Annotated in this window: 102 protein-coding genes (1 of these 102 running past the window's edge); 58 read left to right on the forward strand and 44 right to left on the reverse strand. The window is 69.0% G+C overall.

All coding sequences use genetic code 11. The features are described 5' to 3' along the window. On the reverse strand, nt 1-537 hold the start of the coding sequence (gene amaB / locus QRN67_RS09540) for an L-piperidine-6-carboxylate dehydrogenase (protein ID WP_285411586.1). 1,011 nt of this gene lie to the left of the window's left edge; only the first 537 of its 1,548 coding nucleotides appear in the window; its start codon is at nt 535-537; its stop codon lies beyond the left edge, outside the window. Nucleotides 538-845: 308 nt separating this feature from the next. Between amaB and QRN67_RS09545 the strand changes: the two genes are divergently transcribed. After that, a complete protein-coding gene (locus QRN67_RS09545; protein WP_081266960.1) occupies nt 846-1,349 on the forward strand; it encodes a hypothetical protein in 504 nt (167 codons plus the stop codon). A 2-nt stretch (nt 1,350-1,351) separates the two neighbouring features. Next, nucleotides 1,352-1,792, forward strand: a complete 441-nt coding sequence (locus QRN67_RS09550) for a DUF4174 domain-containing protein (protein ID WP_285411587.1) — start codon at nt 1,352-1,354, stop codon at nt 1,790-1,792. Between the two features lie 4 nt (nt 1,793-1,796). Here QRN67_RS09550 and QRN67_RS09555 read toward each other — a convergent pair whose 3' ends face one another. Beyond that, on the reverse strand, nt 1,797-2,660 hold the full coding sequence (locus QRN67_RS09555; protein WP_081266962.1) for an IclR family transcriptional regulator: 864 nt from the start codon (nt 2,658-2,660) through the stop codon (nt 1,797-1,799). 217 nt (nt 2,661-2,877) lie between these two features. Here QRN67_RS09555 and QRN67_RS09560 point away from each other — a divergent pair, with 217 nt between their 5' ends. From QRN67_RS09560 to QRN67_RS09590, 7 genes are read left to right on the forward strand one after another with little or no spacing between them, the layout of a single operon-like run. After that, nucleotides 2,878-3,951, forward strand: coding sequence for an ABC transporter ATP-binding protein (locus tag QRN67_RS09560; RefSeq protein WP_285411588.1), 1,074 nt, complete (start codon nt 2,878-2,880; stop codon nt 3,949-3,951). Further along, entirely contained in the window at nt 3,948-4,808 is an 861-nt protein-coding gene (locus tag QRN67_RS09565) for an ABC transporter permease (protein WP_081266964.1), read from the forward strand. Before QRN67_RS09560 ends, QRN67_RS09565 begins: the two co-directional genes overlap by 4 nt. A 4-nt stretch (nt 4,809-4,812) precedes the next feature. After that, nucleotides 4,813-5,607, forward strand: a complete 795-nt coding sequence (locus QRN67_RS09570; RefSeq protein WP_081266965.1) for an ABC transporter permease — start codon at nt 4,813-4,815, stop codon at nt 5,605-5,607. After that, nucleotides 5,608-5,913 (forward strand): (2Fe-2S)-binding protein, encoded by a 306-nt coding sequence (locus tag QRN67_RS09575; RefSeq protein ID WP_285411589.1) that lies wholly within the window; start codon nt 5,608-5,610, stop codon nt 5,911-5,913. It begins immediately after the preceding gene. After that, the gene (locus QRN67_RS09580; protein WP_285411590.1) at nt 5,910-7,316 is read left to right on the forward strand and encodes an NAD(P)/FAD-dependent oxidoreductase; all 1,407 of its coding nucleotides are present in this window, start codon (nt 5,910-5,912) and stop codon (nt 7,314-7,316) included. The genes QRN67_RS09575 and QRN67_RS09580 overlap by 4 nt, the downstream gene beginning before the upstream one ends. Then, nucleotides 7,313-8,458, forward strand: coding sequence for an NAD(P)/FAD-dependent oxidoreductase (locus QRN67_RS09585; protein ID WP_285411591.1), 1,146 nt, complete (start codon nt 7,313-7,315; stop codon nt 8,456-8,458). The genes QRN67_RS09580 and QRN67_RS09585 overlap by 4 nt, the downstream gene beginning before the upstream one ends. A gap of 21 nt (nt 8,459-8,479) precedes the next feature. After that, entirely contained in the window at nt 8,480-9,532 is a 1,053-nt protein-coding gene (locus QRN67_RS09590; RefSeq protein WP_285411592.1) for an ABC transporter substrate-binding protein, read from the forward strand. 176 nt (nt 9,533-9,708) lie between these two features. Here QRN67_RS09590 and QRN67_RS09595 read toward each other — a convergent pair whose 3' ends face one another. Both QRN67_RS09595 and QRN67_RS09600 read right to left on the reverse strand, forming a co-directional pair. After that, the gene (locus QRN67_RS09595) at nt 9,709-11,340 is read right to left on the reverse strand and encodes a GMC family oxidoreductase (RefSeq protein ID WP_106936055.1); all 1,632 of its coding nucleotides are present in this window, start codon (nt 11,338-11,340) and stop codon (nt 9,709-9,711) included. A gap of 78 nt (nt 11,341-11,418) precedes the next feature. Then, the gene (locus QRN67_RS09600; protein WP_106936056.1) at nt 11,419-12,930 is read right to left on the reverse strand and encodes a CoA-acylating methylmalonate-semialdehyde dehydrogenase; all 1,512 of its coding nucleotides are present in this window, start codon (nt 12,928-12,930) and stop codon (nt 11,419-11,421) included. Between the two features lie 120 nt (nt 12,931-13,050). Here QRN67_RS09600 and QRN67_RS09605 point away from each other — a divergent pair, with 120 nt between their 5' ends. The 6 genes from QRN67_RS09605 to QRN67_RS09630 all read left to right on the forward strand — a co-directional run bounded on the left by QRN67_RS09605 (nt 13,051) and on the right by QRN67_RS09630 (nt 18,148). Continuing rightward, entirely contained in the window at nt 13,051-13,980 is a 930-nt protein-coding gene (locus QRN67_RS09605; RefSeq protein ID WP_081266972.1) for a LysR family transcriptional regulator, read from the forward strand. Between the two features lie 186 nt (nt 13,981-14,166). After that, the gene (locus tag QRN67_RS09610; RefSeq protein WP_081266973.1) at nt 14,167-15,333 is read left to right on the forward strand and encodes an MlaE family ABC transporter permease; all 1,167 of its coding nucleotides are present in this window, start codon (nt 14,167-14,169) and stop codon (nt 15,331-15,333) included. Between the two features lie 4 nt (nt 15,334-15,337). Further along, nucleotides 15,338-16,183 (forward strand): ABC transporter ATP-binding protein, encoded by an 846-nt coding sequence (locus QRN67_RS09615; protein ID WP_081266974.1) that lies wholly within the window; start codon nt 15,338-15,340, stop codon nt 16,181-16,183. Between the two features lie 16 nt (nt 16,184-16,199). Next, nucleotides 16,200-17,159, forward strand: a complete 960-nt coding sequence (locus QRN67_RS09620) for an MlaD family protein (RefSeq protein WP_106936057.1) — start codon at nt 16,200-16,202, stop codon at nt 17,157-17,159. Nucleotides 17,160-17,184: 25 nt separating this feature from the next. Continuing rightward, complete coding sequence (locus tag QRN67_RS09625; RefSeq protein WP_172839804.1) at nt 17,185-17,898, forward strand: ABC-type transport auxiliary lipoprotein family protein; 714 nt, start codon at nt 17,185-17,187, stop codon at nt 17,896-17,898. 28 nt (nt 17,899-17,926) lie between these two features. Next, entirely contained in the window at nt 17,927-18,148 is a 222-nt protein-coding gene (locus tag QRN67_RS09630) for a hypothetical protein (protein WP_285411593.1), read from the forward strand. A 3-nt stretch (nt 18,149-18,151) separates the two neighbouring features. Here the strand turns inward: QRN67_RS09630 and QRN67_RS09635 are convergent, their stop codons facing one another. The 3 genes from QRN67_RS09635 to QRN67_RS09645 form a co-directional block, all read right to left on the reverse strand. Beyond that, on the reverse strand, nt 18,152-19,168 hold the full coding sequence (locus QRN67_RS09635) for an alginate O-acetyltransferase AlgX-related protein (protein ID WP_285411594.1): 1,017 nt from the start codon (nt 19,166-19,168) through the stop codon (nt 18,152-18,154). A 101-nt stretch (nt 19,169-19,269) separates the two neighbouring features. Further along, nucleotides 19,270-20,019, reverse strand: a complete 750-nt coding sequence (locus tag QRN67_RS09640) for an SIR2 family NAD-dependent protein deacylase (RefSeq protein ID WP_285411595.1) — start codon at nt 20,017-20,019, stop codon at nt 19,270-19,272. Continuing rightward, entirely contained in the window at nt 20,016-20,876 is an 861-nt protein-coding gene (locus tag QRN67_RS09645) for an IclR family transcriptional regulator (RefSeq protein ID WP_285411596.1), read from the reverse strand. The genes QRN67_RS09640 and QRN67_RS09645 overlap by 4 nt, the downstream gene beginning before the upstream one ends. Before the next feature lie 145 nt (nt 20,877-21,021). Here QRN67_RS09645 and QRN67_RS09650 point away from each other — a divergent pair, with 145 nt between their 5' ends. From QRN67_RS09650 to fahA, 6 genes are all read left to right on the forward strand, one after another. Continuing rightward, nucleotides 21,022-21,981 carry an MBL fold metallo-hydrolase gene (locus QRN67_RS09650; protein WP_285411597.1) on the forward strand — a complete coding sequence of 320 codons (960 nt, stop codon included), beginning with the start codon at nt 21,022-21,024 and terminating at the stop codon, nt 21,979-21,981. Nucleotides 21,982-22,125: 144 nt separating this feature from the next. Further along, nucleotides 22,126-23,763 carry an FAD-dependent oxidoreductase gene (locus QRN67_RS09655; RefSeq protein ID WP_285411598.1) on the forward strand — a complete coding sequence of 546 codons (1,638 nt, stop codon included), beginning with the start codon at nt 22,126-22,128 and terminating at the stop codon, nt 23,761-23,763. 5 nt (nt 23,764-23,768) lie between these two features. Continuing rightward, nucleotides 23,769-23,969 (forward strand): DUF2783 domain-containing protein, encoded by a 201-nt coding sequence (locus QRN67_RS09660; RefSeq protein WP_081267002.1) that lies wholly within the window; start codon nt 23,769-23,771, stop codon nt 23,967-23,969. 52 nt (nt 23,970-24,021) lie between these two features. Then, nucleotides 24,022-25,332, forward strand: a complete 1,311-nt coding sequence (hmgA, locus tag QRN67_RS09665) for a homogentisate 1,2-dioxygenase (RefSeq protein WP_081266981.1) — start codon at nt 24,022-24,024, stop codon at nt 25,330-25,332. Then, the gene (locus QRN67_RS09670) at nt 25,329-26,303 is read left to right on the forward strand and encodes a Bug family tripartite tricarboxylate transporter substrate binding protein (RefSeq protein ID WP_285411599.1); all 975 of its coding nucleotides are present in this window, start codon (nt 25,329-25,331) and stop codon (nt 26,301-26,303) included. The genes hmgA and QRN67_RS09670 overlap by 4 nt, the downstream gene beginning before the upstream one ends. 139 nt (nt 26,304-26,442) lie before the next feature. Further along, nucleotides 26,443-27,708 (forward strand): fumarylacetoacetase, encoded by a 1,266-nt coding sequence (gene fahA / locus QRN67_RS09675; RefSeq protein WP_106936064.1) that lies wholly within the window; start codon nt 26,443-26,445, stop codon nt 27,706-27,708. A gap of 4 nt (nt 27,709-27,712) precedes the next feature. On the opposite strand, the gene mrdA is transcribed toward fahA, so the two are convergent. From mrdA to QRN67_RS09695, 4 genes are all read right to left on the reverse strand, one after another. Beyond that, entirely contained in the window at nt 27,713-29,686 is a 1,974-nt protein-coding gene (gene mrdA, locus QRN67_RS09680) for a penicillin-binding protein 2 (RefSeq protein ID WP_081266984.1), read from the reverse strand. A gap of 176 nt (nt 29,687-29,862) precedes the next feature. Next, nucleotides 29,863-30,384 (reverse strand): rod shape-determining protein MreD, encoded by a 522-nt coding sequence (mreD, locus tag QRN67_RS09685; RefSeq protein ID WP_081266985.1) that lies wholly within the window; start codon nt 30,382-30,384, stop codon nt 29,863-29,865. Beyond that, the gene (gene mreC / locus QRN67_RS09690) at nt 30,381-31,340 is read right to left on the reverse strand and encodes a rod shape-determining protein MreC (RefSeq protein WP_081266986.1); all 960 of its coding nucleotides are present in this window, start codon (nt 31,338-31,340) and stop codon (nt 30,381-30,383) included. The genes mreD and mreC overlap by 4 nt, the downstream gene beginning before the upstream one ends. 170 nt (nt 31,341-31,510) lie before the next feature. Further along, nucleotides 31,511-32,554, reverse strand: a complete 1,044-nt coding sequence (locus QRN67_RS09695; RefSeq protein WP_007833435.1) for a rod shape-determining protein — start codon at nt 32,552-32,554, stop codon at nt 31,511-31,513. A 215-nt stretch (nt 32,555-32,769) separates the two neighbouring features. Here QRN67_RS09695 and gatC point away from each other — a divergent pair, with 215 nt between their 5' ends. Genes gatC through gatB form a run of 3 tightly spaced genes read left to right on the forward strand, consistent with a single transcriptional unit; the run spans nt 32,770 to nt 36,075 of the window. After that, entirely contained in the window at nt 32,770-33,069 is a 300-nt protein-coding gene (gene gatC, locus QRN67_RS09700; RefSeq protein WP_081266987.1) for an Asp-tRNA(Asn)/Glu-tRNA(Gln) amidotransferase subunit GatC, read from the forward strand. Continuing rightward, nucleotides 33,069-34,583 carry an Asp-tRNA(Asn)/Glu-tRNA(Gln) amidotransferase subunit GatA gene (gene gatA, locus QRN67_RS09705; protein WP_285411600.1) on the forward strand — a complete coding sequence of 505 codons (1,515 nt, stop codon included), beginning with the start codon at nt 33,069-33,071 and terminating at the stop codon, nt 34,581-34,583. Before gatC ends, gatA begins: the two co-directional genes overlap by 1 nt. A 1-nt stretch (nt 34,584) precedes the next feature. Beyond that, nucleotides 34,585-36,075 carry an Asp-tRNA(Asn)/Glu-tRNA(Gln) amidotransferase subunit GatB gene (gene gatB / locus QRN67_RS09710; protein WP_285411601.1) on the forward strand — a complete coding sequence of 497 codons (1,491 nt, stop codon included), beginning with the start codon at nt 34,585-34,587 and terminating at the stop codon, nt 36,073-36,075. A 39-nt stretch (nt 36,076-36,114) separates the two neighbouring features. On the opposite strand, the gene QRN67_RS09715 is transcribed toward gatB, so the two are convergent. Both QRN67_RS09715 and pyrE read right to left on the reverse strand, forming a co-directional pair. Continuing rightward, nucleotides 36,115-36,804 (reverse strand): DUF4124 domain-containing protein, encoded by a 690-nt coding sequence (locus tag QRN67_RS09715; protein ID WP_155742443.1) that lies wholly within the window; start codon nt 36,802-36,804, stop codon nt 36,115-36,117. A 12-nt stretch (nt 36,805-36,816) separates the two neighbouring features. Beyond that, on the reverse strand, nt 36,817-37,500 hold the full coding sequence (pyrE, locus tag QRN67_RS09720; protein ID WP_285411602.1) for an orotate phosphoribosyltransferase: 684 nt from the start codon (nt 37,498-37,500) through the stop codon (nt 36,817-36,819). 12 nt (nt 37,501-37,512) lie between these two features. On the opposite strand from pyrE, the gene QRN67_RS09725 reads away from it, so the two are divergent. Then, complete coding sequence (locus QRN67_RS09725) at nt 37,513-38,316, forward strand: exodeoxyribonuclease III (RefSeq protein ID WP_081266991.1); 804 nt, start codon at nt 37,513-37,515, stop codon at nt 38,314-38,316. A gap of 15 nt (nt 38,317-38,331) precedes the next feature. Here the strand turns inward: QRN67_RS09725 and QRN67_RS09730 are convergent, their stop codons facing one another. Then, nucleotides 38,332-39,246, reverse strand: a complete 915-nt coding sequence (locus QRN67_RS09730) for a LysR family transcriptional regulator (protein WP_285411603.1) — start codon at nt 39,244-39,246, stop codon at nt 38,332-38,334. Between the two features lie 98 nt (nt 39,247-39,344). Between QRN67_RS09730 and QRN67_RS09735 the strand changes: the two genes are divergently transcribed. Then, nucleotides 39,345-40,583: a flavin-dependent oxidoreductase gene (locus QRN67_RS09735; protein ID WP_285411604.1), complete on the forward strand. Its 1,239-nt coding sequence runs from the start codon at nt 39,345-39,347 to the stop codon at nt 40,581-40,583. A 31-nt stretch (nt 40,584-40,614) separates the two neighbouring features. Further along, a complete protein-coding gene (locus QRN67_RS09740) occupies nt 40,615-41,580 on the forward strand; it encodes a tripartite tricarboxylate transporter substrate binding protein (protein ID WP_285411605.1) in 966 nt (321 codons plus the stop codon). Nucleotides 41,581-41,596: 16 nt separating this feature from the next. Here the strand turns inward: QRN67_RS09740 and QRN67_RS09745 are convergent, their stop codons facing one another. The 16 genes from QRN67_RS09745 to QRN67_RS09820 form a co-directional block, all read right to left on the reverse strand. Continuing rightward, nucleotides 41,597-42,331, reverse strand: coding sequence for a GntR family transcriptional regulator (locus tag QRN67_RS09745; protein WP_199851863.1), 735 nt, complete (start codon nt 42,329-42,331; stop codon nt 41,597-41,599). Nucleotides 42,332-42,360: 29 nt separating this feature from the next. Further along, the gene (locus QRN67_RS09750) at nt 42,361-43,032 is read right to left on the reverse strand and encodes a cysteine hydrolase family protein (protein WP_285411606.1); all 672 of its coding nucleotides are present in this window, start codon (nt 43,030-43,032) and stop codon (nt 42,361-42,363) included. Between the two features lie 19 nt (nt 43,033-43,051). After that, nucleotides 43,052-44,638: an ABC transporter ATP-binding protein gene (locus QRN67_RS09755; RefSeq protein ID WP_285411607.1), complete on the reverse strand. Its 1,587-nt coding sequence runs from the start codon at nt 44,636-44,638 to the stop codon at nt 43,052-43,054. Between the two features lie 295 nt (nt 44,639-44,933). Then, entirely contained in the window at nt 44,934-45,644 is a 711-nt protein-coding gene (biuH, locus tag QRN67_RS09760) for a biuret amidohydrolase (protein WP_081268422.1), read from the reverse strand. A 5-nt stretch (nt 45,645-45,649) separates the two neighbouring features. Then, nucleotides 45,650-46,642: a formamidase gene (locus QRN67_RS09765; RefSeq protein WP_285411608.1), complete on the reverse strand. Its 993-nt coding sequence runs from the start codon at nt 46,640-46,642 to the stop codon at nt 45,650-45,652. Between the two features lie 5 nt (nt 46,643-46,647). Further along, nucleotides 46,648-47,571 carry an ABC transporter permease gene (locus tag QRN67_RS09770; RefSeq protein ID WP_285411609.1) on the reverse strand — a complete coding sequence of 308 codons (924 nt, stop codon included), beginning with the start codon at nt 47,569-47,571 and terminating at the stop codon, nt 46,648-46,650. Next, nucleotides 47,568-48,644: an ABC transporter permease gene (locus QRN67_RS09775; RefSeq protein WP_285411610.1), complete on the reverse strand. Its 1,077-nt coding sequence runs from the start codon at nt 48,642-48,644 to the stop codon at nt 47,568-47,570. Before QRN67_RS09775 ends, QRN67_RS09770 begins: the two co-directional genes overlap by 4 nt. A gap of 118 nt (nt 48,645-48,762) precedes the next feature. After that, nucleotides 48,763-49,884, reverse strand: coding sequence for a BMP family ABC transporter substrate-binding protein (locus QRN67_RS09780; protein ID WP_081268396.1), 1,122 nt, complete (start codon nt 49,882-49,884; stop codon nt 48,763-48,765). A gap of 64 nt (nt 49,885-49,948) precedes the next feature. Further along, nucleotides 49,949-50,332 carry an oxalurate catabolism protein HpxZ gene (gene hpxZ, locus QRN67_RS09785; protein WP_106936079.1) on the reverse strand — a complete coding sequence of 128 codons (384 nt, stop codon included), beginning with the start codon at nt 50,330-50,332 and terminating at the stop codon, nt 49,949-49,951. Further along, complete coding sequence (locus QRN67_RS09790) at nt 50,329-51,804, reverse strand: AtzE family amidohydrolase (protein ID WP_106936080.1); 1,476 nt, start codon at nt 51,802-51,804, stop codon at nt 50,329-50,331. Before QRN67_RS09790 ends, hpxZ begins: the two co-directional genes overlap by 4 nt. Next, nucleotides 51,801-52,007, reverse strand: a complete 207-nt coding sequence (locus QRN67_RS09795) for an AtzG-like protein (RefSeq protein ID WP_081268399.1) — start codon at nt 52,005-52,007, stop codon at nt 51,801-51,803. The genes QRN67_RS09790 and QRN67_RS09795 overlap by 4 nt, the downstream gene beginning before the upstream one ends. A 23-nt stretch (nt 52,008-52,030) precedes the next feature. Then, nucleotides 52,031-52,864, reverse strand: coding sequence for an ABC transporter ATP-binding protein (locus tag QRN67_RS09800; RefSeq protein WP_106936082.1), 834 nt, complete (start codon nt 52,862-52,864; stop codon nt 52,031-52,033). After that, on the reverse strand, nt 52,861-53,688 hold the full coding sequence (locus QRN67_RS09805) for an ABC transporter permease (protein WP_285411611.1): 828 nt from the start codon (nt 53,686-53,688) through the stop codon (nt 52,861-52,863). The genes QRN67_RS09800 and QRN67_RS09805 overlap by 4 nt, the downstream gene beginning before the upstream one ends. Nucleotides 53,689-53,817: 129 nt before the next feature. Continuing rightward, entirely contained in the window at nt 53,818-54,828 is a 1,011-nt protein-coding gene (locus QRN67_RS09810; RefSeq protein WP_285411612.1) for an ABC transporter substrate-binding protein, read from the reverse strand. Between the two features lie 12 nt (nt 54,829-54,840). Next, nucleotides 54,841-56,577 carry an allophanate hydrolase gene (gene atzF, locus QRN67_RS09815; protein WP_285411613.1) on the reverse strand — a complete coding sequence of 579 codons (1,737 nt, stop codon included), beginning with the start codon at nt 56,575-56,577 and terminating at the stop codon, nt 54,841-54,843. 200 nt (nt 56,578-56,777) lie between these two features. Continuing rightward, nucleotides 56,778-57,650, reverse strand: a complete 873-nt coding sequence (locus QRN67_RS09820) for a M48 family metallopeptidase (protein WP_285411614.1) — start codon at nt 57,648-57,650, stop codon at nt 56,778-56,780. Between the two features lie 77 nt (nt 57,651-57,727). Between QRN67_RS09820 and QRN67_RS09825 the strand changes: the two genes are divergently transcribed. The 7 genes from QRN67_RS09825 to QRN67_RS09855 all read left to right on the forward strand — a co-directional run bounded on the left by QRN67_RS09825 (nt 57,728) and on the right by QRN67_RS09855 (nt 66,230). After that, nucleotides 57,728-59,095, forward strand: a complete 1,368-nt coding sequence (locus tag QRN67_RS09825; protein WP_285411615.1) for an AmpG family muropeptide MFS transporter — start codon at nt 57,728-57,730, stop codon at nt 59,093-59,095. A gap of 121 nt (nt 59,096-59,216) precedes the next feature. After that, nucleotides 59,217-60,425 (forward strand): beta-ketoacyl-[acyl-carrier-protein] synthase family protein, encoded by a 1,209-nt coding sequence (locus QRN67_RS09830; RefSeq protein WP_285411616.1) that lies wholly within the window; start codon nt 59,217-59,219, stop codon nt 60,423-60,425. Then, on the forward strand, nt 60,422-61,264 hold the full coding sequence (locus QRN67_RS09835) for a beta-ketoacyl synthase chain length factor (RefSeq protein ID WP_106936087.1): 843 nt from the start codon (nt 60,422-60,424) through the stop codon (nt 61,262-61,264). The genes QRN67_RS09830 and QRN67_RS09835 overlap by 4 nt, the downstream gene beginning before the upstream one ends. Nucleotides 61,265-61,266: 2 nt before the next feature. After that, a complete protein-coding gene (locus QRN67_RS09840; protein ID WP_285411617.1) occupies nt 61,267-62,919 on the forward strand; it encodes an NAD(P)/FAD-dependent oxidoreductase in 1,653 nt (550 codons plus the stop codon). A gap of 53 nt (nt 62,920-62,972) precedes the next feature. Then, nucleotides 62,973-63,695: a response regulator gene (locus QRN67_RS09845; RefSeq protein WP_081270008.1), complete on the forward strand. Its 723-nt coding sequence runs from the start codon at nt 62,973-62,975 to the stop codon at nt 63,693-63,695. A gap of 10 nt (nt 63,696-63,705) precedes the next feature. Beyond that, complete coding sequence (locus QRN67_RS09850) at nt 63,706-64,905, forward strand: ATP-binding protein (RefSeq protein ID WP_081270009.1); 1,200 nt, start codon at nt 63,706-63,708, stop codon at nt 64,903-64,905. 71 nt (nt 64,906-64,976) lie between these two features. Beyond that, nucleotides 64,977-66,230 carry an O-antigen ligase family protein gene (locus QRN67_RS09855; RefSeq protein WP_285411618.1) on the forward strand — a complete coding sequence of 418 codons (1,254 nt, stop codon included), beginning with the start codon at nt 64,977-64,979 and terminating at the stop codon, nt 66,228-66,230. 22 nt (nt 66,231-66,252) lie between these two features. Here QRN67_RS09855 and QRN67_RS09860 read toward each other — a convergent pair whose 3' ends face one another. Together QRN67_RS09860 and QRN67_RS09865 are read right to left on the reverse strand one after the other, a co-directional pair. Next, nucleotides 66,253-66,462: a zinc-finger domain-containing protein gene (locus tag QRN67_RS09860; RefSeq protein ID WP_081270012.1), complete on the reverse strand. Its 210-nt coding sequence runs from the start codon at nt 66,460-66,462 to the stop codon at nt 66,253-66,255. Nucleotides 66,463-66,470: 8 nt separating this feature from the next. Continuing rightward, nucleotides 66,471-67,424 carry a branched-chain amino acid transaminase gene (locus tag QRN67_RS09865; protein WP_081270013.1) on the reverse strand — a complete coding sequence of 318 codons (954 nt, stop codon included), beginning with the start codon at nt 67,422-67,424 and terminating at the stop codon, nt 66,471-66,473. A gap of 118 nt (nt 67,425-67,542) precedes the next feature. Between QRN67_RS09865 and QRN67_RS09870 the strand changes: the two genes are divergently transcribed. Beyond that, nucleotides 67,543-68,559 (forward strand): recombination-associated protein RdgC, encoded by a 1,017-nt coding sequence (locus QRN67_RS09870; protein WP_106936092.1) that lies wholly within the window; start codon nt 67,543-67,545, stop codon nt 68,557-68,559. A 15-nt stretch (nt 68,560-68,574) separates the two neighbouring features. On the opposite strand, the gene QRN67_RS09875 is transcribed toward QRN67_RS09870, so the two are convergent. Both QRN67_RS09875 and QRN67_RS09880 read right to left on the reverse strand, forming a co-directional pair. After that, nucleotides 68,575-69,786 (reverse strand): M20 aminoacylase family protein, encoded by a 1,212-nt coding sequence (locus QRN67_RS09875; protein WP_285411619.1) that lies wholly within the window; start codon nt 69,784-69,786, stop codon nt 68,575-68,577. 29 nt (nt 69,787-69,815) lie between these two features. Next, entirely contained in the window at nt 69,816-71,132 is a 1,317-nt protein-coding gene (locus QRN67_RS09880) for an MFS transporter (protein WP_285411620.1), read from the reverse strand. A gap of 192 nt (nt 71,133-71,324) precedes the next feature. Here QRN67_RS09880 and QRN67_RS09885 point away from each other — a divergent pair, with 192 nt between their 5' ends. Next, the gene (locus QRN67_RS09885) at nt 71,325-72,272 is read left to right on the forward strand and encodes a LysR family transcriptional regulator (protein WP_285411621.1); all 948 of its coding nucleotides are present in this window, start codon (nt 71,325-71,327) and stop codon (nt 72,270-72,272) included. Between the two features lie 6 nt (nt 72,273-72,278). Here QRN67_RS09885 and QRN67_RS09890 read toward each other — a convergent pair whose 3' ends face one another. Further along, complete coding sequence (locus QRN67_RS09890; RefSeq protein WP_285411622.1) at nt 72,279-72,716, reverse strand: glycerate kinase; 438 nt, start codon at nt 72,714-72,716, stop codon at nt 72,279-72,281. A gap of 184 nt (nt 72,717-72,900) precedes the next feature. Between QRN67_RS09890 and QRN67_RS09895 the strand changes: the two genes are divergently transcribed. Beyond that, nucleotides 72,901-73,356 carry a hypothetical protein gene (locus QRN67_RS09895; RefSeq protein WP_285411623.1) on the forward strand — a complete coding sequence of 152 codons (456 nt, stop codon included), beginning with the start codon at nt 72,901-72,903 and terminating at the stop codon, nt 73,354-73,356. A gap of 62 nt (nt 73,357-73,418) precedes the next feature. On the opposite strand, the gene QRN67_RS09900 is transcribed toward QRN67_RS09895, so the two are convergent. Genes QRN67_RS09900 through QRN67_RS09910 form a run of 3 tightly spaced genes read right to left on the reverse strand, consistent with a single transcriptional unit; the run spans nt 73,419 to nt 77,425 of the window. Beyond that, nucleotides 73,419-74,933, reverse strand: a complete 1,515-nt coding sequence (locus tag QRN67_RS09900) for a BCCT family transporter (RefSeq protein WP_285411624.1) — start codon at nt 74,931-74,933, stop codon at nt 73,419-73,421. Nucleotides 74,934-74,969: 36 nt separating this feature from the next. Then, nucleotides 74,970-76,364, reverse strand: coding sequence for a DNA repair protein RadA (radA, locus tag QRN67_RS09905; protein WP_081270021.1), 1,395 nt, complete (start codon nt 76,362-76,364; stop codon nt 74,970-74,972). A gap of 32 nt (nt 76,365-76,396) precedes the next feature. Beyond that, nucleotides 76,397-77,425 (reverse strand): Bug family tripartite tricarboxylate transporter substrate binding protein, encoded by a 1,029-nt coding sequence (locus QRN67_RS09910; RefSeq protein WP_285411625.1) that lies wholly within the window; start codon nt 77,423-77,425, stop codon nt 76,397-76,399. A 107-nt stretch (nt 77,426-77,532) separates the two neighbouring features. Here QRN67_RS09910 and QRN67_RS09915 point away from each other — a divergent pair, with 107 nt between their 5' ends. From QRN67_RS09915 to QRN67_RS09995, 17 genes are all read left to right on the forward strand, one after another. Further along, nucleotides 77,533-78,039, forward strand: coding sequence for a MarR family winged helix-turn-helix transcriptional regulator (locus QRN67_RS09915; protein ID WP_081270023.1), 507 nt, complete (start codon nt 77,533-77,535; stop codon nt 78,037-78,039). Nucleotides 78,040-78,187: 148 nt separating this feature from the next. After that, nucleotides 78,188-78,625: a homoprotocatechuate degradation operon regulator HpaR gene (hpaR, locus tag QRN67_RS09920; protein ID WP_081270024.1), complete on the forward strand. Its 438-nt coding sequence runs from the start codon at nt 78,188-78,190 to the stop codon at nt 78,623-78,625. Then, a complete protein-coding gene (locus tag QRN67_RS09925; protein WP_285411626.1) occupies nt 78,622-79,254 on the forward strand; it encodes a fumarylacetoacetate hydrolase family protein in 633 nt (210 codons plus the stop codon). Before hpaR ends, QRN67_RS09925 begins: the two co-directional genes overlap by 4 nt. After that, complete coding sequence (locus QRN67_RS09930) at nt 79,251-80,033, forward strand: fumarylacetoacetate hydrolase family protein (protein WP_285411627.1); 783 nt, start codon at nt 79,251-79,253, stop codon at nt 80,031-80,033. The genes QRN67_RS09925 and QRN67_RS09930 overlap by 4 nt, the downstream gene beginning before the upstream one ends. Then, nucleotides 80,030-81,493: a 5-carboxymethyl-2-hydroxymuconate semialdehyde dehydrogenase gene (gene hpaE, locus QRN67_RS09935; protein WP_285411628.1), complete on the forward strand. Its 1,464-nt coding sequence runs from the start codon at nt 80,030-80,032 to the stop codon at nt 81,491-81,493. Before QRN67_RS09930 ends, hpaE begins: the two co-directional genes overlap by 4 nt. Before the next feature lie 2 nt (nt 81,494-81,495). Beyond that, nucleotides 81,496-82,464: a tripartite tricarboxylate transporter substrate binding protein gene (locus QRN67_RS09940; protein WP_285411629.1), complete on the forward strand. Its 969-nt coding sequence runs from the start codon at nt 81,496-81,498 to the stop codon at nt 82,462-82,464. Between the two features lie 3 nt (nt 82,465-82,467). Continuing rightward, entirely contained in the window at nt 82,468-82,803 is a 336-nt protein-coding gene (locus QRN67_RS09945; protein WP_106936102.1) for an aromatic ring-opening dioxygenase subunit LigA, read from the forward strand. A gap of 85 nt (nt 82,804-82,888) precedes the next feature. After that, nucleotides 82,889-83,716: a DODA-type extradiol aromatic ring-opening family dioxygenase gene (locus tag QRN67_RS09950; protein ID WP_081270030.1), complete on the forward strand. Its 828-nt coding sequence runs from the start codon at nt 82,889-82,891 to the stop codon at nt 83,714-83,716. A gap of 25 nt (nt 83,717-83,741) precedes the next feature. Further along, nucleotides 83,742-84,149: a 5-carboxymethyl-2-hydroxymuconate Delta-isomerase gene (locus QRN67_RS09955; RefSeq protein WP_285411630.1), complete on the forward strand. Its 408-nt coding sequence runs from the start codon at nt 83,742-83,744 to the stop codon at nt 84,147-84,149. A 13-nt stretch (nt 84,150-84,162) separates the two neighbouring features. Next, the gene (hpaH, locus tag QRN67_RS09960; RefSeq protein WP_285411631.1) at nt 84,163-84,966 is read left to right on the forward strand and encodes a 2-oxo-hept-4-ene-1,7-dioate hydratase; all 804 of its coding nucleotides are present in this window, start codon (nt 84,163-84,165) and stop codon (nt 84,964-84,966) included. Between the two features lie 11 nt (nt 84,967-84,977). Continuing rightward, nucleotides 84,978-85,808, forward strand: a complete 831-nt coding sequence (hpaI, locus tag QRN67_RS09965) for a 4-hydroxy-2-oxoheptanedioate aldolase (RefSeq protein WP_285411632.1) — start codon at nt 84,978-84,980, stop codon at nt 85,806-85,808. Nucleotides 85,809-85,835: 27 nt separating this feature from the next. Further along, on the forward strand, nt 85,836-86,306 hold the full coding sequence (locus tag QRN67_RS09970) for a nuclear transport factor 2 family protein (RefSeq protein WP_285411633.1): 471 nt from the start codon (nt 85,836-85,838) through the stop codon (nt 86,304-86,306). A gap of 40 nt (nt 86,307-86,346) precedes the next feature. Further along, nucleotides 86,347-88,080, forward strand: a complete 1,734-nt coding sequence (gene ilvD / locus QRN67_RS09975; RefSeq protein WP_081270037.1) for a dihydroxy-acid dehydratase — start codon at nt 86,347-86,349, stop codon at nt 88,078-88,080. Nucleotides 88,081-88,116: 36 nt separating this feature from the next. Continuing rightward, a complete protein-coding gene (locus tag QRN67_RS09980) occupies nt 88,117-89,112 on the forward strand; it encodes a Bug family tripartite tricarboxylate transporter substrate binding protein (protein WP_081270038.1) in 996 nt (331 codons plus the stop codon). Between the two features lie 141 nt (nt 89,113-89,253). Next, nucleotides 89,254-90,045 (forward strand): class II aldolase/adducin family protein, encoded by a 792-nt coding sequence (locus QRN67_RS09985; protein WP_081270039.1) that lies wholly within the window; start codon nt 89,254-89,256, stop codon nt 90,043-90,045. Nucleotides 90,046-90,063: 18 nt separating this feature from the next. Then, nucleotides 90,064-91,053: a 2-dehydropantoate 2-reductase gene (locus QRN67_RS09990; protein WP_285411634.1), complete on the forward strand. Its 990-nt coding sequence runs from the start codon at nt 90,064-90,066 to the stop codon at nt 91,051-91,053. 93 nt (nt 91,054-91,146) lie between these two features. Continuing rightward, a complete protein-coding gene (locus QRN67_RS09995) occupies nt 91,147-92,160 on the forward strand; it encodes a MerR family transcriptional regulator (protein ID WP_285411635.1) in 1,014 nt (337 codons plus the stop codon). Nucleotide 92,161: 1 nt separating this feature from the next. On the opposite strand, the gene QRN67_RS10000 is transcribed toward QRN67_RS09995, so the two are convergent. Continuing rightward, nucleotides 92,162-93,076 (reverse strand): DMT family transporter, encoded by a 915-nt coding sequence (locus QRN67_RS10000; RefSeq protein ID WP_285411636.1) that lies wholly within the window; start codon nt 93,074-93,076, stop codon nt 92,162-92,164. A 94-nt stretch (nt 93,077-93,170) separates the two neighbouring features. On the opposite strand from QRN67_RS10000, the gene QRN67_RS10005 reads away from it, so the two are divergent. Then, nucleotides 93,171-94,118 carry a LysR family transcriptional regulator gene (locus QRN67_RS10005; protein ID WP_285411637.1) on the forward strand — a complete coding sequence of 316 codons (948 nt, stop codon included), beginning with the start codon at nt 93,171-93,173 and terminating at the stop codon, nt 94,116-94,118. On the opposite strand, the gene QRN67_RS10010 is transcribed toward QRN67_RS10005, so the two are convergent. Both QRN67_RS10010 and alr read right to left on the reverse strand, forming a co-directional pair. Continuing rightward, nucleotides 94,072-94,842: a hypothetical protein gene (locus QRN67_RS10010; RefSeq protein WP_285411638.1), complete on the reverse strand. Its 771-nt coding sequence runs from the start codon at nt 94,840-94,842 to the stop codon at nt 94,072-94,074. The genes QRN67_RS10005 and QRN67_RS10010 overlap by 47 nt on opposite strands. After that, nucleotides 94,839-95,942 carry an alanine racemase gene (alr, locus tag QRN67_RS10015; protein ID WP_106936113.1) on the reverse strand — a complete coding sequence of 368 codons (1,104 nt, stop codon included), beginning with the start codon at nt 95,940-95,942 and terminating at the stop codon, nt 94,839-94,841. The genes QRN67_RS10010 and alr overlap by 4 nt, the downstream gene beginning before the upstream one ends. Before the next feature lie 178 nt (nt 95,943-96,120). Between alr and lplT the strand changes: the two genes are divergently transcribed. The 3 genes from lplT (at nt 96,121) to QRN67_RS10030 (ending at nt 98,932) form a co-directional block, all read left to right on the forward strand. Then, nucleotides 96,121-97,425, forward strand: a complete 1,305-nt coding sequence (gene lplT, locus QRN67_RS10020) for a lysophospholipid transporter LplT (protein WP_081270045.1) — start codon at nt 96,121-96,123, stop codon at nt 97,423-97,425. Between the two features lie 112 nt (nt 97,426-97,537). Beyond that, nucleotides 97,538-98,428 (forward strand): DMT family transporter, encoded by an 891-nt coding sequence (locus QRN67_RS10025; RefSeq protein WP_285411639.1) that lies wholly within the window; start codon nt 97,538-97,540, stop codon nt 98,426-98,428. Nucleotides 98,429-98,440: 12 nt separating this feature from the next. Then, nucleotides 98,441-98,932 (forward strand): glutathione peroxidase, encoded by a 492-nt coding sequence (locus QRN67_RS10030; protein WP_081270047.1) that lies wholly within the window; start codon nt 98,441-98,443, stop codon nt 98,930-98,932. A 15-nt stretch (nt 98,933-98,947) separates the two neighbouring features. On the opposite strand, the gene QRN67_RS10035 is transcribed toward QRN67_RS10030, so the two are convergent. The 3 genes from QRN67_RS10035 to glcE all read right to left on the reverse strand — a co-directional run bounded on the left by QRN67_RS10035 (nt 98,948) and on the right by glcE (nt 101,846). Continuing rightward, a complete protein-coding gene (locus QRN67_RS10035; RefSeq protein ID WP_106936116.1) occupies nt 98,948-99,394 on the reverse strand; it encodes a carboxypeptidase-like regulatory domain-containing protein in 447 nt (148 codons plus the stop codon). 89 nt (nt 99,395-99,483) lie between these two features. Continuing rightward, the gene (gene glcF / locus QRN67_RS10040; RefSeq protein ID WP_285411640.1) at nt 99,484-100,716 is read right to left on the reverse strand and encodes a glycolate oxidase subunit GlcF; all 1,233 of its coding nucleotides are present in this window, start codon (nt 100,714-100,716) and stop codon (nt 99,484-99,486) included. Nucleotides 100,717-100,733: 17 nt separating this feature from the next. Beyond that, nucleotides 100,734-101,846 (reverse strand): glycolate oxidase subunit GlcE, encoded by a 1,113-nt coding sequence (glcE, locus tag QRN67_RS10045; protein WP_285411641.1) that lies wholly within the window; start codon nt 101,844-101,846, stop codon nt 100,734-100,736. Between the last annotated feature and the right edge of the window lie 99 nt (nt 101,847-101,945).

Consider the following 101,945-nt stretch of genomic DNA (forward strand, 5'->3'; position numbering starts at 1 on the left):
CAGCGCCAGCGCCGCGTTCCACGACCACACGGCCACCGGAAAGTTGAAAGCCGAGATCACGCCGCACACGCCCAGCGGATGCCAGGTTTCCATCATGCGGTGCTCGGCACGCTCGGTGGCCAGCGTGAGGCCGTAGAGCTGGCGCGAGAGGCCGACCGCGAAGTCGCAGATGTCGATCATTTCCTGCACTTCGCCCGCGCCTTCGGACGGGATCTTGCCGGCCTCGAGCGTGACGAGCAGGCCGAGCTCGCGCTTGGCGGCGCGCAGCTCTTCGCCCAGCAGCCGCACCAGTTCGCCGCGGCGCGGCGCGGGCACGTTGCGCCAGGCCTGGTAGGCCTCGTGCGCGCGGCCGATGGCGTCGGCGGCCTCGGCCGGCGTGGTCTGCGGCACCTGCGCGACCACCTCGCCCGTCACCGGCGAGCGCACCGTCAGCGTGCCGCCGGTGTACGCATCGCGCGGCACGCCCAGGCGCTGCAGCAGTTGTTCGACTTCGGTGGCGACGGACGCCTGGGAGGTGGGGGTGTGGTCTTCGGACATGGACGCGCTCCGGGGAGGAGGAGAAAGAAGGAAGGCAGGAAGGCGGCAGGGGGATGGAACCCGGCCAATATCAGCGAACTGCGCGCGATTGGCTAGTGAAAATATGGAAGGACCTGATGCGTTTCAGGAATGAACTGCGCCCGAGGTCCTGCATGAAAAGGCTGATCGACGAAGAAGGGACCGGCTTGCCGTGCAAGGCAAGCCCGCATCCATGCGCTGAATTGACGACGTGGCTCACGGGCTGCGCGCCTACGCACAAGGCGCAAGGCCGCATCGAAGATGCGCCACCCCCACTCGCCTTATGCGCCATGAAGACGATCCTCTCCCTTTACGCCGCGCTCCACGCGCTGACGGCGTTCGCTTTCGCCGCGGCGGCCGTGGTGTTGATCGCGGTCGCGGGGCACGCGGGCTTTGCAGCCGTCATGCAGGGCATCGACATCTCGACGGCCGAAGCGGTGATCGAGGCGGTCGGCCTGCTGGCGGCCGCAGTCGTGGCGCTGCAGATCTCCCAGACCGTGCTCGAAGAAGAAGTGGTGCGCGACGCCCACATCGGCGCGCCGACGCGGGTGCGCCGGTTCCTGTCGCGGTTCATGGTGGTGATCGTGGTGGCCGTGGCGGTCGAGGGCCTGGTCGCGATCTTCAAGGCCCGCGAGACGCCCGAACTCATGCTGTACGGCGCCGCCCTGCTGAGCGCGGTGGGCCTGCTGATGGCGGGTTGGGGCGTGTTCATTCGCCTGAACCGCTACGCCGAAGAACTGGAACCCGAAGCGATGCAGGAAGCCAAGAGCGAAGACATCAAGCTGAAGGATTGAGCATGCCTTTTTCAAGCTTTCTCAAGCCCGCCCTGGCCGCGCTGAGCGTGGCCCTGCCGCTCGCGGCCGTCGCCGCGGACCGCAACCCGCTCGTGGCCGAGCGCTGGAAGACGCGCCCGGTGGTCGTGGTGGTTCCGGCGCAAGGTGACGCGCTGCTGCGCAAGGTCGAGTCCGCCCTGCGCCAGACGGCCACGCGCGAGGCCTTCATCGACCGCGAGATGGTGCTCTACACGGTGGTCGCGGGCCAGGGCCGACGCAACGCGCAGCCCCTCGACGCGGCGCAGACCCGCGCGCTGCTGGCCGCGCTGAAGCTCGATGCGGCAGGCCCGCCCACCTTCGTGCTGGTCGGCAAGGACGGCGGCGTGAAGATGACCGAAGGGCCCGACGTCGACCTGCAGGCGGTGTTCGCGGAGATCGACAGGATGCCGATGCGTCGGCGCTGAAGGCTCAGGCCTTGCCCGGCCCGGGCGCTTCCGGCAGCTCGATCTTCTGCCCCGCCGGCGAACTCGCCAGGCTCTGCGCCGGCCGCCTCAGCGTCGCGTCGAACGGGTTGATCTTCGGCCCGATCGCGGCGGCCTCGCGCTTGAGCAGCTCGACCACCGTCGGCATGCGGTCGGCATTGAGCCGGTCGGCGATGGTGCCCACGCTCAGCGCGGCCACCGCGCGGCCCTCGCGGTCGAGGATGGGCACCGCCACGCCGGCCATGCCTTCCAGAAGCCCGGTGTTGCGACCCGCATAGCCCTGCTGCCGCACGCGCTCGATCTCGGTGCGCAGGTAGACCTCGTCGTACACGCCGTACTCGCGCACCCGCGACAGGTTGAAGCGGATCACCTCCTCGCGCTCGGCCTCCGGCAGGAACGCGAGGATCGCCAGCGCGCCCTGCCCCACGCCCAGCGCGATGCGCCCGCCGATGTCGCCGGTGAAGGAGCGGATGGGAAACGGGCCTTCGCTGCGGTCCAGGCACACCGCGTCGAAGCCGCTGCGCGCCAGCAGGAAGATGCTGTCGCCCAGGCTCGCGCACAGCCGCAGCAGCACCGGCCGGCAGATGGAGCGCAGGTCGCCGGGGTTGCCCGCGCTCGCGGCCAGCGCGAAGAAATCGATGCTGAGCCGATAGAGCTTGCTGCGCTCGTCCTGCTCGACCATGCCCTCGGCCATGAGCGACTGCAGCAAACGGTGCGTGGTGGCCTGGGTGAGGCCCACGGAACGTGCGATCTGGGTCACGCGCCCGCCTTCGGCCTGCACCGCGCCGAGCGCGCGGATCACCGAGAAGACACGCGGCACGCCGCCGCTGGCAGCCGATGGGGTTTCCATACCTTCCTCCTTTGGAATTTCAATGATGCCTTGTCCGCATGATATTCCATTGAACGGAATAAATTAAAGAAATATTCTGATTAATGGAATACCCGAGGCGATCTGGCGCAATCGTTGCAATAGAGTGAACTGAAAGACGCAAGCTGTCCATGGCGTGCACCAAGCTGGAACAAGCTGCCCGCAGCCATCTTTTCGCCACCGCAGAAAGGCCCGATCCATGTCATTCCTCCGGCTCACCGACGTGACCAAGTTCTACGGCGCCACCCGCGCGGTGTCGGCCATGAACCTGGCGGTGGAAAAGGGCGAGTTCGTCTCGCTGCTCGGTCCTTCGGGCTGCGGCAAGACCACCACGCTGCAGATGATTGCGGGCTTCGAGGCCGTGAGCAGCGGCCGCATCGAGCTCGCGGGCAAGGACATCACGCACGCCAAGGCCAACACGCGCGGCCTGGGCATCGTGTTCCAGACCTACGCCCTGTTCCCGCACATGACGGTGGCCGACAACGTGAGCTTCGGCCTGGAGATGCGCAAGATGCCCAAGGCCGAGCGCGCCGAGCGGGTGAAGCAGGCGCTGGCGCTGGTGCACCTGGAGGCGCACGCCGGGCGCTATCCGCGCGAGTTGTCGGGCGGCCAGCGGCAGCGCGTGGCGCTGGCGCGCGCGCTCGTCATCGAGCCGCCGGTGCTGCTGCTCGACGAGCCGCTGTCCAACCTCGACGCCAAGCTGCGCGAGGAAATGCAGTTCGAGCTGCGCCAGATCCAGCGCAAGGTCGGCACCACCACGGTGATGGTCACGCACGACCAGAGCGAGGCCATGTCCATCAGCGACCGCGTGGTGGTGATGGAAGGCGGCCGCGCCACGCAGATCGACCATCCGCAGCGGGTGTACGAGCATCCGAGCACGCGCTTCATCTCCACCTTCGTGGGCAAGGCCAACCTGCTCGACTGCCGCGTCTCGAGCAGCAGCGCCACGCGCACCTGCGTGGAGGTCGGCGCGCTCTCGCTCGACGTGGACGACACCGGCTTCGGCATCGACGCCGCCGCGCTGCTGAGCGTGCGGCCCGAGAAGCTGCAGCTGATGCCGCCGGGCCAAGGCCGCCTCGACGGCGAGGTGCAGGAGCGCTTCTTCCTCGGCAGCCAGTGGCTCTACCGCATCGCCACGCCGGTCGGCGACCTCACGGTGCTGAGCCCCAACGACGGGCGCGACGCGCTGGAAGAAGGCAGCCGCACCGGCATCGACTGGCCGGCGCACTGCATGCGGCTGCTGCCGGCCGAAGAAAGGGCTGTCGCAGCATGAGCGCCTCGAAGAGCAAGGCCACCCCGTGGTGGCTCTCCGGCCCGGCGCTGCTGCTGTTCACCGCGCTGCTGCTGGTGCCGCTCGCGCTCACTGCCGTGCTGTCGTTCAACGTGTACGACCCGGCCACCGGCCCCAAGTCGGGCGAGTTCACGCTCGCGCACTACGCGCTGGTGTTCTCCGACTCGTACTACCTCGGCATCTTCTGGCGCACCTTCTGGGTCTCGGCGCTGGTCACGGTGATCTGCGTGGTGGTCGGCGCGCCCGAGGCCTACGTGCTCAGCCGCATGCGCAACCCGTGGCGCTCGGTGCTGCTGCTGGTGGTGCTGGCGCCGCTGCTGGTGTCGGTGGTGGTGCGGGCCTTCGGCTGGAGCATGCTGCTGGGCCCCGAGGGCGCGGTGAACGGGCTGCTGGGCCTCGTCGGCATCGGGCCGGTGAAGATCCTCTACACCAACGCGGCCGTGATCATCGCGCTGGTGCACGTGATGCTGCCCTTCATGGTGATCCCGGTGTGGACATCGCTGCAGAAGCTGGACCCGGGCGTGGAGAACGCGGCGCTGTCGCTCAACGCCACGCCCTTCACCACGCTGCGGCGCATCGTGCTGCCGCAGGTGATGCCGGGCATTCTTTCCGGCAGCCTGATCGTGTTCGGCCTGGCCGCGAGCTCGTTCGCCATTCCGGGGCTGCTGGGCGGGCGGCGGCTGAAGATGGTCGCGACCATCGTGTACGACGAATACCTGAGCGAGCTCAACTGGCCGCTGGGTGCTGCCGTGGCGCTGGTCCTTCTGGTAGCGAACCTCGTTGTGATGCTGAGCTACAACCGCCTCGTAGAAGGCCGCTACAAGAAAGCGCTGGGCTGAAGCGATGAACAGGAACGGCCCCATCGCCCTCGCGTTCAACGCGCTCGTCATCGTCTTCATGCTCGCGCCGCTGGTGGTGGTGTGCATCGTGGCGTTCACGCCCGAGAACACGCTGACCATCCCGACCACGCGCTTCTCGCTGCGCTGGTTCGAGGCGGTGTTCGCGCACCCCGACTTCATGCAGTCGTTCTGGAACAGCCTGTGGCTGGCGCTCGGCTCGGCCACCATCGCGACGCTGCTCGCGGTGCCGGCGGGCATGGCGATCACGCGCTACGAGTTTCCGGGGCGCGATTTCCTCAACGGCCTGTTCCTGTCGCCGCTGATCGTGCCGCACCTGGTGCTGGGCGTGGCGCTGCTGCGGCTGTTCGCGCTGGTCGGCGGCACCGGCAGCTTCGGCTGGCTGGTGATGGCGCATGCGCTCATCGTCACGCCCTACACGCTGCGGCTGGTGGTGGCGGCGCTGGTGGGCTTCGACCGCAGCGCAGAGCAGGCCGCGCTGTCGCTGGGCGCGAGCCAGGCCACGGTGTTCCGCCGCATCACGCTGCCGATGATCCTGCCGGGCGTCACCGGCGGCTGGATGCTGGCCTTCATCAACAGCTTCGACGAAGTGACGATGTCGATCTTCGTCACAGCGCCGAGCACGGTGACGCTGCCGGTGCGCATGTACATGTATGCCACCGAGTCGATCGATCCGCTGATGGCGGCGGTGTCGGCGCTGATGGTGGCGGTGACGGCCTTCGCGATGGTGCTGCTGGACCGGATCTACGGCCTGGACCGCGTCCTGGTGGGGCGCAGATAGATGACGACGACTCCAACCGCCCTGCTTCACCGCGTGGCCGAAACCACCGGCCGCGAGGCCGTGAACTTCACGCTCGACGGCGCGCCGGCCAGCGCGCTGGCCGGCGACACCGTGCTGACCGCCGTGCTCACACAATGCGCCCAGCTGCGCCGCAACGAATTCAGCGGGCTGCCGCGCGCGGGCTTTTGCATGATGGGCGCCTGCCAGGACTGCTGGATCTCCACCGGCGAAGGCGAGCGGCTGCGCGCCTGCTCGAGCTTCATCGCGCCCGGCATGGCGCTCGTCACCGGAAAGAACGGCGCATGACGACGACAACAGGCGAACTCCGACCCGCGATCGTCGGCGCCGGCCCGGCCGGCGTGCGCGCGGCGCAGACGCTGGTGGCGCACGGCCTGCGGCCGGTGGTGATCGACGAGGCGCCGCGCGCCGGCGGGCAGATCTACCGCCGCCCGCCCGCGGGCCTCGCGCAGCGAACCGCCCGAACGCTCTACGGCTTCGAGTCGAAGCGTGCCGACGCGCTGCACCAGGCCTTCGACGCACTGCGGGGCCGCATCGACCACCGCCCAGACAGCCTGGTGTGGAACGCGCAGGACCACCAGCTCGACGTGCTGCACAACCCGACGCGCGGCACGAGCCGTGTGCCCTACAGCCATCTCATCGTGGCGACGGGCGCCACCGACCGCGTGCTGCCGGTGCCGGGCTGGACGCTGCCGGGCGTGTACACGCTGGGCGGCGCGCAGGTCGCGCTCAAGTTCCAGGGCTGCGCCATCGGCCGGCGCGTGGTGTTCATGGGCACCGGGCCGCTGCTGTACCTGGTGGCGTACCAGTATGCGAAGGCCGGCGTGCAGGTGGCGGCGGTGCTGGACACCGCGCGCCTGGCCGACCAGCTCGCCGCCACGCCCGCGATGCTGTCGCAGCCGGCGGTGTTCGCCAAGGGCGTGTACTACGTCGGCTGGCTGCGCGCGCACGGCATTGCGCTGCACGGCGGCGTGCGGCCGCTGCGCGTGCTGGGCGACGAGGCGCAGGGCCGCGTCACCGGCGTGGCCTGGCAGGACGGCAGCGAAGAGCGCACGCTGGCCTGCGATGCCGTCGGCTTCGGCTACGCGCTGCGCTCCGAAACTCAACTGGCCGACCTGCTCGGCTGCCGCTTCGACTACGCGCCGCTGCACCGGGCACACCTGCCGGTGCGCGACGCGGCGGGCCGCGCGAGCGTCGAGGGCGTGTACCTGGCCGGCGACGGCGCCGGCATCATGGGCGCGGACGCCGCCGAGTGGGCCGGCGAACGCGCGGCGCTGGCGCTGCTTTCGGACAACGGCGTGGCGGTCGACACCGCGCGCGCCGCCGACCTCGAACGCAGGCTCGACCGGATCACCGGCTTCCGCCACGGCCTGGAGCGCGCCTTCCCCGTGCCCGATGACTGGGCCGCGCATGCGCCCGACGAGCTCGTGGTCTGCCGCTGCGAAAACGTCACGGCCGGCAGCCTGCGCCGGACGATCGCCGATGCCGGCGCCAGCGAGATGAACCGCCTGAAGGCCCTGTCGCGCGTCGGCATGGGCCGCTGCCAGGGCCGCATGTGCGGCGTGGCCGCGGCCGAGATCCTCGCGCATGCCACGCAGCAGCCGCTGCAGCAGGTCGGACGGCTGCGCGGGCAGGCGCCGATCAAGCCGATACCGATCCGGCTCGTGCCCGCTGAAGGAAGCGGCGCATGAGCGGCATCAGGAAACTGCAGACCGAGGTCGCCATCGTCGGCGGCGGCATCGTCGGTTCTTCCGCCGCGCTGGCGTTGCGGCGCATGGGCGTCGACGTGGTGCTGCTGGAGCGCGACTTCTGCGGTTCGCGCTCCAGCGGCGTGAACTTCGGCGGCGTGCGGCGCCAGGGCCGGCCGCTGAGCCAGCTGCCGCTGGCGCAGCGCGCGCACCGCATCTGGGGCCGGCTGCCCGAGCTGCTGGGCACCGACGGCGAATACCTGCGTTCGGGCCATTTCAAGATCGCGCGCAGCGAGGCCGACATGGCGTCGCTGGAGCGCTACCGCGCACTCAGCAGCGACTTCGACCTGGGCCTGGAACTGATCTCCGCCACGCGGCTGCGCGCCGAATGCCCCTGGCTCGGCACACGCGCCGTGGGCGGCTCGCTGTGCATCGAGGACGGGCAGGCCAACCCGCGGCTGGTGTCGCCGGCCTTCGCGCTCGCTGCGCGGCGCGCGGGCGCGCAGGTCTTCGAGCGCCACCAGGTCGACGAGGTGGCGCACGACGGCGCGCTGTTCACGGTGCGCTCGGGCAACGAGCTCGAAGTGCGCGCGCCGGTGCTGCTCAACTGCGCGGGCGCCTGGGCCGGCGCCATCGCCAGCCAGTTCGGCGAGACGCCGCCGATGCGCTCCCGCAGCCCGCTGATGGCGGTGACCGAGCCGTTGCCGCGCTTCATGGCGTGGAGCCTCGGCGTGGAGGGCGGCGGCATCTACTGCCGGCAGGTGGAGCGCGGCAACCTCGTGCTCGGCGGCGGCACCGGCATCACGCTCGATGCCGACCGCGCACGCGCCGAGCGCGACGGCATCGCCACGCTCGCGATGCAGGCGGTGGAACTGCTGCCCGCGCTGCGCCATGCGCACATCATCCGCACTTGGGGCGGCACCGAGGGCTACCTGCCCGACCGCGAACCGGTGCTGGGGCCCAGCCGCACTACGCCCGGCCTGTTCCACGGCTTCGGCTTCGCGGGCGCGGGCTTCCAGATCGGCCCGGCCGCCGGCGAGGTGCTGGCCGAACTGGCGCGCGACGGACGCAGCGACACGCCCATCGACGCCTTCGCCATCGAGCGCTTCGACGAACAACCCGTTTCTTCACCTGTCCCCACCTGAAACTGATTGGAGAGCATCACCATGTCACGCACCGCCAAGTCCCCGAGCCCCGCCCTCATCCTGGCCGCCCTGCTCGCGGCCGCCGGCACCGCCGGCGCGCAGACCAAGACCCTCTACATCGGCATGAACGGGGGCACCATGGAGAAGGCGTACACGCAGTACGTGTTCCCGGCCTTCGAGAAAGCCTACGGCGCCAAGGTGGTGGTGGTGCCCGGCACCTCGTCCGACATCCTCGCGAAGGCGCAGGCCAACAAGGACAAGCCGCAGATGCACGTGATGTTCCTGGACGACGGCATCATGGTGCGCGCCATCGGCATGGGCCTGTGCCAGAAGCAGAAGCCCAGCCAGTCGCTCAGCGAGATCTATCCCGCGGCGCGCTTCAAGGACGACATGGCCAGCGGCGTGAGCCTGGGCATGACCGGCCTGGCCTACAACGCCAAGATGTTCAAGGAGAAGGGCTGGGCGCCGCCCACTTCGTGGAAGGACCTGGCCGACCCCAAGTACAAGGGCAAGGTGGTGTTCCAGTCGATGTCGTCGTCGTCCTTCGGGCTGCACGGCTTTCTGATGTTCAACCGCATCCAGGGCGGCAACGACAAGAACGTGGAGCCGGGCTTCAAGGCCTGGCCCACCACCGTCGGGCCGAACGTGCTGGAGTACATCCCGAGCTCGGCCAAGCTGTCGGAGATGGTTCAGACCGGCGAGGCGGCCATCTTCCCGCTGACGCCCACGGCCGTCGCGGCGCTCAAGACCAAGGGCATTCCGGTGGAGTACGCGCCGCCCAAGGAAGGCGCGGTGGTGCTGATGGTGGGCCAGTGCGTGATCGCCAACAACAGCGAGCCCGAGCTGTCGCAGAAGCTCGCCGAGTTCCTGCTGAGCCCGGTGGCGCAGGCCAACGTGCTGCAGTACGGCGCCCAGATCCCGACCAACCCCAAGACCCCCGCCGAGGGCGAAGGCGCGGCGCAGGTGGCGGACATCAACAAGTGGATGAAGACGGCCGTGACCATCGACTGGGAAAGCATCAACGCGAACCGCCCCGCATGGAACGCCCGCTGGAACAAGACCATAGAAAAATAGGGCTCGCCCCCAGGCTAAGCGCACTTCGTGTCGCTGCGCCAACCCCCTACCGGGGGCAACACCTGAGGCCCGGCAAAGCCGGTTCCTCGGTGTTTCTGGTGTTGGACGGAGCTATTGCCGGGCCGTCCTGCGCAGCAGCACCGGCAGGCACAGCAGATAGACCGACGCGGCCGGGGCTAGTCCTGCGCCTCGCCGCAAATCCAGCCGGCGGCTTTCTCCGCCATCATCAGCGTAGGGCTGTTGGTGTTGCCGCTGGTGATGGTGGGCATCGCGCCCGCATCCACCACGCGCAGGCCCCGCACGCCGCGCACGCGCAGCTTCGAGTCGAGCACCGCCATCGGGTCGCCGTCGGCGCCCATCTTGGTGGTGCCGACCGGATGGAAGATGGTGGTGGCGATGTCGCCGGCCAAGCGGGCCAGGTCTTCGTCGGTCTGGTACTGCACGCCGGGCTTCCATTCCTCGGGCTTGTACTTGGCAAGCGCGGGCTGCGACGCGATGCGGCGCGTCACCCGCAGCGAGTCGGCCGCCACCTTGCGGTCTTCGTCGGTGCTCAGGTAGTTGGGGGCGATGGCCGGCGCGTCCTGGAAGCGCCCGCTCTTGATGCGCACCGCGCCACGGCTGGTGGGGTTGAGGTTGCACACGCTGGCGGTGAACGCCGGAAAGCTGTGCAGCGGATCGCCGAAGGCGTCGAGCGACAGCGGCTGCACGTGGTACTGCAGGTTGGGCCACTCGTGCTCCGGCGAGCTGCGCGTGAAGGCGCCGAGCTGCGACGGCGCCATGCTCATCGGGCCGCTGCGCCTGAGCATGTATTCGAGCCCGATCTTCGCCTTGCCGACCATCGACGAGGCCAGCACATTGAGCGTGGGCGCGCCGCTGATCTTGTAGACCGCGCGGATCTGCAGGTGGTCCTGCAGGTTGGCGCCGACGCCGGGCGCGTCGACCACCACGTCGATGCCGTGCTGGCGCAGCAGCGCGGCCGGGCCGATGCCCGAGAGCTGCAGGATCTGCGGCGAGCCGATGGCGCCCGCGCTCAGGATCACCTCGCGCGTGGCTTGCGCGGTGACCGTCTCGCTGCCGTTCCACACCTCGGCGCCGGTGCAGCGGCGCGTGCCGTCGGGCAGCGTCTCGAACAGCAGGCGCGACACCTGCGCGCCGGTCCACAGCTCGAAGTTGGGCCTGCCATAGCAGGTCGGACGCAGGAAGGCCTTGGCGGTGTTCCAGCGCCAGCCGTTCTTCTGGTTGACCTGGAAGTAGCCCACGCCCTCGTTGCTGCCGCGGTTGAAGTCGGTGGTGTGCGGCACGTCGGCCTGGGCCGCGGCTTCGGCGAAGGCGTCGAGGATGTCCCAGCGCAGCCGTTGCTTCTCGACGCGCCATTCGCCGCCGGCGCCGTGCATCTCGTCGGCGCCGAGGTAGAAGTCTTCATGTTTCTTGAACGCCGGCAGCACGTTCTGCCAGCGCCACGACTCGTCGCCCGTGAGCTGCGCCCACTGCTCGTAGTCGCGCGACTGGCCGCGCATGTAGATCATGCCGTTGATGCTGGAGCTGCCGCCCAGCGTCTTGCCGCGCGGATAGCGCAGCACGCGGCCGTTGAGGCCGGCGTCGGGCTCGGTGCTGTAGAGCCAGTCGGTGCGCGGATTGCCGATGCAATACAGGTAGCCGACCGGAATGTGGATCCAGTGGTAGTCGTCCTTGCGGCCGGCCTCGATGAGCAGCACGCGCTTGCTCTTGTCGGCGCTGAGCCGGTTGGCCATGAGCGAGCCGGCGGTGCCGGCCCCGATGATGATGTAGTCGAATTGGGTCTCGCTCATGGCGTTTGACTTGTCTCTCTTTTTTGTTCGACGAAATTTCTGGCCGGGATGGCGGCGCCCCTCGCGCCGCACCGCATGCTACTTGGCCGTGGGCATGACGAACTCGGCACCCTTGCCGATGCTCTCAGGCCAGCGCTGCATGACCGACTTCTGCTTGGTGTAGAAGCGCACGCCCTCTTCGCCGTAGGCGTGCATGTCGCCGAACAGCGAGCGCTTCCAGCCGCCGAAGCCGTGCCAGGCCATGGGCACCGGGATCGGCACGTTGATGCCGACCATGCCCACCTGGATGCGGCGGCTGAATTCGCGCGCCACGTTGCCGTCGCGGGTGAAGCAGCTCACGCCGTTGCCGAACTCGTGCGCGTTGACCAGGTCGACCGCGTCCTTGAAGTTGGCCACGCGCACGCAGCTGAGCACCGGGCCGAAGATTTCTTCCTTGTAGATGCGCATCTCGGGCGTGACGTGGTCGAACAGCGTGCCGCCCATCCAGAAGCCGTCGCCGCATCCTTCGCCCGCCTTGTTGCCGTCGAACTGGCGGCCGTCCACCAGCAGCTTCGCGCCTTCCTTCTCGCCCAGGTCGATGTAGCCGGTGATGCGTTCATGCGCGGCGCGCGTGACGATCGGGCCCATCTCGGCCGCGAGGTTGGTGCCGTTGAGCACCTGCAGCGTCTTGGTGCGCTCGATGAGCTTGGGGATGATCTTGTCGGCCACGTCGCCCACCAGCACCGCAACGCTGATGGCCATGCAGCGCTCGCCGGCCGAGCCGTAGCCCGCGCCGATCAGCGCGTCGACGGTCTGGTCGATGTCGGCGTCGGGCAGCACCACCATGTGGTTCTTCGCGCCGCCCAGGGCCTGCACGCGCTTGCCGTGGCGGGCGCCGGTTTCGTAGATGTAGTTGGCGATGGGCGTGGAGCCGACGAAGCTGATGGCCTTGACGTCGGGGTGCTCCAGCAGCGCGTCGACCGCGGCCTTGTCGCCCTGCACCACGTTGAACACGCCGTCGGGCAGGCCGGCTTCCTTCAGCAGCTCGGCCATGCGCAGCGAGGGCGTCGGGTCGGTCGGGCTGGGCTTGAGCACGAAGGTGTTGCCCGCGGCGATGGCCACCGGGAACATCCACATCGGCACCATCACCGGGAAGTTGAAGGGGGTGATGCCGGCGACCACGCCCAGGGGCTGGCGCAGCGTCCAGTTGTCGATGCCGGTGCTCACCTGGTCGGTGAAGTCGCCCTTGAGCAGCTGCGGAATGCCGCAGGCGAACTCGACGATGTCGATGCCGCGGCTGACTTCGCCCTGCGCGTCGGTGAAGACCTTGCCGTGCTCGGCGGTGATCATGTGGGCCAGCTCGTCCTTGTGCTCGTTGAGCAGCTGCAGGAACTTGAACATGACGCGCGCGCGGCGGATCGGCGGGGTGTCGGCCCAGGCCGGGAAGGCGGCCTGCGCGGCGGCCACGGCGGCGGAAACCTGCGCCGCATCGGCCAGGCCGACCTTGCCGGTGACGGCGCCGGTGGCGGGGTTGGTCACGTCCTGCGTGCGGCCGGAAGTGTTGGCGGCAGGCTGGCCGCCGATGAAGTGGTCGATGTTCGTGGTGGGCATGGGGACTGTGCTTTCGCGTGACGGGTCAAGAGGGGGAATGCGGCCAGTTTAGGCAGCGTGCCCCCTCGCGCCTAGACACGAAACTTGAATTTATTGTTCACCATGGCGAACAATGGATGCATGAAACCCCAAAATATCGAGTCGCTCTGGACCCACCTGCACTGGCTCACGGTGCTGGCGCAGCAAGGCAGCTTCACCGCCGCCGCGCTGCGCCTGGGCGTGAGCAAGGCGGCGATGAGCCAGCGCATCGCCGAACTGGAGCACGCGGCCGGCGCGCCATTGGTGCAGCGCACGACGCGCAGCGTGCGGCTCACCGAGGCGGGCCGGCGGCTGGTGGACGACATGCGCGCGCCCTTCGAGCAGATCGCGCACAGCTTCGCGGGCGTGCGCGACCTGGCGGGCGTGCCGCGCGGGCTGGTGCGGGTGACGGCGCCGGTGGCCTTCGCGCGCCAGCAGCTGGTGCCGCGGCTGGCCGACTTCCTGCGCGCGCAGCCCGAGGTTCGCATCGAGCTCGACCTGTCGGACCGGCTCAGCTCGCTCGCGATGGAAGGCTTCGACCTCGCGATCCGGCACACGGCGGCACCGCCGGACACCCACGTGGCCTGGACGCTGTGCGAGACCCAGTCGGTGCTGGTGGCCAGCCGCGCCTACCTGCGCCGCCGCGGCACGCCGCGCGAGCCGCAGGCGCTGGCCGGCCACGACTGCCTGCACTACCCGCGCGCCCAGGAAACGCCGACCTGGCACTTCGAGGCCAAGGCCTCGGCGCCGCGCATCACGGTGCCGGTGTCGGGGCCGCTGGTGGCGAACAACAGCGAGGCGTTGCGCGACGCGGCGCTCACCGGGCTGGGCATCGCGCTGGTGCCCGACTTCAGCGCGCAGTCGGCGCTGCAGTCGGGCAAGCTGCAGCAGGTGCTGCCGCAATGGCGATCGGTGGGCGCTTTCGGCGAGCGGCTGTATGCAATACGGCCCTATGCCACGCACGTGCCGCAGGCGGTGACGGCGTTCGTGGCATGGCTGCGCGAGGCACTGGCGGACGGCTTCGCGGCCTGAGCGGGTGGGCGTTCGCCGTGAGAGCCCGTGGCCTCGGCACGCCCGAGGTGTTAATCAAGAAAAGCTGAAGAAACGGCGTGGTGCCCTACGCGAACGAGGGGTCTGCAACACGTGCACGGCGGATGCACCCGGTTACGATGCGCGATTCGCACCTGGCTTTTGTTAACTTTCCCGCTCGTACGCCCTATGTCCCCTGCCCAATCGCCTGCCGACGCTCCAGCCGCCGACAGCGCGTGGCCCGGCCTCGGACAGCAGGAGCGGGACGGCCGGCAGTGGACCGTGGCCACCGGCCGCTGGACCACGCTGGCGATGTCGTCCAAGCCGGCCTGGCAGGCGCTGTCGAAGAGCCTGGAGGCCGCGCCGGCAACCGACGACCGCGCCTGGGACCTGCGCGCGATCGAGCAGCTCGACCACATCGGCGCGCAGCTGCTGTGGGAACACTGGCGCCACGCCTGGCCCGCCGCGCTGGAGATGGCGCCGCAGCACAAGGCGGTGCTCGACCATGTGGCGCAATACACCGTCGCCACGCCCGAGGAACCCTCGCCCACGCTGAACGACCGCCTGCGCGCGTTCTCGCACAACGGCCCGCGCGCGATGATCGTGATGCGCGACTTCACCAGCCTGCTCGGCCAGCTCGCGATCGACCTCTGCGCGCTGGTCCGCGCGCCGCACCGGGGACCGTGGCGCGACTTCTCCGGGCACCTGTACCAGTTCGGCGCCACGGCACTGCACATCACGGCGCTGGTCGGGCTCCTGATCGGCGTGGTGCTGGCCTACCTGATCTCGCAGCAGCTGCGGCAGTACGGCGCCGAGACCTTCGTGGTGAACATCCTCGGCCTCTCGCTGATCCGCGAGCTGGGGCCGGTGCTGGCGGCGGTGCTGATCGCCGGGCGCTCGGGCTCGGCCATCACCGCGCAGATCGGCGTGATGCGCGTGACCGAAGAACTCGACGCGATGCGCGTGATGGGCATCGCCCATGGCTTCCGGCTGGTGATGCCGCGCGTGCTGGCGCTGGCCATCGCCATGCCGCTGATCAGCCTGTGGACCTCGATGGCGGCGCTCGCGGGCGGCATGCTGGCCGCCGACGCGGCGCTCAATATCTCGCCGTCGTACTTCCTGTCGGCGCTGCCGCGCGCGGTGCCCATTTCCAACCTGTGGCTGGCCATGGCCAAGTCGGCGGTGTTCGGCGTGCTGATCGCGCTGATCGGCTGCTACTTCGGCATGAAGGTCAAGCCCAACACCGAGAGCCTGGGGCGCGGCACCACCTCGTCGGTGGTGACCTCGATCACCGCGGTGATCCTGGTGGATGCGCTCTTCGCCGTGCTCTTCAAGGGCATCGGCTTCCGGGGATGACGAGATGAGCATGCCCGTGCGCCCCGACACCGACCAGACCGTGGTGGACATCCGCGGCCTGTGGACGGTGTTCAAGAACGCCGACGGCGAGCAGGTGGTGCATCGCGACCTGCGGCTGCACATCGACCGCGGCGAGGTGCTGTCGCTGGTCGGCGGTTCGGGCACCGGCAAGACGGTGCTGCTGCGCCAGATCCTCGGGCTGGAAAAGCCCACGCGCGGCCATGTCGAGGTGCTGGGCCAGGAACCGGGCGAACTCAGCGCCTCGGGCGCGGCCAACGTGGGCATGCTGTTCCAGCACGGCGCGCTGTTCTCGGCCTTCAGCGTGCTGGAGAACATCGCGTTTCCGCTGCGCGAGCTGAAGCTGCTGCCCGACGAGCTGATCCGCCATGCGGCGCTGGTGAAGCTGCAGATGGTGGGCCTGGAGCCCCGGCACGCCAACATGAGCCCGTCGGACCTGTCGGGCGGCATGATCAAGCGCGTGGCGCTGGCGCGCGCGCTCATCATGGACCCGCCGCTGCTGCTGCTGGACGAGCCCACGGCCGGCCTCGACCCCGAGGCCTCCGACAGCTTCTGCAACCTGCTGCGCGGCCTGCACCGCGAGCTGGGCCTGACGGTGGTGATGGTCACGCACGACCTGGACACGCTGTTCGACCTGAGCACCCGCATCGCGGTGCTGGCCGACCAGAAGGTGATCGTCACCGGCGCGGCGCGCGAGGTCATCGCGTATCCGCATCCGTTCATCCACGAATATTTTCTCGGCGGGCGCGGGCAGCGCGCCCTGGAGGCCCTGCACGACAAGCCCGCCGACGCAACTCTCGCATCGCAGCCCGCCGCGGAGGCGGGCCGCTGAAAGGTAGGTAGCCACCATGGAAAACAAGGCCCATGCCCTCGCCGCCGGCGCCTTCGTGCTCGGCCTGATCGCCGCGCTCGTCGCGCTGGTGATCTGGTTCACGCGCGACAACACCGTGCGCAACGTCTACGAACTGTCCACGCGCGAGGCCGTGAGCGGCCTGCAGCCGCAGGCCATGGTGCGCTACCGCGGCATCGCGGTGGGCAAGGTGACGTCGATCGACTTCGACCCCAAGGTCAAGGGCAACGTGCGGGTGCGCATCACGGTCGACGAGCGCGTGCCGCTCACCACCTCCAGCTTTGCCACGCTGAGCTACCAGGGCGTGACCGGCCTGGCCTTCATCGCGCTGGACGACAAGGGCGAGTCGACCGTGTCGCTCAAGCCGGACAACGACGACCCGCCGCGCATCCCGCTCAAGCCGTCGATGCTGGCGCAGCTGCAGGACCGCGGCGAAGCCATCATCAACCAGGTCGAGGAAGTGACCAAGCGCGCCAACCAGCTGCTGAGCGACCCCAACCAGAAGCGCGCCGCCGATGCGCTGGAGAACATCGCGGCCGCCTCGGCCAGCGCCAACACGCTGCTCAAGACGCTCGACAACACGGTCAAGACCGGCCTGAACCCGGCGCTGACGAAGCTGCCCGACACCATGGCCTCGGTGAAGAAGGCGGCGGGCGACGTCTCGCGCGTGGCCAACAACTTCAACACCACCGTCGTGCGGCTGAACGCGCCCGACGGCCCGGTCGAGCGCCTGAGCGACGGCACCAAGGCGCTGGCGCAGGCGGTCGACTCGTTCAACTCGGCCACGCTGCCGCGCGTGAACCGCGTGGCGGACGACACTTCGCACGCCATCCGCCGGCTGGGCCGCGCGGCCGACAGCATCAACGACAACCCGCAATCGCTGCTGTTCGGCAACGGCGGCACGGCGGCGGGCCCGGGCGAGCCGGGTTTCAGCGCCCCCGCCGCGACGCGGCCCTGAGCGAGAGAAGAGGCCCATCATGACCATGAACGCCACCATCCACGCCATCCGTTCGCTTGCGAAGCCGCGCCGCGCTGCCGCCACGGCGGCGCTGGCCGTCGGCTTCGCGCTGCTGGCCGCCGGCTGCGGCGCACTGCCCGACAAGCCCGCGCGCGCGACGCTGTACGACTTCGGCCCCGGCCCCACCACTGCCACCGCCACGCAGGCGCAGGCATCGGCCCCGGCGCAGATGCGCCCCACCCTGGCGCTGGCCGAGTTCGAGAGCAACAGCCGCCTCGACGGCACGCAGATCCTCTACCGCCTGGGCTACGCCGACGCCAACGAGCTGCGGCCCTACGGCCAGTCGCGCTGGAGCATGCCGCCGGCGCAACTGCTGCGCCAGCGGCTGCGCGACACGCTGTCGGAGCGCCGCACGGTGCTCGGCCCGGAAGAAAGCGCGACCATCTCGCGCAGCAAGGGCGAAGTGCCCGACACGCTGCGCATCTCGCTCGACGAGTTCAGCCACTATTTCGATTCGGCCAGCGCCAGCGTGGGCCTGGTGCGCCTGCGCGCCACGCTGATCCGCGGCACCCCGGCCGGCGACCGCGTGCTGGGCCAGCGCCTGTTCACCGTGCGCAGCCCCGCGCCGAGCGCCGACGCGCCCGGCGGGGTGAAGGCGCTTGTCTCGGCCAGCGACGCCGCCGTGGCCGATGTGGTGCAGTGGGTCGACCAGTTGCAGCAGCAACAGCCCCGGCAGTAACCTGCGGCCAGAACGCAGGAGCTACACCATGAACGCAACACGCATCGTCGGCATCCTGCTGATCGTGGCCGGCATCGCAGCCTTGGGCCTCGGCAGCTTCAGCTTCACCAAGGAAACCCACGAGGCCAAGCTCGGCCCGCTCGAGTTCTCGATGAAGGAGAAGCAGACGGTCAGCTTCCCTCCCTGGGCCAGCGTGGCCGTGATCGTGGTCGGCGGGGCGCTGGTGCTGCTGGGTGGCAGGAAGGGCTGAATCTCACTCGGTGGCCGGCAGCGAAGTAACGCCGAGCTTCTGCTTGACTGCCTGCGCCATGCGTTCGCCCAGCACCAGCAGGCCGCGTGTGGAGATGTGAGTGTCGTTCGGGAAATAGAAGTCGCGCATCGCGGTCTTCTCCTGCTGAACGAACGCAAACAGATCGGGCCCCAGATCTGTCTGCCGCAGCGCACCCACGAATGCCTGCGAGCGCGCGGGCTCGAGATAGGCCGTCCACTTGTTCGGAACAACCATCCAGAGCACGGGCATCTTGGCGTGCGTGTTCGAGAAAGCCTGCATGCCGGCCACATTCGCTGCCGTGAGTTCTCCGTGATTCAAGTCGTCCGCCAGGAAGAGGGCCATATCGCAGCGGCGATGACTGAACAACGCGCACCCATCAGCCACTGGCCGCGCCAGCGTCATGGAGTTGCAACCGCTGCGAACCTTGCCGGCGATCGCCGCATGGGTACACCTGTTCGTCATCCAGCCCGAAAAGAGCTGCGCGTCCCAATTGAGAGCGAAGGCAGGCACCTGCGCCAAGGGCGGTGACGCCGGCTCGACTGCAGCCGTCAAAGGGCGCTTCAGCGGCGTGCATCTGCGTGAATGCGCGAGCCGCACATTCAGCAGGCGCTCAACGCTCTCGATGACCACCAGCTTGCCGCGAAAGCCGATCTGTGAGAGCCACTCTTCGAAGTCGGCGCACAGCATCTCGTCGATTTGCGACCAGTACATGGTCGCCACCGCGTGCCCCTCTTTCACCAGCGCCGATTGCCAGACGTGGGGCGCGGAAAAACTGTCGCCGATGACCAGGATGTCGGCCTTGTCGACGGGTGCGCCGTGCAGGAGGCTGCTGCCAATGTGCGGCGGCTCTATCTTCCAGCCGAAATCATCTTCGGAGACCCGCCCGACACGGGAGAGGTCTCCATAGGGAGCAAGCGTCAACAGAGACTGCAGCAGGAGGCACGCGCATACGGCAAAGCCCGACAAAAATATCGACAACCAGAGTTTTGCGGGCGCCATTCTTTGGATCAGGTAGGCGGAAGCGCGAACATGTGACGCCTCCCGGGGCGCCCGAGTTTAGACCGTCGCCATGGCGTAAACACCCGCCCCACATCCGGCTTTCAGCCCATGCCCGCCAGCAGCTTCGGCAACAGGTCTTCCGACGCCCCCCGCAGCACCACGGAGGCCGCATCGTCCAGGTGCGGAAGCGGCTCCAGGTTCAGTGTGACGAGCCGCGCACCGTGCGCCAGCGCCGTCTGCGGCAGTTCGGCGGCCGGGTAGACGATGGTGGTGCTGCCCACCACCATGAACAGATCGCACTCCTGCGCGGCCACCTGCGCGTCGAGCAGGACGCCGGCGTTCAGCATCTCGCCGAACATCACGACGTCGGGGCGCGCATGCGAGCCGCAGCGCAGGCAGCGGTGGAAGGGCCAGGGGCCGCTTCGGTTGCCGCAGCGGTCGCAGCGCCAGCGGCGCAGCGAGCCGTGCAGTTCGAGCACGTCCTGCCCGCCGGCCAGCGTGAGCAGGCCGTCGACGTTCTGCGTCACCAGCCGCGTGGCGGGGCGCAGCCGCTGCAGTGCCGCGAGCGCGGCGTGGCCCGGGTTGGGCTGCGCCGATTCGATCACCGACATGCGCTGCGCCCAGAACTTCGTGAACCCCGAGGGGTCGCGCGCCAGGTCTTCGGCATGGGAGAACTGCAGCGCGTTCTGGCTCTTCCAGAGGCCGTCGGCGTCGCGGTAGGTCGGGATGCCGGAGGCGCGGGACAGGCCGGCGCCGGAGAACACCACGATGCGCCGGGCATCGCGCAGCAGCCGTGCGGCCGCCTGTACTGCTTCAAAGGTGGAGGTGTTTTCTGGTGTGACGCGCGTCATCGCTCTGGTTTGGGGGAATTCGCCGGGGCGGGAACGGCGGTGGCGCCCAGGCGCTGCGACACGGTGTCCGCACAGGCCTTGAGCGCGCGGGAGATCTCGCCGTCCCACGCCGTGTTGAAGATGCCGGCCGGGCCGATGGCGGTGACGGCCAGCACGATGGCGCCAGTGTGGTCGAACACCGGCGCGGCCATGGCACTCACGCCCTCGATGACCTCGCCGTCGGAGCGGCTGATGCCGTGGTCGCGCACTTCTTTCAGCTGGCGCTCGAAGTCGCTCCATGAAGGCAGCGGCTGCACCGGCGGCATGCCGGCCGGCTGCGCGGGCTCGGCGCCCTTGCGCTGCTTCTGGCGCTGGCGCTCTTCCTCGAGCAGGCGGCGCACCACCTCGGCGTCGAGGTAGGTGGCGAAGACCCGGCCCGAGGCGGTGTTGGTCAGCGAGAACACCGTGCCGTGCCGCATGTTCACGTGCACCGGCGACGGCGACTCGGCCGTGCGGACGATGGTCGCGCCGCGCGCGCCCCACACGGCCAGCGCCACGGTGTGGCCGATCTGCTGCGCGAGCTGGCCGATCAGCGGCGTGGCGATGTGCACCGGGTCGGCCTGCTGCAGGCTGATGAGCCCCAGTTGCAAGGCCAGCGGGCCGAGCAGATAGTGGCCGCTGGCGCGGTCCTGCTCGATGAGGCCCAGGCGCCCGAAGCTGACCATGTACGGGTGCGCCTTGGCCGCGGTCATGTCGGCTTCGCGCGCCAGGTCCTTCAGCGCCATGGGCCGGCCGTGGTGCACCAGCGCCCGCAGCAGCTGGCCGCCGACCTCGATGCTCTGGATGCCGCGCTGGGCGCGGTCGGTGTCAGTGGCCATGGCTGCCTTTGGCGTCCGGTTGTTCGTTCATGAAGAAGGGATTAGACATTAACTGATCCGGCGCTTACACTCCAAAAATTCGTTAACCGCAAATTCGTTCGACTTAGACGAATCCCAGATTCCAACCCACCGACGGAGACACACGATGAGCCAAGCCAAGAAATTCGCCAGCCAGGCCGACATGGAAGAGAAGAAGATCACCTTCAGCCAGATCTCCGAACATGCCTGGGCCTACACCGCCGAGGGCGACCCCAACACCGGCATCGTCATCGGCGACGACTGCGTGCTGGTGGCCGACACCCAGGCCACCCCCGCCATGGCCGCCGACGTGGTGCGCCGCATCCGCGAGGTGACCGACAAGCCCATCAAGTACGTGGTGCTCACCCACTACCACGCGGTGCGGGTGCTGGGCGCGGCGGGCTACGGCGCCGAGCACATCCTGGCCAGCCAGGACACGCGCGACCTGATCGTCGAGCGCGGCGAACAGGACAAGGCCAGCGAAATCGGCCGCTTCCCGCGCCTGTTCCAGAACGTCGAGACCGTGCCCCCGGGCCTGACCTGGCCCACCATGACCTTCACCGGCAAGATGACGCTGTGGCTGGGCAAGCTCGAAGTGCAGCTCATCCAGCTCGGCCGCGGCCACACCAAGGGCGACACCGTCGTCTGGCTGCCGCAGGAACGCACGCTGCTGTCGGGCGACCTGGTCGAGTTCGGCGCCACCCCGTACGCCGGCGACGCCTACTTCAAGGACTGGCCGCAGACGCTGGACAACATCGCCGCGCTCAAGCCCGTGGCGCTGGTGCCGGGCCGCGGCGCCGCGCTCACCACGCCCGAGGCCGTGGCGGAGGGCCTGACGGGCACGCGCAACTTCATCTCCGACGTGTACGCCAGCGTGCAGGAAGGCGTGAAGGCCGGCCGCGACCTGAACGCGGTCTACAAGGAGACCTACGAAAAGCTCAAGCCCAAGTACAGCCAGTGGGTGATCTTCGACCACTGCATGCCCTTCGACGTGAGCCGCGCCTACGACGAGGCCTCGGGCCATGCCGATCCGCGCGTGTGGACGGCCGAGCGCGACATCGAGATGTGGAAGGCGCTCGAAGGCTGATCCCGCATCGCTCCCTCCCCCGCCGGGGGAGGGCTGGGGTGGGGGCAGGCAGAGCGTCCGAAGTGAACGCCGCGTGCCCCCATCCCGACCTTCCCCCAAAGGGGGAAGGAGCAAGACAAGGACAAAGGACACGGAGACAAGTACGTGATCGACTATCAAAGCCTGCGCTTCGACTACAAGCGCCACGCCGACCAGGACGCGGCGGCACCGGCGCGACACCCCGTCGTGATCGTCGGCGCCGGCCCGGTGGGCCTCACGCTGGCCATCGACCTCGCACTGCGGCAGGTGCCCGTGGTGCTGCTCGACAACGACAACACCCTGTCCAGCGGCTCGCGCGCGATCTGCTTCGCCAAGCGCACGCTCGAGGTGTTCGACCGCCTCGGCTGCGGCGACCGCATGGTCGACAAGGGCGTGTCGTGGAACGTGGGCAAGGTGTTCTTCCATGACGAGCAGGTCTACAGCTTCGACCTGCTGCCCGAGCCCGGCCACGAGCGACCGGCCTTCATCAACCTCCAGCAGTACTACGTCGAGGGCTACCTCGTAGAGCGCGTGGCCGCGCTGCCGCTCATCGACCTGCGCTGGAACCACAAGGTGACCGGCATCGAGCAAGGCGGCGACGGCACGGTGCTGACCGTGGAAACGCCCGAGGGCGAGTACCGGCTGCATGCCGGCTACGTCGCCGCCTGCGACGGCTCGCGCTCCCCCACGCGCCAGATGCTGGGCCTGGAAGCAAAAGGCCGGATCTTCCGCGACCGCTTCCTGATCGCCGACATCACGATGGACGCGCACCTGCCCACCGAGCGCCGCTTCTGGTTCGACCCCTCGTTCCATCCCGGCCAGAGCGTGCTGCTGCACAAGCAGGCCGACGGCATGTGGCGCGTCGACTTCCAGCTCGGCTGGGACGCCGACCCGGCGGAAGAGCGCAAGCCGGAGAACATCACGCCGCGGGTGCGCGCGCTGCTCGACAGCATCGGCTTCGAAGGCGTGCAGTTCCAGATCGGCTGGGCCAGCGTCTACACCTTCGCCTGCCAGCGCATGGAGCGCTTCCGCCACGGCCGCGTGCTGTTCGCGGGCGACTCGGCGCACGGCGTGTCGCCGTTCGGCGCGCGCGGCGCCAATTCGGGCGTGCAGGACGCGGACAACCTCGCCTGGAAGCTCGCGGCCGTGGTGCAAGGCCAGGCGCCCGATGCGTTGCTCGACAGCTACGCCAGCGAACGCGAGTTCGCGGCCGACGAGAACATCCGCAACTCCACGCGCGCCACCGACTTCATCACGCCCAAGAGCGACGTGAGCCGCCTCTTCCGCGACGCGGTGCTGGAGCTGACCCGCCGCCATGCCTTCGCGCGCACGCTGGTCAACAGCGGGCGCCTGTCGGTGGCCACGGTGCTGCGCGATTCGCCGCTCAACACGCCCGACGCCGACGCCTTCGCCGGCACGATGGTGCCCGGCGCGGCGGCTGCCGACGCACCCGTGGCGCGCGCCGGCGGCAGCAGCGGCTGGCTGCTGCGCGAATGCCATGCCGAGCGCTTCACCGCGCTGGTGTTCGGCCAGGGCGAAGCCGCCGAGCGCAGCCTGCAGGCGCTGAAGGAATGCGACCTGCCGCTGCAGGTGGTGCGCGTGGAAGACGCCACGCCCGACGGCGAACTCGCCACGCGGCGCTACGACGCGCGGCCCGGCACCGTCTACCTGCTGCGGCCCGACCAGCACGTGTGCGCGCGCTGGCGCAGCCCCACGCCCACCCTCATCCGCGCGGCCGTCGACCGCGCACTGGCCAAGGCATGAAAGCCATGCAAGCACCACAGCAACTGATCACCACGCCCAACCTCGAGGCGCCCGACGATTTCTACGAGGCGCTCATCGAAGCGCACCAGGGGCTTTCCAACGAAGAGAGCCACGCCTTCAACGCCCGCCTGGTGCTCGTGCTGGCCAACCACATCGGCTCGCTGGCCGTGCTGCGCGAAGCCTTCGACGCGGCGCGCGCCGGCTGAGCCCCGGCCTTCGCATTCCAACCTCATCGCGATTTTTCGAAAGAGAAAACCCATGACCCAAGCAACCCCGCCCTCCGAACGGCGCTACCAGAGCGGCTTCGGCAACGAATACGCCTCCGAGGCGGTGCCCGGCGCCCTGCCCCAGGGCCGCAACAACCCGCAGCGCGGCCCCTTCGACCTCTACACCGAGCTGATCTCCGGCACCGCCTTCACCGCGCCGCGCCACGAGAACCGCCGCACCTGGCTGTACCGCCGCCAGCCCTCGGTGGTGTCGGGCCGCTACCAGCCGTATGCGCAGCCGCACTGGACCACCGGCGCCGACCGCGAGATCGCGCTGCCGCCCGAGCCGCTGCGCTGGCATCCGCAGCCGCTGGATGGCGCGGACGGCGTCGACTTCATCGACGGCATGCACACCATCGCGGCCAACGGCGACGCCGAGTCGCAGGTCGGCATCGGCTCGCTGATGTACCTGGCCGGCCGCTCGATGGAGCGCCGCGCCTTCGTCAACGCCGACGGCGAAATGCTGCTGGTGCCCCAGCAGGGCCGCCTGGTCGTCACCACGGAGCTGGGCGTGCTCGACGTGAAGCCCGGCGAGATCGCGGTGCTGCCGCGCGGCATGGCCTTCAAGGTGGCGCTGCCGGACGGGCTCTCGCGCGGCTACGTGTGCGAGAACTACGGTGCGCACTTCCGCTTGCCGGAGCTCGGCCCCATCGGCTCGAACGGCCTGGCCAACGCGCGCGACTTCCAGGCGCCGGTGGCGGCCTTCGAAACGGAGGAAGGCGGCTACGAGATCGTCAAGAAATTCGGCGGCCGCTTCTGGCAGGCGCCGATGAAGCAGTCGCCCTTCAACGTGGTCGCCTGGCACGGCAACCTGTCGCCGGTGAAGTACGACACGGCGCACTTCATGGTGATCGGCTCGATCAGCTTCGACCATCCCGATCCGTCGATCTTCACCGTGCTGACATCGCCCAGCGACACGCCCGGCACCGCCAACTGCGACTTCGTGATCTTCCCGCCGCGCTGGATGGTGATGGAGAACACCTTCCGCCCGCCGTGGTTCCACCGCAACCTCATGAGCGAGTTCATGGGCCTGGTGCTGGGCGAGTACGACGCCAAGCCGGGCGGCTTCAAGCCCGGCGGCGCGAGCCTGCACAACTGCATGGTGCCGCACGGGCCGGACGAGGAAGCCTTCGACAAGGCCACGAATGCCGACCTCAAGCCGCACAAGCTCGACAACACGCTGGCCTTCATGTTCGAGAGCCGCTACCGCTTCATTCCCACCAACTTCGCGCTGAAAAGCAGCGCACTCGACACCGACTACGCCGACTGCTGGGCCGGCCTGAAAGATCAATTCAAAGCATGAAGACTGTTTTCACCCTCACCCGCCGCGCGGCGGCCGTCGCACTGCTGGCCGTGCCCTTCCTTGCGCACGCGGCCGACTATCCGTCGAAGCCGATCAGGTTCGTCGTGCCCTACACGCCCGGCGGCACCACCGACCTGGTGGCGCGCACCGTGGGACAGAAGGTGTCGGAGAAGCTTGGCCAGCCGGTGCTGATCGACAACCGCGGCGGCGCGGGCGGCAACATCGGCATGGACGCCGTGGCCAAGGCCGCGCCCGACGGCTACACCATCGGCTTCGGCGCCATCTCGACCAATGCGCTGAACCCGCACATCTACAAGTCGATGGCCTTCGACCCGCGCAAGGACTTCACCGCCATCAGCCTGCTGGGCACCTCGACCATCGTGCTGGAAGTGCCGGCGGCCTCGCCCATCAAGACCGTGCCCGACCTGATCGCCGCCGCCAGGAAGAACCCGGGCATGCCCTACGCCACCGCGGGCGCCGGCACCTCGATGAACCTGGCCGGCGTGATGTTCGCGCAGATGACCGGCACCGAACTCGTGCACGTGGCCTACAAGGGCAGCGGTCCGGCCATCACCGACATGCTGGGCAACAACATCGGCGTGATGTTCGACAACCTGCCGGCCTCGCTGCCGCACATCCAGGCCGGCAAGCTGCGCGCGCTGGCGGTGGCGGGCCCGGTGCGCTCGCCCTCGCTGCCCGACGTGCCGACCATGGCCGAAGCGGGCCTGAAGGGCTATGCGCTGGAGCCGTGGTTCGGCGTGTACGGCCCGGCCAACCTGCCGGCGCCGGTCGTCAAGGCGCTGAACGAAGCTTTTGTCGAAGCGCTCGCCATGCCCGACGTGAAGGCCAAGCTGGCACAGGCCGGCTTCTCGCCGCGCGGCTCGACGCCGCAGGAGCTCGCGAAGCTGAGCGATACCGAATACAAGCGCCTGGGCGAAGTCGCCAAGAAGGCCGGCATGTCGGCAGATTAAGGCTCGCCCCCAGGCTTGCCCACTTCGTGTGGCTGCCAACCCCCTACCGGGGGCAACACCTGCGGCCCGGCAAAGCCGGTTCCGCGGTGTTTCCCGAACGAACCCCAGGCTGCATAGAACATTTGCTTGAAAGACACACATGACCGCACTGAACGCCACCCATGACCCGAAGCTGCGCAGCTGGGTCGCCTCGGCCAACGAGGCCGGCAACGACTTCCCGATCCAGAACCTGCCCTTCGGCCGCTTCCGCGCCGCCGGCAGCAGCGAGGCCTTCCGCATCGGCGTGGCCATCGGCGACCAGGTGCTGGACCTGCGCGCCACCGGCCTCGTCGACACCGACGACATGAACGTGCTGATGAACGCCAGCGTGAAGGACCGCCAGGCCCTGCGCGCCGCCATCTCGGCCGGCCTGGCCGAAGGCAGCGACAAGCAGGCCGCATGGTCGAAGGCGCTGCTGGCGCAGGCCAAGGCCGAGATGACGGTGCCATGCCGCATCGGCGACTACACCGACTTCTACACCGGCATCCACCACGCGACCACCATCGGCAAGCTGTTCCGCCCCGACCAGCCGCTGATGCCCAACTACAAGTGGGTGCCCATCGGCTATCACGGCCGCGCCTCGTCGATCGGCATCAGCGGCCAGAGCTTCAAGCGCCCGCAGGGCCAGACCAAGGCACCGGACGCCGAGACGCCCAGCTTCGGCCCTTGCAAGCGGCTGGACTACGAACTGGAGCTGGGCTTCCTGGTCGGCCAGGGCAATGCGCAGGGCGAGCCGATCGCCATCGGCGAGGCGGAAGACCACCTGTTCGGCGTGACGCTGCTCAACGACTGGTCGGCGCGCGACATCCAGGCCTGGGAATACCAGCCGCTCGGCCCCTTCCTGTCGAAGAACTTCGCGAGCACGCTGTCGCCGTGGATCGTGACGGCCGAGGCGCTGGCGCCTTTCCGCGCCAAGTTCGAGCGGCCCGCCGGCGATCCGCAGCCGCTGCCCTACCTCGACTCGCCCGCCAACCGCGAAAGCGGCGCGCTCGACATCACGCTCGAAGTGCTGCTGCAGACCGCGAAGATGCGCGCGGCCGGCGAGGCGCCCGTGCGCCTCACGCGCAGCAACACCACCCAAGCCGCCTACTGGACCGCCGCGCAGCTCATCGCGCACCACACGGTGAACGGCTGCAACCTGCAGCCGGGCGACCTGCTGGGTTCGGGCACGCTGTCGGGCCCCGGCCCCGGCGAGGCGGGCTCGCTGATCGAGCTGACGCTGGGCGGCAAGCAGCCGATCACGCTGGCGAACGGCGAGAAGCGCACCTTCCTGGAAGACGGCGACACGCTGGTGATCCGCGGCTACTGCGAACGCGCCGGCGCCGTACGCATCGGCCTGGGCGAAGTCAGCGGCACGGTGGTCTGATTGCTCAGGGCGCGGTGGCGGGCGTCGTCGTTGCCGCGGCCGGCCATGCCACTTCGCTCGCCACGCGCGGCTTGCCGATCGGCGCGGTCGCCTTGCCGATCTTGATGGCCGCCAGGTCGGCCTCGCTCGGGTACTGGTTGGCGAGCCAGTAGTCGAACACCCGCCGCGCGATGGGCGCCGCGGCGCCCGCGCCCCAGCCCGCGTTCTCGACGATCACGGCAATGGCGATCTTCGGGTCGTTCACCGGCGCGAAGCCCATGAACAGCGCGTGGTCCCGCTGGTGCTCTTCGAGCGCGCGGGCGTTGTACTTGGTGTTCTGGGCCTGCGTCACGGCCTGCGCCGTACCGGTCTTGCCCGCCGCCTGGTAGGCCGCGCCCGCGAACACACCGCGCGCCGTGCCGCTGGTGACCACGCTGGTCAGGCCCTCGCGGATCACCGAGATGGCCGACGCCGTGTAGCCGAGGTTTTCCGCCGGCGGCTGCGGCATCGGCACCACCTGCCCGCTCACCGTGTTGCGCGTGGCCAGCACGAGGTGCGGCTTGTGCTTGAGGCCGCCGTCCGCCACGATGGCCGTGGCCTGCGCCAGCTGCAGCATCGTGAAGTTGTTGTAGCCCTGCCCGATGCCCAGCGAGATGGTCTCGCCCGCATACCACTTCTTGGCCTCGGGGCGCTTGTAGGCGTTGCGCTTCCACTCGGTGCTCGGCAGCACGCCGCGCACTTCGCCGCCCAGGTCGATGCCGGTGATCTGGCCGAAGCCCAGCGGCTTCATGGAGTCGTGGATCAGGTCCACGCCCATCTCGTTGGCCAGCGAGTAGAAATAGATGTTGCTCGACAGCTGGATCGCGCGGCGCATGTCGACGCCGCCCAGGTTGCCTTCGGGGCTGCCAAAGCGGTGGCCGCCGAAGTTGAAATAGCCGGGGTCGTTCACCACCACGCTGGGACCGCGCTTGCCGGTCTGCAGCGCCGCCAGTGCCATGAAGGGCTTGTAGGTGGAGCCGGGCGGGTAGGTGCCGCGCAGCGCGCGGTTCAGCAGCGGCTTGTCGATGGATTCGGTGAGCGCCGCCCAGCTCTCGTTGTCGATGCCTTCGACGAACAGGTTGGGGTCGAAGGTGGGCTTGCTCACGAAGGCCAGCACCTCGCCGGTCTTGGGGTCGATGGCCACCACCGCGCCGCGGCGGTCGCCGTACATGTCCTCGATCAGCTTCTGCAGCTTGATGTCGAGCGACAGCATCACGGTGTTGCCCGGCGTGGCCGGATGGCTGGCCAGGCGGCGCACGGCGCGCCCGCCGGCGGAGGTTTCCATCTGCTCGACGCCGGTCTGGCCGTGCAGCGTCTTTTCGTAGCTCTGCTCGATGCCGAGCTTGCCGATGTAGTCGGTGCCCTTGTAGTTGGCCTGCTCTTCCTCGTCCCAGTCTTCCATCGCGGTCTTCTCGCGCTGGTTGATGCGGCCGATGTAGCCGAGCACGTGCGAGGCCAGCTCGCCCTGCGGGTAGTTGCGGAACAGCCGCGCCTTGATTTCCACGCCCGGGAAGCGGTAGCGCTGGGCCGCGAAGCGCGCCACCTCTTCATCGCTCAGGCGGGTGCGGATGGGGATGGAATCGAAGCTGCGCGAGTCTTCGCGCAGGCGCTTGAAGCGGCGGCGGTCGCGTGGCGACACTTCGAGCACCTGGGTCAGGCTGTCGATGGTTTCCTCGACGTCGTTGACCTTGGAAGGCGTGATCTCCAGCGTGTAGGCCGAATAGTTGGAGGCCAGCACGATGCCGTTGCGGTCGAGGATCAGGCCCCGGTTCGGCACCACCGGCACCACCGCCGTGCGGTTGCTCTCGGCCTGCTCGGCCAGGTCTTCGTGGCGCGTGACCTGCAGGTACACCAGCCGCGCGCACAGCAGCCCGAAGGCGAACAGCACCGCCAGCCCGATGACGATCACCCGGCGCTTGAAGCGCGCGAGGTCGGCGGCGACGTTGCGGATTTCGGTCATGGCGGTGGGAGCTTAGGCGCGCGCAGGTGCGATGGCAAATGGGAGCCGAATGCCGCACGAAAGCAGGACGGATTGACTGGGGAACACCGCGGAACGGGCTTTGCCCGGCCGCCGGTGTTGCCCCCGGCGAGGGGGTTGGCGAAGCGACACGAAGTGCGCGGAGCCTGGGGGCGAACTCATAGCGGGCGGTTCTCGTCGGGTTCCGGGGTGCGGCGCTGCGGGGCAAGTAACAGTGCGGTGGCCAGGGGCCAGAGCGCGGCCTCGATGGCCGGTGAGATCAGCACCGTCCAGCCCGGGAACACGCCGCCGCCGATCATCCGCGTGACGACCTCGATCAGCTGCGACAACGCAAAGAGCGGCAGCACCTGCAGCGCCTGCGACAGCACCGGATACCAGAGCAGGCGCCGGTGGATGGTGATCGCGAAGAAGCCCAGCGTGGTGTAGGACAGCGCATGCTGGCCGAGCATGGACGACTGGTGCACGTCCATGCACAGGCCGAAGACGAAGGCCGCGCCGATGCCCACGCGGGCGGGCTGGTGCACGCCCCAGAACACGATCACCAGCGCCAGCAGGTCAGGCATCCAGACGGCGCGGCCGATCGGCACCATGTTGACGAGCAGCGCCACCACGAGGCTGGTCCACATGAAGAAGGGGCTGACGGGCAGCAGGAGCTGCTGCTGGCCGGGACGCTTGATCATCGACGTTCTCCCGGCTTCTTTTCGTTCTTGCCCGCGCCGGGCTTGCCTTCCGGCCGCTTGCGCTGGGCGGTGGCGGGCGGCGCGGGCGGCGGCGCGGTGGGCGCGCCGGTCGGCTCGAGCACCAGCACGTAGCGCGCGGCCGTCACATGGGCCAGCGGCACACAGTAGATGCGGGCGAAGGCCGAATCGGCGCGGCGCTCGATGCGTTCGATCTTCGCGACCGGCAGGCCGGTCGGGTAGATGCCGTCGACGCCGCTGGTGGAGAGCAAATCGCCCTCCTGCAGGTCGGCATTGGCGGCCATGAAACGCAGCTCCAGGCCGCCGCCGTGGGCCGACGCATCGCCGAAAGCCACGCTGCGCACGCCGGTGCGGGTGTTCTGCACGGGAATGGCCAGGTCGCGGTCGATGACCAGCGTGACCTCGCTCGTGAAGGGCAGCACCTGCGTGACCTGGCCCAGCACGCCGCGCGCGTCGATCACCGGCGAGCCGGCCACCACGCCCTGGGTCATGCCCTGGTCGATCACGATCTTGCGGGTGTAGGGGTCGGCCGCGTCGTACAGCACCTCGGCCGCGCGGCCCGGCGTGGTCGTGGCCTGGCGCAACTCGAGGAGTTCGCGCAGGCGGGCGTTGTCCTGGGCCAGCGTGTCGGCCTGCGCGGCGCGCTCGGCCTGCATCATGAGCGCCTTGCGGGCGTCGGCCTCGTTGCGCTGGGCGGTCTGCAGGTCTTCGAGGTAGCGGCCGCCGCCCAGCAGGGCCTGCACCGGCTTCAGCGCCACCCATTGCACCGGGTACAGCACAGCGCCGATGCCCGCGCGGATGGGCTGCACGATGTGGAAGCGCGCGTCGGCCACCATGAGGAACAGGGCCAGCGCGCCGAAGAAGATCAGCTTGCTGAGTGCCGACTGCCCCTGGTTGAACAGGGGTGGCGCTGTGCGATCGAGCGTGCCCAGGGGCATGAATTCGGCCTAGTTTTCACCGCGCCATGCGCGAGTTACGGCACAAGAAATTAACACATCACGATGCCAGAAATACCGCGGAACCGGCTTCGCCGGGCCGCCGGTATTGCCCCCTGCAAGGGGGTTGGCGCAGCGACACGAAGTGCGCGAAGCCTGGGGGTGTGCCTCGATTATTCGCTCGTGAAAATGCTGCCCAGGCGGTCCATGCGCTCCAGCGCGATGCCGCAGCCGCGCACCACGCAGGTCAGCGGATCTTCGGCCACCAGCACCGGCAGGCCGGTTTCCTCGGCCAGCAGGCGGTCGAGGTCGCGCAGCAGCGCGCCGCCGCCGGTCAGCATCATGCCGCGCTCGGCGATGTCGGCGCCCAGTTCGGGCGGCGTCTGTTCGAGCGCGTTCTTCACGGCCGAGACGATGTTGTTGAGCGGATCGGTCAGGGCTTCCAGCACTTCGTTGCTGCTGATGGTGAAGCTGCGCGGCACGCCTTCGGAAAGGTTGCGGCCCTTGACTTCCATTTCCTTGACTTCGGAGCCCGGGAAGGCCGAGCCGATGTTCTTCTTGATGACTTCGGCCGTCGGCTCGCCGATCAGCATGCCGTAGTTGCGGCGGATGTAGTTGATGATGGCTTCGTCGAAGCGGTCGCCGCCCACGCGCACGGAGCCCTTGTAGACCATGCCGCCCAGCGAAATGACGCCCACTTCGGTGGTGCCGCCGCCGATGTCCACCACCATCGAGCCCGAGGCTTCGCTGACGGGGAGGCCGGCGCCGATGGCCGCGGCCATGGGCTCCTCGATGAGGTAGACGGAGGTGGCGCCTGCCGCCTCTGCCGCGTCCTTGATGGCGCGGCGCTCGACCTGGGTGGAGCCGCAGGGCACGCAGATGATGATGCGCGGGCTCGGCGTGAGCAGCGTGCGCGGGTGCACCATCTTGATGAACTGCTTGATCATCTGCTCGGTGATCACGAAGTCGGCAATGACGCCGTCCTTCATCGGGCGGATCGCCTCGATGTTGCCGGGCACCTTGCCCAGCATGGCCTTGGCTTCGCGGCCGACGGCCTGGATCACCTTCTTGCCGTGGGGGCCGCCTTCATGGCGGATCGCCACGACGGACGGTTCGTCCAGCACGATGCCCTTGTTGCGGGCGAATATCAGGGTGTTGGCGGTGCCGAGGTCGATCGCAAGGTCGGTGGAAAAGTACCGACGGAAAGCTCCAAACATGTGCGGAATCCTCTGAGCACGGCCTGCGCATCGGCAGGTCGTCGCTCTATTTTTTGGGTCGTTTGACGGGGTGAATTGATCGTTTTTGGCGCAAAAGCCGGCGCGTTCGCGGGGGTTGCGGCAAAGGCGGGATAATAACCGAATCCCCTCTGATTCCCGTATTAGCACCGGCTTCGCGGTGCGATTCCCCCTGCTTTTTTTAGCGTTCCGACCCTATGGCACTTTCCGCTTCCGATATTGCGCGCATCGCCTCGCTGGCGAGGCTGCAGCTTGCTCCCGACGAAAGCGAGCGCATGCTCAGCCAGCTCAACGGCTTTTTCGACGTCGTCGAACGCATGCGTTCGGTGGACACCTCCGGCGTCGAGCCTCTGGCCCACCCCGTGGCGGCCATCGAAGACATCACGCTGCGTCTTCGTGACGACGTGGCGAGCGAGCCCAACAATCGCGAAGCCAACCAGAAGAGCGCCCCGGCCGTCGAGGCCGGCCTGTTCCTCGTGCCCAAGGTGATCGAATGATGAGCAGCAACCCCGAACTGCACCAGATGGGCGTGGTCGCGCTGGCCCGGGCGCTGGCCGACCGCAAGGTTTCGGCCGTCGAGGCATCCCAGGCATTCCTCGGCCGCATGAAGGCCCATGAATCGCTCGGCACCTTCGTCGACGTCAACGAAGAAGTCACGCTGGCCCAGGCCCGCGCCGCCGACGCGCTCATCGCCGCCGGCAATGCCCCGGCGCTGGCCGGCGTGCCCATTGCGCACAAGGACATCTTCGTCACCACCGATTTCGCCACCACCGCCGGCTCGAAGATGCTCGCGGGCTACCGCTCGCCCTTCGACGCGACCGTGGTCAAGCGCCTGGCCGAGGCCGGCGCGGTCACGCTCGGCAAGCTGAGCTGCGACGAATTCGCGATGGGCTCGGCCAACGAGAACATCGCCGTGCCCGCCGTGGGCCACGACAAGGCCGTGCCCGTGCAGAACCCCTGGAACCGCGAGCGCATTCCGGGCGGCTCCTCGGGCGCCAGCGCGGCTGCCGTGGCGGCGCGCCTGGCCCCCGCGGCCACCGGCACCGACACCGGCGGCTCGATCCGCCAGCCGGCGTCGTTCTGCGGCGTGACCGGCATCAAGCCCACCTACGGCCGCGCCTCGCGCTACGGCATGGTGGCCTTTGCGTCGAGCCTCGACCAGGCCGGCCCGATGGCCCGCTCGGCCGAAGACTGCGCGCTGCTGCTGTCGGCCTTCTGCGGCCCCGACCTCGACCGCGATTCCACCTCGCTCGACAAGCCCGCCGAGAACTTCGCCCGCTCGCTGAACGACTCGCTCGAAGGCCTGCGCATCGGCGTGCCCAAGGAGTTCTTCGGCGAAGGTGTGGCGCCCGGCGTGCGCGCGGCCATCGACGCGGCGCTCGCGCAGTACGAGAAGCTCGGCGCCAGGCGCGTCGAGGTGACGCTGCCGCGCACCGAGCTGTCGATCCCCGTGTACTACATCATTGCCGCGGCCGAGGCCTCGAGCAACCTGAGCCGCTTCGACGGCGTGAAGTTCGGCCATCGCGCCAAGGACTTCATCGACCCCGCGAGCAAGAAGAGCGCGCTCACGCAGATGTACGAGCGCACGCGCGCCGAAGGCTTCGGCGACGAAGTGAAGCGCCGCATCATGATCGGCACCTACGTGCTGTCGCACGGCTACTACGACGCCTACTACCTGCAGGCGCAGAAGGTGCGCCGCATGATCGCCGACGACTTCCAGCAGGCCTTCAAGCAGTGCGACGTGATCGCCGGCCCCGCCGCGCCCACCACCGCATGGAAGCTCGGCGAACACGGCGGAGACCCCGTGGCCGACTACCTCGCCGACATCTTCACGCTGCCCGCATCGCTGGCCGGCCTGCCCGGCATGAGCGTGCCCGCGGGCTTCGACGGCGGCATGCCCGTGGGCCTGCAGCTGATCGGCAACTACTTCGGCGAAGCGAAGCTGCTGAATGCAGCGCACCGCTTCCAGCAGGCCACCGACTGGCATTCGCGCACGCCGGAGGGCTTCTGAAATGAGCGAGACAGTGAACACCTTCGAAGCACAACAACAGGGCCGCCCGACCGGCCCGCTGGTGCGCGGCTATGAAGTCATCATCGGCTTCGAGACCCATGCGCAGCTTTCCACCGCGAGCAAGATCTTCAGCCGCGCCTCCACCGCCTTCGGCGCAGAGCCCAACACGCAGGCCTGCGCGGTCGACCTCGCGCTGCCCGGCACGCTGCCCGTGATGAACAAGGGCGCGGTCGAACGCGCCATCAAGCTCGGCCTGGCGCTGGGCTCGCACATCGCGCCGCGCAGCGTGTTCGCGCGCAAGAACTACTTCTACCCCGACCTGCCCAAGGGCTACCAGATCAGCCAGTTCGAGATTCCCGTGGTGCAGGGCGGCGCGGTGTCGTTCTTCGTGGGCGAGGAGCAGAAGACCGTGCGCCTGGTGCGCGCCCACCTCGAGGAAGACGCGGGCAAGTCGCTGCATGAAGACTTCGTCGGCCAGAGCGGCATCGACCTGAACCGCGCCGGCACGCCGCTGCTGGAGATCGTGACCGAGCCCGACATGCGCTCCACCGCCGAGGCCGTGGCCTATGCGAAGGAACTGCACAAGATCGTCACCTGGATCGGCATCTGCGACGGCAACATGCAGGAAGGCAGCTTCCGCTGCGACGCCAACGTGTCGGTGCGCCGGCCCGGCGACAAGCTCGGCACGCGCCGCGAGATCAAGAACCTGAACAGCTTCAAGTTCATGCAGCAGGCGATCGACTACGAGATCCGCTGGCAGATCGAGGAGATCGAGGACGGCCGCGCGATCGAGCAGGCCACCGTGCTGTTCGACCCCGACACCGGCGAGACGCGCGCCATGCGCGCCAAGGAAGACTCGGCCGACTACCGCTACTTCCCCGACCCCGACCTGCCGCCGCTGGTGATTGCCGCCGACTGGATCGAGCGCGTGAAGGCCACCATGCCCGAACTGCCGCGCGCGATGGCCGAGCGCTATGTGCGCGACCACGGCCTGTCGGAATACGACGCCGCCCAGCTCACGCAGAGCGCCGCGCTCGCCGGCTACTTCGACGAAGCCGTGAACGCGGGCGCCACGCCCAAGCTCGCGAGCAACTGGATCACCGGCGAAATGGCGCGCCGCCTGAACGCCGCCGAAATCGGCATCGAGGCCGCGCCGGTGAAGGCGCGGCAACTGGCCCAGTTGGTCAAGCGCATCGCCGACGGCACGCTGCCCAACAACGCCGCGCGCCAGGTGTTCGACGCGCTGTGGACCGGCGAGGGCAGCGATGTCGACGCCATCATCGAGGCGAAAGACCTGAAGCCGATGAACGACACAGGCGCGCTCGACAAGATCCTCGACGAGGTGATCGCGAAGAACGCCAAGAACGTCGAGGAATACCGCGGCGGCAAGGAGAAGGCGCTCAACGCCCTCGTGGGCCAGGTCATGAAGGCCAGCGGCGGCAAGGCGAACCCTGCGCAGGTCACCGAACTGCTGAAGGCCAAGCTGGCCTGATCGAATGAAGCCGGGGCCTTGCGCAAGGCCCCGGTTGCTTCAGCGGTTGGTGCCGCCGTTCTGGGGCGACCAGAGCAGCTTGAGGCGCGCGCGCTCTTCGTCGAAGCGCGCGTTCACCCGCTTCTTCTCTTCTTCCTGCTCGCCGATGAAGCGGTTCTGCACCGCCACGCTCTGCGTGTTGTCATCGAGCCTGCGCCGCACCGAGCCGGGCGCCTTGCCCGGGTCATGCTTGTAGAACTCCATCTCCTCGTCGATCTTGCGGCGGTCCTCGGCCAGCTCGGCGATGCGCTTGCGCGCCGCCTGCGTCACCGCGTCGATCTGCGCCAGCGCCTCGGCGCGTTCGCGGTCGTGCGTGGCGGCATTCGGATAGCGCACCAGCAAGGCCCGCTCGCGCCGGCGCTCGTCAGTGAGGCGGGCGGCCTGGATGGCGGCTTCGCGGGCGCGGTCCTCGCGCTCCTGCAGCTCGCGCGCCGTGTACGTCGGCTCGACCTTGCGGCGGACGGAGCCGCTCGGGTTCAGCTCGCGCTGCTCGCGGTCGCTGCATTCGGCAATGGGCCGGTCGGCGGTCAGCGTGCGGCCGCGGGCGTCGGTACAGGTGAAGATGCCGGGAGAGGCGCCTTCCGGTTTCTGCGATTGCGCATGCAACGCCCCGCAGAAACCCGAGGCCGCCATGATCGATGCCGCCGCCAGCAGGCGAATCGGCTTGCCGTTGTCGCGTGCGTCGTGCATCGGCTGTACGCCTCAGCTCGCGCCGTAGCGCGTGCGGTAGGCCAGCACGCGTTCGCGATGCGTGCCCAGGTCGGCGGCCGCGTTGCCCGACAGATAGCTCAGCAGGTCGTCCAGCGTGGCGATGGCGATCACCGCCAGGCCGAGCTGGTTGCGCACGTACTGCACGGCGCTGTGGTCCACGTCGACGCCGTTCTCCGTGGCTTTCTCCTGGCGGTCGAGCGCGATGGCCACGGCATGCGGCGTGGCGCCGGCGGCCTGGATGGCGGCGATGGATTCGCGCACTGCCGTGCCGGCCGACATCACGTCGTCGACGATCAGCACGCGGCCCTTGAGCGGCGCGCCGACCAGGTTGCCGCCTTCGCCGTGCGCCTTGGCTTCCTTGCGGTTGTAGGCAAAGGGGTAGTTGCGGCCCCGGCGGGCCAGCTCGGCGGCCACCGTGGCGCCCAGCGGAATGCCCTTGTAGGCGGGGCCGAAGATCATGTCGAATTCGAGCCCGCTCTCGATCAGTCGGTCTGCATAGAATCCCGCGAGACGGGCGATCTTGCCGCCGTCGTCGAAGAGTCCCGAATTGAAGAAGTAAGGACTCATTCGGCCGGCTTTGGTCTTGAATTCGCCAAAACGCAGCACGCCGGCATCCAACGCGAACTGGACGAAGTCCTGTGCGACCGCGCTGCTTTTCTGACTATCTACAGCCATCGGAATTTCCTTGTGTTCAAACTGACCAGTCTCAATCTCAATGGCCTGCGTTCGGCCGCTACCAAAGGCGTGGCCGACTGGGTGGCCGAACTTGCGCCGGATTGTATTTGCATGCAGGAGATCCGCGTCCAGGCCAGCGACGTGGAAGGCCGCTTCGAGGAGATGGCGGGTCTGAAGGGCCACTTCCACTTCGCCGAGAAAAAGGGGTACGCCGGCACTGCCATCTACACCAAGCACGCTCCGAGCCAGGTCGTGGTGGGCTGGGGCGACGCCGAGTTCGACGCCGAGGGCCGCTACCTGGAACTGCGCTTCGACACGCCCGGCCGCAAGTTCTCGGTCATCAGCTGCTACTTCCCGAGCGGCAGCTCGGGCGAGGAACGGCAGGAGGCCAAGTTCCGCTTCCTCAAGGGCTTCTTCCCGCACCTGGTGGCGCTCAAGAAGGAGCGCGAGTTCGTCCTGTGCGGCGACATCAACATCGCCCACCAGCAGATCGACCTGAAGAACTGGCGCGGCAACCAGAAGAACAGCGGCTTCCTGCCCGAGGAGCGCGCCTGGATGACGCGCCTGCTCGACACCGGCACCGAAGGCGCGGGCCTGGTCGACGTGTACCGCAAGCTCAAGCCCGACACCACCGACGAGGCCTACACCTGGTGGAGCAACCGCGGCCAGGCCTACGCGAACAACGTGGGATGGCGGCTGGACTACCACCTGGCCACCCCGGCCATCGGCGCGCTGGCACGCACCGAGCAGATCTACAAGACCGTGAAGTTCTCGGACCACGCGCCGATCACGGTGGAATACGACTTCACGCTGTAAGCCGGCCCATACCGCTCAGCGCGACAACTCGGGCAGCGCCTTCACCAGCGTGGCGACGAAGGCCTGCATGGCTTCGGTCTCGTGCGCGCCGCGCTTGGTGATGCGGTAGAAGTCGAGCCCCACCTTCGGCTTGGCCAGCACGTCGGTGCGCACCCGGTGGCGGCGGCAGGCCGCGAGCGCGAAGGTCGGCATCACGGCGGTGCCGAAGCCGGCCTCGACCATCGAGATCAGCGTGCCGAAGAAGTTGAACGCGGGTCGCTGCGCGTCGGCGCGGCCGATGGTGGCCAGGTGCTGGTCGATCACCTTCTGGATCGGGTTGCCGGGCGGCAGGCCGACCAGTTCCGCGCCGCGCAAGGACGACCACGGCGCGGTGCCGACGCCCGGTGGCACATCGGCATCGTCATCGTCGTCGAGACGGCTCACCCGCATCAGCTGGAAGCGGCCGACGGGCGTGCGCTCCAGCCCGGGCGCGGCCTTGAAGAAGAAGCCCAGGCCCATGTCGGCATCGCCGGCCGCGACCATCGCCTCCACGTCGCGCAGGTCGGCGTCGAACAGCCGCAGGCTGACTTGCGGATGCGCCGCGCGGAAGGTGGAGAACACCTGGGGCAGCAGGTGCGACGACACCAGCGGCGTGGCCGCGATGCGCAGCGTGCGGCGCGCCGCGTCGCCCGCCGCGCCCAGCTCGGCGGCCACGTCGTCGAGGTCGGTCATGAGCCGCTCGACCACCGGCAGCAGCCGCCGTCCTTCGGGCGTGAGGCTCACCACGCGCGTGGTGCGCTCGAACAGCCGGCAGCCGAGCTGCTTTTCCATCTCGCGGATCAGGATGCTGAGGCCGGCCTGGGTGATGTGCGCCTGCTCGGCCGCGCGGGTGAAGTTGCCGATGCGCGCCACGTGCAGGAACGCGCGCATCTGGCGGGTCGATAGGTTCATAAGAATTCATGATAAATCCATATCACATCTAAATTTCCCAAATGGTTCGACTGCGTTCCTAATGCGCGCCGAGGCACAACGCACCAACACCAACGACCATGAGCAACGAAGTCATCATCCTGGGCGCCGGCATCGGCGGCCTGACCCTGGCGCTGAGCCTGCACCAGGCCGGCATCCCCTGCCGCGTGTACGAGGCCGTGCCCGAGCTGAAGCCGCTGGGCGTGGGCATCAACCTGCTGCCGCACGCGGTGCGCGAACTCAGCGAACTCGGCCTGCTGAGCGCGCTCGACAGGGTCGGCGTGCGCACGCAGGAGGCGGTGTTCTTCACCGAGCACGGCCAGCTGGTCTTTCGCGAGCCGGCGGGACAGCACGCGGGCTACGACTGGCCCCAGTTCTCGATCCACCGCGGCGACCTGCAGACCGTGCTGCATGAAGAGACGCTCAGACGCCTGGGCCCCGGCAGCGTGGTGTGCGGCCACCGCTGCACCGGCGTGACGCAGGACGCCGAGGGCGTCACCGTGCACTTCGCCGACGCGCCGGCGGTGCGCGGCGCGGTCGCGGTCGGCTGCGACGGCATTCACTCGGCATTGCGCAAGCAGCTCTATCCGAACGAAGGCGCGCCGCGCTATTCGGGCATCAACATGTGGCGCGGCACCGCGCGCTGGAAGCCCTTTCTCTCGGGCGGCAGCATGGTGCGCGCGGGCTGGCTCGCGGTCGGCAAGATGGTGATCTACCCGATCCGCAACGACATCGACGCCGAAGGCCACCAGCTCGTGAACTGGGTCGCCGAGATCCACGCGCCGCAGCCCGCCATGCGCGACTGGAGCCGCGCCGGCCGGCTCGAAGACTTCCTGCCCGCGTTTGCCGACTGGCACTTCGACTGGCTCGACGTGCCTGCGCTCATCCTCGCCTCCGACACCATCCTCGAATATCCGATGGTCGACCAGGACCCGCTGCCGCGCTGGACCCACGGCCGGCTCACGCTGCTGGGCGACGCCGCGCACCCGATGGTGCCGCGCGGCTCCAACGGCGCCGGGCAGGCGATCATCGACGCGCGCTTCCTGGCAGGCGCGCTCAAGGACGAGGGCGTGGGCACGGCCGCGCTGGAAGACTACGACCGCGTGCGCGTCAAGGCCACCACCAAGGTGGTGCTGACCAACCGCAGCAACCCGCCCGACGCGATCCTGCGCGAAGTGTTCGAACGCTCGGGCGGCAAGCGCTTCGAGAAGATCGAGGACGTCGTGCCCGTGGCCGAGCTGCAGGCCATCTCGGACAACTACAAGCGCGTGGCCGGCTACGACCCCGTCACCCTGAAGGCGCGCGCTTCCTACCTTTGAGCATCACTGAAAAAAACACGGAGACACCACCATGCGTTCGCTTCTCAAGAAGACCCTTGCCACCCTGCTCCTGGCCGCCGGCGCCACCGCCGCCTGCGCCTGGCCCGACCAGCCGATCACGCTGGTGGTGCCCTACACGCCCGGCACCGGCATCGACCTGGTGGCACGCCAGCTCTCGGCCCGCCTGCCCGCGAAGCTGGGCCAGCCGGTGGTCGTCGAGAACGTGGCCGGCGCCAGCGGCAACATCGGCAGCGAGCGCGTGGCGCGCGCCAAGCCCGACGGCTACACGCTGATGGTGCAGGTCAACACGCTGGTCATGAACCGCAGCCTCTACCGCTCGCTGAGCTACGACCCGGTGGCCGACTTCGCGCCGGTGTCGCTCACCTCGTGGGGCACGCTGCTGCTGGTGACGAACCCGAACGTGCAGAAGGCGACGACCGTGTCGCAGATGGTGAGCGCGGCCAAGGCGGCGCCCGGCAAGCTGACGTACGCCACGCCGGGCGTGGGCACGCCGCACCACCTGTCGATGGCGCTGTTCATGCAGGGCACGGGCACCGAGATGCTGCACGTGCCGTACAAGGGCACGGCCGGCGCGGTGACCGACCTGCTGGGCGGGCGCATCGACTACATGTTCCTGCCGGTGCACGTGGCGCTGCAGCACATCCAGGTCGGCAAGCTCAAGGCCATCGCCACCGGCAGCGGCAAGCGCCTGCCGCAGCTGCCCGACGTGCCGACGCTGGCCGAGGCCGGCGTGACGGCCGACAACGTGGACATGTGGTACGGCGTGCTCGCGCCCAAGGGCACGCCGCCTGACGTGGTCGCGCGGCTCAACAAGGAGATCGCGGCGGTGCTCAGGCAGCCCGAGGTGGCGACGTCCTTCGAGTCGCAGGGCATGGTGCCCGCAAGCTCGACGCCGGCGGAGTTCGGCGCGTTGATCAGGAAAGACGCGGACCGATGGGCCGCGGTGGTGAAGCGCGGCAACATCACTGCCGACTGAGGCCGCAGCAGCAGGCTCAGCGCGGCGCCGAGGCCTTCCCCGCGTGCCGCGCCAGGTGCACCTGGTGCAGCGTGATCTTGCGCACTTCGGCCTGGCTGGTCTCGATGTGCGCGCGCAGCAGCATCGCGGCCTGGTCGCCGCGGTTCGCGCGCACGGCCTTCAATATCTTCGCGTGCTCGTCGTAGGTGGCGTCGATGCGCGGCTGCTTGGTGAAGTCGAGCCGGCGGATGATGCGGATGCGGTCGGTCACGTCGCCATGCACGCGGGCCATCTCGGCATTGCCGGCCGCGGCCACGAGCGAGCAATGGAAGGCCTCGTCCCACTGCGCCACCTGCGCCATGTCGGCGCTGCGCTGCGCCGCCGGCACGAGCCAGATGCCGGCCAGCGTTTCCAGCAGGCCGCGGTCGATGTGGCGGTCGGTCTCGCACAGCCGGTGCACGGCGGTCGTCTCCAGCACCATGCGCAGGTCGTAGAGCTGCTCGAACTGGTCGAAGTCGAAGGGCAGCACGCGCCAGCCGCTGCGGAACAGCACTTCGACGAATCCCTCCTGCTGCAGCCGGAACAGCGCTTGGCGGATCGGCGTGCGCGACACGCCCAGGCGTTCGCTGATCTCGTTCTCGGTGAAGCGGTCGCCGGGCACGAGGATGAAGTCGGCCACGTCGCGCTTGAGCTGCGCGTAGACCTCGTCGGCGCGCGTGCGGAAAACGGTGGGGTCGGCGGGAGCGGCGGGGCTGGGTCGAACGGTAGACACGGAGGGGATGTTAGTCGCAGGAAGGCGCGTCACGACGGGCTGTGCAGCACCGCGAGCAAGGCGGCGCTCGGCGCGGTCCAGCCGACGATGCCGCCCTGGGCGCGCACCATGTCGAGCGTGGCCGCCTTGAACGCCGGGAAATAGCTTTCGGTGCAATCTTCCAGCAGCAGGCTGTCGTAGCCGCGGTCGTTGGCTTCGCGCATGCTGGTCTGCACGCAGACCTCGGTCGTGACGCCGCCGAACAGCAGGTGGGTGATGCCGCGCTGCTGCAGCAGTTCATGCAGGCCGGTGGCGTAGAACGCGCCCTTGCCGGGCTTGTCGATGACGATCTCGCCGTCGATGGGGGCGAGTGCTTCGATGATCTGGTTGCCGGGCTCGCCGGCCACGAGGATGCGGCCCATGGGGCCCTGGTCGCCGATGCGCAGCGTGGGGTTGCCGCGGTTGCGCTTGGCGGGCGGGCAGTCGGACAACTCGGCGTCGTGGGCCTCGCGGGTATGCACCACGAGGCCGCCGGCGCCCCTCCACGCTTCAAGGGCGGCTTTTGTCGCCGGCACGATGGCTTCGAGCAGCGACACGTCGTTGCCCAGCGTTTCGCCGAAGCCGCCGGGCTCGATGAAGTCGCGCTGCATGTCGATTAACACCAGCGCGGTGCAGGCCACTTCGAACTCGTAGGGGAAAGGGTTTGCCTGTTCTATGCGCATGTGCTTGCTCGCTGTTTCTTCATGCCGCTGCCTTCAAGGGCTCGTGATGCCCGCCGCCCATGTGCGCCCCGATCACGTGCCGCTCGGCTCCGGCAGCCGGCGTCTCGAACACGATCTGGCCTTCGCTCATCACGACGATGCGGTCCGCCAGTTCGAGCAGTTCGTCGAGGTCTTCGCTGATCAGCAGCACCGCTCCGCCCTTCTCGCGCACCTGCACGATGCGCGAGTGGATTTCGGCGACGGCTGCGAAGTCGAGGCCGAACACGGGGTTCGCGGCGATCAGCACGTTGATGTCGCCGGCCAGCTCCCGCGCCAGCACCGCGCGCTGCACGTTGCCGCCCGAAAGGCTGCGGATCGGCGCGCCCTCGCCCTGGGTCTTCACGCCGTACTCGGCGATCCATTCGCGAGCCCGGCTGCGCCAGTACGGAAAGCTCAGCACGCCGCCGCGCGACAAAGGCGGTTGGTCGAAATCCCGCAGCGCCATGTTCTCGGCAACGCTGAGGTCACCGACGCACGCGTTGCGCAGCGGCTCTTCCGGGAGGCTGCGGACCTTGAGCTTGCGGTTCTCGGCGCGGTGCGCACCGTAGGGCTGCCCCATCACCGTGACTTTGCCCGCAAGGCGCGGACGCTGGCCGACGAGGGCCTCCACAAGTTCGCGCTGCCCGTTGCCGGAGACACCGGCCACGCCAAGGATTTCTCCCGCGCGCACGGACAGGCTCAGGTCGTGCAGCGCCAGCGTGCCGCGGTCACCCTGCGCCCTGAGTCCTTCGACCTTCAATGCAACCGGCGCATTGGCGGGTACTGGCTTCCTCGCGATCGGCGTCGATGCCGTTGCCTGCTCGCCACCCATCATGGCCTGCGCCAGCTGCGCCGGGCTGGTGTCGGCCACGCGGCAGTGATGCACCGCCTTGCCCCGCCGCAGCACGGTGACGCTGTCGGCATACGCCATCACCTCGCGGAACTTGTGCGTGATGATGAGCACCGTGCACAGCCCGCTGCGCGCGAACTCGCGTACGTGGCCCAGCACCTCGTCGGCCTCCTGCGGCGTGAGCACCGAGGTCGGCTCGTCGAGGATCAGCAGGCGCGGCTTCAGGTACAGCTGCTTGAGCAGTTCGAGCTTCTGCTTCTCGCCGGCCGCAAGCTCGGACGGACGCACATCGAGGTCGAGGCTGAACGGCGTGGTCGCAAGAAACTCCTTCAGCTCCGCGCGCTTCGTCTTCCAGTCGATCAGCGCCGGCGTCTTGCCACCCGCGAGCAGCAGGTTTTCCGCCACCGTCATGCCCGGCGCCAGCGTGAAGTGCTGGTACACCATGCCGATGCCCAGCGCGCGCGCCACGATGGGGTTGGCGATGTCCTGCTCGCGTCCGTCGATCAGGATGCTGCCCTCCTCCGCGCGCTGGAAGCCGGCCACGCACTTCACCAGGGTGCTCTTTCCCGCGCCGTTCTCGCCGAGCAGCGCGTGCACGGTACCGGGCTCGACGCGCATGGTCACGCGGTCCATGGCGGTGAAGGCGCCGAAGCGTTTGGTGAGCTCGTAGGTGTCCAGCGCGAGCGCGCCTTTGCCTGGGGGGAGGCCGCCGATTGCGTTAGGTGATGTGGCGCTCATGTGTTTTTTCCTTCGCGTCTTTGCATGTTCGGGGTGCGTGCACAGGCCACCGGGTACTCCCCTCCGCGAATGTCCCCCGCCCTTCGGGCTCCTCCTTTGTTTCGCTGCGGGGAGCACCCGGCACCCTGTGCACATCGAGCGCGGCTCTCGTGCTGGCCGATCAACGACGGCTCTGAATGCTCACGCTGGCGGGGTGCCTTGCGCAGCGAAATAAAGGAGGAGGGGCGAAGCCCCGGGGGACATTCGCGGAGCAAGGCACCCCGTCGGCGTGAGCAGCGCCCTGAACAAAGGCAACTCATACAACCGCCAGCAAAGCCTGCGAAGTCGCATGCGCCCCGAACACGCCACCCTGCATCGTGATCATCTTCAGCGCCGCAAGATGATTTCCGTAGTCCGTCGCGGCCGTGCAGTCCGACAACAGCAGGCACTCGAACCCTCGGTCGTTGGCGTCACGCATCGTCGTGTGCACGCACACGTCGGTGGTGATGCCCGCGAGGATGATGTTCTCGATGCCGCGCGTACGCAGGATCAGTTCGAGGTCCGTCGCATAGAACGACCCCTTGCCCGGCTTGTCGATCACCACCTCGCCCGGCAGCGGCGCCAGCTCGGGAATGATCTCCCAGCCCGGCTCGCCGCGCACCAGGATGCGCCCGCACGGCCCGTCGTCGCCGATGCCCACGCCGTTCGCGCCGATCTGCCGCGAACGCCAGCGCTTGTTGGCCGGCAGGTCGCCGAGGTCGGGCCGGTGGCCTTCGCGCGTGTGGATGATGTGATAGCCCAGCGGCCGCAGCGCCGCCAGCGTGCGCGCGATCGGCTCGATCGGCGCCTGCACCAGCGACAGGTCGTAGCCCATCACGTCGACATACCCGCCCTTGCCGCAGAAGTCGGTCTGCATGTCGATGACGATGAGCGCGGTGTTGTCGGGCCGCAGCGCGCCGTTGTAGGGCCATGCATAAGGCTCGGCGGCAACGTGGCGTTCGGTGGTGTTGGCGATGGTGGCGGTCATGGTCGTCATCCTGCGTAGTTGCGCTGCGGCGGCGCGAAGCCGCAACTCGTGCCGTCGGTCACCTTCACCTCGGCGCTCCACGGCAGCCTGTAGGTGCCGGCGGCCATGTCGTGCATGTAGGTGTAGGGGCAGTCCTGCGCACCGCCCTTCACCGCCACGTACCCGCGGTGATAGAGCTGGTAGATGTTGTTCTCCACGCCCCAGCCGGTGCGGGCCTCGCGCACGAGGTCGGGGCGCAGTTCGGCGGTGATGATCTCGTCCACGCGGCCGCCGCCCTCTACCAGCACCGCGCCGTCGAAGTTGCAGAACATGCCCTCGCCCATCGAGTCGAAGCTGCCGTCGCTGCCGCACAGGCACACGCTCGCGGTGTAGGCGAGGTTGCAGAAAGCGTTGGCCTGGTTGGTGATCTTCCACGCATGGCGGATGGGCGCGGTGTAGCCGGCCGTGCGCAGGATGATGTCCGCGCCCTTGTACGCGGCCTCGCGCGCCATCTCGGGGAACATGCCGTCGTGGCAGATGATGAGCGACAGCTTGCTGCCGTTGGGTCCGTCGCACACCGGAATGCCCAGGTTGCCGGGCTCCCAGGGTTCGACCGGCACCCACGGGTGCAGCTTGCGGTAGTAGAGCCTGATCTCGCCGTGGTCGTCGATGATGAGCCCGCTGTTGTACGGGTTGCCGCCGGGGTTGGCCTCCATGATGGAGAAGCAGCCCCAGATGCGGTGTTCGACGCAGGCCTGTTTGAAGGCCGCCACCTCGGGGCCGTCGAGCGTGCACATGATCTCGGGGTTGGTGTCCATCGAGAGCCCGTGCAGCGCGTACTCCGGGAACACCACGAGGTCCATGGTCGACTGGTTGCGGCGGGCCTTGCCCACCATCTCGCAGATGCGCTGCGTCTGTGCGGCGAGTTCGGCCGGCGTCTTCACGCTCGGCAGTTGCAGCTGCACCAGACCGACGACGACGCCGTGCGCCGATTTGTTGAGGCCTCCGAGACCGCTCATGAAATTCAGCTCCTTGCGGAAGAGAGTTCGCCGGGGCTGCCGACGGCCGCGCTGCCCGGCTTGCAGGTGAACACCAGGATCACCAGCGTGAGCACATAGGGCACGGTGTTGAAGAGGTGGTAGCCCCAGCCGATGCCGATGGATTGAAGCGCCGGCCCGATGGCGCCCGCGCCGCCGAAGAGCAGCGCCGCGCCTACGCAGCGCAGCGGGCTCCAGCGCGCGAAGATCACGAGCGCCACCGCGATCAGGCCCTGCCCGCTGGAGATGCCTTCGTTCCAGCTGCCCGGATAGAAAAGCGTGAGCGACGCGCCGCCGAGCCCCGCGATGAAGCCGCCCGCCGTGGTGGCCGCGATGCGCAGGCCCGAGACCGAGTAGCCGAGCGCGCGCGTGGCCTGTGCCGAATCGCCCGCCATGCGCACCAGCAGGCCGGCGCGCGTGCGCGCGAAGCCCCACCACAGCAGCACCGCGAGCGCCACGCCGATGGGCACCAGCGCATTGAGCTGCAGCGCCGAGCGCACCACCGTGTTGTCGCTCCAGAAGCCCAGCGGAATCGCGGGAATCTGCGGTGCCTGCGGCTGGATGAGCGGCTTGCCCAGATAGAACGCGAGCCCGGTGCCGAGCAGCATCAGCGCGATGCCGGTGGCCACGTCGTTCACGCGGTCGAGCGAGCACAGCAGGCCATGCAGCAATGCGAGCGCCGCGCCGGCCATCGCGCCGACCAGCACGCCGAGCCAGGCCGAATCGGTGAGGTACGCACCGCCGAAGGCCGCCATGGCCGACAGCACCAGCACGCCTTCGAGCCCGAGGTTGATGCGGCCGGATTTCTCGGTGAGGCACTCGCCCAGGCTCACGAACAGGAACGGGGCACCCACGCGCAGCGCGCCGCCGACGATGCCGGCCACCAGCGCGATCCATTGGTCGGCAGTCATTCGATGTGGCTCCTGTCGTAGTGCTTGGCCTCGGGCAGCATGCGGTCGCCGAACTTCTTCCAGTTGACCGTGCGCAGTCCCTCGCTCGCGAGGATCAGCACGAAGGCGATGCCCTGCAGCACCAGCACCGATGCATCGGGCAGGCCGAGGCGCCGCTGCAGCAGGCTGCCCGCAGCGCCGAAGCCGCCGAACAGGATCGCCACCGGCACGATGGCCACCGGGTTGTGCCGCGCGATGAACGACACCAGGATGCCAGCGTAGCCATAACCGGCGATCAGCGAGGCGTTGGCGTTGGTGTGCACCGCCGCCACCTCGACCGCGCCCGCGAGCCCCGCGCAAGCGCCGCCGAGGCCGCAAGCCGAAAGAATGAGCCGCGTGGCCGGCAGCCCCACCAGTTGCGCGGTACGCGGGTTGCCGCCCACCACGCGCACCGAGAAGCCCGAGGCCGTGGCGCGCAGCCACCAGCCGAGCCCCACGCAGGCCACGACGCCGATCACCAGGCCCCAGTGCACGTCGGAACCGCCGATGCCGCCTATCAGCAGCCCGTCGTTCAATGCATGGGTCGAAGGCTTGTTCAGGCTCGCCGGGTCGCGCAGCGGCCCCTCGACCAGGTGCTTGAAGATGCCGATGGCGATGTAGGCCAGCAGCAGGCTGCTGATGGTTTCGTTGATGCCGCGAAACTGCCGCAGCCAGCCCGCGAGAACGATCCACACCGCACCGGCGACGGCGCCCGCAATGCACACGATCACCGTGCCGGCGGCATTGGCGGGCAGCGGCACCGCATGCGCCAGCGCCGCGCAGGCCAGCCCGCCCAGCACCAGCGCGCCTTCGCCGCCGATGATGATGAGCCCCGCGCGCGCGGGCAGCGCCACGCACAGCGCGGTGAGCATCAGCGGGGCGGCGCGCTGCAGCGTGTTCTGCCACGAGAACCAGTCGCCGAACGCGCCCTTGAACAGCGTGGCCCAGACCTCCACCGGGTCGACGCCCGCGAAGGCCACCAGCAGGCCGAACACCAGCAGCGCCGCCGCGATGGCGAACACCGGCAGGGAAAACTCCTTGAGGACACTGCGCATGATGAAGTCTGCTTTCAGGTCGGGGCCGTCGCGCAACCGGCTTCGCCGGGCCGCTGACGGCGCCCCCTTGCCAAGGCGGTGGGCGAAGCGGCATGCAGTGCGCGAAGCCTGGGGGATGTCATCCGATGCTTCCGACGACGCCTTCGACGAGGTAGTTCATCTTCTCGAGCTCCAGGTCGGTCTGCTTGAGCACCTTGCCGGCCGGCACCACCACCGCGCCCTTGTTGTCCTTGATGCCGTCCTTGAAGATGTCGAAAGTGCCCGCGATCATCTTCGCCTTGATGTCGTCGGCCTGCTTCTTCGCGGCGTCGGGCACCATGGGGCCGTAGGCGGACATCTTCACGTAGCCCTCCTTCAGGCCGCCGCGCAGGAAGTTCGGATGCGGCTTGCCGGCCTGGGCGGCGTCGATGATGGTCTTGTAGGCGGTGAGCCAGTTCCACTCGGCGCCGGTGAGGTACGCATTGGGCGCCAGCTTGGCCTGGCTCGCGTGGTAGCCGCAGACCATCTTGCCGCGCTTGGCCGCCGTCTCGACCACCACCTTGGGGCCGTCCACATGCATCGTGAACACGTCGCAGCCCTGGTCGGCCAGGCTGTTGGTGGCTTCGGCTTCCTTCACGGCCATCGACCAGTCGCCCGTGAAGATCACGCTGCAGGTGATGTTCGGCTTGACCGAGCGCGCGCCCAGCGTGAAGGCGTTGATGTTGCGCAGCACCTGCGGAATGGGCTTGGCCGCGACGAAGGCGATCTTGTTGCTCTTGGTCATGTGCGCGGCGATCACGCCGTTCAGGAACTGGCACTCGTCGATGTAGCCGAAGAAGCTGCCCACGTTCTTCGGGTGCTTGCCTTCGGTCCAGAGGCCGCCGCAGTGCGAGAAGCGCACGTCGGGGTTCTTGGGCGCCACCGCGAGGATGTGCGGGTCGAAGTAGCCGAACGACGTGGGGAACAGCAGCTTGGCGCCATCCTGCGAAATCATGCCGGCCATGGTCTTCTGCACGGCGGCGGTCTCGGGCACGTTCTCTTCTTCCACCACCTTGATGCCGGGCATCTTCTTCACTTCGGCGGCTGCCTGCGCGTGGGCCTGGTTGTAGCCGTAGTCGTCGCGCGCGCCGACGTAGATCACGCCGACGGTGAGCGGCTTGGCCTGTGCGCCGGCAAGGGCGCTCCAGCTTCCGAGCGATCCGGCGGCGCCCAGCGCGGCCAGGGTCTTGAGGGAATCGCGGCGATTGAGAGGGCTGGTCATGACGTACTCCGTTGCTGGAAAACAGGTTGAAGAATCAAAGGAAAAAAGAAGTGCCTGGGGGGTCTCAGCCCAGCAGGCTGACGTGGGCCGAGACCACGCGCCAGCCCTCGGGCGTGCGCATCCAGGTCTGGCTCTGGCGGCCGGTGCGCTCGGCGCCTTCGCGGCGGAACTCGCAGTTCGCGGTGGCGAAGTCGCGCCCGTAGGTGGTGATGACGGTGACGAGCAGTTCGCGCGCAAGGCCCTGCGAGGGTCGCGACGCGCGAAAAGCCCGGATCTCGTCGTAGCCGTAGAGGTTTTCGGTGGCGCCGTAGCGCAGCGTGGTCGGGCTGTTCCAGAACAGTTCGTCGAGCACCTCGACCTTGTTGTTCACCAGCGCGTCCTCGTAGCGGGCGAAGGCGGCCTGCACCTCGGCGAGCACGTCGGGCAGGTTGATGTCGCTTGCGTTCATGCGGGTGTCTTCTCCACATTCAGTGCGGCGACGGGCGCATGCGCCACGCCTGCGGCTTCGAGTGCCGCGGCCACGCGCAGCACGAGGTCTTCGCGCCAGGGCGCGGCGATCACCTGCACGCCGATCGGCAGGTCGGGAAGATCCGGCAGGTTGGCGTGCGCGCTCCATACCGGCACCGCGCACACCGGCAGGCCGATGCATGAGAAGGGCTGGGTCAGCAGCCCCATGTTGGGCCGCACCGGCAGCACCTGGCCGTTGACCTCGAAGGTCTCCGCGCCGATCGGCGTGGCCGCGCTGGGCGTGGCCGGTGCCAGCAGGATGTCGTAGCGGGCGAACAGGCGCGCCACCGCCTCGGCATACACCCGGCGCACGCGCTGCGCGCGCGCCACCCAGGCGGCAGGCAGCAGCGCACCGGCCAGGAAGCGGTCGCGCGACAGCGGCTCGAAGTCGTGCGCGCGGCGGCGCAGGTCGTCCAGGTGCAGCGCGGCGCCTTCGGCGTTGGTGATGAGGAAGGCGGCGGCGCGCCCGGCCTCCACCAGCGGCAGTTCGACGCTGGCCCGCGAGACGCCCGAGCCCAGCGCATCGGCGACCAGATCGACGGCGGCCAGCGCCTGGGCGCCGGCGCGCTGGTGAAAGTAGCCGCCGAGCACGCCGATGCGCAGGCCCCGCGCGCCCTGCGCCAGCACGCCAGACACCGGTTCGACGGCCCGCTGGGCGCAGCCGGGGTCGTGCGGGTGGCCCGCGTCCTCGGGTCCCTGCAGCGCGTCGTAGACCAGCGCCAAATCGCGCGCCGAACGGGCGAAGGGGCCGAGATGGTCCAGGCTGGACACGAACGGAAAGCTCCCGGTGCGCGGCAGCCGCCCGAAGGTGGGCTTCAGGCCGAACACGCCGCACAGCGACGCGGGCACGCGGATCGAGCCGTTGGTGTCGGAGCCCAGCGTGAGCGGCACCTGCCCCGCGGCCACCGCGGCGCCCGAGCCGCCCGACGAACCGCCCGCGATGCGCGTGAGGTCGTGCGGGTTGCGCGTGGGGCCTTCATGGCTGTTCTCGGTGGTGAAGCCGTAGGCGTACTCGTCCATGTTGAGCGCGCCCACCAGCACGGCCCCCGCGCGCTCCAGCCGCCGCACCAGCGCTGCGTCTGCGCGTGCGGGCGCGGTCTGGTGCTCGATCTTCGAGCCAGCGAGCGTGGGCAGGCCGGCGATGTCGAACAGGTTCTTCACCGCGAAGGGCACGCCGAGCAGCGGCAGTTCGCGGGTGCGCGCGCCGTTCGACGACGCCAGCGAGGCATCGACCTGCGCCGCGCGGCGCAACGCGCGCTCGGCCAGCACGGCGGTGAAGGCGTTGACCCGGCCATCGGTGGCGTCCACGCGCTCGAGGCTGGCCTGCACCAGCGCGGTGGCGCTCGCGGCGCCGGAGCGCACCGCTTCGGCCATGGCCGTCGCGTCGCGCCCGAGCAGATCCGCCGCGCTCATGCTTCCTTCTCCTCTGGCTCCACCGGCGAGAAATGCACCGCCGGCTCGGCCGACATGGGCAGCGGCACCGACTCCACCACCGCGGCGAACTCGGCCGCGAGCGCGAAATAACGCAGCACGCCGGGGCGGTGCGCGGGCGACAGGGGCAAGGCGAGCGCCGCGGCGGCGGCGTCGACGTAGCTTTCGATCTGCGTGGGTGTCATGGTCGGCTCCTTGTGTCGATGCCCTAGCGGCGGACTTCGCGCTGGAAGATGTCGAGGCTGAGCTTCTTCATGGCCACGAAGCTCTCGGTGCTCAGCGTCTCCACGGTGCGCGGGCGGGCATCGCCATAACGCAAGATCTCGGCCACCCGGGTGGGCCGCTTGGTCAGCAGCAGCACCTCGTCGGCCAGGTACACCGCCTCTTCGAGGTCGTGCGACACCAGCAGCATGGTGGTGCCGGTCTGCATGAACACCTCCTGCAGCTTCTCGCGGATGAAAAGCGTCATCTCGAAGTCCAGCGCCGAGAAAGGCTCGTCGAGGAACAGCACCTCCGGGTTGGGCGCGAGCGCACGCATGATCGACGCGGTCTGCTGCTGGCCGCCCGAGAGTTCGTACGGAAAGCGCTTGAGGTCGAACTTCACGTCGAAGGAAGCCACCAGCTCTTCCATGCGCCGGTCGACCTCGGCCTTGCTGCGCCCTTCGAGCTTCAGCGGGTAGGCGATGTTGTCGATGGTGCGCATCCACGGGAACATCGCCTCGCGGTAGTTCTGGAACACGTAGCCGATCTTGGTGTCCTTGCGCTGCTTCCCGTCGAACAGGATCTCGCCCGAATCGATGGGAATGAGCCCCGCGATCATGTTGATGAGCGTGGACTTGCCGCAGCCGTTGGGCCCGAACACCGACACGATGGCGTGCTTGGGAATGTCGAGGTCGAAGTTCTCGTACAGCGGCCAGCCCGCGAAGTACTTGGTGAGGCCGCGGATGGTGATGTGCGTGCCGGCCGGGCCGGGCCTGAAGGCCGGCCTGGGCACGTCGGCATACACCGGGCCGTTGATGACGATGTCCTGCGTGACTTTCATCTTCCGCTCCAGTGCACGATGCGGCGTTCTGCAATCAGGAAGAGGATGTTGAGCGCGTAACCCAGCGCACCCGCCGCAAGAATCGCCGCGTACATGCTCTTCACGTTGAGCACCTGCTGCGCGTCGATGATGCGGTGGCCGAGCCCCGTGTCGGAGCCGATGAACATCTCGGCCACGATGACGATCACCAGCGCCATCGACACCGCCGAGCGCAGGCCGACGAAGCTGGGCTGCAGGCTTTCCCACACCAGCACGTCCTTGAAGATCTGCCAGCGCGAGGCGCCCATGACGCGCGCCGCCATCACGCGCTGCTTGCGTGCGTTGATGACGCCGTAGGCGCTGTTGAACACCACGATGAGCAGCGCGCCGAAGGCCGCGATGGCCACCTTGTTGACGTCGCTCACGCCGAAGATCAGCAGGAACAGCGGAATCAGCGCGGACGACGGCGTGGAGCGGAAGAAGTCGATCAGGAACTCCACGCTGCGGTACGCCTTCTCGTTGCTGCCCAGCAGCACGCCCAGCGGCACCCCGATGGCCGCCGCGATGACGAAGGCCTGCACGGTGCGCCACACGGTCATGGCGAAGTCGGTGAGCAGCGGACCGCCGGCCAGGCCGGTGATGAGCGCGGCGATGGTGTCGGCGGGCGTGGGCAGCAATATCGGCTTGATGAAGCCCAGCCGCACCACCAGGTCCCACGCGATGAACAGCACCACCGGGCCGATGAAGGGCAGCATGCGGTCGCGCAGCGGCGGCTTCGGTGCGGCGGTGGCGGCACTGGCCGGCGGGGTCCACGGCGCGGCCGTGGTGACGTTGGCTTCACCCATTGGAAACTCCTTCAGGATTGCTTTTTCGGGAACACCGAGGAACCGGCTTTGCCGGGCCTCAGGTGTTGCCCCCGGTAGGGGGTTGACGAAGCGACACGAAGTGCGCGAAGGCTGGGGGCGAGCCTCATGTCAGGCCTTGTAGAGCAGCGCGTCCACCGGCACCTTCTTCTCGAAGATGCCTTTCTCGGTGAACAGGTCGTAGAACTTCTGGAAGTACGCGACGTCGCTGGGCTTGAACTCGTTGTAGAGCATGTAAGACGCGAGCGGCACCTCGGCCGTGAGCTTGCCTTCGATGGCGGTGTAGCCCTTCATGAACTGGCGCGCCTCGTCGGGCTTGGTGCGCACCAGGTCCACGCCGCGCGCATAGGCGGCGATGTACTTCTTCGCGATCTCCGGGTTCTTCTTGATGAACTCGGTGGTCAGGCTGGCTGCGCCGCCGTGCCAGGGCGCCATCGGGTCGCCGAGGATGTACCTGGCAACCACGCCGGCCTCGATGACGCGCGTGGTGCCGTTCATGCGGCCCACGGTGCCGGTGGGCTCCAGCGTGTAGCAGGCGTCGACCTGGCCCGCGACCAGTGCGGCCACGTGCTGGCCGATGGGCAGCTCGCTCACGGTCGCGCCCTTGGCGCCCGCGCGCTCCAGCATGGTCTTGCACAGCGTGACGTTCTGGATGCCGGGGCCCGAGGCGACCTTCTTGCCGGCCAACTCGGCCATGGCCTTGATGGGGCTGTCCTTGGCGACGATGAATTCGTCGAGCACGTATTTCGCGTTGCTCGGGTTGGTGCAGAAGATCTTGAACAGGCCCGGCTGCGCGATCTCGCCGATGGCGAGGTTGGCCGAGCCGGTGCCGTTGGCGCTGCCGTCGCAGCGGCCGGCGAGCATGCCTTCCATCACCTGCTGCGCGCCGGCGAACTTGAGCGGCTCGACGTCGAGGCCGGCTTCCTTGAAGTAGCCCTTGTCGACCGCCGCGAAGAACGGCAGGCCGGCGGCCACGGGCCAGAAGCCGATGCGCAGCTTTGCCGCAGCCTGCGCACGCACGATGGCGGGCGCGGCCAGCACGGCTAGTCCGGCGGCGCCGGCCTGCAGCAACTGGCGGCGGCTGCCGCGGTTCGACGCGGGAGGTTTTTCTTGGTTGCTCATCGGAACTCCTGATCAGTTGGAACTCGGGGTGGCGCGGCTCGCGACGTATGCGCGCCAGCCGCCATGGAGGGTCACGTCCTGCGCGCCGGCCAGGGCATGGCCCTCGCAGATGAAGCCTTTGACCCAGCTGCCGTCGGCCAGCTGGACGCTGCCCAGGCCCAGGGGCGGCGGAATGAGGGCGAGAAAGCTGCCGACCTGCGCCAGGGGCACGGCCCACACTTCGAGCGCGATGGCGGCGCCGCCCGCATCGCCTTCGGCCACGCGCTGCAGGCCGGGCTTGGGCGGCACGGTGCCCGGCAGCGCGTAGAGGCGGTAGAAGGGCGAGGTCGTCGTGGCACGCAGCAGCGTGGCTCCACGTTCAGCGAGCTGGCTGTTGAGCGGCATGCCCGAGAGATGCGCGCCGACCACGGCGATGGACAGGGTGTCCGCGCCTGGCGCGGCAAGGCCGGGAATGGCGCGCGGCGCGGGCAGCGGCTCGCCGGTCGCGCCTTGCGCGAGCCCGGTGGCGTGGTGGTAGCGCTGGCCCAGGTCGGCCAGCGCGAGGTCGCTGCCGCAGGGGCCGATCAGCGTGATGCCGAAGGGCAGGCCGTCCGCGCGCAGGCTGCTGGGCACGGAGAGCGCGGCGTAGTCGAGCAGGTTGACGAAGTTGGTGTACGCGCCGAGGTTGCGGTTGAGCGCCACCGGGTCGGCGCGCATCTGCTCGCGGGTGTAGTGCGTGGGCGCGGTGGGCACGAGCAGCACGTCGATGTCGCGCCACATCGGCTCGACCTGCTGCGCGATGGCGCGCAGCCGTGCCTGGGCCTCGAACACGTCGGCGGCGCCGTAGTTGCGCCCGCTCGCGAGGATGCCGCGCACGGGCTCGATCACCTCGTCGCCGTGCGCATCGAAGAACTCGCGCACCGCGGCGTAGCGCTCGGCGACCAGCGCGCTTTCATAGAGCAGCGCGGCGGCCTCGGCGAGCGGGGCATAGGAAATGGTGACGGGCGAGCCGCCCATGGCCAGCAGCCGCGCGGTCGCCTCGTTGAACGCCCGTTCGGCGGCGGTGTCGCCGAAGAAGCTCAGCCTGTCGGGCACGCCGAAGCGGAAATGCGCGGGCAGCGGCTTGCGGCTCAGGGGAATGTCGCGGGAGTAAGGGTCGCGCGCGTCGTGGCCCGCGGCTGCCAGCAGCACGTCGACCGCCGTGGCGACGGTGCGCGCGAAAACGGAGACGCAGTCGGCGCTCTGCGCCGCGGGGACCACGCCGAAGGTGCTCAGCAGGCCGCGCGAAGGCTTGAGGCCGACGATGTTGTTGAGCCCGGCCGGCACGCGGCCCGAGCCCGCGGTGTCGGTGCCCAGCGCGAAGTCGACCTCGCCGGTTGCCACCACATAGGCCGAACCCGAGCTGGAGCCGCCCGAAACGTAACGCGCGTCGAAGGCGTTGGGCACCTCGCCGTACGGCGAGCGCGTGCCGTTCAGGCCGCAGGCGAACTGGTCGAGGTTGGTCTTGCCGGCCAGCGATGCACCGGCTTCGAGCAGGCGCTGCACCACGGCCGCGTGGACCGTGGGGAGCCGGTCGAAGGCCGGGCAGGCGGCCGTGGTGGGCACGGCGGCCACGTCGATGTTGTCCTTGACCGCGAAGCGCAGTCCGGCGAGCGGCAGGGCGAAGTCCAGGGCCTTGCCGGCCGCCGCATCCACCACGGGCGCGGCGAATTTCGCGATCCAGGCGGCGTCGGGCGACCCGCTTTCCCGGTTTTCTTCATGCACCATCATTAGGCATCCAAACATGTGTACAAGTTGAGATGCAAACGGCGTGCCAGCGGCTGCCGAGGTCGCGCAGCCCGCTCGATAGGTATCAGCCGTTGGATGTCATGTCGTGAAACACCGCGGAACCGGCTTCGCCGGGCCGCAGGTGTTGCCCCCTGCAAGGGGGTTGGCGCAGCGACACGAAGTGCGCGAAGCCTGGGGGTGAGCTATTTCCTTGCGTCGCGGTAGAGCTTCTCGACCTTCGGCAGGCTGGCTTCCAGCTTCGTGATGCGGTCCGGCCCGCTCGGGTGCGTGGAAAGGAAGTTCAGGCTTCCCTGGTTCTTCGACGCCGCGGCCATCTTCTGCCACAGCGACACCGAAGCCTTCGGGTCGTAGCCTGCACGCGCCGCGAGTTCCAGCCCCACGAGGTCGGCCTCGGTCTCGTCGCTGCGGCTGAACTTGAGGGTGATGAGCTGCGTGCCCGCGCGCGCCGCCAGGTCGCCCACCTGGCCCCAGCCGAGCATCTGCGCACCCAGCGAGAGCACCGCGCCGGTGCCCGCGCTCTTGGCCATGCGGGCGCGCGCGTGTTCGCGCAGCGCGTGGGCCATTTCGTGGCCCATGACCATCGCGACCTCGTCATCCGTGAGCTTGAGCTGGTCGAGGATGCCGGTGAAGAAGGCGATCTTGCCGCCGGGCATGCAGAAGGCATTGATCTGCTTGCTGCCGATCAGGTTGACCTCCCACTTCCAGCTGCGGGCGCGCGAGTTCCACGGCGTGGCAAACGGAATCAGGCGGGTCGCGATGGCGCGCAGGCGCTGCAGCTGCGGGTTGTTGTCGCCGGCGAGCGCGCCCTTGGCGCGGGCCTGTTCGAGCAGCTGGCCGTATTGCTGCACCCCGGCCGCCTCGATCTTGTCGGCGGGCACGAGGTTGCGCGCCACCGATGCCTTGCCCACGTCGACCTGCGCCAGCGCCGGGCCGCCCAGCGCCGCGCCGGCGGCGGCCAGCAGGAAGGCGCGCCGGGGATTCCAGGGCGACGCCGCGGAAGGAAGGGCGGAGACGGCGGCGGTGCCGGAGGAAGAGCGCTCGCATCGTATGCACATAGGGGCCGGATCATAGGAACAAATGAAGACAAAGGGGCCGCCCGAGGGCCCGCGCCGCTCATGGACAATCCGGGCACATGTCCGCCTCGCCTGCCGAAACCCCCACCCCCCCTTCCCCGCCCTGGCGCGACGCCCTCAAGGTCTACCTGGAGCCCGCCACGCTGCGCATGCTGGCGCTCGGCTTCTCGGCCGGGCTGCCGCTGCTGCTGGTGCTGGGCACGCTGAGCTTTCGCCTGCGCGAGGCCGGCATCGACCGCACCACCATCGGCTACCTGAGCTGGGTCGGGCTGGCCTACGGCTTCAAGTGGGTCTGGGCGCCGCTGGTCGACCGGCTGCCGCTGCCGCCGCTGACCACGCTGCTGGGGCGCCGGCGCGGCTGGCTGCTGCTGGCGCAGGGGCTGGTCATCACGGGGCTGGTGGGCATGGCCATGAACGACCCGCGCCTGGGCCTGACGCCGCTGATCTGGTGCGCGCTGCTGGTGGCCTTCGGCTCGGCCACGCAGGACATCGCGCTCGACGCCTTCCGCATCGAATCGGCCGAGCCGCGCAAGCAGGCCGCGATGGCCGCCGCCTACCAGACGGGCTACCGCCTGGCGATGATCTGGGCCGGTGCCGGGGTGCTGTGGGTCGCGGCCTGGGCCGAGGTGGCGCCCGCGGTGGCCGCCACCGGCGCGGCCGCCTACCAGGACGGCGCCTGGAAGACCGCCTACCTGGTGATGGCGGCTTCGATGGCGATCGGCGTGTTCACGGTGCTGCTGTCGCCCGAGCCGGTGCCGCGCCTGCTGCCCAAGGCCCGCAACGCGGCCGAGTGGCTGCGCAGCGCGCTGATCGAGCCCTTTGCCGATTTCATCGGCCGCTACAAATGGCACGCGGTGCTGATCCTTTCGCTGATCGCCGTCTACCGCATCAGCGACGTGGTGATGGGCATCATGGCCAACCCGTTCTACGTGGACATGGGCTTCACCAAGGACGAGGTGGCCACGGTCAGCAAGATCTACGGCGTGGTCATGACGCTGGTGGGCGCCTTCGTGGGCGGCGTGCTGTCGATGCGCCTGGGCGTGATGCGGGTGCTGATGATGGGCGCCGTGCTCAGCGCCGCGAGCAACCTGCTCTACGCCTGGCTGGCGACGCGCGGGCACGACACCACGGCGCTGATCGCGGTGGTGTCGGCCGACAACCTGGCCGGCGGCATCGCCTCGGCGGCCTTCATCGCCTATCTGTCGAGCCTCACCAACATCAGCTATTCGGCCACGCAATACGCGCTGTTCAGCTCCCTCATGCTGCTGCTGCCGAAATTCATCGCCGGCTATTCGGGTGCCTTCGTCGACGCCTACGGCTACAGCAACTTCTTCGTCGCCACCGCGCTGCTGGGCGTGCCGGTGCTGGTGCTGGTGGCGCTGGCCTCGCGGCTCACGATCATCACGAGCCCCACGGAGCGTCAATAGGGCCCGGGCCTTATAGGAATCCGCCGACGCGCCACGGCGCCTGCTACTGTTAGGCTGTTCCACGTTTACATTCGCCTTTTCCCTTGGTTGTTTCCAGTTGTCAGCAAGCCCGCAAAAGATCGTGCCGTCCCGAATCCCCCCTCTTCAAATCAGCGCCTACACGGCGACCTCGGCCGTCGGCGTCGGCAAGGAAGCGCTCGCTGACGCGCTGGCGCAGTCGCGCAGCGGCCTGCGCGCCAACGACTTCGGCGACGACCCGCTGCCCACGTGGATCGGCCGCGTCGACGGCCTGGAAGAAGTCCGCCTGCCCGAGTCGCTCGCCCATTGGGACTGCCGCAACAACCGGCTCGCCTGGCTGGGCCTGCATGCCGACGGCTTCATCGAGGCGGTGGCGGCTGCGCGCGAAAAGTACGGCGCGTCGCGCGTCGCGCTGATCCTGGGCACCTCGACCGCGAGCATCGGCGAGACCGAGCTGGCCTACACCCAGCTCGACGCCGAAGGCATGTTCCCGCCCGACCAGCGCCGCAGCGCGGTGCACACGCCGCATTCGATGGCCCTGTTCGTGCAGGAGGTGCTGGGCATCAGCGGCCCGAGCGAAACCATTTCCACCGCCTGCTCTTCGAGCGCCAAGGTGTTCGCCTCGGCCGAGCGGATGATCCGCCTGGGCCTGGCCGACGCGGCCGTGGTCGGCGGCGCGGACACGCTGTGCGGCAGCGTGCTGTTCGGCTTCAATTCGCTCGAACTGGTGTCGAGCGAACCGTGCCGGCCCTTCGACGCCGGCCGCAAGGGCATCAGCCTGGGCGAGGCCGCGGGCTTCGCGCTGGTGGAACGCGTGCAGGCGGGCGCCGATGCGTCCCCGCTGCACCTGCTGGGCTACGGCGAGGCGAGCGACGCGCACCACATGTCCACCCCGCACCCCGAGGGCCTGGGCGCCGAGCGCGCGCTCGACGAGGCGCTGGCGCGCGCCGGCCTCGCGCCCGAGACCATCGACTACATCAACATGCACGGCACCGCGAGCCAGAAGAACGACGAGGTCGAGGGCGCGCTGGTGGCGCGCCGCTTCCCGGCCGGCACGCACGCCAGCTCGACCAAGGGCTTCATGGGCCACACGCTGGGCGCGGCGGGCATCGTCGAGGCCGTCATCAGCCTGCTGGCGATCGAGCGCGGCCTGAAGCCGGGCACGGTCAACACCCGCACGCTGGACGAGGGCTTCGGTCCGCAGATCAAGCTCGAGCCGGCGCACGGCGAGGTGCGCTACGCGCTGTCCAACTCCTTCGGCTTCGGCGGCAACAACTGCTCGCTGGTGTTCGGCAAGGCGGCGGCAGCATGAGCACGAGCACGACCGCCACCATGCCGCCGACCCTGTACATCGAAGGCCCCGCCTTCTGGACCCCCACCCTGCCCGGCTGGGATGCCGCGCGCGCCGCTTTCCGCGGCGAAGGCGCGCTGGCCGACCCGCCCGCCAAGCGCCCCGCGCCGCAGGTGCTGGCGCCGGCCGAACGGCGCCGCGCGCCCGACACGGTGGCGCTGGCCCTCGAAGTGGCCGCCGCCGCCATGGCCGGCGCGGGCCGCAACGCGGCCGACGTGCCCTGCGTGTTCACCTCGGCGCACGGCGACCTGTCGATCAACGACTACATGTGCGGCACGCTGGCCTCCGACCCCAAGATGCTGTCGCCCACCAAGTTCCACAACTCGGTGCACAACGCGGCCGTGGGCTACTGGACCATCGGCACCGGCTGCATGGCGGCGAGCAACGCGGTGTCGGCCTTCGAACACAGCTTCGCCTCGGGCCTGCTCGAGGCGGCGGTGCAATGCGCGGCCGACCAGGAGCCGGTGCTGCTGGTGGGCTACGACACGCCCACCGTCGGCGCGCTCACCTCGGTGACCGACAGCCGCGGCCTGCTGGCGGTGGCGCTGGTGCTGGCGCCCGCGCCCAGCGAGCGCACGGTGGCGGTGCTGCAGTGGTCGCTGGACGGCAGCGCCACGCAGGCCACACCGCCGCAGTCGGACGCGGCGAAATCGCTGGCCGGCATCAACCCGATGGCCGACGCGCTGACCCTCTTCGAATCGCTGGCACGGCTGGACGCGGGCACGCCCGCTCCGGTGGCGCTGCCGCTGTCCCCCACCCTTTCACTTCGGCTGCAGCTGCAGCCCATCGACCGGAGCTGACCATGACCGACACTGCGCCCGACACTTTTGACGCAGTGATCATGGGGGGCGGGCTCGCGGGCCTCACGCTGGCGCTGCAGCTGCGCCAGCGCTTTGCCGACCTGCGCGTGCTGGTGCTGGAGCGCCGCGCGCACCCGGTGCCGCACGCGGCGCACAAGGTGGGCGAGTCGTCGGTGGAGATCGGCGCGCACTACTTCGACACGGTGCTCGGCCTGAAGGCCCACATGGACGCCGAGCAGCTGCGCAAGTTCGGCTTTCGCTTCTTCTTCAGCGAGGGCCGCAGCGACATCGACAAGGTGACCGAGATCGGCGCGAGCCGCTATCTGTCGGTGCCCAGCTACCAGATCGACCGCGGCATCTTCGAGAACTTCCTGGCCGAGGAGGCCGTGCGGCGCGGGGTGCAATTCGTGGACGGCGCGCTGGTGCGGCGCATCACGCTGGCCGACGACCCGGCCACGCCGCACAGCATCGAATGGACCCGCGGCGAGCACACGCACCACGCGCAGGCCCGCTGGGTGATCGACGCCTGCGGGCGCGCCGGCATGCTCAAGCGCAAGCTGGGCCTGGCCGAGTCGAACGCGCACGACGTCAACGCGGTGTGGTTTCGCATCGGCGAGCGCATCGCCATCGACGAATGGAGCGGCGACGAAGCCTGGCGCACGCGCTGCGACCCGCAGGCGCGCTGGCTGTCGACCAACCACCTGGTGGGCGCGGGCTACTGGGCCTGGCTGATCCCGCTGGCCTCGGGCTCGCACTCGGTGGGCATCGTGGCCGACCCGAAGCTGCACCCGCTGGACACCATCGACACCTTCGACAAGGCGATGGCGTGGTTCGCCACCTACCAGCCGCGGCTGTTCGAGGCGCTGGACGGCAAGCGCCACCTGCTGCAGGACTTCGCCTTCCTCAAGCACTTCTCGCACGGCTGCAAGCAGGTGTTCTCGGGGCGCCAGCGCTGGGCAATGACCGGCGAGGCGGGGCTGTTCCTCGACCCGTTCTATTCGCCGGGCAGCGACTTCATCGCCATCGGCAACACCTACATCACCGACCTGATCGCGCAGGACCGCGCGGGCCGCCCGATCGACAAGCGCGCGCAGCTGTACGACCAGCTCTACCACTCGTTCTACGAAAGCACGCTGGCGCTCTACCAGGACCAGTACCCGCTGTTCGGCGACCCCGAGGTGCTGCCGGTGAAGGTGATCTGGGACTACGCCTACTACTGGGGCGTGCTGTCGCAGATCTTCTTCCAGCACCGCCTGACCGACCTGCACGCGCTGGGCAGCCTGAAAGCCGAGCTGCAGCATTGCCAGCGGCTGAACCTCGAGGTGCAGGCGCTGATGCGCCGCTGGTCGGCAAGCAGCCGGCGCGCCAACCCGGCCGTGATGCTCGACCAGGCCGCGATGCCGTGGTTCGCCGAGCTCAACCGCAGCCTGCGCGACACGCTGGACGACGCGGCCTTCCGCGCGCGCATCCGCGCCTCCACCGCGCAGCTGCGGCAGCTGGCCGGCGAGGTGCTGGCGCGCGCGCGCGCCGCCGACCCCGGCGTGGACGCCGGCGCCCTGCCCGCGCTGCTGGAGGAGAACCTCGGCCTCCCTCCCGTGAGCGCCGACGCCGCCGCCATGCTTTTCGAAGCCGATACGGTTGACGCCGCCGGCTGAGGTTTACCCAACTTTACGGAGCGTTCAAGCCTGCTTGCCGCCCGTGGACGACCATGAAGCGCATGAGCACCCCCCAACTCCTGATGATCGAAGACGACACCCGCCTGGCACACATGGTGGGCGAATACCTGACGCAGTCGGGTTTCGGCTTCAACCACGCAGGCGACGGCGCCACGGGCCTGGAGCAGTTGCAGCAGCACGCGCCCGACCTCGTGATCCTCGACCTGATGCTGCCCGACACCGACGGCCTGGAGGTCTGCCGCCGCATCCGCGCGCTGCCCGGGCCCATCTCCAAGGTGTCGGTGCTGATGCTGACGGCCAAGGGCGACCCCATGGACCGCATCATCGGCCTGGAGATCGGCGCCGACGACTACCTGCCCAAGCCCTTCGAGCCGCGCGAGCTGCTGGCGCGCATCCGCGCGGTGCTGCGCCGGCGCAGCGAGAACGCCACCGAGGCCGAGGTGTCCACCGTGATGCGCTTCGGCACGCTGGAAATCGACCGCAACGCGCGCACCGTGTCGGTGGCCGGCGCGCTGGCCGACCTCACCTCTTACCAGTTCGACCTGCTGGTGGCCATGGCCGAGCGCGCAGGCCGCGTGCTCACGCGCGACCAGATCATGGAAGCCGTGCGCGGCCGCGAGCTGGAAGCCTTCGACCGTTCCATCGACGTGCACATGGGCCGCATCCGCGCGGCCATCGAGGTCGATGCCAAGAACCCGAAGCGCATCCTCACTGTGCGCGGCGTGGGCTACGTATTCGCCAAGCAGCAAGACTGAGCGGCAATAGATGCTGCGCAGCCTTTATTCCCGCCACCTCTACGTGCGCATATGGCTCGCGGTGGTGGGCGGCGTCGTCATCCTCACGCTGATGGCCAACTGGATCGTGCGCGAAGCGGCACAGGCCGAGCGCGAACGGCTGGCACCCGTGCCGCGCGAAGTGATCGTGCTCGACGCGCAGGACCGGAAGATCGGCACCGGCACCGCGCTGCGCGTGCCGGGCCAGGGTTTGGAGTTCGACGTGACGCTCAGCGACGGCAAGGACATCACGCTGCGCGTGGCGCCGCGCGAGCGGCCGACGGGCGCATCCGGCTTCGCGCCGTGGCGCACGCCCTTCGGGCTGGGCTGGATGATCGCGCTGGTGGGGGTGGCGGTGGCGCTGGGCGTCTACCCGATCGTGCGGCGCATCACGCAGCGGCTGGAATCGCTGCAGCGCGGCGTGCAGCGGTGGGGTGAAGGCGATCTCTCGGTGCGTGTGACCGAAGAAGGGCAGGACGAAGTGGCTGATCTCTCCAAACGATTCAACGCGTCGGCCGAGCGCATCGAACAGCTGGTGCGTTCGCACAAGTCGCTGCTGGCCAACGCCTCGCACGAGCTGCGTTCGCCGCTCACCCGCATCCGCATGGGCCTGGAGCTGATGGGCGAGCGCCCGAGCGCCACGGCGCGCGAGGAGATCTCGCGCAACATCGGCGAGCTCGACCAGCTCATCGACGAGATCCTGCTGGCCAGCAGGCTCGACGCCAGCGAGGCCGACATGGGCACCATCGAGCCGGTGGACCTGACCGGCCTGGCGGCCGAGGAATGCGCGCAGGTGAATGCCGAGCTCGACCTGGCCGAAGGCACCGACAACGCGAACCTGACGGTGCCGGGCGTGTCGCGCCTGCTGCGCCGCGCCATCCGCAACCTGCTGGAAAACGCCCGCCGTTACGGCGCCGGCGAAATCGCGGTGGAGCTGGGCAGCGCCGACGGCTTTGCCACGGTGCGCGTCAACGACCGCGGCCCGGGCGTGCCGGCCGCGCTGCGCGAACGCATCTTCGAGCCCTTCTACCGGCTGCCCGGCGCCAGCGAGCGCAACGGCGGCGTCGGGCTGGGGCTGTCGCTGGTGAAGTCGATCGCCGAGCGGCACGGCGGCACGGTGCGCTGCGAAGACCGCCCGGGCGGCGGCGCGAGCTTCGTCATCCGCCTGCCCACCACAGCGCGCGGGCACTGAATCCATTGAGCCCGGCACGGCCGGGGCGAAGTCAGGCTCGGCTGGCGGGGGCCACCTAAAATCCCGCCCCTATGCAGAGATCGCACATCGTTCGGCCCGCGGCCATGTTCTGGGGGCTGGTGGTGTTCATGCCGGTCGGCGTCACCTATCTATCGGCCTTGCTGCTGCTCGCCACCATGCTGGTGGCCGGCGGAGGGCGGGAGCGCCTGGCGCGGCTTCGCGCCAATCCGCTGTGGTGGCCGGTCATGGCCTACCTGGCCTGGATGCTGATCGTGCTGGCCATCAGGCCGCACTACCCCGAAACACCCTCCAACCTGTTCCACGGGCTGCGCATCGGCGTGACGATGCTGATGGCCATGGCGCTCACGCGCGAGGAAGCCCTCTGGGCGCTGCGCGGCTTCCTGCTGATCGCGGCGCTCAACGTGCTGCTGGTCATCTTCTTCTATGCGGTGGGCGGCTTCCACATCTGGTTGCCGCTGCGCGCGGTGGTCATGGAAGTGGGCAACAAGTCGATCAGCAACGCGCTGCTGTTCAGCGTGGTGGCCTCCACGGCGGCGGTCTGGGGCATCGCGCAGATCGCGGCGCACCGGCCGCTGCGCGCCATTCCCGCGTTCGTGCTGGTGCTCGGGCTGGGGCTGGTGGTGGCCTTGCCGCTGACCTCGCGCACCTCGGTGCTCGCGCTGCTGCTGGTGATTCCGGCGGTGTGCGTCCACCAGTGGCGCAACCACCTGAAGATGCTGGTGGGCGCGCTGGTGCTCGGCACCGTGGTGCTCGGCGCCGGGCTCTACCAGCTGCCGCAGCTGCAGAAGAAGGTCGAGACCGGCGTGCAGGAACTCGAAGAGGCGCAGGCCGGCGCCGTCTTCAAGGGCAGCTGGGTCATCCGCTACTACATGTACCGGGACACCGGCCTCATGATCGCCGACCGCCCGCTCGCGGGCTGGGGCATCGGCGGCTGGACCGAGCAGTGGCACAAGCGCGGCCCCGCGCTCTTCGCCGATTCGAACATGCCGCACAACGACTTCCTCTGGGTGGGCGCGCAAGGCGGCGTGCCCGCGCTGCTGAGCCTGCTGGTCATCATGATGGCGGCCGTGTGGCAGGCGTGGAAACGGCCGGACATGGCCGGCCGCTACGCGCTGGGCGCCACGCTCATCGCGCTGATCGCGTCGAGCGTCAACTCGGCGCTGCGCGACGCGCAGATCGGCCTGGCGCTGCTGTGGATCGCGATGGTCTACCTGCGGCTTGCGCAGGAAAGGCAGGACCCGGATCCGTGGCGCGGCTTGCTGCCCTGGCGCCGCGAGAAAGAAACCGCCCCTCAGGCTGGCTGAAGAGCGGCGGTGCAGGCCCGGCTCAGTGCCGCGCCGACACCGTTTCGCCGGCTTTCAGGCGATACACCGTGCCGCAGTACGGGCACTTGGCTTCGCCGGTGCGCGCCACGTCGAGGTAGACCTTCGGGTGACTGTTCCAGAGCTTCATGTCGGCCTTGGGGCTGGGGCAGAAAACACCGCCCTGATGATTGAGCTCCTTGGCCAGGAGTTCGACGACTGCATTGGTGGACATGGTTTCTTTCAGACTTTCGTGAGCCAGTGGGCGTACTTGGGGTTCTTGCCGTTCACGATGTCGAAGAAGGCAGACTGGATTTTCTCGGTGATCGGGCCACGGGCGCCGCCGTCGCCGCGGTTGCCGATCTCGACGCGGTCGAGTTCGCGGATGGGCGTGACTTCAGCGGCGGTGCCGGTGAAGAAGGCCTCGTCGGCGATGTAGACCTCGTCGCGCGTGATGCGCTTTTGCACCAGCTCGAGGCCCAGGTCCTTGCACACGTGCAGGATGGTGTTGCGGGTGATGCCGTTGAGCGCGCCGGCCGACAGGTCGGGCGTGTACACCACGCCGCCCTTGACCACGAAGATGTTCTCGCCCGCGCCTTCCGACACGAAGCCGCTCGCGTCGAGCAGCAGCGCTTCGTCGTAGCCGTCGTCCAGGGCTTCCATGTTGGCCAGGATCGAGTTGGTGTAGTTGCTCACCGTCTTGGCCTGCGTCATCGTGATGTTGACGTGGTGGCGGGTGTAGCTGGAGGTCTTCACGCGGATGCCGCGCTTCATGCCTTCTTCGCCCAGGTAGGCGCCCCAGGACCAGGCCGCGACCATGGCGTGGATCTTGTTGCCCTTGGGGCTCACGCCCAGCTTCTCGGAGCCGATCCAGATGAGGGGGCGCAGGTAGCAGCTCTCGAGCTTGTTCTCGCGAACCACCTGTTTCTGGGCCTCGTTGAGCTGTTCCTGCGTGAACGGGATCTTCATGCGCAGGATCTTGGCGCTGTTGAACAGCCGCTCGGTGTGCTCGGCCAGGCGGAAGATGGCCGTGCCGCCGTCCGCCGTCTTGTAGGCGCGCACGCCCTCGAAGGCGCCGCAACCGTAGTGCAGCGTGTGGCTCAGCACGTGGATCTTGGCGTCGCGCCAGTCCACGAGTTCGCCGTCCATCCAGATCTTGCCGTCACGGTCGTCCAGCGAGGGGGGGATCGAGCTCATTTCCTGATTCCTTTGGGAGCGATAGGGGAAGTCGCAAAAGCTTTCGATTTTAAGGCGCCCTCCAGAACGGGGTGCCCGACAATGGTTGGTTGTCCAAACCAGTGGAAAAAGGGTTTCCGTGTCCGTATTCAAGAACGTCATCGTCTATCGCATCGAACCTGCCTGGTCCCAAACACTGGCCGAGGCGGAAGAAGGGCTAGGAAAGCAGCGCTTCGTGCCCTGCGGCCCCTCGCAGGAAAAGTCCGCCGGCTGGGTCGAGCCCCGCGGCGAAGCCAACGGCCCGCTGGTCGAATCCATCGACGGCCAGTGGCTGGTCGAATACATGATCGAGAGCAAGCAGGTGCCCGGCTCCGTGGTGCGCCGCAAGCTCGACGAGCGCTGCGCCCACATCGAGGCCACCACCGGCCGCAAGCCCGGCAAGAAGGAAAAGAAAGAGCTGAAGGAAGACATCACGCTCGAGCTGCTGCCGATGGCCTTCACCCGCAGCGCGCGCGTGACGGTGTGGATCGACAAGGCGGAGAACCGTCTGGTCATCAACAGCGGCAATGCATCGCGCGCCGACGAGGTCGTCACCAGCCTCGTGAAGTCGCTCGACGGCTTCGCGGTGGCCCTCATCAACACGCAGATCGAGCCGGCCGCGGCCATGGCCAACTGGCTGCTGACGCAGGAGCCGCCGGCCGGCTTCACCATCGACCGCGAGTGCGAGCTCAAGGCCTCCGACGACTCCAAGGCCGTGGTGCGCTACGCCAAGCACCCGCTGGACATCGACGAAGTCAAGCAGCACATCACCGACGGCAAGCGCCCCACGCGGCTCGCGCTGACCTGGGACGACCGCGTGTCCTTTGAGCTCACGCACGGGCTGCTGATCCGCAAGATCACCTTCCTCGAAGGCACGGGCGACGGCGCCGCCGGCGGCAAGAAGGAAGACAACTTCGACGCCGACGTGGCCATCGCCACGGGCGAGCTGGGCCAGCTGGTGCCGGCGCTGCTCGATGCGCTGGGCGGCGAGGCCGCGTTCTCGGCCGCGCCGCCGGACGACACGGTGAAGCCTGCAACCGCGCCTGCAGCAGCGCCCGCCACGACGGCACCGGCAGACGCAGCAGACTCCGCAGAGGAAGAAGACGCGCCCTTCTGACGCGGCGCGGAAAGCTCAGGCGACCAGGTAAGTCTGCGCGAGGCGCACCCAGCAGGCGGCTCCCAGCGGCAGCACCTGGTCGTTGAAGTCGTAGCCGGGGTTGTGCACCATGCAGCCCCCGAACTCGCCCTCCCCGTTGCCGAGCATGAAGTAGCAGCCCGGCAGCGCGGCGAGCATCCAGGCGAAGTCCTCGCTGCCCGCGAAGCCGCGGGGCACCTGCGTGAGCACGTTCGCCTCGCCCACGATCTCGGTGCACACCTGCGCCATCAGCCGCGTCTCGGCCGCGGTGTTGACCACCGGCGGCACCAGCTGGCGGTAGTCGATCTCGGCCTCCACGCCGTGCGCCTGCGCGGTGAGGCTCACGATCTCGCGGATGCGCTGCTCGACCAGCGCGCGCGTCTCGGGCCGCGCCGCGCGCACGTTCAGGCCCAGCGATACGGATTGCGGGATCACGTTGTGCGTGGCGCCGCCGCGGATGAAGCCGACCGAGACCACCGCCGTGTCGTCGGGCGCCACGTTGCGCGCCACCACCGTCTGCAGCGCCGTCACCACCGCCGCGGCGGCGGCGACCGGGTCGCGCGCGCGATGCGGCATGGCACCGTGCCCGCCCACGCCCTTGATGGTGACGTCGGCCACGTCGGACGACAGCGTGACCGGGCCTTCCACCGCCAGCACCGTGCCCACCGGCACGCCGGGCGCGTTGTGCAGTGCGTACACCGCATCGCAGGGGAAGCGCTCGAACAGGCCGTCCTCGATCATCGCGCGCGCGCCGCAGAGGTTTTCCTCGTCGGGCTGGAAGATCAGGTTCAGCGTGCCGTCGAAGCTGCGCGCCGCCGCCAGCGCCTTGGCCGCGGCCAGCAGGATGGCCGTGTGGCCGTCGTGCCCGCAGGCGTGCATGCGGCCGGGGTTGCGGCTCGCATACGGCAGGCCCGTGGCCTCGACGATGGGCAGCGCGTCCATGTCGGCGCGGATGCCGAGGCGGCGCGTGCCGCTGCCGAGCCTGAGCTGCGCCACGATGCCGGTCTTGCCGATGCCCGTGTGCACCTCGTAGCCCCAGCTGCGCAGCAGGTTGGCCACCAGTTCGCTGGTGGCGCTCACCTCGAAGCCGAGCTCCGGGTTGGCGTGGATCCGGCGGCGGATGTCGACGAAGGCCTGCGTGTCGACATCGGCCTGCGGCAGCAGCCGGGACAGCAGCCTGGTGGTCTGGGGGCTGAGTTCGCGTGTCATGTGATGGAAGTCGTTGTTCGTGGGGAGGGTCAATCGGCCTTGTGCTCGCGCAGGCTCAGCAGCGCGCCGAGGCTCAGCAGCCCGCAGGCCATCATGTAGAAGGCCGGCGCCATCGGGCTGCCGGTGCTCGCGAGCAGCCAGGTCACGATGAACTGCGACGAGCCGCCGAACACCGTCACGCCGATGCTGTAGACCACCGAGATGCCGCTGGCGCGCACGCCGGCCGGCAGCATCTCCAGCAGCATGAGGAACATGGGCGTGGTGCCGATGTTCACGCTCGCGGTCAGCAGCGCCGACAGGCACAGCACCAGCGGCACGCTCGGGTAGTGGCTGATCAGCCAGAACGCGGGGTACACCGCGACCACGCTGAACAGCAGCGAGCCGACGACCAGCGGCTTGCGCGCCGGCAGCCGGTCGGCCAGCCGCCCCGCCACCAGCGACACCACGAACAGCGTGATGCCGGTGACGCACCCCGACAGCAGCGACAGCGACGGCGGCATGTGCAGCACGCGGATCATGTAGGTGGGCATGAAGAACACCACCAGGTACATCGTCGCCGTGCCCGCCGTGGTGGCCAGGATGCCCTTGAGCACCAGGCCGCCGTGGTTGCGCAGCAGCCGCCCGATGGGGCTGGACTCGTGGCTTTCGGCAACGTGCGTTTCCTCCAGCTGCGAGCGGATATACAGCCCCACCGGCGCGATCAGCAGGCCGAGCAGGAACGGCAGGCGCCAGCCCCAGCTCTCGAGCGACGCCTGCGGCAGCGCCGCATACAGCGCCGCGCCGGTGAGCGCGCCCAGCAGCGCCGACACGCCCTGGCTCGCGAGCTGCCAGCTGACGCGGAAGCCCCGGCCCTTCACGCCGCCGGCCTCCATCAGCATCGAGGTGGCCGCGCCCACTTCGCCGCCGAGCGAGAAGCCCTGCAGCAGGCGGCCCGCCACGATCATCAGCGAGCCGAACACGCCGGCCGAGGCATAGCTGGGCGCCAGCGCGATGCACAGCGTGCCGATCACCATGAGGCCGATGGTCAGCGTCATCGCTGCCTTGCGGCCCTTGCGGTCGGCGTAGTTGCCGATGATCACGCCGCCCAGCGGGCGCATCACGAAGCCGATGCCGAAGGTGGCCACGGCCAGCAGCAGCGAGCCGTAGGGGCTGTCGGAGGGGAAGAACAATTTGCCGATCAGCAGCGCGAAGAAGCTGTAGACGGTGAAGTCGTACATCTCCAGCGCGTTGCCCAGCGAGCAGGCGGCGATCAGGCGGAACTGGCTCTGCTTTTTTCCCGTGCCTTGCGCAGCGGTGGCCGGTGAAGGGGCCCGGATCGGGCTTGCGGGCAATGCGGCTTCGCTCATCTAATGTCACTCCACGAACAGGTTGCTGGGGGTCGGACCGGCCCCTTGGCGGCGGAGTATTCAGGCAAAGCGCCCTGGCAAAGAATCACAAATTTTCATGCTGATAACCAAATGGCATCCCCGTCATAAACAGGCACGAGAAGCCATCGGGACAACCACCAAGACGCACTTTTCCATGAGACCGGCACCACGATGAAGCTGCAACAGTTGCGCGTTTTGCTGGCGGTGGCGCAGCACGGCAGCATCCACGAGGCGTCGCGCAGCCTGCACACCACGCAGCCGGCGCTGTCGAAGGCCATCTCCGAGCTGGAGCGCGAACTGGGCGTGACGCTGATGTCGCGCTCCACGCGCGGCGTGAGCCTCACGCCCTACGGCGTGGCGCTGGTCAAGCGCGCGAGCCTGGTCGAGCAGGAGCTGCGGCATGCGCTGGAAGACATCGAGGCGATCCGCGGGCACGACGAGGGACAGCTGCACATCGGCTTCACCGCGGTGGCGTCGAGCGGGCCGCTGCCCGACGCGATGGCGTCGTTCCGCCAGCGCTTTCCCAACGTGACGATGCGCGGCTTCGAGCTGCGCCCGCAGCAGATCTTCGAGGGCCTGCGCGAGGGCCGGCTCGACCTGGGGCTGATCTCCACCTGCAACGGGCCGGGCACCGGCGCCTTCCAGTGGGAGCCGCTGTTCTCGGTGGCGATGCACCTGTCGGTGCGCGCCGGCCACCCGCTGCGGCGCGTGCGCCGGCTGCAGCCGCTGGTGGACGCCGACTGGCTGGTGCTGGACCCGATCGACGACGCCGGCAGTCCGCTGGTGAGCATGATGAACATGCACGGGCTGCAGATGCCCCGGCGCATGGTGCACAGCGCATCGAACCTGCTGGGGCTGCAGTTGGCCACGCAGACCGACCTGATCAGCATGTGGTCGGACTTCGTGTTCCACGGCGCCGGGCCGCTGCGGCTGCAGCCCGGCCTGCTCGAGAAGCTGCCGATCACCGACGAGGTGCCGGACTTCGAGGTGTTCCTGGTCTACCGATCGGCAGACCTCATGACGCACGTGTGCGCCGAATTCGTGAAGGAAGCGCGCCACCACGCCAAGGCCAATCCCCCGTGGCGGCAGCCCAGTCGCAAGGGCGGCGCGGGGACTTAGGCGTGTTCAGGCCGCGGGAGTGGCGCCGTCTTCCCCGTCGACCGGGTTCTCGGGCCGCGTCATGGTCCAGCTCTGCAGCTTGCCGTCGTTGAACACCGCATCCACGTACGAGCCGCCGCCGTCGGTCCAGCGGTACACCTCGGGCTGCGTGTCCTTGGGCGAGCGCAGTTCGCCGAGGGCGCGGGTCATGGCAATGACGTGCATCAGCGTCACGTTCGGCTTGAGCTTGGCATTGAGCATCACCGCGCTGCCGACGTAACCCACCGGCCGTTCGGCCGCACGCTTGAGCACCTGCATCGCGCGGTTGAAGTGCAGCAGCAGGAACATCACGATCGCGCCGCCGGCCAGGGCGACACCGCCCCAGCCACCGCTGCGCCAGGCCAGCCCGAGAACGACGATGGCGCCCACGGGCACCAGAAATTTCTTGAAATTCATGGCGCGCATTGTCGCCGCCCGGCCGGGGGTGTCGGGCAAAAGGCCTCAGCCCGCGCCGCACGGCCCGATGCGGTAGCCGCCCTGGCTACCGCCAGGCGCGCAAGGCGGTACTCGCCGCGAAAAGCGCGCGCGGCGATGGGCGGGGCCGGCACATTTCACCGCACGGGCATCTGCCCGGGCCGCTGAAAAGCATATGAACATTCCGCGCTCCGTCACTTTCGTTCGTCTCACGCTCGTCACCGCGCTCGCGGGCACCGCGCTCAGCGGCTGCTACGTGGTACCGCTCGGCCAGCCCGCACCGGTGGCGCCGCCCTCGCAGGCGTATGCCGTGCCGCCGGGCCCGGTCGCGCAGACCTTCAGCGCACGGCTGTATCCGTCGAATGCCGAAGCCGCGCGCTACGGGACCATCGCCGGCACCGTGACCAACGACATGAACGGCCGCGGCCACTTCAGCGCGCAGATCGGCAATGAACAGTTTCAGGGAGAGGCAACACGGGTCGCGGGCTCACGGGGAGCAGGCCTGGCGAACGCCGCCGGCAGCCGCGGCGGCAACCTGAGTTGCCAGTACACGATGAACTCGGCCACCTTGGGCAGCGGCCAATGCGTGCTCAACGGCGGACCGGCGTTCACGATGCACATCGGGGGTTAGGGAGGGTAGGCCCGGCGCGCCTCGCTGGCGCGCCGGGCGTTTTTTCCGGCCGCAGGGCCGGGTCAGGACACGAGCTGCCGCATCTTGCGCCTCAGCTCGCGTTCGCGTTTCTGCTCGGCATTCCAGTCGTCGCGGATGGCCAGCGTGACCGACAGCGCCATCAGCAGGATCACGAACGCGAACGGCAGGGCGAACACGATGGTCGCCGTCTGTATGGCCTTGAGGCCGCCCGCGAACAGCAGGCTCAGCGCGATGGCCGCCACCAGCACGCCCCAGGTGATCTTGACGCGGGCCGGCGGGTTCGGGTTGCCGCCGGTGCTCATGGTGCCCAGCACCAGCGTGGCGGAGTCGCCCGAGGTCACGAAGAACACGAACACCAGCAGCGTCGCGACCATCGACAGCAGCGCCCCCATGGGCATGGCCTTGAACATCACGAACATGGTGGTCGACACGTCGGCCTTCACCGCCTCGACCAGCGGCACGCCCTGGAAGATCTGGAAGTTGAGCGCCGCGCCGCCGAACACCGAGAACCATGCGAAGCCCACCAGCGTGGGCGCGATCACCGTGCCCAGGATGAACTGGCGGATCGTGCGGCCGCGCGACACGCGCGCGATGAAAAGGCCCACGAACGGCGACCACGCCAGCCACCAGGCCCAGTAGAAGAGCGTCCAGTCGCCGACCCACGAGCTGTTGCGGAACGGGTTCATGCGCAGGCTCATGCGGACGAACTCGGCGATGTAGGCGCCCAGCGTGTTGGTGAAGGTCTCGACGATGGCCACAGTCGGCCCCAGGACCAGCACCACGAGCGCCAGCAACGCCGCCAGCACCAGGTTGCCCATCGACAGCCACTTCACGCCGCGCTCGACGCCGGAGACCGCCGAGGTGACGAACAGCACCATGGTCACCACGATGATCGCCGCCTGCGTTCCCTGCCCGATCGCCGTGCCGAAGGCCGCGTGCAGGCCGCTGTTGATCTGCGTGGCGCCCATGCCCAGCGAGGCGGCCACGCCGAAGGCCGTGGCCACCACCGCCAGCACGTTGAAAGCCGGCGAAAGCCGCCGCACGAAGCGCCAGGGCAATGCCTCGGTGGCCGAACTCACCAGCGCCAGCGTCTTGCGGCGGAAAGTGAAGAAGGCGATCGACAGCCCCACGATGCCGTAGATCGCCCAGGGATGCAGCCCCCAGTGGAAGAACGCATAGCGCATGGCCACGCCGGCGGCATCGGGCGTGCCGGCGACCACGCCCGGCGGCGGATTCGCATAGTGCGAGATCGGCTCGGCCACGCCCCAGAACACCAGCCCGATGCCCATGCCGGCCGCGAAGAGCATCGAGAACCAGGCGCCGAGAGAAAACTCGGGCTCGTCGTCTTCCTCGCCCAGCTTCAGGTCGCCGAAGCGGCTGAACGCCAGGAAGAAAGCCAGCATCACCAGCCCCAGCACCACCCACAGGTAGAACCAGCCGAAGTTGCGTGTGATGCCCGACAGCGCGGTGCTGAACACGCTGTCCAGCGACGCCGGCGAGAGCAGCCCCCACAGGACCACCGCGGCGATCAGGCCGGCGGAAACGACGAGTTGCATGACGTTTTCTCCTCTCAGGGGTTGCCGGCGGATGAATCAGTCGAGGCGGCGGACCACGTCCATGGCCTCTTCGATGCGCTCGACGGCGTGGATCGTCAGCCCTTCGATTTCCTTGGTGCCCTTGCGCGGCGCATTCGCCTTGGGCACCACGGCCACGCTGAAGCCCAGCTTGGCCGCTTCGCGCAGGCGCTCCTGCCCGCGCGGCGCCGGACGCACTTCGCCGGCCAGGCCCACTTCTCCGAATGCGATGAAGCCCTTGGGCATCGGCTTGCCGCGCAGGCTGGAGGTGATGGCCAGCATCACCGCCAGGTCGGCCGCCGGCTCGCTGATGCGCACGCCGCCCACCGCGTTGACGAACACGTCCTGGTCCATGCAGGCCACGCCGGCATGGCGGTGAAGCACCGCCAGCAGCATGGCCAAGCGGTCGCGGTCCAGGCCCACCGACAGGCGGCGCGGGCTCGGGCCGCCGTTGTCGACCAGCGCCTGGATTTCCACCAGCATCGGCCGCGTGCCTTCGAGCGTGACCAGCACCACGCTGCCGGGCACCGGCTCGGCATGCTGGCTCAGGAAGATGGCGCTGGGGTTGGTCACGCCCTTCAGGCCGCGCTCGGTCATGGCGAACACGCCGATCTCGTTGACCGCGCCGAAGCGGTTCTTGATGGCGCGCACCAGGCGGAAGCTGGAATGCGTGTCGCCCTCGAAGTACAGCACCGTGTCGACCATGTGCTCCAGCACGCGCGGGCCGGCCAGCGCGCCTTCTTTCGTGACGTGGCCCACCAGCACCACGGCCGTGCCGCTGGTCTTGGCAAAGCGCGTGAGGTGGGCCGCGCATTCGCGCACCTGCGCCACCGACCCTGGGGCCGAGGTGAGCTGGTCGGAATACACCGTCTGGATGGAGTCGATCACCGCGATGGCCGGGCGCGTGGCGTCGAGCGTGGCGATGATTTTCTCGAGCTGGATCTCGGCCAGCACCTGCACCTGCGAGTGGTCGAGGCCCAGCCGCCTGGAGCGCAGCGCGACCTGCGAGCCGCTTTCCTCGCCCGTCACGTAGAGCGCGTTCTGTCCCGCCCGCTGCAGCGCATCGACCGCCTGCAGCAGCAGCGTCGACTTGCCGATGCCCGGGTCGCCGCCGATCAGCGTGACGCCGCCGGAGACGATGCCGCCGCCCAGCACGCGGTCAAGCTCGTCGAGCCCGGTGGGCGTGCGCGCGACATCGGTCGCCTCGATTTCAGACAGCGTGGCGAGCTCCGATGCCCCCGCGAGCGACGCGAACTGCGTGCCGAAGCGGTTGTTGGCCGTGCCGCCGCCGGCGGGGCCCGCGACCTGTTCAATGAGTGTGTTCCACGCGCCGCAGCTCGGGCATTTGCCGAGCCACTTGGGGCTGGTGCCGCCGCATTCGCTGCAGACGAAAGTTGTTTTGTCCTTGGCCATCCTTCGAGTTTAGGTGGCTGGACAGTCGCGGCTCAGTCGTTCGCCTGGAAGTTCACCGCCTTCATGATCGCCGCCCAGCGCGCCGTGTCTTCGCGCATCGTCTTCAGCAGTGCCTCCGGGCCGTCGGCCACCGGGTACATGCCGTTCTGAAGCAATTGCTGGCGCACCTCGCGGGAGTTCACGGCGCGCATGAATTCGGCGCGCAGCTGGTCGACCACCGGCTTGGGCGTCTTCGCCGGCGCGTAGTAGGCGAACCATGCGGTCGCAACCACATCCTTCAGGCCGTTCTCCACGAACGTGGGCACGGCGGGCATGAGCGGCGAACGCTTCTCGCCGCTGGTGGCGATCACCTTGACGCGGCCGCTCGGCAACATCTGCAGCGCACCGCCCACGGTGTCGAAGTAGGCGGGAACGGTGCCTCCCATCACGTCCTGGCGTGCCGGCGTGGAGCCGCGATAGGGCACGTGCACCATCGACAACCCGGTCGCGCGGTTGAGCATCTCGCCGAGGAAATGCGAGGGCGTGCCCGCGCCGTACGACGCGAAACTCGCTCCTCCCGGCTGCTTCCTGGCCCAGGCGACGAACTCGGACAGCGTGCTGGCCGGCACGTCCTTGTGCACCACCAGCGCGAGCTCGAAGCGCGCCGCGTTGACGATGGGCTGGAAATCCTTGATCGGGTCGTAAGACAGGCTTTTGTAGGCGCTCGGGAACATGGTCATCATGCTCGCCGTGCCCAGGAGCAGCGTGCGGCCATCGGGCGCCGAGGTCTTCACGGCTTCGACGGCAATGCGCCCGGCGGCGCCGGAGCGGTTGTCGACGATGAGCGGCCCGAGCGACTCGCGCACTTCCTGCGCGATGGCCCGCGTCAGCACGTCCTGCGTGCCGCCGGCGGGCACGCCTATCAGCACGCGGATGGGGGTTCCCGGCGCGATCACCAGTTGCGCCGGTTGCGTCTGCTGCGCCCATGCCGCGGGGGCAAGCGGCGCGAGCGCCACGCCGCCGAGCGTGGCGAGCACGCTGCGGCGACGCGGGTGATACAGGGGCTGTGGGGTTGCTCTCATCCGTCTTGTCTCCGTTGTCGTCGGCAGTGGGTCTGCTGCAGTGGGCGCGGCCACTTTAGAGCGCCGACAATTGATTCATCAAATCAATCATCGCCGGGACAAACCCTATGCACGCACCGCCGCGCACACTCGACGACCTGCTGCTCTACCGCACCAGCCGGCTGCTTTCGGTGGCGGGCAGCCTGGTCATACGGCTGTGCGAAGGGCGCTTCGGCATCACGCGGCGTGAATGGCGGCTCATTGCCACGCTCGCGGGCCACGGTGCGCTGGGCTCGTCGCAACTGGCGGAGCAAGCGCAGCTCGACCGGGCACGCACATCGCGCGCGGTGACTTCGCTGGTCGGCAAGGGGCTCGTTTCGCGCGAGCAGCCCGCGGGCGACCGGCGGCACGTGCTTCTCAGCCTCACCGCGCCGGGCAGGAAGCTCCACGCGCAGCTCTATCCGCTGGTGTCGTCAATCAACGCAGAACTGCTGGGCGCGCTGGAGGCCGACGAGGTGGCGCTGCTCGACGACATGCTGCAGCGCCTGCACGCGCGCGGCGAGGCGATGGTCGCAGCAGCGGCCGACCTGCCCAGGGCCGACCGGCGCCGCCGCGAAGCCTCCGCCGCGCGCTGAAGCGCCGCGCGATGCACGGCGGCGGCAGGCGTGCAGGCTGCACGCCTCATCCGTGCATACCCTAGGTTCTTCGAATCGACGGAACCACCCACTAGGAAAGCGCCGACCAATCATTTAACATGTTAAGTAATTTCGGAAGAGACAAGCCTTGAGCACGACATTCACGCATCGCAATTTGCCGCGCCTGCTGCTGCAGGCCCGCGAAGCCGTGATGGCCCACACCCGGCCCAGCCTGCGCGAGCACGCCCTGTCCGACCAGCAATGGCGCGTGCTGCGCGTGCTGGGCGAACACGGCGCGGTCGACACCGGCCGCGTGGCGCGCGAGGCCTTCATCCTCGGCCCCAGCCTCACCGGCGTGCTCGCGCGCATGGAGCGCGACAACCTCATCACCCGCGCCCGCGACCCGGCCGACCAGCGCCGCACCGTGGTCGAGGCCACGCCGCACGGCATGAAGCTGGTGAAGCGGCTGTCCACCAGCATCGAGGCGCACTACGAGTGGATGGAAACATCGCTCGGCAAGGCCAAGCTCACGCAGCTCTACGGGCTGCTCGACGAACTGATCGCACTGGAGCAACCCTCGCCATGAGCACCCCCCATTTCCTGCCCGCGGGCACGGTGTACGGCACGCTGCTGAACTTCCGCGCCGAAGTCGAGGCGCTCGCGCCGCAGATGACCGAGCCGCCCTACAAGGCACCGCCCAAGGCACCCGTGCTCTATGTGAAGACGGCCAACACCTGGAGCCCGCACGGCAGCGCCATCACGGTGCCCGCCGGCGTGCCCGAGGTGGAGATCGGCGCCAGCGTCGGCATGGTGATCGGTGCCGAGGGCGACGTCGAAGGCTTCGTGCTGCTGAACGACCTGTCGATTCCGCATGCCAGCTTCTTCCGCCCGCCGGTGAAGTTCAAGTGCATCGACGGCTTCCTCGGCATCGGGCCGGCACTGCGCGACGCGCAAGAGGTGGCGGACCCCGCCAACTTCCGCGTCGAGGTCCGCATCAACGGCGAGCTGAAGCAGTCGATCGACTTCTCTCGACTCGTGCGCCCTGCCCGGCAGTTGCTGGCCGACGTCGGCGACTTCATGACACTCGCGCACGGCGACGTCCTGATGCTGGGCTGCGGCCCGGGCCGCCCGCTGGCGCGCGCCGGCGACCGCATCGACATTTCCGCGCCGGGCTTCGAGACCTTGAGCAACACGCTGGTGAAGGAAGCCGCATGAAGCACGCACGCGTCATCTTCGAGGGCCGCGAACACACCGGCACCGCCCACGAACTGAACGGCCAGCAGGACGCCGCCGTGCGCCTGGAAGACGGCCGCATCGTGCCGCAGGAGCAGCTCACCTGGCTGCCGCCGCTCGCGCCCACGGCACGCCCGCGCACCATCCTCGCGCTGGGCCTGAACTACGCCGACCACGCCAGGGAACTCGAGTTCAAGGCGCCCGAGGAACCGCTGGTGTTCGTCAAGGGCCAGAGCGCGCTCATCGGCCACCGCCAGCACACGCATCGCCCGGCCGACGTGCAGTTCATGCACTACGAATGCGAGCTGGCCATCGTGGTCGGCAAGACCGCGAAGAACGTGAAGCGCGACGACGCCTACGACTTCATCGGCGGCTACACCGTGGCCAACGACTACGCCATTCGCGACTACCTCGAGAACTGGTACCGCCCCAACCTGCGCGTGAAGAACCGCGACACCTGCACGCCGCTGGGCCCGTGGTTCGTCGATGCGGCCGACGTTCCCGACCCCATGGCGCTCGCGCTGCGCACCACCGTCAACGGCACGGTCACGCAGCAGGGCAACACGCGCGACATGATCTTCGACGCGCCCTTCCTCATCGAGTACTTCAGCCGCTTCATGACGCTCTCGCCGGGCGACCTGATCCTCACGGGCACGCCCGACGGCGTGGTCGACTGCAAGCCGGGCGACGTCGTCGTCACCGAGATCGAGCGCATCGGCGCGCTCATGAACACCATCGAGACAATCCAAGGAAAAGCATGAGAGTCGATCACCTGATCAACGGCAAGAGCGTCGCCGGCACCGACTACTTCGAGACCGTCAACCCCGCCACGCAGGAGGTGCTGGCCGAAGTCGCCTCCGGCGGCGAAGCCGAGGTGAACGCCGCCGTGGCCGCCGCCAAGGAAGCCTTCCCCAAGTGGGCCGGGATGCCCGCGCCCGAGCGCGCCAAGCTCATCCGCAAGCTCGGCGACCTGATCGCCAAGAACGTGCCCGAGATCGCGCAGACCGAGACCAACGACTGCGGCCAGGTCATCGCGCAGACGGGCAAGCAGCTCATTCCACGCGCGGCCGACAACTTCTACTATTTCGCCGAGATGTGCACGCGCGTCGACGGCCACACCTACCCCACGCCCACGCACCTGAACTACACGCTGTTCCACCCGGTGGGCGTGTGCGCGCTCATCAGCCCGTGGAACGTGCCCTTCATGACCGCCACCTGGAAGGTCGCGCCCTGCCTGGCCTTCGGCAACACGGCGGTGCTGAAGATGAGCGAGCTGTCGCCGCTCACGGCCGCGCGGCTGGGCGAACTGGCGCTGGAGGCCGGCATTCCGCCCGGCGTGCTGAACCTGGTGCACGGCTACGGCAAGGAAGCCGGCGAGCCGCTGGTGGGCCACCCTGACGTGCGCGCCATTTCCTTCACCGGCTCCACGGCCACGGGCAACCGCATCGTGAAGAGCGCGGGCCTGAAGAAGTTCAGCATGGAACTCGGCGGCAAGAGCCCCTTCGTGATCTTCGACGACGCCGACCTCGACCGCGCGCTCGACGCGGCCGTGTTCATGATCTTCAGCAACAACGGCGAGCGCTGCACGGCCGGCTCGCGCATCCTGGTGCAGCAGTCGATCTACGCCGATTTCGCCGCCAGGTTCGCCGAGCGCGCCAGGCGCATCACCGTGGGCGACCCGCTGGACGAGAAGACCATCGTCGGCCCGATGATTTCGCAGGCCCACCTGGCCAAGGTGCGCAGCTACATCGAGCTGGGCCCGAAGGAAGGCGCGACGCTGCTGTGCGGCGGCCTCGATGCGCCGTCGAACCTGCCCGAGCGCGTGAAGAAGGGCAACTACGTGGTGCCCACGGTGTTCGCCGACGTGGACAACCGCATGAAGATCGCGCAGGACGAGATCTTCGGCCCCGTGGCCTGCCTGATTCCGTTCAAGGACGAGGCCGATGCCATTCGCCTGGCCAACGACATCCAGTACGGCCTGAGCAGCTACGTGTGGACCGAGAACATCGGCAAGGCGCACCGCGTGGCCGCGGCCGTGGAAGCCGGCATGTGCTTCGTCAACAGCCAGAACGTGCGAGACCTGCGCCAGCCCTTCGGCGGCACCAAGGCCTCGGGCACGGGCCGCGAAGGCGGCACCTGGAGCTACGAGGTGTTCTGCGAGCCGAAGAACATCGCGGTGTCGATGGGCTCGCACCACATCCCGCACTGGGGCGTGGCGTGAGCATGCAACGTCGCACGCTGCTGCAAGGCGCGGCGGCACTCGCGGCCCTGCCCTCGCTGGCGCGCGCGCAGGCGGCTTGGCCCGCCAAGCCGATCCGCGTGATCGTGCCCTTCACGCCCGGCGGCACCACCGACTTCGTGGCGCGCCTGGTGGGCACGGAACTGTCGAAGACCATCGGCCAGCCGGTGATCGTCGACAACAAGCCCGGCGCGGGCACGGTGATCGGCGTCGATGCCGCGGCCAAGGCCGCGCCCGACGGCTACACCTTCGTCTGCGTGGCCAACAGCTTCACGGCCAACCAGACGCTGATCCGCAAGCTGCCGTACGACACGCAGAAAGACCTGCGCCCGGTGGCGCTCATGGGCATGTCGGAACACGTGCTCGCCACGCATCCGAACAGCGGCCTGAAGACCCTGGCCGACCTGCGCAACGCGGCCAAGGCCAAGCCGGGCACGCTGAGCTTCGCCTCCTTCGGCAACGGCACTTCGGCCCATCTCTCGGGCGAGATGCTCAGGCTGCAGATGGGCCTGGACATCGTGCACGTGCCCTACAAGGGCCAGGGCCCTGCGCTCACCGACCTGCTCGGCGGCCAGGTGACGATGATGTTCGGCAACTGGCCCGAGTTCCGCAGCCACGTGCACAACGGCAAGCTCATCGCGCTGGGCATGGCGACCGCGCAGCGCTCGCAGTACGCGCCCGCCATACCCACACTGGCGGAACAGGGCGTGGCCATCGAGTCCAATTCATGGAACGGCCTGCTGGCGCCCGCCGGCACGCCCGATGCCATCGTGCAGCGCATGAACGCCGAGGTGAACCGCGCGCTCGCGGGGCAGGTGGTGGCGGACGCCTTCCACAAGGGCGGCATCGCATCGCTGTCCGGCACGCCGGAGCGCTTTGCGGCTTTCATCCAGAGCGAGATCGCAAAGTACGGCGACGTGATCCGCAAGGCCAACATCCAGATCGAGGGCTGAACCATGAGCCTCTATGCGATGCAGAAATTCCTGTTCGCGCTCAACCGCGACCAGGACGTGCAGCGGCGCTATGCCGAAGGCGGCGACGCGCGCACCGCGCTGCTCGCCGGCTACGAGCTCGACGGCGAGGAGCGCGAAGCCATCGACACCGGCGACATCGGCAAGCTCTACGTGCTCGGATGCAACGGCCAGCTGCTGATGCACTTCGCGCCTCTGCTGGGCATTGCATGGGCCGACTACCTCGAAGCCATGCGCGAAGGCGTTCGCAAGTACGGGCCGGTGCGCGCCGGCATCTACGCGATGACAACGGGAACCGACGAGAAGGTGGCAGGAATATGAGGACCCCCACGCTCCCCACCTTGTGTGGTTCGCTGCCCCCCGAGGGGGCGCTCGATGCCCTTCGGGCGGCCGGGCGGGCATCGAGATGAGCCTGGTTTTCGCAGGCGTGTGCAGCCACGCCCCCGGCATCACGGGCCGCGCCCATCTGGCCGACCCTGCCGTGAAGGACGAATTCCACGCGCAGTTCCACCGCTTCGGCGAGGCGATGCGCGCCACCAGGCCCGACGCGGTGATCGTCATCGCGGCCGAGCACTTCGCGAACTTCTTCATGAACAACATGCCGGCCTATGCCATCGGCATGGCCGACAGCTACGAAGGCCCGATCGAGGACCCGAAGTGGCTGGGCATCGAGAAGACGAAGGTGCCCGGTGACGCCGCCCTCTCGCAGCGCCTGATCCGCGAAGTGATGCAGACGGTGGACGTGGCGTATGCGGAAGAATGGAAGTTCGACCACGGCATCATGGTGCCGCTGAACTTCCTCACGCCGAAGTTCGACACCAAGGTCATCCCCGTGAACATCAACTGCCAGGGCCCGCCGCTCACGCCGCTGCACCGCGCGTGGGCCTTCGGCGAGGCATTGCGCCGCGCCTGCGACAAGGCGCCGGAACGCATCGCGCTGGTGGGCACGGGCGGCATCTCGCACTGGCCGGCCACGCCCGATTCGGGCAAGGTCAACGCCGAGTGGGACGCCGAGTTCATGCGCCGCTGGTGCGCCAACGACCGCGACGCGCTGCTTTCGCAGGCCGACTACAACGACGAGGCCACCTACCGCGAAGCGGGCCAAGGCGGCTTCGAGATCCGCACCTTCCTGAGCGTGGCCGCCGCCGCGCGCGGCAAGGGCGAGATCTTCCACATGAAGGCCATCCCGATCTTCGCGGTGACCTGCACGGCCGCCGTGATGTCGGTGGAATGAACAACAAGAAGGACGGAGCCGCGACATGCCGCACCTGGTGATCCTGTACACCCCCAACATCGAGGCCGAGACCGACATGTCGGCGCTGTGCCGCACGCTGGCCGACACCATGCTCGAGCAGCGCGACGAGGCCGGCAAGCCGGTGTTTCCCGTCGGCGGCACGCGCGTGCTGGCCTACCCCGCCGCGCACTACGCGGTGGCCGACGGCAAGGCCGACTACGCCTTCGTCTACCTGAACATCCGCATGGCCGCGGGGCGCTCCGAGGCGGTAAAGAAGAAGGCCGGCGACGCGCTCCTAGCCGACGTGCGCGCGCATTTCACGCCCATCTTCGACAAGCGGCACCTCGGCATCACCCTGCAGATCGACGAAAGCCCCGGGCAGGTGTACGACGGCAAGCACAGCAACCTGCATCCCCTGTTCAACAAGTCATAAGTAGCGAGCCGACATGCTGTCCAAAGCCACCATCGCCCAACTGGCCGCCGAACTGCACGAGAGCGAGAAGTCGCGCGTGCAGGTCGAGCATTTCTCCAAGCGCTTTCCCGAGATGACGATCGAGGACGGCTACGCCATCTCGCGCGAATGGGTGAAGAACAAGATCGCCGAAGGCCGGATCGTCAAGGGCCACAAGATCGGCCTCACGTCGCGCGCCATGCAGCAGGCCAGCCAGATCACCGAACCCGACTACGGCACGCTGCTGGACGACATGTTCTTCGAGCAGGGCGGCGACATCCCGTTCAAGCGCTTCATCGCGCCGCGCATCGAGGTGGAGCTGGCCTTCATCCTCGGCAAGCGCCTGCAGGGCCCGAACGTGACCATCTTCGACGTGCTGGCCGCCACAGACTACGTGGTGCCCGCCATTGAGATCATCGACGCACGCATCGAGCAGTTCGACCGCCACACCAAGGCCATGCGCAAGGTGTTCGACACCATCGCCGACAACGCGGCCAATGCCGGCATCGTGATGGGCGGACGGCCGGTGAAGCCCGATGCGGTCGACCTGCGCTGGGTGAGCGCGCTGCTCTACAAGAACGGCGTGATCGAGGAATCGGGCGTGGCCGCGGCCGTGCTGAACCACCCGGCCACCGGCGTGGCCTGGCTCGCCAACAAGCTCGCGCCCTGGGACGAGTGCCTGGAAGCCGGCGAAGTGGTGCTGGGCGGCTCGTTCACGCGTCCCACCAACGCCGTGCCCGGCGACACCTTCCATGCCGATTACGGCCCGCTGGGCTCCATCGCCTTCCGCTTCGTCTGAAAGCCATCTTCATGCAAACACCCACCAACACCTTCAAGCAGGCCCTGCAGGCCGGCAAGCCCCAGATCGGCCTGTGGGTCGGCCTGGCCGACGGCTATGCGGCCGAGATCCTGGCCGGCACCGGCTACGACTGGCTGCTGGTCGACGGCGAGCACGCGCCCAACGACGTGCGCTCGGTGCTGTCGCAGCTGCAGGGCATCTCGAGCGCATGGTCGGCACAGGCCGAGTCGGAGCGCTCGCACCCCGTCGTGCGCATTCCGGTGGGCGACACCACGCTGATCAAGCAGTACCTGGACATCGGCGCGCAGACGCTGCTGGTGCCGATGGTCGACACGGCCGAGCAGGCGGCGCGGCTGGTGCAGGGCATGCGCTATCCGCCCGAGGGCATCCGCGGCATGGGCAGCGCGCTGGCGCGCGCCTCGCGCTGGCAGGCCTACCCCGACTACCTGCACGAGGCCAACGCACAGACCTGCCTGCTGGTCCAGGCCGAGACGGTGGAGGCAATGAGGAACCTCGACGCCATCGCGGCCACGCCGGGCGTGGACGGCGTGTTCATCGGCCCGGCCGACCTGTCGGCCTCGATGGGCTTCGTGGGCCAGCCCAACCACCCCGAGGTGCAGGCCGTGATCGCCGACGCCATCGCGCGCATCCTCAAGGCCGGCAAGGCGCCGGGCATCCTGTCGACCACCGAGGAGCAGGCGCGCAAGTGGCTCGCGGCCGGCGCGCTGTTCGTGGCGGTGGGCGTGGACACCATCGTGCTGGCGGCTGCGGCGAAGCAGCTGCTGGCCAAGTACAAGGCCGACAAGACCGCGCCGGGCGCGGCCTCGCCCAACGGCTACTGATTTCCTTCACGCACAGGAGCACCCTCGATGCAACGCATGACCTTGGCGGCCGTGGCCGCAGCAGCCACCCTGTTCCTCGCCGCCTGCGCCCCGATGGGCGCGAGCAAGCCAGGCCCCACCGCCCAGCAGGAAGCCAACCGCCAGGCCGTGCTCGCCTTCTACGAGAAGGGCCTGAACCAGAAGGACGCCGACGCGGCGCTGCAGTACGTGGGCAACCGCTATGTGCAGCACAACCCCACCGCGGCCGACGGCCCCGAGGGGTTCCGCAAGTTCGTTGCCTTCCTGCGCGAGAAGTTTCCTAAATCGCACAGCGACATCAAGCGCAGCTTCGTCGACGGCGACTACGTGATCCTGCATGTGAACGCGGTGCGCGAGCCCGGCACGCGCGGCAGTGCCATCGTCGACATCTTCAAGCTGGAGAACGGCAAGATCGTCGAGCACTGGGACGTGGTGCAGCCCGTACCCGAGACCGCCGCGAACAAGAACGGCATGTTCTGACGCCCCCCGACGACAACCCAGCCAGCCCCACGCCAGCCGAATGACCACGCCCACCGACCCGACCAAGCGCTTTCGCTCCGCCACCATCCGCGAGGGCACGATCCGTGCGACCACGCGCAGCTTCCTGCATGCGCTGGGCCAGGACGACGAGGACATCGCGCGCCCGCACATCGGCGTGTTCCACACCGGCGGCGAGATGAGCCCGTGCAACCTCAACCTGCGCGAGCAGGCGCAGCACGCCAAGACCGGCATCTACGCCGGCGGCGGCACGCCGCACGAATGCCCGGTGGTGTCGATCAGCGACGGGCTGACGATGGCGCACTCGGGCATGCGCTTCTCGCTGGTCTCGCGCGAGCTGATCGCCGACAGCGTGGAGGCCTCCACGCGCGGCCACCAGTGGGACGGCATCTTCGCCATCGGCGCGTGCGACAAGAACCTGCCGGGGCTGATGATGGGCATGGTCCGCTGCAATGTGCCGAGCGTGTTCGTGCACGGCGGCTCCGCGCTGCCCGGGCAGATGCCCGGACCGGACGGGCGCGACCTGAACGTGGTCGACACCTACGAGACCATCGGCAAGGTGCTGGCCGGCACCGCCACGCACGACGAGCTCGACGCCATGAGCCGCGCCTGCCTGCCCACGGCCGGCGCCTGCGCCGGGCAGTTCACGGCCAACACCATGGGCATGGTGTCGGAGGCGCTGGGCCTGGCGCCCATCGGCTCGAGCATGGTGCCGGCGGTGTTCAGCGAACGCGCGCCGCTGATGCGCCGCGCCGCGAAGAACCTCATGAAGGCGGTGATGGGCGACAGCCCGCTGCCGCGCGACATCGTCACGCGCAAGGCGCTGGAGAACGCCTGCGCGGTGGTGTCGGCCACGGGCGGCTCGACCAATGCCGCGCTGCACCTGCCGGCGATCGCGCATGAGGCCGGCATCAAGTTCCACCTCGACGACGTGGCCGAGATCTTCGCCCGCACGCCGCTCATCGCCGACCTGCGCCCGGGCGGCCAGTACCTGGCGCGCGACGTGTTCTACATCGGCGGCGCGGGCGTCATCCTGCGCACGCTGCTGGAGCAGGGCTTCCTGCACGGCGACGTGCTCACCTTCACCGGCCGCACGATGGCCGAGGAACTGGCCGGCGCCCTGGCGCCCGACGGCCGCGTGGTGCGCGAGGCCGGCAACCCGATCACGCGCGACGGCGGGCTGGCGGTGCTCAAGGGCAACCTCTGCCCCGACGGCGCGCTGCTCAAGACGGCGGGGCTGAAGGGCCTGGTGTTCCGCGGCCCGGCGCGCGTCTTCAATTCGGAAGAAGAAGCCCAGACCGCAGTGCAGAACCGCCTGTACGAGGCCGGCGACGTGATCGTGATCCGCAACGAAGGCCCCAGGGGCAGCCCCGGCATGCGCGAGATGCTGGGCATCACCGCGCTGCTCTACGGCCAGGGCATGGGCGACAAGGTGGCGCTGCTGACCGACGGGCGCTTCTCGGGTGCCACGCGCGGGCTGTGCATCGGCTACGCGGGGCCCGAGGCGGCGGACGGCGGGCCGATCGCGGCGCTGCGCGACGGCGACGTGATCGCCATTGACGCGCGGGCCGAGGCACGCTCGATCTCGGTCGAACTGGGCGCGCAGGAAATCGCCGCCCGGCTCGCCGGACGTGAGGTAAACGCGGGGGTCGCGCGAGGCGGCGTACTGGAAAAATACGCACTCACCGTGCGTCCTGCCCATCAGGGCGCCGTGACCCACTCGGGCGCGGTCACCTGGCTGCGCGACGAGTCCTGACCGACCCTCCATAACCAACGTCCGGAGAGAGACACCATGAGCTTCACGCGCCGCCAGATCCTGCAGACCTCCAGTGCATCCGCCCTGATGGCCAGCCTTGGCCAGAACGTCTTCGCGCAGGCGACGACACACATAGAGACCGCGACCATCGTCACCGGCTTCGCGGCCGGCGGCACGTCGGACACCACCTGCCGTCGCCTGGCGACCAAGCTCAGCCCCGAGTACGCGAAGACCGCCGTGGTCGAGAACCGCACCGGCGCGGGCGGCCAGATCGCCGTGGGCTACGTGAAGGGCCGCCCGGCCGACGGCAGCACCATCCTGCAGACGCCGACCTCGATCCTCACGATCTACCCGCACATCTACAAGAAGCTGCCGTACGACCCGGTGACCGACATCACGCCGGTGAGCCTGGCCTGCGTGTTCGACTTCGGCTTCGCCGTGGGCCCGGCCGTGCCGGCCAGCGTGAAGACCGTGCCGGAGTTCCTGGCCTGGGCCAAGGCCAACCCGGCCGGCGCCAACTACGGTTCGCCGGCATCCGGCTCCACGCCGCACTTCATCGGCGCGCTGCTGGGCAAGAAGGGCGGCGTCGAGCTCAAGCACGCGGCCTACCGCGGCACGCAGCCGGCCATGCTCGACCTGCTGGGCAGCAACATCTCCGCGGTGTCGGGGCCCATCGGCGACATCACGCAGCACCTGCCCACCGGCAAGGTGCGCATCCTGGGCGTGTCGGGCGCCAAGCGCAGCCGCTTCGTGCCCGACGTGCCCACCTTCGGCGAGCAGGGCCTGAAGGACATGGCGCACAGCGAGTGGTTCGCCTTCTTCCTGCCGGCCAAGGCCTCGCCCGAGCTCGTGGCGAAGCTGAACACGGCGATGAAGAACGCGCTCGCGCAGAAGGACGTGATCGACGGCCTCGGCACCTTCGGCCTGGAAGCGATGTCTTCCACGCCCGCCGAGCTGACGGAACTGTTGAAGAAGGACACCGCCAAGTGGGGCCCGATCGTGAAGGACGTCGGCTTTACAGCGGAAGGATAGGACCACCCCGTTTCTTGCTCACTTCGTGTAGCCGAATCCCCCTCAAGGGGCAACACCAGCGGCCCGGCAAAGCCGGTTCCGCGGTGTTCCCCGCGAAAGCCTCGGAAAGCACAACGAGCAAGCCATTTAAAAGGAACTGCCATGAACACTCTCGCCACCCCGGCCGCCTCGGCGCTGGTCCATCCCTCGATCCACCCCGACGAGCGCGCCGCGCGCGAGGAGCTCGCGGCCTGCTACCGCGTGTTCGCGATGCTGGGCTGGGTCGAGATGATCTACAACCACATCACGGTGCGGCTGCCCGACAGCGTGACGGGCGGCGAGAAGCAGTTCCTCATCAACCCCTTCGGCCTGCACTACAGCGAGGTCACGGCCAGCAACCTGGTGAAGATCGACCTGCGGGGCAGGGTGCTCGACGGTTCGTCTTACCCGGTGAACCCGGCCGGCTTCACGGTGCACGCGGCCATCCACGACGGCCTGCCCGGCGCGCACTGCGTGATGCACACGCACACCACCGCCGGCGTGGCCGTGGCCTGCCTGCAGGGCGGGCTGCAGCAGACCAATTTCTATACCGCCCAGCTGCACGGCATGGTGGCGTACCACGACTTCGAGGGCATCACCATCCATGCCGACGAAGGCCCGCGCCTGCTCAGGAGCATCGGCGACCGCAACGCGGTGATCCTGCGCAACCACGGCCTGCTGGCCTGGGGGCAGACGCTGCCGCAGACCTTCGCGATTTTGTGGACGCTGCAGCGCGCCTGCGAGATCCAGATGGCCACCTTCTCGATGGGCGCGGCCATTCCGGTGAGCGAGGAGATCGCGCAGCGCTGCACGCGCGACGCGCTGCAGTTCAGCCCCGAGCACGGCGCCGGGCAGGATGTGTTCAATGCGCTTGTGCGCCAGGTGGACCGCATCGACCCTTCGTACCGCAACTGAACTGAGGCGAGCTTTCCCATGAAGATTTGCATCTACGGCGCCGGTGCCATCGGCGGATGGATCGGCGCCGGCCTGGCGCAGGCGGGCCAGCGGCTGAACGTGGTGGCGCGCGGCGACACGCTCGAGGCGCTGCGGCGGAACGGCCTGTCGCTGATGCGCGGCGGCACGGGTGGAGAGGTGCGCACGCGCGTGCCCGTCAACGCGGTGGCCGACCCGGCCGAACTCGGCGTGCAGGACCTGGTGGTCATCGCCGTGAAGGCGCCAGCACTGGCCGGCGTGGCCGAGCGCATCGGGCCGCTGATCGGCGCCGACACCATCGTGCTGGTGGCGATGAACGGCGTGCCGTGGTGGTTCCTGGAAGGCGGCTTCGGCGGCGAGATCACCGGCCACCGGCTCGCGGCGGTCGACCCCGAAGGCGCCATCGCCAAGGCCATTCCGTCGCGCAACGTGATCGGCTGCGTGGTGCACGCGAGCTGCTCGCTCGACGGGCCGGGCGTGGTGCGGCACCACTTCGGCAACGGGTTGATCGTGGGCGAGCCTTCGGGCGAGGTCACGCCGCGCGTGCGGAAGCTGGTCGAGCTGCTCAACGCCGCGGGCATCGACACCACGCTGTCGCCGCAGATCCAGAAGGACGTGTGGTTCAAGCTGTGGGGCAACATGACGGTGAACCCGATCAGCGCGCTGACGGGCTGCACCACCGACCTCATCATGGGCGACGACTACGTGCGCGGCTTCATCTCGGCGGTGATGCTGGAGGCCAAGGAAATCGGCCGCCGCATCGGCATCGAGATCACGCAGAGCCCGGAAGACCGGCACGCCGTCACCATGAAGCTCGGCGCGTTCAAGACGTCGATGCTGCAGGACGTGGAAGCCGGCCGCTCGGTGGAACTGGACGCGCTGGTGACCGTGGTTCGCGAGCTGGGTGAACTGACCGGCGTGGCGACGCCGTTCACCGACGCGCTGCTGGGGCTGGCGCGCCTGAGGACGCGGCAGCTCGGCCTGTACTGAGCCGATCCGGGCCCCCGTCGCAAGATCGCTTGACCCGGCCCCTGCGGCCGCCTTGATAAAGGCGCTGTCCGTTCCAAGCCAAGAGGTGATCTCGTGAATTCTCCAGCCGCCCGATTCCTGAACCCTGCCGAGGCCGCCCGGCGGCTCGGTGTTTCCGCCAAGGCGCTGCGCCTGTACGAGCAGCGCGGGCTGTTGACGCCGGCCCGCACCGAGGCCGGCTGGCGCTCCTACGGACCCGGCGAAATGGCCCGGGGCGCGGAGATCGCCGCGCTGCGCAAGCTCGGCCTGAGCCTCGCGCAGGTGGCGCGCGTGCTGCAAGGCGACGCCGCGGGGCTGGAGCCGGCGCTGGCGGCGCACCAGGCGATGCTCGAGGGGCGCGTTCGCCAGCTCGGCGACACCATGGAGAAAGTGCGCGGCCTGCGCGCCGGCCTCGCGCGCGGCCGGGCGCCTGCAGCCGGCGAGCTGGCGCGCCTGCTGAAGCCGGCCGAGGGGCTTTGCATCGCCTTCGACCTGCCGTGGCCCTGGGGCGGCGAACGCTTCGAGCTGCGCGGCATACGGTCGCTGAACTACATCGTCGGCCCGCTGGGCAGCGGCAAGACACGGCTGGCGATGCGCCTGGCCGAGACCATTCCGGGCGCCGCGTTCCTCGGGCTGGACCGGACGGCGAGCCCCGGCGCGGCCCTCGCACCGGCTGTCGCCGAAGCCCTGGCGTGGCTGGTGGAGGACGGCGCCACGGCCTCCGGCGCGCTGGCCGCCCTGCTGGCCGGGCTGGCGGCAGAAGGGCCCTCGGCGCTGGTGGTCGACCTGGTGGAACAGGGGCTGGACCCTGCGACCCAGCAGGCGCTCATCGCGCACCTGCGCCGGCGCGGCCCAGGCGGCAGGCCGCTCTTCATGCTCACGCGCTCCTGCGTGATCCTCGACCTGGCCGCGGTGGGCGACGACGAATCGATCATCCTCTGCCCCGCCAACCACAGCCCGCCGACGCTCGTCGCGCCGTACCCTGGCGCCGCCGGCTACGAAGCCGTCGCCAGTTGCCTCGCCACGCCGGAAGTGCGGGCGCGCACGGAAGGCGTCATCGCCTGGCGGCCGAGAAGAGAAGCGGCCTGAATCAACGGCGATCGGGTTGGGGCAGCGTCACCCACCATGCCGCCGCCACGATCAGCAAGCCACCGGCCCATCCCCATGGCCCGATGCGCTCGCCGAACCCGTGCACCGCGATCAGCGCACCGAACACCGGCTCGCTGCCCATCAGCAGCGACACCCGGCTCGGGCTGGAGCGCGAGGCCGCATGGTTCTGCGCGAAGAATGCGAACACGGTGCACAGCAGCACCAGGTACGCCATGCCCCACCAGAACGCCGCGGTGGCCGGCGGCATGTGCCACGCGCCGTTGGCCGGCGAGGCGACCAGCGCGATCGCCGTCGCGCCGAGCGCCATCACGCCGGCCTGCACCGCCGTCAGCGTCAGCGCCGGCAGCGCGTGGCGGCCGGCCAGCCGGCGCGTCAGGCACACCATCAGCGCGCGCAGGAAGGCCGCGGCCACCATGAGCCCGTCGCCCCAACCGAGCGACAGGTCGGCGGGCGAAGTAGCCGACAGCATCGCCGCGCCGAGCGCCGACAGCCCCGCCGCCCAGAACACGCGCCGCGCCGGCCGCCGGCCCAGCAGCCACCATTCGACGAAGGGCGTGATCGCCACGCACAGGCTGACGAGAAAGGCCGCGTTGCTCGCGCTGGTCAGCGACACGCCGAAGGTCTCGCACACGAAGATCGCCAGCAGGTTGACGCCGAGCAGCCCGCCCACCGCCAGGCCCTGGCGCCATTGCGCCCCGAACAGCGGCCCGAGCGCCGGCAGCAGCACCACAAAGGTCAGCCCGAAGCGCAGCGCGATGAACTCCAGCACCGGCAACTGCTGCGTCGCCTGCTTGGCCACCGCGTAGCTGCCGCCCCAAACGGCCGCCACGAGAAGCAGCATGATTTCGGCCGAGCCGATGCCCGCTCCGAAGCCCGCCCGCGTCTTTGAATCCATACTGTCGGCCCGCCGTCGATGAACAACCCAGGGGGAATTGTTCCGGGCATCAACCGGGCCGCACAGCCATCGGCCGGAACAGGACTATTGCGTCGTGGGAACGAATTCATTTCTCAAAGTGCTGCCCGAGATGGTGACCTTCCTGCGGGTCGCCGAGCTGGGCAGCTTCTCCGCGGCAGCCGATCTGCTGGGCATGACGCCCTCGGCCGCGAGCCGGCAGGTGAAGCGTCTGGAAAAGGAGATCGGCGTGCAGCTGCTGCAGCGCACCACGCGCCAGCTGAGGCTGACCGAGCCCGGCGCCGAGGCCTTCGCGCGCTGCCGAGAACTGGTGCTGGCGGCGCAGGGCACGATGGACATCGCGCAGCGCTTTTCGAAGACGCCGAGCGGGCTGGTGCGCATCAGCGCGCCGAAGGCCTTCGCGCGGCGCGTGCTGCATCCGCACATCCTCGACTTTCTCGGGCGCTACCCCGAGGTCGACGTGCAGCTCGTGGTGGCCGACCGCGACGTCGACCCGATCCGCGAGGGCGTGGACCTGGTGGTACGGCTGACCACCGAGCCGCCCGAGGGGCTGGTGGCACGCCGGCTGATGGCGGTCGAGCACATCCTGTGCGCGGCGCCGGCCTATCTGGCGCGGCATGGCGCCATCGCGCACTCGCTCGATCTGCCGGCGCACAGCTGCCTGTCGCTGGGCGAGCACGAACGCGACAACCACTGGCGCTTCAGGCAGGGCGACGAAGAGGCCGAGGTGGTGGTGCGCGGGCGCTATGTGTCGAACCACAGCGAGGTGCGGCTCGACGGCGCGCTCGCGGGGCTGGGCGTGGCCTGCCTGCCGGCGTTCATCGCCCGGCCGGCACTGGACGACGGCCGCGTGGTGCGGGTGCTGGCCGATTGGGAGTTCCAGGGCAACTATCGCGGGCACGCCTACATCCTGCACCCGCCCGACCGCTTCATGGCGCCCAAGTGCCGGGTGCTGATCGAGCACCTGCTGGGCGCGCTCAGTGCGTCTTCGTCAGGACGCGAACGGCCTCGGGCAGCGAGTTGACCTGCGGCATGAAGCGGTCGAGCAGCGCGCCGAGCGCGACCGCGCAGATCACCGCGCCCAGCAGCGGCTTCCACGTCAGCCGCACGGCGGCCATGAGCCAGCCCTCGCGCGCCACGCGCACCGCGGCGCGCGCCGACACGTAGGAGAACGCGATCTCGATCGCCACCGCCAGCAGCGCGTCCCAGCTGAAGTACAGCAGCACCAGCGACCCCGCGCCGAGCACCACGGCCACGCAGATCAGGAAGACCGCGACGATCGGCACGACGATGATCGCGCCCTCGTCGGCACTGCCAGCGACTTCGAGCGCGCCGCCGGCCATGTCGGAAAGGCCGCCGTCACCGCCACCAACACCTCCTCCTCCTCCTCCGTCCCCCAGGTTCACGTGGCCGTGCGAACTGCTGCCGCCGCCGCGTCCGCCGCCGAACTCGACATCGGGCGCATCGAGGTCGACATCCAGCGCCCGCCCCTCGACCAGCCGCTTGGCCCACCAGCGCAGCACCAGCAGGTAGCCGAGGTACCCCACGCCCAGCGTGAGGAAGTAGCGCACCGCCAGCGAATCGACGTGCAGCAGGTGCATCTGCAGCGCCGACACGCACCACATGAGCAGCAGCGTGAAGCTGCCGATCAGGATGCCGTGCGTGCGCAGGCTGTAGTTGCGGTGCAGGTCGCGTTCGACCTGCGTTTCCCAAAGGCGCACGGAGCGCCAGTTGGAAAGAACCTTCATTCGCCTTCGGTGGCGGCGGCGAAGGGCACGCGCTGGGCCACGGCGCACATGAGCTCGTAGCCGACGGTGCCGGCGGCCCGCGCGACCTCGTCGATGGGCAGCACCGCGCCGGTCTTCGCCGAGTTGCCCCACAGCGTGACCTCGCTGCCGAACCCGGCGTCGGGCACCGGCGTGAGGTCGACGGTGATCATGTCCATGCTCACGCGCCCGACCATGCGGGTGCGCACGCCGTTCACCAGCACCGGCGTGCCGGTGGTGCAGTGGCGCGGATAGCCGTCGGCATAGCCGACCGCCGCGACGCCGATGGTGAGCGGCCCCTCGGCCGTGAAGCTGGAGCCGTAGCCGATGGTGTCTCCGGCCTTCAGCGTCTGCACCCCGATGAGCTGGGTCGACAGCGTCATGGTCGGCTGCAGCTGCCAGTGCGCGGCGTCGTGTTCGGGGTAGTCGGGGGCGCTGCCGTACAGCACGATGCCGGGGCGCACCCAGTCGCCGCGCGTCAGCCTGGCGTGGCGCAGCGTGGCCGCGCTGTTGGCAATGGAGCGCTCGCCCGGCAGGTCGCGCGTGAAATGCTCGAACACCTCGAGCTGGTGGGCGATGCCGCGCGGGCCGTCGGCGTCGCTGAAGTGCGTCATGAGCGAAATCTCGTCGACCTGGGTCAGCGCATTGAGGCGGGTCCAGGCGGAGCCGAAGCGCTCGGGCGTGAAGCCCAGGCGGTTCATGCCCGAATTCATCTTCAGGAACACGCGCTGCGGCTTCAGGGTCTTGTGGGCGGCGAGCATGTCGATCTGCTCGTCGCAGTGCACCGCGTGCCACAGGTCCAGGCGCGAGCACAGCTCCAGGTCGCGCGCGTCGAACACGCCTTCGAGCAGCAGCACCGGGCCGCGCCAGCCGAGCGCGCGCACGCGTTCGGCCTCGGCCAGATCGAGCATCGCGAAGCCGTCGGCCCCGCGCAGGCCTTCATAGACCCGCTCTATGCCATGGCCATAGGCATTGGCCTTGACGACGGCCCATACCCGGGCTTCGAGGGCCGAGCGGCGTGCGCGCTCGAGGTTGTGACGCAGCGCGTCGGTGTGGACGGTGGCGAGAATGGGGCGCGGCATGGGGGCTCTGGCAAGTCGGAGAAAATGCAGACCACGTTTTAGCACCTTCGGGAATGGGGTCGAACACCGTGGGGATGCGCAATTGCGCGCCGCACCCCCGTGCTATAACCGCCCATTCGCCTCGGACGCGACACTTTTTCACTACCGCCAGCAGACCCTCTGGCCAGCCAGCCCATCGATGAAGCGCGGTTTCTACACGATCATGTCGGCCCAGTTCTTTTCGTCGCTGGCCGACCAAGCGCTCTTCGTTGTTGCGGTCGACCTGATGCGGACTTCGGGCGCACCCGAATGGCAGCGGGCCGCACTGGTACCGATCTTCGCGGTCTTCTACGTGGTGCTCGCCCCGCTGGTGGGCGCCTTCGCCGACGCCTTGCCCAAGGGCAAGGTCATGTTCATCAGCAATGCGATCAAGGTGCTCGGCTGCCTGATGATGCTGTTCGGCTCGCACCCGCTGCTGTCCTACTCCATCGTCGGGCTGGGCGCGGCGGCGTATTCGCCGGCCAAGTACGGCATCCTGACCGAGCTGCTGCCGGCGTCCCAACTGGTCAAGGCCAACGGCTGGATCGAGGGCCTGACCATCGCCTCGATCCTGCTGGGCATCGTGCTCGGCGGCGCGCTGGTGGGCCATGCGGTGTCCAGCAAGCTGCTGGCCTTCGACTTCCCGTTCATCGACACCGGCATCAACTCGCCGGCCGAGGCGGCGATCACGGTGCTGATCTTCGTCTACGCACTGGCCGCGTGGTTCAACACGCGCATTCCGCACACCGGTGTCGAGATGCGCCCGCTGCGCTCCAACCCCGAGCACGGCCTGGCGCGCAACATCGCCGCGCTGCTGCCCGACTTCTGGCACTGCAACGCCCGCCTCTGGCGCGACCGCCTCGGCCAGATCTCGCTGGCCACCACCACGCTCTTCTGGGGCGCGGGCGGCAACCTCAAGTACATCGTGCTGGCCTGGGCCGCGCTGGCGCTGGACTACAACACCACCCAGGCCTCGGCGCTGACCGGCGTGGTGACCATCGGCACCGCCGTGGGCGCCATCGTGGCGTCGATGCGCATGCGGCTGGACATGGCCACCCGCGTGATCCCCATGGGCATCGCGATGGGGCTGATGGTGATCGCGATGAACTTCATCGGCAACGTCTGGCTGGCGGTGCCGTTCCTCATCATGCTGGGCGGCCTCGGCGGCTTCCTGGTGGTGCCGATGAACGCGCTGCTGCAGCACCGCGGCCACAACCTGATGGGCGCGGGCCGCTCCATCGCGGTGCAGAACTTCAACGAGCAGGCCTGCATCCTGCTGCTGGGCGCCTTCTACAGCGTGTGCACCGGCCTGGGCCTGTCGGCCTACGGAGCGATCAGCGCATTCGGCCTCGTGGTGGCCGGCTGCATGTGGATCATCAAGCGCTGGCACGAGAACAACCTGAAGAAGTACCCCGAGGAAGTCGAGCACCTGCTGGCCATCGCCCGCAGCGACAAGCATCATTGAACTCCCCCAGGCTGCGCGCACTTCGTGTCGCTTCGCCTACCCCCTCGCCGGGGGCAACACCGGCGGCCCGGCAAAGCCGGTTCCGCGGTGTTCCTGAAAAATACGCGCCGTCATGCCCGCCCTCGCCTTGATGTTCAATGCCTTCGTCTGGGGCGTTGCCTGGTTTCCGTTCCGCCAGATGGCCGGCCATGGGCTGCATCCGCTGTGGACCACCTGCCTGATCTACCTGGCCATCGCGGTCGTGATGGGTCTCGTGCGGCGCCACGCCTGGCGGGGCTTCGCGGCTTTTCCGGGGCTGGTGATGCTGGGGCTGGCGGCCGGGCTCACCAACGTGGGCTTCAACTGGGCGGTAACGCAGGGCGACGTGGTGCGCGTGGTGCTGCTGTTCTACCTGATGCCGCTGTGGAGCGTGCTGCTGGGCTGGCTGCTGCTGGGCGAGCGGCCCACCGGCGGCGCGCTGGCGCGGGTGGCGCTGGCGCTCACCGGCGTGGTGGTGGTGCTGAAGGCGCCGGGCACCGACTGGCCGGTGCCGTCGAGCCTGCCCGACTGGCTGGGCGTGGGCGCCGGCTTCAGCTTCGCGGTGACCAACATCGTGCTGCGCCGCCTGCGCGCGGCGCCGGGCGAATCGCGCGCGCTCGCCATGTTCTGCGGCTGCTCCGCAGTGGCGGGCGTGGCGGCACTGGCGGGCACGGCCTTCGGCGCCATCGATTCGCCGATGCTGGCGTCGCCCGGCTGGCTCGGCTGGGCCGCGCTGCTGGGCACGGGCTTCATCGTCGCCAACGTGTGCCTGCAATACGGCGCGTCGCGGCTGGCGGCCAGCGCCACCTCGGTGATCATGCTGTCGGAAGTGCTGTTCGCGAGCGTCTCGTCGGTGGCGCTGGGCGCGGCCACGCTGGACTCGCGCATCCTGATGGGCGGCGCGCTGATCGTGCTGGGCGCCCTCTGGTCGGCGTTTGCGCGAACGCCCGTGCCGCGCGATGATCGCGCTCCCGCTCCCACCTGAGGAAAAACCCGCATGACCAGCATCTACGACTTCGAGGCCAACCAGATCGACGGCAAGCCGGTGAAGCTCTCCGCCTTCAAGGGCAAGGTGCTGCTGATCGTGAACACGGCCAGCAAATGCGGCTTCACGCCGCAGTTCGCCGGCCTCGAGGCGCTGCACGAAAAATACGCGGACCAGGGGCTCACGGTGCTGGGTTTCCCGTCGAACCAGTTCGGCTCGCAGGACCCGGGCACCAACGAGGAAATCGGCGCCTTCTGCACCAGGAACTACGGCGTGAGCTTCCCGATGATGGAGAAGATCGACGTCAACGGGAGCAACGCCGCGCCGCTGTACCAGTGGCTCACCAAGGAAAAGCCCGGCCTGCTGGGCAGCACGGCCATCAAGTGGAACTTTACGAAGTTCCTGGTCGGGCGCGACGGCACCGTGCTCAAGCGCTATGCGCCGCTGGACACGCCGGCTTCGCTCACGCGCGACGTGGAAGCGGCATTGGCGGCGGCGGGCTGACCCGGCCGCAAGCCGTCAGAAGCGGAAATCGGCGGTCTTGGAGCCGCCGCTGCCCACCGTCACCGTCTGGGACTTCGCGGCGCCACCGGCCGTGGACGCATCGATGACATAACGCCCGGCGGGCACGTCGACCAGGCAGACCGGGCCGTTGGCGCGGAATGCCAACGCCGCGGCGTTGCTGGCGTCGCCGCCCTTGATCGTGACGTCCACATTCGCCAGGTAGGCGCCGTCGGCACGCGCGAACAGCAGCGCCAGCGGATGCTCCTTCATGGCCGCGCGCATCGCCTGCGATTCGTCCGAGCCGATGCCGCCGCACACATAGCGTGCCGAGCCGGCGCCCTGCCACGCCGGCATGGCGCCCTGTGCCTGCGCCGCCACGGCGCCGGCTGCGCAGATGCCCGCGAGCAGCGCGCGCCGCAGCAGCCTGGAAGAAGAAACGAGGGGGGCGGAAACATGGGACATGGCACTGGCTCCTTGCGAATTCGGTGCCGCCATGATGCGCCGCCACGCGCTTTCGCGCGAGTCGGACCGCGCCCTCCCCTGCTGTGCGATCAGGCCGCGTCCAGCGCGGCGTCCAGCAGCTCGATCCAGTGCCGTACCGGCGTGTCGCCGCTGCCGCTTTGCAGGTGCGTGATGCAGCCGATGTTGGCCGAGGCGATGACGCTCGGCTGCAGCTGCTTCAGGTGCCCGAGCTTGCGGTCGCGCAGCGGGTAGGCCAGCTCGGGCTGCAGCACCGAGTAAGTGCCGGCCGAGCCGCAGCACAGGTGCGATTCGTTCATGGCCACGCGCATGTCGAAGCCCAGCGCGCGCAGCTGCGTCTCGACGCCGCCGCGCAGCTTCTGGCCGTGCTGCAACGTGCAGGGCGGGTGATAGGCCACCACGCCCGCAGGCGCCTTCACGCGGGCCTTGAGCGCGGGCACGAGGTCGGGCAGCAGCTCGCTCAGGTCGCGCGTGAGTTCGCTGATGCGCGCGGCCTTCAGCGCGTAGGCCGTGTCGTGCTGGAGGATGTGGCCGTACTCGCGCACGGTGACGCCGCAGCCCGATGCGTTCATGACGATAGCCTCGACCTCGTTGCGCTCCACGAAGGGCCACCAGGCGTCGATGTTGGCGCGCATCTGCGCCTTGCCGCCGTCCTGGTCGTTCAGGTGGAACTTCACCGCGCCGCAGCAGCCGGCCTCGGGCGCAATCAGCGCCTGGATGCCGGCCGCGTCGAGCACGCGCGCGGTGGCGCTGTTGATGTTCGGCATCATCGACGGCTGCACGCAGCCCGCGAGCATCAGCACCTTGCGCGCATGCGTGGCGGTGGGCCAGGCACCGGCTTCCTGCTTCGCGGGCACCTTGGCCTTCAGGGCCTCGGGCAGCACGCCGCGCACCGCCTGGCCGAGCTTCATCGCGGGGCCGAAGAGCGGCGACGGCAGGCCTTCCTTCAACAACCAGCGCTTCGCCGATTCGCCCGCGGGGCGCGGCACTTTCTCGTCGACGATCCTGCGGCCGATGTCGACGAGGTGGCCGTACTGCACGCCGCTCGGGCAGGTGCTCTCGCAGTTGCGGCAGGTGAGGCAGCGGTCGAGGTGCAGCTGCGTGCTGCGCGTCGGCGCCTTGCCTTCGAGCACCTGCTTGATGAGGTAGATGCGCCCGCGCGGTCCGTCGAGCTCGTCGCCGAGCAGCTGGTAGGTCGGGCAGGTGGCGGTGCAGAAGCCGCAGTGCACGCATTTGCGCAGGATGGCTTCGGCCTCGCGGCCCTCGTCGGTGCCACGGAATTCGGGGGCGAGTTCGGTTTGCATGGTTGTTCTTGTCGTGCTCAGGAGGACGCGAGCAGGCGGCCGCGATGGAAGAGGCCGTGCGGATCGAACTCGCGCATCAGCGCGCGCTGGATGCGTTCGATGGGCGCGCTCACGCTGTCGAAACGCGGCTCGTGGCTTTGCACGGCAGCGGCGGGCAGGCGGAACAGCGTGGCATGGCCGCCCGCCGCGCGTGCGATCTCGCGGATGCGCGCGGCCTGCCCGGGCGGCGCCTTGTACCAGCGCTGGCCGCCGTGCCATTCGATGAGCGGCGCGGCGGCGCCGTCGAGCGCCAGCACGGGCGCGGTCTGCGGCACGCTGAGGCGCCATAGCGCATCGCCGCCTTCGTCGGCGGAGAACCACGGCAGCTGCTGGTCGCGCAGCGACTGCCAGTCGGCGGCCGCGCGCAGGTCGTCCTTGCGCTCGCCGCCCAGATGCGCGCATGCGGCCTCCACGGCGGCGACGGCGCCGCGCAGCCGCAGGTACAGCGCGCCCGCGCCGGCGTATTCGAACCAGCAGCTCGCATTCAGCGGCAGCGGCCGGCCGCCCCATTCGTTGAGCAGCCGCAGCGCATCGGCCTGGCCGCAGGCGAATTCGAGCGTGGCTTCGGCCGGCGGGACCGGCAGCACCTTGAGGCTCACCTCCGCGATCACGCCCAGCGTGCCGAGCGAGCCCGCGAGCACGCGCGACACGTCATAGCCCGCGACGTTCTTCATCACCTGGCCGCCGAAGCTCAGCACCTCGCCGCGTCCGTTGACGAGCGTGGCGCCGAGCACGTAGTCGCGCACTGCCCCGACGCTGGCTCGCGCAGGCCCGCTGAGCCCCGCCGCGACCATGCCGCCGACGGTTGCGTCGTTGCCGAAGCGCGGCGGTTCGAAAGGCAGGCACTGGCCTTTGTCGGCAAGTGCCGCTTCGAGTTCGGCAAGCGGCGTTCCGGCCCGCACGGTGACGACCAGCTCGCTCGGTTCGTAGCTGGTGATGCCGGTGAGCGAGCGCGTGTCGAGCACCTCGCCTTGCGGCGTTTCGCCGTAGAAGTCCTTCGTTCCACCGCCGCGAATGGACAGGGGCGTGGCTTGTGTCGCGGCGGCACGGATGCGCTCGACTATCTGGTTGAGGGCGGTGTCGATGCTCATCGGGCTTTTTGTCTTTGATGTTGTTGTTCGGGGCGAGTGCACAGGCCACCGGGTACTCCCCTCCGCGAATGTCCCCCGCCTTCGGCTCCTCCTTTATTT

The sequence above is a fragment of the Variovorax sp. efr-133-TYG-130 genome, assembly GCF_030208835.1.
Lineage (GTDB): Bacteria > Pseudomonadota > Gammaproteobacteria > Burkholderiales > Burkholderiaceae_C > Variovorax.

What these genes read in the sequence shown, in the direction of transcription:
- QRN67_RS09545 (WP_081266960.1), top strand. Translation starts at nt 846, where the DNA reads ATGAAGACGATCCTCTCCCTTTACGCCGCGCTCCACGCGCTGACGGCG.
- QRN67_RS09550 (WP_285411587.1), top strand. Translation starts at nt 1,352, where the DNA reads ATGCCTTTTTCAAGCTTTCTCAAGCCCGCCCTGGCCGCGCTGAGCGTG.
- QRN67_RS09555 (WP_081266962.1), bottom strand. Translation starts at nt 2,660, where the DNA reads ATGGAAACCCCATCGGCTGCCAGCGGCGGCGTGCCGCGTGTCTTCTCG.
- QRN67_RS09560 (WP_285411588.1), top strand. Translation starts at nt 2,878, where the DNA reads ATGTCATTCCTCCGGCTCACCGACGTGACCAAGTTCTACGGCGCCACC.
- QRN67_RS09565 (WP_081266964.1), top strand. Translation starts at nt 3,948, where the DNA reads ATGAGCGCCTCGAAGAGCAAGGCCACCCCGTGGTGGCTCTCCGGCCCG.
- QRN67_RS09570 (WP_081266965.1), top strand. Translation starts at nt 4,813, where the DNA reads ATGAACAGGAACGGCCCCATCGCCCTCGCGTTCAACGCGCTCGTCATC.
- QRN67_RS09575 (WP_285411589.1), top strand. Translation starts at nt 5,608, where the DNA reads ATGACGACGACTCCAACCGCCCTGCTTCACCGCGTGGCCGAAACCACC.
- QRN67_RS09580 (WP_285411590.1), top strand. Translation starts at nt 5,910, where the DNA reads ATGACGACGACAACAGGCGAACTCCGACCCGCGATCGTCGGCGCCGGC.
- QRN67_RS09585 (WP_285411591.1), top strand. Translation starts at nt 7,313, where the DNA reads ATGAGCGGCATCAGGAAACTGCAGACCGAGGTCGCCATCGTCGGCGGC.
- QRN67_RS09590 (WP_285411592.1), top strand. Translation starts at nt 8,480, where the DNA reads ATGTCACGCACCGCCAAGTCCCCGAGCCCCGCCCTCATCCTGGCCGCC.
- QRN67_RS09595 (WP_106936055.1), bottom strand. Translation starts at nt 11,340, where the DNA reads ATGAGCGAGACCCAATTCGACTACATCATCATCGGGGCCGGCACCGCC.
- QRN67_RS09600 (WP_106936056.1), bottom strand. Translation starts at nt 12,930, where the DNA reads ATGCCCACCACGAACATCGACCACTTCATCGGCGGCCAGCCTGCCGCC.
- QRN67_RS09605 (WP_081266972.1), top strand. Translation starts at nt 13,051, where the DNA reads ATGAAACCCCAAAATATCGAGTCGCTCTGGACCCACCTGCACTGGCTC.
- QRN67_RS09610 (WP_081266973.1), top strand. Translation starts at nt 14,167, where the DNA reads ATGTCCCCTGCCCAATCGCCTGCCGACGCTCCAGCCGCCGACAGCGCG.
- QRN67_RS09615 (WP_081266974.1), top strand. Translation starts at nt 15,338, where the DNA reads ATGAGCATGCCCGTGCGCCCCGACACCGACCAGACCGTGGTGGACATC.
- QRN67_RS09620 (WP_106936057.1), top strand. Translation starts at nt 16,200, where the DNA reads ATGGAAAACAAGGCCCATGCCCTCGCCGCCGGCGCCTTCGTGCTCGGC.
- QRN67_RS09625 (WP_172839804.1), top strand. Translation starts at nt 17,185, where the DNA reads ATGAACGCCACCATCCACGCCATCCGTTCGCTTGCGAAGCCGCGCCGC.
- QRN67_RS09630 (WP_285411593.1), top strand. Translation starts at nt 17,927, where the DNA reads ATGAACGCAACACGCATCGTCGGCATCCTGCTGATCGTGGCCGGCATC.
- QRN67_RS09635 (WP_285411594.1), bottom strand. Translation starts at nt 19,168, where the DNA reads ATGGCGCCCGCAAAACTCTGGTTGTCGATATTTTTGTCGGGCTTTGCC.
- QRN67_RS09640 (WP_285411595.1), bottom strand. Translation starts at nt 20,019, where the DNA reads ATGACGCGCGTCACACCAGAAAACACCTCCACCTTTGAAGCAGTACAG.
- QRN67_RS09645 (WP_285411596.1), bottom strand. Translation starts at nt 20,876, where the DNA reads ATGGCCACTGACACCGACCGCGCCCAGCGCGGCATCCAGAGCATCGAG.
- QRN67_RS09650 (WP_285411597.1), top strand. Translation starts at nt 21,022, where the DNA reads ATGAGCCAAGCCAAGAAATTCGCCAGCCAGGCCGACATGGAAGAGAAG.
- QRN67_RS09660 (WP_081267002.1), top strand. Translation starts at nt 23,769, where the DNA reads ATGCAAGCACCACAGCAACTGATCACCACGCCCAACCTCGAGGCGCCC.
- hmgA (WP_081266981.1), top strand. Translation starts at nt 24,022, where the DNA reads ATGACCCAAGCAACCCCGCCCTCCGAACGGCGCTACCAGAGCGGCTTC.
- QRN67_RS09670 (WP_285411599.1), top strand. Translation starts at nt 25,329, where the DNA reads ATGAAGACTGTTTTCACCCTCACCCGCCGCGCGGCGGCCGTCGCACTG.
- fahA (WP_106936064.1), top strand. Translation starts at nt 26,443, where the DNA reads ATGACCGCACTGAACGCCACCCATGACCCGAAGCTGCGCAGCTGGGTC.
- mrdA (WP_081266984.1), bottom strand. Translation starts at nt 29,686, where the DNA reads ATGACCGAAATCCGCAACGTCGCCGCCGACCTCGCGCGCTTCAAGCGC.
- mreD (WP_081266985.1), bottom strand. Translation starts at nt 30,384, where the DNA reads ATGATCAAGCGTCCCGGCCAGCAGCAGCTCCTGCTGCCCGTCAGCCCC.
- mreC (WP_081266986.1), bottom strand. Translation starts at nt 31,340, where the DNA reads ATGCCCCTGGGCACGCTCGATCGCACAGCGCCACCCCTGTTCAACCAG.
- QRN67_RS09695 (WP_007833435.1), bottom strand. Translation starts at nt 32,554, where the DNA reads ATGTTTGGAGCTTTCCGTCGGTACTTTTCCACCGACCTTGCGATCGAC.
- gatC (WP_081266987.1), top strand. Translation starts at nt 32,770, where the DNA reads ATGGCACTTTCCGCTTCCGATATTGCGCGCATCGCCTCGCTGGCGAGG.
- gatA (WP_285411600.1), top strand. Translation starts at nt 33,069, where the DNA reads ATGAGCAGCAACCCCGAACTGCACCAGATGGGCGTGGTCGCGCTGGCC.
- gatB (WP_285411601.1), top strand. Translation starts at nt 34,585, where the DNA reads ATGAGCGAGACAGTGAACACCTTCGAAGCACAACAACAGGGCCGCCCG.
- QRN67_RS09715 (WP_155742443.1), bottom strand. Translation starts at nt 36,804, where the DNA reads ATGCACGACGCACGCGACAACGGCAAGCCGATTCGCCTGCTGGCGGCG.
- pyrE (WP_285411602.1), bottom strand. Translation starts at nt 37,500, where the DNA reads ATGGCTGTAGATAGTCAGAAAAGCAGCGCGGTCGCACAGGACTTCGTC.
- QRN67_RS09730 (WP_285411603.1), bottom strand. Translation starts at nt 39,246, where the DNA reads ATGAACCTATCGACCCGCCAGATGCGCGCGTTCCTGCACGTGGCGCGC.
- QRN67_RS09735 (WP_285411604.1), top strand. Translation starts at nt 39,345, where the DNA reads ATGAGCAACGAAGTCATCATCCTGGGCGCCGGCATCGGCGGCCTGACC.
- QRN67_RS09740 (WP_285411605.1), top strand. Translation starts at nt 40,615, where the DNA reads ATGCGTTCGCTTCTCAAGAAGACCCTTGCCACCCTGCTCCTGGCCGCC.
- QRN67_RS09750 (WP_285411606.1), bottom strand. Translation starts at nt 43,032, where the DNA reads ATGCGCATAGAACAGGCAAACCCTTTCCCCTACGAGTTCGAAGTGGCC.
- QRN67_RS09755 (WP_285411607.1), bottom strand. Translation starts at nt 44,638, where the DNA reads ATGAGCGCCACATCACCTAACGCAATCGGCGGCCTCCCCCCAGGCAAA.
- biuH (WP_081268422.1), bottom strand. Translation starts at nt 45,644, where the DNA reads ATGACCGCCACCATCGCCAACACCACCGAACGCCACGTTGCCGCCGAG.
- QRN67_RS09765 (WP_285411608.1), bottom strand. Translation starts at nt 46,642, where the DNA reads ATGAGCGGTCTCGGAGGCCTCAACAAATCGGCGCACGGCGTCGTCGTC.
- QRN67_RS09770 (WP_285411609.1), bottom strand. Translation starts at nt 47,571, where the DNA reads ATGACTGCCGACCAATGGATCGCGCTGGTGGCCGGCATCGTCGGCGGC.
- QRN67_RS09775 (WP_285411610.1), bottom strand. Translation starts at nt 48,644, where the DNA reads ATGCGCAGTGTCCTCAAGGAGTTTTCCCTGCCGGTGTTCGCCATCGCG.
- QRN67_RS09780 (WP_081268396.1), bottom strand. Translation starts at nt 49,884, where the DNA reads ATGACCAGCCCTCTCAATCGCCGCGATTCCCTCAAGACCCTGGCCGCG.
- hpxZ (WP_106936079.1), bottom strand. Translation starts at nt 50,332, where the DNA reads ATGAACGCAAGCGACATCAACCTGCCCGACGTGCTCGCCGAGGTGCAG.
- QRN67_RS09790 (WP_106936080.1), bottom strand. Translation starts at nt 51,804, where the DNA reads ATGAGCGCGGCGGATCTGCTCGGGCGCGACGCGACGGCCATGGCCGAA.
- QRN67_RS09795 (WP_081268399.1), bottom strand. Translation starts at nt 52,007, where the DNA reads ATGACACCCACGCAGATCGAAAGCTACGTCGACGCCGCCGCCGCGGCG.
- QRN67_RS09800 (WP_106936082.1), bottom strand. Translation starts at nt 52,864, where the DNA reads ATGAAAGTCACGCAGGACATCGTCATCAACGGCCCGGTGTATGCCGAC.
- QRN67_RS09805 (WP_285411611.1), bottom strand. Translation starts at nt 53,688, where the DNA reads ATGGGTGAAGCCAACGTCACCACGGCCGCGCCGTGGACCCCGCCGGCC.
- QRN67_RS09810 (WP_285411612.1), bottom strand. Translation starts at nt 54,828, where the DNA reads ATGAGCAACCAAGAAAAACCTCCCGCGTCGAACCGCGGCAGCCGCCGC.
- atzF (WP_285411613.1), bottom strand. Translation starts at nt 56,577, where the DNA reads ATGATGGTGCATGAAGAAAACCGGGAAAGCGGGTCGCCCGACGCCGCC.
- QRN67_RS09820 (WP_285411614.1), bottom strand. Translation starts at nt 57,650, where the DNA reads ATGTGCATACGATGCGAGCGCTCTTCCTCCGGCACCGCCGCCGTCTCC.
- QRN67_RS09825 (WP_285411615.1), top strand. Translation starts at nt 57,728, where the DNA reads ATGTCCGCCTCGCCTGCCGAAACCCCCACCCCCCCTTCCCCGCCCTGG.
- QRN67_RS09835 (WP_106936087.1), top strand. Translation starts at nt 60,422, where the DNA reads ATGAGCACGAGCACGACCGCCACCATGCCGCCGACCCTGTACATCGAA.
- QRN67_RS09840 (WP_285411617.1), top strand. Translation starts at nt 61,267, where the DNA reads ATGACCGACACTGCGCCCGACACTTTTGACGCAGTGATCATGGGGGGC.
- QRN67_RS09845 (WP_081270008.1), top strand. Translation starts at nt 62,973, where the DNA reads ATGAAGCGCATGAGCACCCCCCAACTCCTGATGATCGAAGACGACACC.
- QRN67_RS09850 (WP_081270009.1), top strand. Translation starts at nt 63,706, where the DNA reads ATGCTGCGCAGCCTTTATTCCCGCCACCTCTACGTGCGCATATGGCTC.
- QRN67_RS09855 (WP_285411618.1), top strand. Translation starts at nt 64,977, where the DNA reads ATGCAGAGATCGCACATCGTTCGGCCCGCGGCCATGTTCTGGGGGCTG.
- QRN67_RS09860 (WP_081270012.1), bottom strand. Translation starts at nt 66,462, where the DNA reads ATGTCCACCAATGCAGTCGTCGAACTCCTGGCCAAGGAGCTCAATCAT.
- QRN67_RS09865 (WP_081270013.1), bottom strand. Translation starts at nt 67,424, where the DNA reads ATGAGCTCGATCCCCCCCTCGCTGGACGACCGTGACGGCAAGATCTGG.
- QRN67_RS09875 (WP_285411619.1), bottom strand. Translation starts at nt 69,786, where the DNA reads ATGACACGCGAACTCAGCCCCCAGACCACCAGGCTGCTGTCCCGGCTG.
- QRN67_RS09880 (WP_285411620.1), bottom strand. Translation starts at nt 71,132, where the DNA reads ATGAGCGAAGCCGCATTGCCCGCAAGCCCGATCCGGGCCCCTTCACCG.
- QRN67_RS09885 (WP_285411621.1), top strand. Translation starts at nt 71,325, where the DNA reads ATGAAGCTGCAACAGTTGCGCGTTTTGCTGGCGGTGGCGCAGCACGGC.
- QRN67_RS09890 (WP_285411622.1), bottom strand. Translation starts at nt 72,716, where the DNA reads ATGCGCGCCATGAATTTCAAGAAATTTCTGGTGCCCGTGGGCGCCATC.
- QRN67_RS09895 (WP_285411623.1), top strand. Translation starts at nt 72,901, where the DNA reads ATGAACATTCCGCGCTCCGTCACTTTCGTTCGTCTCACGCTCGTCACC.
- QRN67_RS09900 (WP_285411624.1), bottom strand. Translation starts at nt 74,933, where the DNA reads ATGCAACTCGTCGTTTCCGCCGGCCTGATCGCCGCGGTGGTCCTGTGG.
- radA (WP_081270021.1), bottom strand. Translation starts at nt 76,364, where the DNA reads ATGGCCAAGGACAAAACAACTTTCGTCTGCAGCGAATGCGGCGGCACC.
- QRN67_RS09910 (WP_285411625.1), bottom strand. Translation starts at nt 77,425, where the DNA reads ATGAGAGCAACCCCACAGCCCCTGTATCACCCGCGTCGCCGCAGCGTG.
- QRN67_RS09915 (WP_081270023.1), top strand. Translation starts at nt 77,533, where the DNA reads ATGCACGCACCGCCGCGCACACTCGACGACCTGCTGCTCTACCGCACC.
- QRN67_RS09925 (WP_285411626.1), top strand. Translation starts at nt 78,622, where the DNA reads ATGAGCACCCCCCATTTCCTGCCCGCGGGCACGGTGTACGGCACGCTG.
- QRN67_RS09930 (WP_285411627.1), top strand. Translation starts at nt 79,251, where the DNA reads ATGAAGCACGCACGCGTCATCTTCGAGGGCCGCGAACACACCGGCACC.
- hpaE (WP_285411628.1), top strand. Translation starts at nt 80,030, where the DNA reads ATGAGAGTCGATCACCTGATCAACGGCAAGAGCGTCGCCGGCACCGAC.
- QRN67_RS09940 (WP_285411629.1), top strand. Translation starts at nt 81,496, where the DNA reads ATGCAACGTCGCACGCTGCTGCAAGGCGCGGCGGCACTCGCGGCCCTG.
- QRN67_RS09945 (WP_106936102.1), top strand. Translation starts at nt 82,468, where the DNA reads ATGAGCCTCTATGCGATGCAGAAATTCCTGTTCGCGCTCAACCGCGAC.
- QRN67_RS09950 (WP_081270030.1), top strand. Translation starts at nt 82,889, where the DNA reads ATGAGCCTGGTTTTCGCAGGCGTGTGCAGCCACGCCCCCGGCATCACG.
- QRN67_RS09955 (WP_285411630.1), top strand. Translation starts at nt 83,742, where the DNA reads ATGCCGCACCTGGTGATCCTGTACACCCCCAACATCGAGGCCGAGACC.
- hpaH (WP_285411631.1), top strand. Translation starts at nt 84,163, where the DNA reads ATGCTGTCCAAAGCCACCATCGCCCAACTGGCCGCCGAACTGCACGAG.
- hpaI (WP_285411632.1), top strand. Translation starts at nt 84,978, where the DNA reads ATGCAAACACCCACCAACACCTTCAAGCAGGCCCTGCAGGCCGGCAAG.
- QRN67_RS09970 (WP_285411633.1), top strand. Translation starts at nt 85,836, where the DNA reads ATGCAACGCATGACCTTGGCGGCCGTGGCCGCAGCAGCCACCCTGTTC.
- ilvD (WP_081270037.1), top strand. Translation starts at nt 86,347, where the DNA reads ATGACCACGCCCACCGACCCGACCAAGCGCTTTCGCTCCGCCACCATC.
- QRN67_RS09980 (WP_081270038.1), top strand. Translation starts at nt 88,117, where the DNA reads ATGAGCTTCACGCGCCGCCAGATCCTGCAGACCTCCAGTGCATCCGCC.
- QRN67_RS09985 (WP_081270039.1), top strand. Translation starts at nt 89,254, where the DNA reads ATGAACACTCTCGCCACCCCGGCCGCCTCGGCGCTGGTCCATCCCTCG.
- QRN67_RS09990 (WP_285411634.1), top strand. Translation starts at nt 90,064, where the DNA reads ATGAAGATTTGCATCTACGGCGCCGGTGCCATCGGCGGATGGATCGGC.
- QRN67_RS10000 (WP_285411636.1), bottom strand. Translation starts at nt 93,076, where the DNA reads ATGGATTCAAAGACGCGGGCGGGCTTCGGAGCGGGCATCGGCTCGGCC.
- QRN67_RS10010 (WP_285411638.1), bottom strand. Translation starts at nt 94,842, where the DNA reads ATGAAGGTTCTTTCCAACTGGCGCTCCGTGCGCCTTTGGGAAACGCAG.
- alr (WP_106936113.1), bottom strand. Translation starts at nt 95,942, where the DNA reads ATGCCGCGCCCCATTCTCGCCACCGTCCACACCGACGCGCTGCGTCAC.
- lplT (WP_081270045.1), top strand. Translation starts at nt 96,121, where the DNA reads ATGAAGCGCGGTTTCTACACGATCATGTCGGCCCAGTTCTTTTCGTCG.
- QRN67_RS10025 (WP_285411639.1), top strand. Translation starts at nt 97,538, where the DNA reads ATGCCCGCCCTCGCCTTGATGTTCAATGCCTTCGTCTGGGGCGTTGCC.
- QRN67_RS10030 (WP_081270047.1), top strand. Translation starts at nt 98,441, where the DNA reads ATGACCAGCATCTACGACTTCGAGGCCAACCAGATCGACGGCAAGCCG.
- QRN67_RS10035 (WP_106936116.1), bottom strand. Translation starts at nt 99,394, where the DNA reads ATGTCCCATGTTTCCGCCCCCCTCGTTTCTTCTTCCAGGCTGCTGCGG.
- glcF (WP_285411640.1), bottom strand. Translation starts at nt 100,716, where the DNA reads ATGCAAACCGAACTCGCCCCCGAATTCCGTGGCACCGACGAGGGCCGC.
- glcE (WP_285411641.1), bottom strand. Translation starts at nt 101,846, where the DNA reads ATGAGCATCGACACCGCCCTCAACCAGATAGTCGAGCGCATCCGTGCC.